64 protein-coding genes and 4 tRNA genes (1 of these 68 cut by a window edge) are annotated in these 84,774 nt (G+C 60.8%); 42 read left to right on the top strand and 26 right to left on the bottom strand.

Translation table 11 applies throughout. The features are described 5' to 3' along the window. Window positions 1-273 precede the first annotated feature (273 nt). From surE to AC1RDQ_RS02765, 3 genes are all read right to left on the bottom strand, one after another. A complete protein-coding gene (gene surE, locus AC1RDQ_RS02775; protein ID WP_492586216.1) occupies window positions 274-1,251 on the bottom strand; it encodes a 5'/3'-nucleotidase SurE in 978 nt (325 codons plus the stop codon). A 79-nt stretch (window positions 1,252-1,330) separates the two neighbouring features. Beyond that, entirely contained in the window at window positions 1,331-2,710 is a 1,380-nt protein-coding gene (locus AC1RDQ_RS02770) for a DUF1329 domain-containing protein (RefSeq protein WP_057714060.1), read from the bottom strand. 23 nt (window positions 2,711-2,733) lie between these two features. Then, window positions 2,734-4,251, bottom strand: a complete 1,518-nt coding sequence (locus AC1RDQ_RS02765; protein ID WP_306345028.1) for a DUF1302 domain-containing protein — start codon at window positions 4,249-4,251, stop codon at window positions 2,734-2,736. Between the two features lie 326 nt (window positions 4,252-4,577). Between AC1RDQ_RS02765 and AC1RDQ_RS02760 the strand changes: the two genes are divergently transcribed. Both AC1RDQ_RS02760 and AC1RDQ_RS02755 read left to right on the top strand, forming a co-directional pair. Next, window positions 4,578-6,320 (top strand): FAD-binding protein, encoded by a 1,743-nt coding sequence (locus tag AC1RDQ_RS02760; RefSeq protein WP_492586214.1) that lies wholly within the window; start codon window positions 4,578-4,580, stop codon window positions 6,318-6,320. After that, window positions 6,317-7,195, top strand: a complete 879-nt coding sequence (locus tag AC1RDQ_RS02755; RefSeq protein ID WP_492586212.1) for an SDR family NAD(P)-dependent oxidoreductase — start codon at window positions 6,317-6,319, stop codon at window positions 7,193-7,195. The genes AC1RDQ_RS02760 and AC1RDQ_RS02755 overlap by 4 nt, the downstream gene beginning before the upstream one ends. A 240-nt stretch (window positions 7,196-7,435) precedes the next feature. Here the strand turns inward: AC1RDQ_RS02755 and AC1RDQ_RS02750 are convergent, their stop codons facing one another. The 6 genes from AC1RDQ_RS02750 to AC1RDQ_RS02725 form a co-directional block, all read right to left on the bottom strand. Then, a complete protein-coding gene (locus AC1RDQ_RS02750; protein ID WP_492586210.1) occupies window positions 7,436-9,016 on the bottom strand; it encodes a FadD3 family acyl-CoA ligase in 1,581 nt (526 codons plus the stop codon). Window positions 9,017-9,088: 72 nt separating this feature from the next. Next, the gene (locus AC1RDQ_RS02745) at window positions 9,089-9,835 is read right to left on the bottom strand and encodes an SDR family NAD(P)-dependent oxidoreductase (protein WP_349735485.1); all 747 of its coding nucleotides are present in this window, start codon (window positions 9,833-9,835) and stop codon (window positions 9,089-9,091) included. Between the two features lie 228 nt (window positions 9,836-10,063). After that, the gene (locus tag AC1RDQ_RS02740) at window positions 10,064-11,146 is read right to left on the bottom strand and encodes a 2Fe-2S iron-sulfur cluster-binding protein (protein ID WP_492586208.1); all 1,083 of its coding nucleotides are present in this window, start codon (window positions 11,144-11,146) and stop codon (window positions 10,064-10,066) included. A gap of 13 nt (window positions 11,147-11,159) precedes the next feature. Next, on the bottom strand, window positions 11,160-11,915 hold the full coding sequence (locus tag AC1RDQ_RS02735; RefSeq protein ID WP_492586206.1) for a glucose 1-dehydrogenase: 756 nt from the start codon (window positions 11,913-11,915) through the stop codon (window positions 11,160-11,162). Beyond that, window positions 11,903-13,582, bottom strand: a complete 1,680-nt coding sequence (locus AC1RDQ_RS02730; RefSeq protein WP_492586204.1) for an FAD-binding protein — start codon at window positions 13,580-13,582, stop codon at window positions 11,903-11,905. The genes AC1RDQ_RS02735 and AC1RDQ_RS02730 overlap by 13 nt, the downstream gene beginning before the upstream one ends. Window positions 13,583-13,591: 9 nt before the next feature. Continuing rightward, on the bottom strand, window positions 13,592-14,107 hold the full coding sequence (locus AC1RDQ_RS02725) for a flavin reductase family protein (protein WP_057714069.1): 516 nt from the start codon (window positions 14,105-14,107) through the stop codon (window positions 13,592-13,594). A gap of 508 nt (window positions 14,108-14,615) precedes the next feature. Between AC1RDQ_RS02725 and AC1RDQ_RS02720 the strand changes: the two genes are divergently transcribed. The 14 genes from AC1RDQ_RS02720 to AC1RDQ_RS02655 all read left to right on the top strand — a co-directional run bounded on the left by AC1RDQ_RS02720 (window position 14,616) and on the right by AC1RDQ_RS02655 (window position 28,895). Next, complete coding sequence (locus AC1RDQ_RS02720; protein ID WP_154947783.1) at window positions 14,616-15,800, top strand: acyl-CoA dehydrogenase family protein; 1,185 nt, start codon at window positions 14,616-14,618, stop codon at window positions 15,798-15,800. A gap of 138 nt (window positions 15,801-15,938) precedes the next feature. Further along, on the top strand, window positions 15,939-17,060 hold the full coding sequence (locus tag AC1RDQ_RS02715) for an LLM class flavin-dependent oxidoreductase (protein WP_090456732.1): 1,122 nt from the start codon (window positions 15,939-15,941) through the stop codon (window positions 17,058-17,060). A 635-nt stretch (window positions 17,061-17,695) separates the two neighbouring features. Then, a complete protein-coding gene (locus tag AC1RDQ_RS02710) occupies window positions 17,696-18,010 on the top strand; it encodes a DUF6124 family protein (RefSeq protein ID WP_492586202.1) in 315 nt (104 codons plus the stop codon). 261 nt (window positions 18,011-18,271) lie between these two features. Further along, window positions 18,272-19,168 (top strand): VOC family protein, encoded by an 897-nt coding sequence (locus tag AC1RDQ_RS02705; protein WP_057714072.1) that lies wholly within the window; start codon window positions 18,272-18,274, stop codon window positions 19,166-19,168. Window positions 19,169-19,179: 11 nt separating this feature from the next. Further along, the gene (locus AC1RDQ_RS02700; RefSeq protein WP_057714073.1) at window positions 19,180-20,061 is read left to right on the top strand and encodes a CoA transferase subunit A; all 882 of its coding nucleotides are present in this window, start codon (window positions 19,180-19,182) and stop codon (window positions 20,059-20,061) included. Window positions 20,062-20,073: 12 nt separating this feature from the next. Continuing rightward, window positions 20,074-20,862: a CoA-transferase subunit beta gene (locus AC1RDQ_RS02695; RefSeq protein ID WP_492586200.1), complete on the top strand. Its 789-nt coding sequence runs from the start codon at window positions 20,074-20,076 to the stop codon at window positions 20,860-20,862. Window positions 20,863-20,885: 23 nt separating this feature from the next. Next, window positions 20,886-21,758, top strand: a complete 873-nt coding sequence (locus tag AC1RDQ_RS02690; protein WP_492586198.1) for an enoyl-CoA hydratase — start codon at window positions 20,886-20,888, stop codon at window positions 21,756-21,758. Between the two features lie 2 nt (window positions 21,759-21,760). Then, window positions 21,761-22,828, top strand: coding sequence for an NAD(P)H-dependent flavin oxidoreductase (locus tag AC1RDQ_RS02685; protein WP_102672749.1), 1,068 nt, complete (start codon window positions 21,761-21,763; stop codon window positions 22,826-22,828). A gap of 9 nt (window positions 22,829-22,837) precedes the next feature. Further along, complete coding sequence (locus AC1RDQ_RS02680; RefSeq protein ID WP_057714077.1) at window positions 22,838-23,593, top strand: enoyl-CoA hydratase family protein; 756 nt, start codon at window positions 22,838-22,840, stop codon at window positions 23,591-23,593. A 10-nt stretch (window positions 23,594-23,603) separates the two neighbouring features. After that, window positions 23,604-24,770: an acyl-CoA dehydrogenase family protein gene (locus tag AC1RDQ_RS02675; RefSeq protein WP_057714078.1), complete on the top strand. Its 1,167-nt coding sequence runs from the start codon at window positions 23,604-23,606 to the stop codon at window positions 24,768-24,770. Window positions 24,771-24,780: 10 nt separating this feature from the next. Further along, window positions 24,781-25,836 (top strand): acyl-CoA dehydrogenase family protein, encoded by a 1,056-nt coding sequence (locus tag AC1RDQ_RS02670; RefSeq protein ID WP_492586196.1) that lies wholly within the window; start codon window positions 24,781-24,783, stop codon window positions 25,834-25,836. A gap of 158 nt (window positions 25,837-25,994) precedes the next feature. Then, complete coding sequence (locus tag AC1RDQ_RS02665; protein ID WP_492586194.1) at window positions 25,995-27,143, top strand: acetyl-CoA C-acetyltransferase; 1,149 nt, start codon at window positions 25,995-25,997, stop codon at window positions 27,141-27,143. A 162-nt stretch (window positions 27,144-27,305) separates the two neighbouring features. Continuing rightward, window positions 27,306-28,181, top strand: coding sequence for an SDR family oxidoreductase (locus tag AC1RDQ_RS02660; protein ID WP_492586192.1), 876 nt, complete (start codon window positions 27,306-27,308; stop codon window positions 28,179-28,181). 204 nt (window positions 28,182-28,385) lie between these two features. Next, entirely contained in the window at window positions 28,386-28,895 is a 510-nt protein-coding gene (locus AC1RDQ_RS02655) for a DUF1993 domain-containing protein (RefSeq protein ID WP_057714082.1), read from the top strand. 165 nt (window positions 28,896-29,060) lie between these two features. Here the strand turns inward: AC1RDQ_RS02655 and sstT are convergent, their stop codons facing one another. Continuing rightward, the gene (gene sstT, locus AC1RDQ_RS02650; RefSeq protein ID WP_150812566.1) at window positions 29,061-30,293 is read right to left on the bottom strand and encodes a serine/threonine transporter SstT; all 1,233 of its coding nucleotides are present in this window, start codon (window positions 30,291-30,293) and stop codon (window positions 29,061-29,063) included. 452 nt (window positions 30,294-30,745) lie between these two features. Here sstT and AC1RDQ_RS02645 point away from each other — a divergent pair, with 452 nt between their 5' ends. Then, window positions 30,746-31,900: an MFS transporter gene (locus AC1RDQ_RS02645; RefSeq protein ID WP_090456711.1), complete on the top strand. Its 1,155-nt coding sequence runs from the start codon at window positions 30,746-30,748 to the stop codon at window positions 31,898-31,900. A gap of 5 nt (window positions 31,901-31,905) precedes the next feature. On the opposite strand, the gene nhaR is transcribed toward AC1RDQ_RS02645, so the two are convergent. Then, window positions 31,906-32,805 (bottom strand): transcriptional activator NhaR, encoded by a 900-nt coding sequence (nhaR, locus tag AC1RDQ_RS02640; protein WP_154908775.1) that lies wholly within the window; start codon window positions 32,803-32,805, stop codon window positions 31,906-31,908. Window positions 32,806-32,940: 135 nt separating this feature from the next. Between nhaR and AC1RDQ_RS02635 the strand changes: the two genes are divergently transcribed. Next, on the top strand, window positions 32,941-33,183 hold the full coding sequence (locus AC1RDQ_RS02635; RefSeq protein ID WP_057714086.1) for a hypothetical protein: 243 nt from the start codon (window positions 32,941-32,943) through the stop codon (window positions 33,181-33,183). A gap of 29 nt (window positions 33,184-33,212) precedes the next feature. Beyond that, window positions 33,213-33,962, top strand: a complete 750-nt coding sequence (locus AC1RDQ_RS02630; protein ID WP_090456707.1) for a TerC family protein — start codon at window positions 33,213-33,215, stop codon at window positions 33,960-33,962. Between the two features lie 78 nt (window positions 33,963-34,040). On the opposite strand, the gene AC1RDQ_RS02625 is transcribed toward AC1RDQ_RS02630, so the two are convergent. Beyond that, a complete protein-coding gene (locus AC1RDQ_RS02625; RefSeq protein ID WP_167362872.1) occupies window positions 34,041-34,208 on the bottom strand; it encodes a hypothetical protein in 168 nt (55 codons plus the stop codon). A gap of 179 nt (window positions 34,209-34,387) precedes the next feature. Between AC1RDQ_RS02625 and AC1RDQ_RS02620 the strand changes: the two genes are divergently transcribed. From AC1RDQ_RS02620 to AC1RDQ_RS02610, 3 genes are all read left to right on the top strand, one after another. Then, entirely contained in the window at window positions 34,388-35,116 is a 729-nt protein-coding gene (locus AC1RDQ_RS02620; RefSeq protein WP_492586190.1) for a C39 family peptidase, read from the top strand. Window positions 35,117-35,209: 93 nt separating this feature from the next. Further along, a complete protein-coding gene (locus AC1RDQ_RS02615; RefSeq protein WP_015094297.1) occupies window positions 35,210-35,416 on the top strand; it encodes a DUF6021 family protein in 207 nt (68 codons plus the stop codon). A gap of 17 nt (window positions 35,417-35,433) precedes the next feature. Continuing rightward, entirely contained in the window at window positions 35,434-35,649 is a 216-nt protein-coding gene (locus AC1RDQ_RS02610) for a hypothetical protein (protein WP_057714090.1), read from the top strand. A 58-nt stretch (window positions 35,650-35,707) separates the two neighbouring features. Here the strand turns inward: AC1RDQ_RS02610 and pbpG are convergent, their stop codons facing one another. Both pbpG and folD read right to left on the bottom strand, forming a co-directional pair. Further along, window positions 35,708-36,646 carry a D-alanyl-D-alanine endopeptidase gene (pbpG, locus tag AC1RDQ_RS02605; protein WP_150812572.1) on the bottom strand — a complete coding sequence of 313 codons (939 nt, stop codon included), beginning with the start codon at window positions 36,644-36,646 and terminating at the stop codon, window positions 35,708-35,710. 235 nt (window positions 36,647-36,881) lie between these two features. Next, window positions 36,882-37,736: a bifunctional methylenetetrahydrofolate dehydrogenase/methenyltetrahydrofolate cyclohydrolase FolD gene (gene folD, locus AC1RDQ_RS02600; protein WP_046043051.1), complete on the bottom strand. Its 855-nt coding sequence runs from the start codon at window positions 37,734-37,736 to the stop codon at window positions 36,882-36,884. Window positions 37,737-38,010: 274 nt separating this feature from the next. Between folD and AC1RDQ_RS02595 the strand changes: the two genes are divergently transcribed. The 11 genes from AC1RDQ_RS02595 to AC1RDQ_RS02545 all read left to right on the top strand — a co-directional run bounded on the left by AC1RDQ_RS02595 (window position 38,011) and on the right by AC1RDQ_RS02545 (window position 48,548). Next, window positions 38,011-38,087 (top strand) — tRNA-Arg (locus AC1RDQ_RS02595). Window positions 38,088-38,119: 32 nt separating this feature from the next. Next, window positions 38,120-38,196: transfer RNA gene (locus tag AC1RDQ_RS02590), tRNA-His, on the top strand. A gap of 56 nt (window positions 38,197-38,252) precedes the next feature. Next, window positions 38,253-38,337, top strand: a tRNA-Leu gene (locus tag AC1RDQ_RS02585). Window positions 38,338-38,414: 77 nt separating this feature from the next. Beyond that, window positions 38,415-38,490 (top strand) — tRNA-His (locus AC1RDQ_RS02580). 385 nt (window positions 38,491-38,875) lie between these two features. Continuing rightward, a complete protein-coding gene (gene tig, locus AC1RDQ_RS02575) occupies window positions 38,876-40,186 on the top strand; it encodes a trigger factor (RefSeq protein ID WP_057714092.1) in 1,311 nt (436 codons plus the stop codon). Window positions 40,187-40,279: 93 nt separating this feature from the next. Further along, entirely contained in the window at window positions 40,280-40,915 is a 636-nt protein-coding gene (clpP, locus tag AC1RDQ_RS02570) for an ATP-dependent Clp endopeptidase proteolytic subunit ClpP (RefSeq protein WP_057714093.1), read from the top strand. Between the two features lie 112 nt (window positions 40,916-41,027). Further along, the gene (gene clpX / locus AC1RDQ_RS02565; protein ID WP_008048848.1) at window positions 41,028-42,311 is read left to right on the top strand and encodes an ATP-dependent Clp protease ATP-binding subunit ClpX; all 1,284 of its coding nucleotides are present in this window, start codon (window positions 41,028-41,030) and stop codon (window positions 42,309-42,311) included. Window positions 42,312-42,561: 250 nt separating this feature from the next. After that, window positions 42,562-44,958: an endopeptidase La gene (lon, locus tag AC1RDQ_RS02560; protein ID WP_056722330.1), complete on the top strand. Its 2,397-nt coding sequence runs from the start codon at window positions 42,562-42,564 to the stop codon at window positions 44,956-44,958. Window positions 44,959-45,107: 149 nt separating this feature from the next. After that, window positions 45,108-45,380: an HU family DNA-binding protein gene (locus AC1RDQ_RS02555; protein WP_002552737.1), complete on the top strand. Its 273-nt coding sequence runs from the start codon at window positions 45,108-45,110 to the stop codon at window positions 45,378-45,380. A gap of 235 nt (window positions 45,381-45,615) precedes the next feature. After that, on the top strand, window positions 45,616-47,487 hold the full coding sequence (locus AC1RDQ_RS02550; RefSeq protein WP_492586188.1) for a SurA N-terminal domain-containing protein: 1,872 nt from the start codon (window positions 45,616-45,618) through the stop codon (window positions 47,485-47,487). Window positions 47,488-47,690: 203 nt separating this feature from the next. Then, complete coding sequence (locus AC1RDQ_RS02545; protein WP_492586186.1) at window positions 47,691-48,548, top strand: DUF2242 domain-containing protein; 858 nt, start codon at window positions 47,691-47,693, stop codon at window positions 48,546-48,548. A 344-nt stretch (window positions 48,549-48,892) separates the two neighbouring features. Here AC1RDQ_RS02545 and AC1RDQ_RS02540 read toward each other — a convergent pair whose 3' ends face one another. The 5 genes from AC1RDQ_RS02540 to AC1RDQ_RS02520 form a co-directional block, all read right to left on the bottom strand. Further along, window positions 48,893-49,933, bottom strand: coding sequence for an AraC family transcriptional regulator (locus tag AC1RDQ_RS02540; protein ID WP_492586185.1), 1,041 nt, complete (start codon window positions 49,931-49,933; stop codon window positions 48,893-48,895). Window positions 49,934-49,935: 2 nt separating this feature from the next. After that, window positions 49,936-51,066, bottom strand: a complete 1,131-nt coding sequence (locus tag AC1RDQ_RS02535) for a carbon-nitrogen hydrolase family protein (RefSeq protein WP_223532303.1) — start codon at window positions 51,064-51,066, stop codon at window positions 49,936-49,938. Window positions 51,067-51,267: 201 nt separating this feature from the next. Continuing rightward, window positions 51,268-52,596, bottom strand: coding sequence for a TolC family outer membrane protein (locus AC1RDQ_RS02530; protein WP_492586184.1), 1,329 nt, complete (start codon window positions 52,594-52,596; stop codon window positions 51,268-51,270). Window position 52,597: 1 nt separating this feature from the next. Then, window positions 52,598-53,938 (bottom strand): HlyD family type I secretion periplasmic adaptor subunit, encoded by a 1,341-nt coding sequence (locus AC1RDQ_RS02525; protein WP_492586183.1) that lies wholly within the window; start codon window positions 53,936-53,938, stop codon window positions 52,598-52,600. A gap of 6 nt (window positions 53,939-53,944) precedes the next feature. Beyond that, on the bottom strand, window positions 53,945-55,681 hold the full coding sequence (locus AC1RDQ_RS02520) for a type I secretion system permease/ATPase (protein WP_492586181.1): 1,737 nt from the start codon (window positions 55,679-55,681) through the stop codon (window positions 53,945-53,947). Window positions 55,682-56,351: 670 nt separating this feature from the next. On the opposite strand from AC1RDQ_RS02520, the gene AC1RDQ_RS02515 reads away from it, so the two are divergent. The 3 genes from AC1RDQ_RS02515 (at window position 56,352) to AC1RDQ_RS02505 (ending at window position 68,056) form a co-directional block, all read left to right on the top strand. Further along, on the top strand, window positions 56,352-66,722 hold the full coding sequence (locus AC1RDQ_RS02515; protein ID WP_492586180.1) for a peroxidase family protein: 10,371 nt from the start codon (window positions 56,352-56,354) through the stop codon (window positions 66,720-66,722). Next, window positions 66,706-67,296: a calcium-binding protein gene (locus AC1RDQ_RS02510; protein ID WP_492586398.1), complete on the top strand. Its 591-nt coding sequence runs from the start codon at window positions 66,706-66,708 to the stop codon at window positions 67,294-67,296. Before AC1RDQ_RS02515 ends, AC1RDQ_RS02510 begins: the two co-directional genes overlap by 17 nt. Window positions 67,297-67,480: 184 nt before the next feature. Further along, the gene (locus tag AC1RDQ_RS02505; RefSeq protein ID WP_223504073.1) at window positions 67,481-68,056 is read left to right on the top strand and encodes a hypothetical protein; all 576 of its coding nucleotides are present in this window, start codon (window positions 67,481-67,483) and stop codon (window positions 68,054-68,056) included. A gap of 467 nt (window positions 68,057-68,523) precedes the next feature. Here the strand turns inward: AC1RDQ_RS02505 and AC1RDQ_RS02500 are convergent, their stop codons facing one another. Next, window positions 68,524-71,193: an autotransporter family protein gene (locus AC1RDQ_RS02500; protein ID WP_492586178.1), complete on the bottom strand. Its 2,670-nt coding sequence runs from the start codon at window positions 71,191-71,193 to the stop codon at window positions 68,524-68,526. A 288-nt stretch (window positions 71,194-71,481) separates the two neighbouring features. After that, a complete protein-coding gene (locus AC1RDQ_RS02495; protein WP_489338893.1) occupies window positions 71,482-71,754 on the bottom strand; it encodes a hypothetical protein in 273 nt (90 codons plus the stop codon). A 272-nt stretch (window positions 71,755-72,026) separates the two neighbouring features. Between AC1RDQ_RS02495 and AC1RDQ_RS02490 the strand changes: the two genes are divergently transcribed. Next, a complete protein-coding gene (locus AC1RDQ_RS02490) occupies window positions 72,027-74,066 on the top strand; it encodes an oxidoreductase (RefSeq protein WP_492586176.1) in 2,040 nt (679 codons plus the stop codon). A 162-nt stretch (window positions 74,067-74,228) separates the two neighbouring features. Beyond that, entirely contained in the window at window positions 74,229-75,155 is a 927-nt protein-coding gene (locus tag AC1RDQ_RS02485) for a 1-aminocyclopropane-1-carboxylate deaminase/D-cysteine desulfhydrase (protein WP_492586175.1), read from the top strand. Window positions 75,156-75,189: 34 nt separating this feature from the next. Here the strand turns inward: AC1RDQ_RS02485 and AC1RDQ_RS02480 are convergent, their stop codons facing one another. The 3 genes from AC1RDQ_RS02480 to AC1RDQ_RS02470 form a co-directional block, all read right to left on the bottom strand. Beyond that, window positions 75,190-75,750 (bottom strand): cytochrome b, encoded by a 561-nt coding sequence (locus AC1RDQ_RS02480; RefSeq protein ID WP_492586173.1) that lies wholly within the window; start codon window positions 75,748-75,750, stop codon window positions 75,190-75,192. Between the two features lie 257 nt (window positions 75,751-76,007). Beyond that, window positions 76,008-76,835: a phosphonoacetaldehyde hydrolase gene (gene phnX / locus AC1RDQ_RS02475; protein ID WP_492586171.1), complete on the bottom strand. Its 828-nt coding sequence runs from the start codon at window positions 76,833-76,835 to the stop codon at window positions 76,008-76,010. 154 nt (window positions 76,836-76,989) lie between these two features. After that, entirely contained in the window at window positions 76,990-78,099 is a 1,110-nt protein-coding gene (locus tag AC1RDQ_RS02470; protein WP_492586170.1) for a 2-aminoethylphosphonate--pyruvate transaminase, read from the bottom strand. Window positions 78,100-78,208: 109 nt separating this feature from the next. Between AC1RDQ_RS02470 and AC1RDQ_RS02465 the strand changes: the two genes are divergently transcribed. Beyond that, complete coding sequence (locus AC1RDQ_RS02465) at window positions 78,209-79,072, top strand: LysR substrate-binding domain-containing protein (protein ID WP_154861372.1); 864 nt, start codon at window positions 78,209-78,211, stop codon at window positions 79,070-79,072. Window positions 79,073-79,192: 120 nt separating this feature from the next. Here AC1RDQ_RS02465 and AC1RDQ_RS02460 read toward each other — a convergent pair whose 3' ends face one another. Beyond that, a complete protein-coding gene (locus AC1RDQ_RS02460; RefSeq protein ID WP_057714111.1) occupies window positions 79,193-80,065 on the bottom strand; it encodes a LysR family transcriptional regulator in 873 nt (290 codons plus the stop codon). A gap of 268 nt (window positions 80,066-80,333) precedes the next feature. Between AC1RDQ_RS02460 and AC1RDQ_RS02455 the strand changes: the two genes are divergently transcribed. Together AC1RDQ_RS02455 and AC1RDQ_RS02450 are read left to right on the top strand one after the other, a co-directional pair. Next, window positions 80,334-81,659, top strand: a complete 1,326-nt coding sequence (locus tag AC1RDQ_RS02455) for an MFS transporter (protein WP_057714112.1) — start codon at window positions 80,334-80,336, stop codon at window positions 81,657-81,659. 70 nt (window positions 81,660-81,729) lie between these two features. Continuing rightward, window positions 81,730-83,121, top strand: coding sequence for an FAD-dependent oxidoreductase (locus AC1RDQ_RS02450; RefSeq protein WP_492586168.1), 1,392 nt, complete (start codon window positions 81,730-81,732; stop codon window positions 83,119-83,121). 3 nt (window positions 83,122-83,124) lie between these two features. On the opposite strand, the gene AC1RDQ_RS02445 is transcribed toward AC1RDQ_RS02450, so the two are convergent. Beyond that, window positions 83,125-84,546, bottom strand: a complete 1,422-nt coding sequence (locus AC1RDQ_RS02445) for a type VI secretion system Vgr family protein (RefSeq protein WP_492586396.1) — start codon at window positions 84,544-84,546, stop codon at window positions 83,125-83,127. Window positions 84,547-84,771: 225 nt separating this feature from the next. Between AC1RDQ_RS02445 and AC1RDQ_RS02440 the strand changes: the two genes are divergently transcribed. Further along, window positions 84,772-84,774: the 5' end (the start) of a YebC/PmpR family DNA-binding transcriptional regulator gene (locus tag AC1RDQ_RS02440; RefSeq protein ID WP_056854673.1), read on the top strand. The gene runs 702 nt beyond the window's last position; 3 of the gene's 705 nt are visible here — the first part of the coding sequence; its start codon is at window positions 84,772-84,774; its stop codon lies beyond the right edge, outside the window.

Below are 84,774 nucleotides of genomic sequence, written 5' to 3'. Positions count from 1 at the left end.
GCCGCAGATGTTGTGCACACCCGCTAACCCTGTGGGAGCGAGCTTGCTCGCGATGGCGGACTGTCAGGCGAGATTGATGTGGACTGGGCCGGCCTCATCGCGAGCAAGCTCGCTCCCACAATGATTTTTGGATAGCCGCAGATGTTGTGCACACCCGCTAACCCTGTGGGAGCGAGCTTGCTCGCGATAGCGGACTGTCAGTCGACATCGATGGTGAATGTGTCGGCCTCATCGCGAGCAATGGTTTTGTGATTAACACCGTTCCGTGCTTGCTTAAGGCTTGACCCCGCGCAATATCTTCTTCGCCTGATCCTGCATCGCCTCTGGTGCGGTCATGTTGCCGTCGATCACGGTGATCACCACGTGGCCTTGCCACAGTTGATAGGCATCGGCCTTTTGCTGGGTTTCGGTCGGTGTCGACGGGGCGGCCAGGTTGACGTGGACCACGCCGTCGGCGCCGCGCTGAGAGGTGAAGTTGACCCGATCCCAATTGCCGATCGGCGCAAAGCTCACGCCTTTGACTTCATCGGGTTTCAGGGGCGGGTAGTTGAGGTTCAGGCCGCTCACACCCGGCAGGCCGAGCACGTTCAAATCACACTGATGTTTGTTCCTGGCACAGGCCTGTTTGGCGTCTGTGCCGGCCAGGCCCGCCTGTTCGATGACCTTCACGGCAAAGCGCGCCGTGTCGTCCATGGCGTCGAGGGTCTTGCGGTAGCCGGCCTGCTGGTCGCGAATGATCAGGTCCATGTCGATACCCGTGGACACCGCCACCGCCGGAATTCCCTTGAACATCGCGCGAACGGCGGCGTTGAGGGTGCCGGACATCTGCGTAAGCGGGCCGACGTTTTCGCCGAAGTTGCTGCCTGACACCACCAGGTCTGGTGGCGAATCCTTGAGGATCACATCAAGGCCGACGTTGACCGCATCCACCGGCGTGCCGATGGCGGAGGTCTTGCCGGCGGGCGGGGTGTAGTCCTGCGGCGGCCCGACGCAAAATTTGCCTGACGCCAGTTCGGTCACCGCCAGGGCCTGGCCAGGTACGACCACGCTGGCGGCGCTGATGCCGCTGCTGTCGTTCAACGGGCCGACCAAGGTGACCTTGTGCCCGGCGGCGGTCAGCGCCCGGTACATCGCATCGATGCCGGGCGCGCGGCAGCCATCGTCGTTGGTCAGCAGGATGTTCAGGGCGTTGGCTTGCATCGACAGGCCAACGCTGGCCATGGCGATGATGCCGGTGAGGAGTTTGTTCATGGCGAAGTCTTCCGTGGGCGCAGCGGTTTTTACAAAGCACAACGCCCCGACCGAATGATTCGGTCGGGGCGCGGTGAGTTTAGCGGGTGCCGAGTTTGCGCAGGTTGCCAGGGGTGAATTCGTCTTCAGTGAAGGCGGTGGCGTTGAGCTTGGCCGGCTTCTGATCGATCAGCATGCGGTCAACCAGGTAAGAGCCGGCGATCAGGTCGTGGTAGATGCCGAGACGAGCGTGGTAGCGCTGCATCTCATAGGCGTAGATCGAGGTCTGCATGTTGGTGCGCCACAACTGGCCACGACTGTCGTAGTTGTCGGCCATGGTCGCGGACCAGGTGTCCTCGTCCAGGTACAGCACGCGCTTGGCGTATACGTGGCGGGCACCTTCCTTGAGGTTGGCCTGCAACACCCAGACGCGGTGTTTCTCGTAGCGCATGTACTGCGGATCGACGTGGCCGGTGGTGTCCAGGATCTGGTCGGCCGTTACGCTCGGGTCGTCGATCTTGTAGTTGTGGTACGGAATGTAGATTTCCTTCTTACCGACGATGGTCCAGTTGTAGCGGTCTGGCGCACCGTTGAACAAGCGGTCTTCGTCGTACACGCGAAAACCTCCCGCGCCGGTCGGCGAGTCATAACCCACGGTCGGCGCGCGACGTACCCGGCGTTGGCCGGGGCTGTACTGCCAGGCCTGGCGCGGGGAGGCGGTCGGATTGATGAACTCGTGACCGACCACGATCTCGCCTTTCTTGCGCACCGGTTCCAGGGTGGTGAGCAGGAAGTGGGTGGATACACCGTTCGCGGCCTCCAGGGTTTTGTCCGGGCTCGACCAGATCGAGAAGATCTTGTAGTTGACCTCTTCCAGCACCTTTTCCTTGTTGGAGTACACCACCGCCTGGCCGTAGTTGGCCTCTTCAGTGTTGGCGCGCCCCTGCAAGGTATGGTTGAACATCAACTCGCTGCCATTCTTCGGGATCGGGAACGGCGAGGCACCCCAGGCGTTTTTGGTGTCGTTGTTGTCATTCTCGAGTTCGGCAGTGACGGCGTTTTTCTTGATCTGGTCTTCCAGTCGCTGATCAAGGCGGAAGTCGCGGTGGCTCGGGTAGACCGGGATCTTGAAGGTATCCGGATATCGCTTGAACAGCGCCTTCTGGCCATCGGTCAGGTTGTCGGCGTACTTGTCCATGTTCTTCGAATCGATCACGAACAGCGGTTTTTCCGCGGCGTACGGATCCGGGTACGGCGTGCCGGGGCCGGCGTATTTGAGTCCTGGCGGCAGGCCGCGCCATTTGCCGGACCAGGCCGGGATGCTGCCGTCGGCGTTGCCGGCTTTTTCGGCGCCCATCGGGGTCAGGTCCTGGCCCAGGCGGGCGGCTTCTTCGGGGCTGACCTTGGCGTAGGCCAGGCCACTGCCGAGCAGGCCGACGGTCAGCGCAGTGCTCAATAATGTTTGGGTGAATCTGGACATGCTGTGCTCCTCCGACAGGGGAATCAGAACCGGTACTTGAAGTTGAGCGCGACGTTGTCGCGGTCGGCCAACGGGCTGTTGTTGGCGCTGCCGAGGTAGGCGTTGTAGCGGGCCTCGACGGTGAAGTTGCCCAAGTAGCGCCACGAACTGCCGATGCTGGCGCGGTTATCGTTCTGGCCGGCGTTGATCGAACCGACCATCGAGCTGTCGCCGTGGGCGGCGGCGCTGAAGGTGACAGGCACCGACATGTCCCATCCGCTGAACACGTCGTTGTAGTCAAAGTTCGCCTGCACCGTGTAGCCCCAGGCATCGCGGTCATAGACCAGGCTGTCGGTGCCCGGCAGCGCGAAACCAGGGGCCAGGGTCACTGGCTGCGATTCGTCGTTGCTGACCACTGTGTTGTAGACCAGCTCGCCGGTCAGGCTGGTGTTGTCGGCGAAGGAGGTCGGGCCGAGTACGTAGATCATCGACGTTTGCGCTTGTATGGTCTTGCCGCGCACGGGGCTGGAGAAACCGTTGTCGACCATCACCGGCGTGCCGTCTCGGTAGCTGACTTCACCGGCCCAGCTGACATCGCCCAGCACCGTGGCGAAACTCGCACCGAACAGGTCGATGTTGTCGAAGTAGCGCACCTGGTAGCGGCCCAGGTTCGTCGCAAAATCCAGCGACGGCGTCTTGTCGTGATAGCGCGAGTAGAAGAGGCCGAACTCGGTGTTGTTCAGCGACTCGGCGGCGTAGGTGAAGGCCACACCGTACTGGCCGCTGTCGCTCGGCTTGTCGTCCTTGAGGCGGGTGACGAAACCGGAGGCGTCGTTGAAGCCGCCCTCGTCGATGAAGTCGGTGGTGGAGAAGTAACTACCCACGCCGAACAGCTCGGTTTTCTCCCACTTGTATTGGTAGTAGGCCTGGATACCCAGGCTTTCGGTCAGGGCGAACTGGGTGAACAGTTGGCCGACCGGCAGCAGGATTTCCTTGACCTCGACGCCCGGGGTGGTCGCCTTGGTCGCGTCCACCGGGCTCTGGGCCGCGGAAATACCCGGATAGAACAGACTTTCACCCCAGCTCACCACCTGATTACCCAGGCGCGCGTTGAGGGCATGGCCGCTCACGTCCCAGGTGCCATAGGCGTAGTAGTCGAGCATGCGCAACTCATTGCGATGCTGGTCGATGGTGTCCTGGGAGAAACGGTCGGGTTTGCTGCAATGGCCGCCGGCGAAGCAGTTGGAAGTGCCGGTGGTGTTGTCGTTGTCCTGATCGTAGACGTTGTCGTAGAAGCCAGTCGCCCGGACGAACACGCCGTAGTCGTCTTGCCACTTGATGTTGGCTTCGGTGAGAAAGCCGCTGCGGTTGTTGATCAGGCTGCCTTTGTCGAACGCGTTGTCGCCGTCGTTGCCGTTGGCATTGGCGGTCAGCTTGTGATCGCGAGACTCGGTCCGCCAGGCGAGGCTGTAGGTCAGTGTGGTGTCCCAGTCGATGCTCAAGTCTTCGCTTGGCTGAAAGCTCATGGCGTTAACGTGAGCGCTAAGTCCACCAGCCAGCATCAATAGAACAAGCTGTGTGCGAGGGTGCTGTGTTGGTGGGGCGATTATTGTTTTTATCATGTCGTCCTCATGGCCCAGGTCAGACCTGCCCGACCTGCATTTCAGGGGAGTGATTGGTGCTGTGGGCGACTATGGAGTCACGACTTGCGCGCAACATCGTCCAAGCGGACTAAGCGATTTGTACGGGGCGGGCGCAGTCCCGGCCTTAGTCTTATCGGACGATGAACACCCGGCGCACGGGGCGAACAATCCCGAGACCGACTGCACCGGGCGAAGATCCGGCGGTGGCGGTTTCTGCCTGATGGGCGCTGAACAAGGGTGATCGCATGAACGCTGCCGGGATCAAATGGGACGAGTGCTGTGATGTGTTGGTGATTGGCTCGGGAGCCGGGGGCATGACCGCAGCGCTGCGCGCCCACGACTTGGGCCTGAATGCGTTGCTGATCGAAAAGAGCGGCGAGTACGGCGGCACCTCGGCGGTGTCCGGCGGCGGCATCTGGATCCCCAACAATCACCGGATCAACGCCATCGGCGGCAGTGATTCGGCGGCCGAAGCGATTGCCTACATCCGCGCCGTGACCCATGGCGAGATCGACGACGGGCGCATCGAAGCCTATGTCGAACACGGCCGGGAGATGGTCGAGTACCTGGAAAAACACACCCGCGTGCGCTTCGAGGCGCAACCGCGCTACGCCGATTACTACCCGGAAGTCGAGGGCGGAAAACCGGGCTATCGTTCGATGGATCCGCAACCGTTCGATGCCGCCGAACTCGGCGAAGAATTTTTGCGCATGCGCGCACCGTCCCCCGGCACCCTGATGATGGGACGCATGGCGATGACCATGAAAGAGGCGCAAGTGCTGCTGTGCCGTGGCCCCGGCTGGTTGCGCCTGACCCTGCGGGTGATGTGGCGCTACTGGCGTGATCGCGAGGGGCGGCGTTTATCCCGTCGCGACCGTTTCCTGACCCTGGGCAATGCCTTGATCGGTGCCTTGCGCTGTTCGTTGCAGGATCGCGGCAAGTCGCTGTGGCTCAACTGTGCACTCGAAGAGCTGCTGCTGGTCGGCGACCGGGTCGGCGGGGCGCGGGTCAATCGCAACGGTCAGTTGCTCAACGTCAAGGCGCGCTACGGGGTGATCATCGCCGCCGGTGGTTTCGAGCGTAACCAGGCGATGCGCGAGCAGTACCTGCCGCAGCCGTCCCAGGCCAACTGGAGTGCCACGCCGCCCAACAATACCGGCGACGGTATTCGCGCCGGCCAGGCCATCGGTGCTCGGACCGCGTTGATGGAGCACAGCTGGTGGGCGCCGACCACTTACGTCAAGGGTGAAGAAAAACAGCGGGCGCTGTTCGTTGAACGCACCTTGCCGGGGTGTGTGATGGTCAACGCGGCGGGGGAGCGTTTCGTCAACGAAGCCGCGCCCTATACCGATATCGTTTACGCGATGTACGCCAACAACCGCGAAGGCGCCGCGAGCGTGCCGTGCTGGATGGTGTTCGACGCCGAGTTCCGCCGCAAATACCCGTGCGGCGCCTTGCTGCCGGGCTATGCCCAGCGCGATTGGCAATTGCCAGAGCATTTGCGTGATTACTTCCACAAGGCGTCGAGCCTGGAAGAACTGGCGACGAAAATCGGCGTCGACGCTGGCGGGCTGGTGCGCACCGTGCAGCGTTTCAACGGCATGGCCGTGCAGGGCGTCGACGAGGATTTCCACAAGGGCGAATCACTGTTCGATCGCTACTACGGCGACCCGAACGTGCAACCCAATCCGTGCCTGGCGCCGTTGCTCAAAGGGCCGTTCTACGCCGTGCGCATCGACGCCGGCGACATCGGCACCAAGGGTGGCCTGCTGACCGACGTGCACGCCCGCGTGTTGCATGAAGACGGCGAACCGATCAACGGTCTGTACGCCATCGGCAACAGCGCCGCCTCGATGATGGGCCGCACCTATCCGGGTGCCGGTTCGACCATCGGCCCGGCCATGACCTTCGGTTACCTGGCCGCCAATCACATCAAGCGCCAGAGCGAAACCGCTTCGGCGAAAACCTTGTTCGGGAGTGTCGAATGAACAACCAGCGTCCACAGATCGCCGTAGTGACCGGTGCCAGTCGCGGAGTCGGGCAGGGCATTGCCCTGGCCCTTGGAGCGGCGGGCATGACGGTGTATGTCACCGGTCGCGCCTCGGCGCAGGGCGGGTCGAATTTGTACGGGCATGCCTTGCGCGGCTCGCTGGAGGACACCGCCGCCGCGATCACCGACGCCGGTGGGCGCGGTATCGCGGTGGTCTGTGATCACGCCGATGATGCGCAGGTTCAGGCGCTGTTTACCCGTGTGGAACATGAGTGCGGGCATCTGGATCTGCTGGTGAACAACGCCGCGTTCATCCATGACCAGTTGATCGAACCAGGGCCGTTCTGGGCTAAACCGCTGGACCTGGTGCGCATTCTCGACGTCGGCCTGCGCTCGGCCTACATCGCCAGCTTCTATGCCGCGCCGCTGTTGCTCAAAAGTGCCCAAGGGCTGATTTGCTTCACTTCGTCGTTCGGTGCCGGGTGCTACATGCATGGCCCGGCGTACGGCGCGCAAAAGGCCGGCGTCGACAAGCTGGCAGCGGACATGGCGATCGATTTCGAAGGGCAGGGCGTGGCGGCATTGTCGCTGTGGCTCGGCCCGCAACTGACCGAACGTACGAAGATTGCCGGCGAACAGCATGGCGAGCAGTACCAGGCGTTTCTGGCCCACGCCGAAACCCCGCAATTCAACGGGCGGGTGATTCATGCCTTGCTCAATGATCCGCAGTTGATGGCGTTGTCCGGGCAGACCCTGATCACCGCCGAAATTGCCCCTGGCTACGGCATCAGCGAAGCCGAAGGCCGCCAGCCGCCGTCCCACCGCGCCATGCTCGGCGACCCGCGTAAGCAGCATCCGGCGCGGGTGGTTTAGATCGCTAAAACACAAAGCCCTGTAGGAGCGAGCCTGCTCGCGATGGTCCATCAGTTGCATTGACGTCGACTGACACACCATTGCGAGCAAGCTCGCTCCCACAGTTGAGCTGTGTCGGGTGGGAAATTTGTGTACACCCCCGAACACCGTAGGAGCGAGCTTGCTCGCGATGGTCTATCAGTTGCATTGATGTCGACTGACACACCATCGCGAGCAGGCTCGCTCCTACAGGGATTGTGTTTAGTCGACTGGCTGCAATGCCCACTCGCGCAACACATTCTTGGTCACTTTCCCCGCCGCATTGATCGGCATCTTCTGCAGCACCTGCACCCGACGCGGAACCTTGTAGTTGGCCATCTGCTCACGGCACCAGGCGAGGAATCGGGTCTGCTCGATTTCCATACCCGGAGCAGGCAGCAGAAACGCCATCGCCACTTCGCCCAAGCGTTCGTCGGGAATCCCGATCACCGCTGCCTGGGCCACGCCCGGATAGGTCAGCAAACACTGTTCGATCTCCGCCGGGTACACATTGAAGCCACCGGTGATGAACATGTCCTTGAGGCGGTCGGTGATGCGCAGGTAACCCTGTTCGTCGAGCATGCCGATGTCGCCGGTGTGCAGCCAGCCGTCGGCGTCTAGAATTTCCTGGCTGGCTTCGGGGTTGTTGAGATAGCCCTGCATCAGGTTGTAGCCGCGAATCTGTACTTCACCGGGAATGTTGGCCGGCTGGCTGCGACCGCTGTTGCCGACACAGCGCACTTGCACCCCCGGCATCGCCCGACCACTGGTGTTGGCGACCAGTTCCGCGGAGTCACCGGAACGGCAGATCGTGGCGAACCCACAGACTTCCGTCAGGCCATACGCGGTGACGATGGTGGCAAAGCCCAGTTCGTCGCGCATGCGGTGGATCATCTCCACCGGAATTGCTGCCGCCCCGGTCACCGCAACGCGCAAGGAGCTCAGGTCGAATTCGTTGCGTTGCGGATGGGCAAGCAACGACTGATACAACGTCGGTGGCCCGGGCAACACGGTGATGCGTTCACGCTGCACGCATTCGAGCACGGCCTGCACGTCGAACACCTGCTGCGGCAGGAGGGTGCAGCCACGCATCAGCGCTGCCAGCCAGCCGGCCTTGTAGCCGAAGGAGTGGAAGAACGGATTGACGATCAGGTAGCGATCGCTTTCGCGCAAACCGACGATATCGCTCCAGTCGCGCACGATTCGCAGGTTCTGGCCGTGGCTGGTCATCACGCCTTTGGGTTTACCAGTGGTGCCCGAGGTGAACAACACGTCGGACAAGGCCTGCGGGCCAACGCTCTGTTCGCGGGTGCGCAGGGCCAGTTGCGGCACATCGGCCGCCAGATCCATAAACCGCTCCCAGGCCAGGGTGCCCGAATTGGCACCACGCACGCTGACGATGTGGCGCAGGGCTGGCAGGTCTTCCGACGTCAGCATGCCGGGGTAGTCCGCGCCGAGGAATTCGCCGATGGCAAACAGTACGCAGGCGCCGCTTTCGCGCAGGATGTAGCCGGCCTCGCTGCCCTTCATCCGGGTATTGAGCGGCACCAGGGCGGCACCGACACTTTGCAGGGCGCCAGCCGCAACGATCCACTCCCACACGTTCGGCGCCCAGATCGCCACGCGGTCCCCGATCTGTACGTCGAGGGCCAGCAGTGCGCGGGCAGCCTGGCGGCGCAGTTGGTCCAGTTGTCGGTAGCTGATGGTGTGGCCCGCGTCCTCGATGGCCGGGCGGTCGCCGTAGGCCTGGGCCGCGTTGGCGAACAGTTGAGCGATGGTCAGTGCGGTGGCGACAGGCGGCATGGGGCCTCCCCGGTTAGAAGACAAGTACGAAAAAGGGAGTAGGCCGGGCAGGGCGCCCGGCCGGATTGCGAATTACTGGGCGGGCGGGGCGAAACGGCGACCGGCGGAGAAACCACCGTCCACGGCGATCATCTGGCCGCTGACAAAGGAGGCTTCGTCGGACGCCAGGAACAGCGCAACGTTGGCCACTTCTTCCGGTTGTCCGGAGCGGCTGAGCATGTGCTGCGAGGCGAAGAAGGCGTGGAACGCGTCATTGTCACGGACCATGCTGGTCATCGGCGTTTCGATCAGGCCGGGGCACAGACCGTTGACGCGAATGTTGGCGTAGCCGTAGTCGATGGCCATCGAGCGGGTCAGCTGGTTGATGCCGCCCTTGGACACGTTATAGGCCACGTTGCCGTCGCAGCCTTGCAGGCCGAAGATCGAACCGACGTTGATGATCGAGCCATTGCGTTGTTCAACCATCGACGCCAGCGCGTATTTGCTGGTGAGCATGCTACCGGTCAGGTTGATGTCCATCACCCGTTGCCAGTTGGCGGTGGTGGTCTGGGTCACGCTGCCCTGGTCGGCGACGCCGGCGGCGTTGACCAGTACGTCGATGCGCCCGAAGCGGCTGATGACTTCTTGCATGACCTGCTGCACCTGCGCTTCGTCGCGCACGTCCAGGGCCATGAACAGGCCGGGAAAGTCTGCCGGTGCGCTGCCGATGTCCAGCCCGACCACTTGCGCACCTTCGGCCGCGAAACGGCGCACGCAGGCCAGACCGATACCCGAAGCGCCGCCGGTGACCACCGCGACCTTATTCTGCAAACGAGCCATAACTGCACCTCTTTATTGTTGTGGGCTAATGCTGTGGTCGAGTCTAACCGCAGACCCGGCCTGGGTGATCGTCCATTGGGACTAAGGCGACAGAGCGCCTTTGATCATGCCTTCCTGTAGGAGCGAGCATGCTCGCGAAAAATGCCCTGACAACGCGGGCATTCAAATACCCCGCGTTATCGTTGACGACCATCGCGAGCATGCTCGCTCCTACAGGGGGGGAGGGTCTCAGTCGGGGAATTTAAGGCGCACGCGGGCACCGGTCGGGCGGCTCTGGCAGGCCAGTGTCCAGCCGTCGGCGAGTTCCTTTGGGGTCAAGACGTCGTTGCGCGCCAACTGGACTTCACCTTCTCTGACCACGCACATGCAGGCCCCGCAAAAACCTTCTTCACAGGACGACGGCACGTCCAGACCGGCGGCCTTGCAGCTTTGCAGCAGGGTGTCGCCGGGTTTGCAGGCAATTTCGTGTTGCTGACCATCGAGCTCGACGATCAGCGCTTCGCATTGCGAATCCATGGCCGCCGCTCGTGCCACGGCCTCTTCGGCCAGCAGTTCATCGGGGTCCGGCGGCGAGACGAAACGTTCGACATGGATCCGCTCGGCCGCTTCGCCCACTGCCAGCAGCGTGCGCTCCACGGTGTCCATGAACGGTCCAGGCCCACAGATGAAGTAGTCGCCGCCGGCCGATCCGCGCAGCAGATGACGGACCTGATGGTCCGTCAGGAAACCCTGCACCGAATCGAGGACGTGCACCACGTGCAGTTGATCAGGATGCGCCTTGATCAACTGGCACAGCTCGTCCTTGAAAATCACCGACGCCTCATCGCGGTTGGCGTAGATCAACTTGATCGGTCGCCGGCTGCTGTGCAGCACCGATTTGAGAATGGAAAACACCGGGGTGATGCCCGAGCCGCCCCCGAACAAGACCAGTGGCTTTTCGGTGTCCGCCTGCGGGTCCAGATAGAAATGCCCGGCCGGTGGCAGCACTTCCAGCCAGTCGCCGACCTGCACTTCGTTCATCCAGTTCGACACCCGGCCACCGTCGACCCGTTTCACCGTGACCTTGGGCAGCGCGTCCGCGAGGGGCGAGCTGGCCATGGAGTAGCAGCGGGTCAACAGTTTGCCGGCCAAGGGCACGCGAAAACTCAGGAACTGGCCCGGTTTGTAGCGAAAGCGCTCACGCAGGGTTGGCGGTACGTCCAGCACCAGCGAGCGCGCATCCAGGGTCTCGTCGATCACCGCGCACACTTGCAATGAGACGCTTGCCGTCGTGTGCTCGGCCGGGGTCAGGTTCTGTTGTTGCGTGCCCATGTTCACCTCGACCTCAGAGCCCGCTGATCAGTTGGGCGTTGTCGACGCGGATCTCGGCACCGTTGACGAATCGCGACTCGTCGGTGGCCAGGAACAGCACCACGTTGGCAATGTCCCGTGGCGCGGCCATGCGGTTCATCGGGTCCTGGTCCAGCGCTTCCTGCGGGATCGCCTGACCACCGGCCAGGGCCTGGGTCATCGGCGTGTTCACGCCATCGGGGTGCACGCTGTTGCAGCGGATGCGGTAACCCTGCTGCTTGCAGTGCAGGGCAATCGAACGGGTCATCGCCGCCACCGCGCCTTTGGACGCCGAATAAGCGCAGAACATCGGCATCGCGCCCAACGCGGCCACCGACGACATGTTGATGATCGACCCGCCACCGGTTTCCTTCATCGCCTGGATCGCGTACTTGCAGCCGAGGAAGTAGCCTTCGCCGTTGATCTTCTGCACCTTCTGCCACAGCTCCAGCGTGGTGTCTTCAATGCTGCCCAGGGCCAGGATCGCGGCGTTGTTGACCAGTACGTCGAGACGGCCGAAGTGTTCGACGGTGGTCTTGATCACCTGTTGCCAATCGCTTTCGCTGGCGATGTCGTGGCGGATGAACAGCGCGTTGGCGCCGATTTCTGCAGCCACCTGGCGACCGGCCTCTTCGTTGAGGTCGGTCAGTACTACTTTGGCGCCTTCGCGGGCCAGCAGCAGGGCGTCTTCGCGACCGATGCCGCTGGCGGCGCCGGTGATGATGCAGACTTTGCCTTCTACACGTTGCATTGTTGTTCTCCTGATCGTGCGGTTTGAAGTGCGAATTGGTCGGCCACGTGGGCGGCAGCCCGGCGACCGGAGTAAATGCAGTCGGCCAGGGACAGGCCGGAGACATACAGGTTGGAAGCGACCCCGACCGCATTGCGGCCGGCGCTGTAGAGACCGTTTATTGGCTGGCCGGCGTGGTCCAGAACCCGACCGCTGTCCTCGCAGACCTTCAGCCCGCCCAGGGTGATGACCGGGCAGGGGAAGAGTTTGCTGTCGAAGGACAGGTCGAGGGCGTACCAAGGGCCTTGGTCGAGGTTGGCAAGCATCGCGGCGGATTTGCCGAACTCGTCGGCGACCTCACCCCGTGCCGCCCGGGAATAGCGTTCGACACTCTGGCGCAGCAGTTCCGGCGGCAGATTGCAGCGTTTGGCCAGCCCGGCCAGGCTGCTACTGCGTTTGGCGTTGAACAGCAGATTGAGCAGCACCGGCAGGCGCTGGAAATTCCACACCTTGCCCGGGCCCACCTGACGCAACGCTTCGCGCATCAGTTCACGGTTGAGCACCAGGATGGCGCGACCGCCTTGTTCTTCGACCATGGCGTGGCCGAGGGTCGCGCCGTAGATTTCTTCGTTGGCGTAACGCTGTCCGCGGGCATTGACGATCAGCCCGCGGGCCCAGGCCAGTGGCGGATTGATGAAGCGCCAAGCGCTGATCTTGTCCATCCGCGCCACGCTGCCACCGGCGCTCTGGCCCAGGGCGATGCCGCTGCCATTGCAGCCGGTGGCGCCCAGGGGCAACCCGGCCAGGTACTGCGGCGCGTGTTGGCGCACCAGGTCGCGATTGAAGATAAAACCGCCGCTGCTCAATAGCACCGCCTGTTCGGCGCGAATCAATTGCCGAATGGCGCTGGTCTGCTCGATGCGACGCTGACGGGCGCGCAAGCGGTCAGCCAATGCGGGGGCGTACATATGAATGGCGGCGGCCCAGCGCGACAGACGCGCATGTTGTCGGGCTGCGCGACTGCCGGAAGGCAACTGCCAGGCTTCGACGCCGATGACCTTGTCGTCGAGGTCGAGCACCAGTCGCCGCACTTCGCACTGGCTGCGCAGGCGCGCACCGTGACGCAAGGCGCTGGCCTTGAGCGGGGCGAACAGGCTGGCGCCGGACATGCCCGGACCTTTGGTGCGGTGACCACGAGGTGCCGGTTTGGCGCTGGCGGCATAGGCCGGCACGGCTTCGTTGCCAGAGTAATAGAGGTAGTACTGGTCACTAGGGTACGAGGTTTTATGCGGCGGCACGCTGGCCTCGAACGCCGCGCCCTGTCGCTCCAGCCAGGCCAGTTGTTCGCGGCTGCCGTCGCAGAAATTGCGCAATGTCGCGTGGCTGACGGCTTCGCCGACTTCCTGACGCAGGTAATTGAACATGGCTTCGCTGGTGTCTTCATAGCCAGCCTGACGCTGATACGGCGTGCCACCACCGGCGTACACCACGCCACCACTGAGCGCCGTGGCGCCGCCGCCTTCGAAGCGATCCAGTGCGAGCACTGACAGGCCGCGAGTACTGGCTTCGATGGCGGCACAGGCGCCGGCACCCCCAAACCCGACGATCAGCAAGTCGCAACGGTCATCCCATGGCAACTGGTCGGCGCTGTTCACTCGCAACGCCGTCAACCCGTTCAGGCTGTCCATGTTCGGGCCTCAGCCAGCAGCAGCGAGAGAGGGTGCGGGTTTGGCGGTGGTGGTGTAGCTGCCGTCGAGGTAGACCAGCGGGGTGATTTCGGCGGTGGTGTGGATCTGCAGGATGCGTCCGATGAACACGGTGTGGGTGCCGTAGCTGAAGTGGCCGTCCTGGCGGCAGAGGATGGCCGACTGTGCGTCACCCAGGTATGGAATGCCGCCGGGGCTGGTCAGCCAGTTGCCACGGTCGAAGCGTGCTTCGCCCTTGATCGCGCCGCTGCACAGGTTGGCCAGGTCTTGTTGTTCGACGCCGAGGATGTTGACGCAGAAGTCGGCGCCGGTCGCCAGTGCGGCGTGGGGCGAGGCGGTCTTGTTGACGCAGATCAGCAGCGAGGGTGGCTCGGTGCTCAGCGAGTCGACGGCCGTGGCGGCCATGGCGAAGCGTTCGGTGCCGTTGCTGGTGCTGATAATGGTGACTGACTTGGCCAGGCGGCGCATGGCCTGGAGCATGTCGGCTTTGAGATTGACGTCGTTCATCGCACTGGGCCTTTTTTTGTTGGGGGTTGGGTGCGATGGATTCTTGCTCTGGCTCTTGTCTGGAGCATCGTCCGAGGGGACTAGGCCTTGGCGGCCTCTGGGCCGACCAGGCCCTTGGTTACTTGGGGCTTTTCCAAGTGACCCGCCGTAAGGGCGGAACCCTGAGTGGCCGTTACCGCAGCAACGGATATGTACACCCTCAAAAATCCATGTCGCCTGCCATATAGCCATCGCGAGCAAGCTCGCTCCCACAGGGATCTTCAGCGGCCAAAAGTCCTGAGTAAAACCGGAGACCCAATGTGGGAGCGAGCCTGCTCGCGATGGCAGCCTGCCAAGCAACACATCCCGTCCAGATACACCGCCAAAGACCAGTTCCCCAATCCCACATGGTCCGTTTGAGGGATGTCCCCTGCGTTGCGCATTGTTTGAATGCCAGTGTAGGGGCGCTACATCCGCCCCGTTGCACGCGCGCCCCGGCGGATGGGGTGAACAAAGGAGAACAATAAAAATGCTCAACCAAGACCTGATTCGCCAGCGTCTGAGCCAACGTGCCCGCGAGTTGGTGCCGATCCTGCGTGAACGTGCCCTGAATGCCGCGCAAGCAGGCCAGTTGCCGGAAGAAACCCTGAAGGATTTCCAGGACGCCGGGTTCTTTCGCATCCTGCAACCGTCCCGTTGGGAAGGCTATGAGCTGGAGCCCAAGGATTTCTTCGACGTACAGATGACCCTTGCCGAAGGCTGCATGTCCTCGGCCTGGGTACTGGGGGTGGTGGCGATCCACAACTGGCAACTGGCGCTGTTTGACGACCGCGCCGCGCAGGATGTCTGGGGCAGTGATTCCAGCGTGCTGATCTCCTCTTCCTATATGCCGGTGGGCAAGGTCGAGCGGGTCGAGGGTGGTTTCAAATTGAGCGGTCGCTGGGGCTTTTCCTCCGGCAGCAAGCATTGCGAGTGGGCGTTCCTCGGTGCGCTGGTGCCGCCGGAGGAGGCGGGCGGGGCGCCGGATTACCGGACGTTCCTGGTGCCGCGCAGCGATTACCAGATTCTCGACAACTGGAACGTCATGGGCCTGGAAGCTACCGGCTCCCACGACATTCTGGTGGAGAACGCCTTCGTTCCCGAGTACCGCACCCATCGCGCCCTCGACGGTTTCATGCAGAACAGTCCGGGCAATGCGGTCAACACCGCGCCGTTGTTCCGCCTGCCATTCGGTCAGATTTTCGTGCGTGCGGTTTCGTCCTCGGCCATCGGTGCCCTGCAAGGCGCGGTGGATCAGTTTGTCGAGCACAACCGCGCCCGGGTCGGGGTCAATGACGGTCGCAAGATGGTCCAGGACCCGGCCGCGCAATCGGCGCTGGCCAACGCCATGGTCTGCGTCGATGAGTGCAAGACCGTGCTGTATCGCAACTTCGCCCTGATGCTGGAGCGCGCGCAGAAGGGTGAGCCGTTGAGCATGCCCGAGCGGGTGAAGATGCGTTACGACTCGGCGCTGGTGGCCGACAAGTGCGCCAAGGCCGCTGGTGACCTGATGTTCAACAGCGGTGCTTCGACGATCTTCCGCAGCCACCCGATCAACCGAGCGTTCCGTGATATTCACACCGGTCGTGCCCACGTCGCCAACAGCCCGGCCAAGTACGCCTGGAACCTCGGCGGGGTCAGCATGGGGCAGGACAGCAGCGACTTTTTCCTCTGACGCTGGCGTACAGCTCTTTTCTATGAATCGGGCTAGTCCGTTTGCGTGATTCGAGCGCCCCGCCGATGCCCGAGCATTGGCGGTAAGGCGAAGGTCTACGGCGCCGACTGCGCATCCAAATAAGCACAAGGATCAACCATGAAATTTTCCCTGATTTACGAAGCCCAGACGGTGGACTCCAGCCGCGAAGGTGACCGCAAGATTTTCGAAGACACCGTCGAGCAGGCCGTGCTGGCCGACAAGCTGGGTTTTGACACTTTCTGGTGCGTGGAACACACGGCGCTGAGCAACTACTCGCACATGTCCGCGCCGGAAACCATGCTGGCTTTCGTGGCCGGTAAAACCGAGCGCATCGGTATCGGCCACGGCGTGGTCTGCCTGCCTCCGGCGATGAACCACCCGGTCAAGGTCGCCGAGCGCATCGCCACCCTCGACCTGCTGTCCAAGGGGCGTGTGCACTTTGGCGTGGGCAAGGGCGGTACCCAGCAGGAAGCCGGCACCTTCGGCTACGACCTGGCGACCTTGCAGCCGCAGATCGACGAGATGATGTACCTGATCCCGAAAATGTTCGTGCAGGACGAGATCGAGCACAACGGCGACTTCGTGCAGATCCCCAAGCGTCCGATCCATCCAAAGCCGTATCAGGATCCGCACCCGCCAATGTACCTGGCGTGCACCAACACCGAGTCGCTGAAGAATGCCGGCGGTCGCGGCATGGGCGCGCTGGTGCTGGGTTTCGGTGGTCCGGAAGAGATCGCCAAGAAGGTTGAGGTGTATCACACGGCCTACGACAACCGCGATGAAAAGAAGCAAGTGGGCTTCCGTCCTAACCGTCACATTGCCGCGCTGTGCCCGGCCATCGTGCTGGACGACAACGCAGAGGCGCGCCGCATCGGTATCCGTGGCCAGCGTTACTTCATGGAGTCGTTGGGCTACTGGTACGGCGGTGGCGAGCGTCCGGATCCGGAGAAGTGGAAGGACGACACCTTCGTCGATGGCAATGGCCAGAGCGTGATCAAGTCGCGCTTCGCTTCTGAAGAAGTCAGTGTCGACTTCTCCGACCCGACCATGGCCATGATGAACCCGAACCACGCGTACGGCACCGTCGAGGATTGCATCGGCTACGTGCAGCGCCTGATCGATGCCGGCGCCGACGAAATCCTGTTCATCTGCCAGATGGGCACCGTGCCGCAGTGGGCGCAGCTGGAGACCTTGAAGAACATTGGCGAGAAGGTGATTCCGCATTTCCGCAAGGGCTGAGTCCTGCCACATAAGGCATGAACACCGCATACCCCTTGTAGGAGCGAGCCTGCTCGCGATAAACCGGAGAACGCCGCGGGGTGCCAGGCTTGCAGCGTTATCGTTGGCGACCATCGCGAGCAGGCTCGCTCCTACAGTTGAACGCATTTCAGGCCTAGCACGGACGTCAGGCCAATTTTCCAACGGGTCCCCAAGGCCCGTTTTTTTATGCCTGCACTAATCTTGACCATCACATACCCCCCTGTGGGAGCGAGCAAGCTCGCTCCCACAGGTTTTTGGGTTGTTAAACGAAGCCTGTTTAACGGCTGTCAGTGTTACTTGATGAAAGCTACACCGCCTTGCGTCATTGCCTACAGGTACGCCAGAATCCGCCGGCTTGTGCGCGTTGGACCCCCTCGGTAACTTGATTCGCGTCACTGCTCATCAGTGATCGGGTTTAGTCGCCCGTGGTCAATCGAAGCGCATCTGCATCCAGACAGTCAGGTCATTTCATACCTGCACTTTATGGTAGCTGTGCGCAGGGCGCCTTTGGGCGCGCCGGTTTCGATTCTCCCCGGTCGACTAACCTGCGTACAGCTGCCACCTCTCGTTTAGTCGCAAGTCGGTGACGGCTCCATTTTTTGGAGAACCAAACCATGGTCAAACCTTCACCTAATCCCCCGCACGACAACCTCGATTCAACCGACACCGAACGCACCCCCTCACTCGCCGACATCCGCGCCATGCCGCGCAAACCCAGCACGATGTACACCATCAACCCCGAACTCGATGCGCAAACCCTACTGGGCGATGCCTGCCAATCGCTAGCCTCGGCCAATGTCATGACCCTCGACCTGGCCGATCGTACCGAGGGCCCGAGCCGCCGCACTCTGCTGGGCATCGCCCAGATCATCATGCTCGGCGAACTGTCCGTGAACCGCGCGCTGGATCGGCTAGACCCACCTGAATAGCTACTGATCTGCAAATGTGAAACCTGTGGGAGCGAGCTTGCTCGCGATGAGGCCCTGTCATCCAGCATCTCTGTTGACTGACACACCGCCATCGCGAGCAAGCTCGCTCCCACAGGTTTTTCAGGTTCCGCGCCATCATTTCCGCTAGTCCCATTGGACGATGTTGCCCCTGCCCGAACCCGTTTGAATAGGCCCTACATAAAGTCTCCCCCGGCAGTCGCCGAAGGGCGGCACCGCCTGAGAAAAACGAGGAGTGCATCCATGGATATCCGTGGTCTGGGTTACGTCACCCTGTTATCCAGCGACCTGGCGCAATGGCGCCATTACGCAAGCCAGGTGCTGGGCATGATGGTCATCGGCTCTGATGACGACGCGCACCTGTACCTGAAGATGGACGAGCGCCACTACCGCATCCTGGTGCAGAAGAACGTCGAGAACGGCTTCGGTGCCTGCGGCTGGGAAGTGGCCGGCAAGGCGGCGCTGGAACAGGCGGTCAGCGAGTTGCAACAGGCCGATGTGCAAGTGACCCGTGGTACCGCGGCCGAGGCCGAGCTGCGCAAGGTCCAGGAGCTGGTGCATTTCAGCGACCCGGATGGCAACCGTCACGAAATCTTCTGGGGCCCGTTGCAGGACTTCGCCCGTTTCGTCTCGCCGGTGGGCGTCAAAGGGTTCGTTACCAACGAACTGGGCATGGGCCACGTAGTGCTGCCGGCACCTGCCTTCGAGCGCTGCCGCGACTTCTACGAGCAGGTGCTGGGTTTTGGCCTGTCGGACCTGATGAAAGTCCGCTTCACCCCGGACCCGGCCGAGCCGCAAAAGCGTATTCACTTCCTGCACTGCAACAACGGCCGCCACCACTCGCTGGCGATTTTCGAGTGCCCGATGCCCCACGGCTGCGTGCACATGATGGTCGAGGTCAACGCGCTGGACGAAGTCGGCCGCGCCCTGGACCGCGTCCACGCCAATGGCGTGAAGCTGTCGGCCACCCTCGGCCAGCACACCAACGACCAGATGATTTCTTTCTATATCAAGACCCCGTCCGGGTTTGACCTGGAATACGGCTGCGATGGCCTGGTGGTCGACTGGGACCGCCACACGCCGTTCGAAAGCACCGTGGTCAGCCACTGGGGCCACGACTTCAGTGTCGGTCGCCAATGAGGAACATGACGATGGACAAGCAAATGACCACCGCCGAGATTGTCGGCCAACTGCGTGACGGCATGACCATCGGTATCGGTGGCTGGGGCCCGCGGCGCAAGCCGATGGCGCTGGTGCGAGAGATCCTGCGCTCGGACCTCAAGGACCTGACCGTGGTTGCCTACGGCGGTGCCGATGTCGGCATGCTCTGCGCGGCCGGCAAGATCAAGAAACTGGTGTTCGCCTTCGTTTCCCTGGACTTTATTCCGCTGGAACCGTACTTCCGCAAGGCGCGCCAGGAAGCGGCGCTGGAAGTGATGGAGATCGATGAAGGCATGCTGCTGCTCGGTCTGCGCGCGGCGGCGATGAATGTGCCGTTCATTCCGACGGCGGTGGGCCTGGGCACCGATGTGTTGCGCCACAACCGCCAGATCAAGTTGATCGCCTCGCCCTATGCCGATGGCAAGGACTGGGTGGCGATGCCGGCGCTCAAGCTCGACGCGGCGCTGGTGCACGTCGACCGTGCCGATGCACGCGGCGTGTGCCAGATCAGCGGTCCGGATCACTACATGGACGACCTGTTTGTGCGGGCCGCGACCCACAGCTACGTGACCTGCGATGAACTGGTCGACAGCGAGTATTTCCATCAGGACAGCGCCCACGCGCATCAAGTGTTCTGGGAACGCAACCTGACCACCGCCGTGGCCCATGTGCCGGGCGGGGCGCATCCGTCTTCGTGCGCGCCGCTGTACGGTTTCGACGTCGCGCACTTCAAGGCCTACAACGCCACGGTCCAGGCGGCCGATGGCTGGCAGGGCTACGTGCGCGACTACGTCGACTGCACCCACGAACAGTATCTGGAAAAGGTCGGCGGCCTGGCTGCGATCCGTGAACTGCCGTTGCCGATTTTCTAAGGGAACCTTCCGATGAGCACTACTGATTACAGCCTCGCCGAACTGATGATCTGCGCGGCCTCCGAAGCCTGGCGCGAAGACGGCGAAGTATTGGCTTCCGGCATCGGCGTGATTCCGCGTCTGGCCGCTTCGCTGGCCATGCTGACCAGCAACCCGCAACTGCTGATGACCGACTCCGAAGCCTACATGGTCGCCGAGCCGGTGCCGTTGGGCGCGCGCAAAGGCTATGAACCCAAGCGCGACAGCTGGATGGGTTTCTCGCGGATTTTCGACAACGTCTGGGGCGGCAAGCGCCATGCCCTGGTGGGCCCGACCCAGATCGACCGTTTTGGTCAGGCCAACATTTCCTGCATCGGCGACTACGTCAAACCCAAGGCGCAGATGCTCGGTGTACGCGGTTTTCCCGGCAACTCGATCAGCCACGCCAACTCGTTTTGCGTGCCGAGCCACAACCGCCGGGTATTCGTCGAAGGCGAGGTCGATATGGTCGCCTCGGTCGGCTACAACCCGGCCCGACTGGCACGGGGCTGGTCGATGAACGACATCGACATCCGCCTGATCATCACCGACCTCTGCGTGCTGGATTTCCAGGGCCCGCAACGGCAGATGCGCATCCGTTCGCTGCACCCCGGCGTGACGGCGGCGCAAGTCCAGGACAACACCGGCTTCGAGTTGCATGTGCCGGACGATTGCCCGACCACTGCCGCGCCGACGGCCGAGCAGTTGCAGCTGATCCAGCGTCTGGACCCGCACAACCTGCGCGCCCTGCAACTCAAAGACAACCCGCCAGGCCAACGCTGAGCAACGCGTTGCGGAGAAAAGTGATGGCTGAACATAACGATAACAATCAGGCCGAGGTGGTGCTGTACGAGGTGCAAGGCGCGGTGGCCCTGGTCACCATGAACCGCCCCGAGTACCACAACGCGCAGAACTCGCAGATGACCTATGCGCTGGACGCGGCGTTTCGCCGGGCCTGCGATGACGATGAAGTGAAGGTCATTGTGTTGCGTGGCGCCGGCAAGCATTTCTCCGCCGGGCATGACATCGGCACCCCGGGCCGCGACGTCGACAAGACGTTCGACCGCGCCAGCCTGTGGTACGACCATGTGAACAAACCGGGCGGCGAGTTTTTGTATGCCCGTGAGCAGGAAGTCTATCTGGGCATGTGCCGCCGTTGGCGCGAGATGCCCAAGCCGACCATCGCCATGGTCCAGGGCGCGTGCATTGCCGGTGGGTTGATGCTGGCCTGGGTCTGCGACCTGATCGTGGCCAGCGAGGATGCTTACTTCGCCGATCCGGTGGTGCGTATGGGGATTCCCGGGGTCGAGTATTTCGCCCACGTGCACGAATTGAATCCACGCATCGCCAAGGAATTTTTGTTCCTCGGCGAGCGCATGCCGGCACCGCGTGCCTATCAGATGGGCATGCTCAATCGGGTGGTTGCTCGCGACGAGCTGGAACAACAGACCCTCGACATTGCCGGGCGCATCGCGCAGATGCCGCGCCTGGGCCTGCAATTGAGCAAGCAGGCGGTGAACAACGCCGAAGACTTGATGGGCAAGCGCGCGACCATGGACATGGTGTTCGGCCTGCATCACTTCGCCCACGCTCACAATGAGCTGGTGTCCGGCGACCGTCTCGGTGGCTACGACGCCAAGGCCATGGCCAGTTCGCAACGCAAAGCGGGCGGGGCGTGAGCATGGCGATCTCGTTGAATACCCGTTTAACACAACTGCTCGGGTGCCGTTATCCGATCATCCAGACCGCCATGGGTTGGGTCGCCGACCCGAAACTGGTGGCGGCCACGGGCAATGCCGGTGGCTTCGGTTTTCTCGCCGGGGCGACCATCGAACCGCAGCAGATGGAAGCGGCGATTATCGAAACCCGGCGCCTGACCGATCAGCCGTTCGGGGTGAATTTCCACATGTACCAGGCCAACGCCGGCGAGATCGTCGAGTTGGTGTTGCGTCACAAAGTCCGGGCGGTCAGCTACAGCCGTTCGCCGGGCAAGCAAATGATCAGTCGCCTGAAGGACGCCGGCGTGGTGTGCATTCCCACGGTGGGCGCGCTCAAGCATGCGCAGAAAGCCGTGGAAATGGGCGCCGATGCGGTGACCGTACAGGGCGGCGAGGGTGGTGGGCATACCGGCTCCGTGCCGACCTCGATGCTGCTGGATCAAGTGGTCAATGCGGTGTCGGTGCCCGTGGTGGCGGCCGGCGGTTTCAAGGACGGCAGGGGCCTGGTTTCTGCCCTGGCCTACGGCGCCGAGGGCATCGCCATGGGCACGCGTTTCCTGATGTGCGCCGACAGCCCGGTGCCGCAAGCGACCCTGGCGCGTTACCTGGCGGTCAAGGACCCGGCGGCGATCATCATCAGCCGCGCCATCGACGGCATGCCGCAACGGATGATCCGCAACGAATTGCTCAACCAACTGGAAAACAGCGGCGGCCTCAAGCGCCTGTTGCTGGCATTGCAGAGTGGCCTGGCCTACCGCCGCCACACCGGCATGAGCCTGATGCAACTGCTGACCAGCGCGCTGAAGATGCGCGGCAGCGGGGAGCTGACCGCCGCGCAAAGCATCATGGCCGCCAACGCGCCGATGGTGATCCAGAAAGCCATGGTCGACGGGCAACCGGCCGCGGGCGTCTTGCCCGCCGGGCAAATCGCCGCCTCCATCGACAGCTTGCCCAGCTGCGCCCAATTGATTGAACAGATCGTCCGCGACGCCGAAGTGCGCCTGGGCGAGCTGTGCCGCCGTGTGTCGTAAGGGGAAAGCATGAAACCATTTAGCGTCAGCATCGATAACGGCATTGCCGAACTGGTCTTCAACCGACCACCGGTCAACGCCTTCAACTGCCAGGGCTGGGCCGATATCGCCAGCGAAATCGAAAGCCTGGGGCGCAATGCCGAGGTGCGGGTGATCCTGATCCGGGCCGAAGGGCGCGGCTTCTGCGCCGGGGTCGACATCAAGGAACTGGCCGCCGACGGCAACCTGATCGTCGCGGTGAACAAGGGCAACTACGACAGTTTCAAGGCGATCCACCGCAACCCGAAACCGGTGATCGTCGCCGTGCACGGCTTCGTGCTCGGTGGCGGCATCGGTATCTGCGGCGCCGCCGACATCATTGTCGCGTCCGAGTGCGCCACCTTCGGCGTGCCAGAAGTAGATCGCGGGGCCATGGGCGGCGGTGCGCATTTGCAGCGGTTGTTCCCGGTGCAGAAAGTCCGCCACATGTACTTCACCGGCGAGGCCATCGACGCCGCCGAAGCTTACCGCCTGGGCGCGGTGGAGCGGGTGGTCAAGCGCGAAGACTTGCGCGAAGCCGCGTTGCAGATCGCCCGCACCATCGCCGCCAAGAGCCCCGGCATGATCAGCCTGGCCAAGGAAGCGCTGAGCGGCATCGAAGACGGCAATCTGGAAGACAAATACCGCTGGGAGCAGGGCTTCACCCTCGAAGCCTACCGCTCACTGGACTCTCAGGAAGCACGCGACTCGTTCGTCGAGAAACGCGATGCCCGATTCAACGGCTGAAGGCATATCCATGGACCTGACCTATACCCCGGCCCAGCAGGCCTTTCGCTTTGATGCGCGGACCTGGCTGGCGGCCAATGTACCGAGTGAACCGCTGCAATCGTTCGACACCGAGCAAGGTTTTGCCGAGCACCGCGCTTGGGAAGCCAAGCTCAATGAAGGCCGTTGGGGCATGGTCACCTGGCCGACCGAACTCGGTGGCCGTGGCTGCGACCTGATCGAGTGGCTGATTTTCGAAGAGGAATATTACCGTTCCGGGGCGCCGGCACGGGTCAACCAGAACGGCATCTTCCTGCTCGGCCCGACCCTGATGGAGTACGGCAGCGAAGAGCAGAAAGCGCGATTCCTGCCGCGCATGGCCACCGGCGAAGACATCTGGGCCCAGGCCTGGTCCGAGCCAGGCGCCGGTTCCGACATGGCGGCGATCCGCTCCAAGGCTGAGCGGGTGGGCGACCACTACGTGATCAACGGCCAGAAAACCTGGTCGACCCGCGCGGTGTGGGCTGACTGGGCGTTCGGTATTTTCCGCACCGACCCGCAGTCTCAGCGCCATCACGGCCTGACATTCATCCTGTTGCCGCTGAACACACCGGGGATCACCGTGCGGCCGATTCCGCAGCTCAATGGCTTGCCGGGTTTCGCCGAGATTTTCTTCGACGACGTCAAGGTGCCGGTGGAGAACGCCCTCGGTGGTGAAGGCATGGGCTGGCACGTGGCGATGTCCACCGCCGGTTTCGAGCGCGGTTTGTTGCTGCGCTCGCCTGCGCGTTTCCAGGAAACCGCCAAGCGCCTGGTGCAGTTGTACCTGGCCAACCGCGAGCAGGCCGACCGCGACCCGGCCATTGGCGAAGCAGTGATGCGCGCCTGGCTCGATGCCGAGGCCTACACCCTGGGCACCTACATGACCGCCTCGCAGCTGGTGCAGGGCGGCAAGATCGGGCCGGAATCGTCGACCAACAAGATCTTCTGGTCCGAACTCGACCAGCGCATGCACGACACCGCCATGAGCATTCTCGGTTTGCGTGGCGAACTGCTGCCCCAAGCTCCGGCCGCCGGTGACGTCGGCCATTGGCTGGAAGGTTTCCTGTTTGCCCAGGCCGGGCCGATCTACGCCGGCACCAACGAGATCCAGCGCAACATCATTGCCGAACGCATGCTCGGCATGCCGCGTGCCTGAGGAGTAGACCATGGACTTTAGTTTCAGCCGCGACCAACTGCTGTTTCAGGACAACGTCCGCAGCTTCCTGATCAACGAAGTCACCCCGGAACGCATTCGCGAACTGTGGCAGAGCGACAGCGGGCGCAGTGAGCAACTCTGGGCGCAATTGGTGGAACTGGGCCTGACCGCCCTGACCGTGCCCGAGGCACAGGACGGCATGGGCATGAATGAGCTGGACTTCGTGCTGATTGCCCAGGAATGCGGTTACGCCGGTCTGCCTGAGCCGCTGGTGGACACCATGCTGGTCGGCGTGCCGTTGCTCGCCGCCCTGGATGAGCAATACGCGCCACTCAAACAAAAATGGCTGTCGCGAGTGGCCGAGGGCCGCGCGCGTCTCGCGGTTTCCGAGCCAGGTAATCCGCTGGTCAGCGATGCCCATGTCGCCGATCTGCTGTTGCTGGCCCATGGCGATGAAGTGCATGCGCTGGAGCGTGATGCCGTGCGCCTGACCCGCAACGAGTCGGTCGACCCGAGCCGTCAGTTGTTCCAGGTCGAGTGGACGCCAACACCGGACACCTGTGTTGCCAGCGGTGAACAGGGCCGACGTTTGTGGGCCGCTGCCTTCAACCGTGGCGCCCTCGCCAGTGCCGCGCAATTGCTCGGGCTGGCCAAGCGCATGGTCGACCTGGCGGTGGACTACACCTTCGAGCGCAAGCAGTTCGGCAAACCGGTGGGGTCGTTCCAGGCGGTCAAGCATCTGATGGCTAATGTCGCGGTGCAGATCGAGTTCGCTAAAGGCCCACTGTATCGCGCCGCCTATGCGGTCGCAGAGCAGCAGGCAGATCAGGACGTATTCGTCTCCCACGCCAAACTGGCAACCGCGGAAGCGGCCATGCTTGCGGCGAAGAACACCATCCAGGCCCACGGCGCCATGGGGTACACCTGGGAAGTCGATTTGCATCTGTTCATGAAGCGCGCCTGGGCGCTGGACAAGGTCTGGGGCGATCGCGGTGTGCACAAGGGGCGGATTCGTGCTGTGTTGCTGGACAGCAAGCCTGCGCTGGGTGCGGGCAGTACGTTCTAACCCGTCAGTAAGGGTGACTACATCCCTGTGGGAGCGAGCTTGCTCGCGATGGCGGTGCGTCAGCTGGCATCAATGTTGGATGTGCCGGCCTCATCGCGAGCAAGCTCGCTCCCACAGGTTATCGGCGCCTGATCATAATTTTTTCACCGAGGTAGACCATGCCTGAAGCCTACATAGTCGACGCCCTGCGTACGCCCACCGGGCGGCGCAAAGGTGGTCTGAGCCAGATCCACGCCGCCGACCTGGGCGCCCACGTATTGCGTGCACTGGTCGAGCGCAATGCCATTCCCGACGAGGATTACGACGACGTGATCTTCGGCTGTGTCGACACCATCGGCCCGCTGGCCGGTGACATCGCCCGCACCAGTTGGCTGGCGGCCGGCCTGTCGCAATCGGTGCCGGGCACCACCATCGATCGCCAGTGCGGCTCGTCCCAGCAAGCGGTGCACTTCGCCGCCCAGGCGGTGATGAGCGGCACTCAGGACGTGGTCATCGCCGGTGGCGTGCAGACCATGACCCAGATCCCGATTTCCTCGGCGATGATCGCCGCCGAACCCTTGGGTTTCGCTGATCCGTTCAGCGGCTCCGAAGGCTGGGTGAGGCGCTATGGCGCGCAACCACCGACGCAGTTCCGTTCGGCGCAGATGATCGCCGAAAAGTGGGACCTGTCCCGGGCGCAACTTGAAGCCTATTCGCTTGAGTCCCATCGACGTGCCTTGCAGGCCATCGAGCAAGGCCGCTTCAACCGCGAGATCGTGCCGCTGGCCGGTGTGCTGCATGACGAAACCCCGCGCCAGACCAGCCTGGAAAAAATGGCCGAGCTGGAATTCCTGTTTGGCTGTGACCGGGTCACCGCCGCGGTGTCGAGCCAGACCTGCGACGCGGCCAGTGCGATGCTGATCGTCTCGGAGACGGCGCTCAAGCGTTACGGCCTGACGCCACGGGCACGCATCCATCACCTGAGCGTGCGCGCCGAAGACCCGATCTGGATGCTCACCGCGCCGATCCCGGCCACCGCTTACGCACTCAAGCGCGCCGGCATGAAGCTCGAAGACATCGACCGGGTGGAGATCAACGAAGCCTTCGCCTCGGTGGCCATGGCCTGGTTGAAAGAGACCGGCTACCCCCACGAACAAACCAACGTCAATGGCGGCGCGATTGCCCTCGGACATCCATTGGGCGCCACCGGCACCCGCTTGATGTGCACCTTGCTGCATGAACTGGAGCGCAGCGGCGGACGCTTCGGCATGCAGACCATGTGCGAAGGCGGCGGTCAGGCCAACGTGACGATTATCGAACGCTTGTAAACCAGGATGTACACCGATCCTGTAGGAGCGAGCCTGCTCGCGATGGACTCAAGAACGACGCGGGCATTCAGATACCCCGCGTATTCGTTAACGACCATCGCGAGCGGGCTCGCTCCTACAGGGAATTGTGTCGACCCGTGATGAATTTGAAGGATGTAGAACATGAAAATCTGTGAAAACCGCGTCGTGATCATCACCGGTGCCGGCGGTGGTCTGGGCCGTGCCTACGCGTTGGCCTTCGCCGCCGAAGGTGCAAAAGTAGTGGTTAACGACATCAATCGTGAAGCGGCGTTGGCCGTGGTCGGCGAAATCCTCGGCCAGGGCGGCAGCGCCGTGGCCAACAGCGATGACATTACCCGCTATGACTCGGCGGGGTTGATCGTACGCCAGGCCATCGAAACCTTCGGCGACCTGAACGTGGTGGTCAACAACGCCGGCATCTGCCGCGACCGCATGTTCGCCAGCCTCAGTGAAGCCGATTGGGATGCCGTGGTGGCCGTGCACCTCAAGGGCCATTTCTGCATTTCCAGCCACGCCGTGAAGTACTGGCGTGAGCAGGCCAAGGGCGGCGCCAGGGTCGATGCGCGGATCATCAATACCAGCTCCGGCGCCGGTTTGCAGGGCTCCATCGGTCAGTCCAACTACGCGGCAGCCAAGGGCGGTATTGCTTCGCTGACGCTGGTGCAGGCGGCTGAGCTGCGCCGCTACGGGATCACCGCCAACGCCCTGGCGCCGGCCGCGCGCACCGGGATGACCGAGCAAGTGTTCGCTGACACCATGAAAAAGCCTGAAGAGGGCTTTGACTACTTCGCCCCGGAAAACGTCGCGCCGCTTGTGGTGTGGCTCGGCTCCGAGGCTTCCGCCGAGGTGACCGGGCAGATGTTCGAAGTCGAGGGCGGCAAGTTGTCGATCGCCGACGGCTGGCGCCGTGGTCCGCAACTGGATCGCCAGGGCCGCTGGGCGGTCGGCGAGATGGGCGATGCCGTCGCTCAACTGATGACGCAGGCGGTTCCTGCGGCCAAAGTTTACGGCAGCTGAAAAAGACCGGTTTCGGGAGGCGTGTGCATGGCTATAATCGGCCCACGTTCCAACGCTGATCACCTGTAGGAGCGAGCTCGCTCGCGATGGACTCCAGCGCTACGCGTTTATTCAGACAGAACGCGTTATCGTTCACGTCCATCGCGAGCAAGCTCGCTCCCACAGGTTACCTGCGATCCCTCCAGTCACCATACGAGACCTGCCATGACCATTTCCCTGTACGACGCTTCCGTGCCTGTTTTCCAGCAAATGCTCAACGCCCTGAGCGATGTACTGAAAAAGGCCGAGGCTCACGCCACCGAAAAAAACATCGACCCTAACGCGTTCCTGCAAGCGCGCCTGTTCCCGGACATGTTCCCTCTGGTGCGTCAGGTGCAGATCGCCGTTGATTTCAGCAAGGGTGTTACCGGTCGTCTGGCTGAAGTCGAGCTGCCGAAGTACGACGACAGCGAAACCACCTTCGCTGAACTGCAAGCGTTGATTGCCAAGGCACTGGCCTTCATCGGCTCGATCAAGCCGGAGCAGATCAACGGTAAGGAAGGCATCGAGATCGTCACCCGTCCGGGCACGCCTAAAGAGAAGCGCTTCAGCGGCCAGTCCTACCTGCTGACCTACGGCCTGCCGCAGTTCTTCTTCCACATCACCACCACTTACGCACTGCTGCGCCATAACGGCGTGGAAGTGGGCAAGCGCGACTACATGGGCGCGTTCTAAACCGTCCGGGTACAAAAAAGCCCGCCAAGGTTTGCGCCTTGGCGGGCTTTTTTTGTAGGAGCGAGCTTGCTTGCGATGAACCCGAGTACAACGCGTTTATCCAGAAAGTACGCGTTATCGTTGACGTCCATCGCGAGCAAGCTCGCTCCCACAGGGGCGGCGGGGTCAGGCCAGGCGTTCGGCTTTTTGCTCTTCACCCAGGCACGCCGCCGCGGTGAACAGCACATCGGTGGACGAGTTGAGCGCGGTTTCCGCCGAGTCCTGCAACACGCCGATGATGAAACCGACCGCCACCACCTGCATGGCGATTTCGCTCGGAATGCCGAACAGGCTGCACGCCAGTGGAATCAGCAACAGCGAACCACCGGCTACACCGGAAGCACCGCAGGCGCAGATTGCCGCGACGACGCTCAGCAGGATCGCCGTCGGAACGTCCACGGTGATGCCGAGGGTGTGCACGGCCGCCAGGGTCAGTACGGTGATGGTGATCGCAGCACCCGCCATGTTGATGGTCGCACCCAGCGGGATCGATACCGAGTAGGTGTCTTCGTGCAGGCCCAGACGCTTGCTCAACTCCAGGTTGACCGGAATGTTCGCCGCCGAGCTGCGGGTGAAGAACGCCGTGATGCCGCTCTCGCGCAGGCAGGTCAGCACCAGCGGGTACGGGTTGCGGCGCAGTTTCCAGAACACGATGAGCGGGTTCATCACCAGCGCCACGAACAGCATGCAGCCCAGCAGCACGGCGAGCAGGTGCGCGTAGCCGATCAAGGCACCGAAGCCGGAAGTGGCGAGGGTCGAGGCCACCAGGCCGAAGATGCCCAGCGGGGCGAAGCTGATCACCAGGCGCACGATCACCGTCACGCCGTTGGACAGGTCGCCCAGCACTTCACGGGTGGTGTCGCCGGCGTGGCGGATGGCAATACCCATACCGATGGCCCACGCCAGGATGCCGATGAAATTGGCATTCATCAGGGCGCTGACCGGATTATCGACCACGCTCAGCAACAGGCTTTGCAACACTTCGCCAATCCCGCCTGGCGCTGTGACCGCGACGTCCTGGGTCGACAGCACCAGGCTCGACGGGAACGTCATGCTGGCAACCACCGCGACCACGGCCGCGGCGAAAGTACCCAGCAGATACAGGAACAGAATCGGCCGGATATGGGTTTCCTGGCCGTGCTTGTGGTTGGCAATCGACGCCATGACCAGCACGAACACCAGGATCGGCGCGACGGCTTTGAGCGCCGAGACAAACACTTTGCCGATGAACGCCGTGGACTTCGCCATGTCGGGGGCAAACAGCGCCAGGGCAATACCGGCGATCAGGCCGATCACGATCTGTGTGACCAGGCTCAGGCGTTTAAGGCGTTGCAATAGAGAAGGGGATGAAGCTGTCATAAAACGGCATCTCTGAATTTTTATAAGTGCATGGTTTCGTCGCAGTTGCAGCAACAAGCAGGGCAGGCCGCAGACCGGAAACCGGGAGGGGAATACAGGGTGTAGAACACCGCATTCCTTGTGGGAGCGAGCTTGCTCGCGATGACGCTGGCACAGTCGACACTTGCGTTGTCTGACGGTCCGCCATCGCGAGCAAGCTCGCTCCCACAGGTTTTGCCCCTTAAATGATCGGCATTGATCACAGGGTGTACGTTTTTCAGGGCGCGGACTTTATCACAGCGCAGGAACGATCTTTCAGACCTGTGACGAACTGCCACCCTGGTCTTCAACGCGAATTGCAGGTTCGTGCAACCGCATCCGAAAACACTCTGTTAAGATTCGCCATCCTCATTTTCATGTCTGCCAGTGGGCCTTCGGGCTATCGCTGGTGTTTTCGTTTTCTGGAGTTTTGCATGCTGCTGCCCATTCTTCTGTTGTCCGCCGCCGGCTTCACGGTGCTGACCACGGAATTCATCATTGTTGGCCTGTTGCCGGCTATCGCCAGGGACCTGGAGGTCAGCATCCCGCAGGCCGGTTTGCTGGTGACCCTGTTCGCCTTCACCGTGGCCGCGTTCGGGCCGTTCCTGACGGCGTATTTCGCCCGCTTCGAGCGTCGCAAGTTGTTCATCTCGGTGCTGATCATGTTTGGCCTGGCCAACACGGTCGCGGCGCTGGCGCCGAACATCTGGGTGATGGCGTTCGCCCGCTTGATCCCGGCGCTGGGGTTGCCAGTGTTCTGGGCCTTGGCCAGCGAAACGGCGGTGGACATCGTCGGGCCGGATTACGCCGGTCGCGCCATCGCCAAGATCGGCTTCGGCATCGTTTGCGCCACGGTGTTCGGCATTCCCGTGGGCACGCTGATTTCCGATGCGTTCGGCTGGCGCAGTGCTTTCGCGATTCTGGCGGTCATCGCCTTTGCCAAGGCGTTGCTGCTGTTTATCTATCTGCCCAGGACCAACCTGCACCAGCATCAGGTGAGCTTTCGCTCGCAGTTCAAGATCCTGCGCAGCCCGCTGATGCTCGGTCACGTGCTGCTGTCAGTGATTGTGTTCAGCGGCATGTTCACCGCGTACACCTATCTGGCGGACATCCTTGAGCGACTGGCCGGTTTCAACGGCACCGTGGTCGGCTGGTGCCTGATGGGCTTTGGTGCGGTCGGGCTGATCGGCAACTCCCTGGGTGGCCGTGCGGTGGATCGTCATCCGCTGATGGCGTCGATGATGTTCTGTGCGTTCATGATTGCCGGCCTGGTGGCGCTGGTGCCGAACATCCACTCGCCGCTGGGTCTGGCAGCAGCGATGGGCATCTGGGGCGTGACCCAGGCAGCGTTGTTCCTGGTCAGCCATGTGCGCCTGATGAAAGCTGCGCCCGAAGCGCCAGCGTTCGCCGCTTCGCTGAACATCGCCGGGGCCAACCTCGGTATCGGTCTGGGCGCGATGATCGGTGGCCGGGTAATCGACAGCGTCGGCCTGCAAGGCCTTGGCTTTGCTGCTGCGGCGTTCATCCTCGCCTCGATCCTGCTGGCCATCGCGCTGATGACCTTCAAGCCCCGGGAAGTCTGCGCCTGAGTGTCCTAAAACTCGGTAAACAGCTCGCGTCGGGCACCTTCGGTAATGGCGACAATGCCGGGGTGCTTGACCTTGCGTTCCACTGAGATGGCATAGAACGACTCGCTCACCGCGTCGGTCTGGCCAATCACCTGCACGCCATATTGGCGTCGCACCTCATCGGCAATCACGCTCGGGCCGATGAAGATCCCGCTGCCGGATTGGCCGAAGGCCTGCATCAGGGCGCTGTCGTCGAACTCGCCGACAATTTGCGGCTGGATCTGCTGCTCGGCAAACCACCGTTGCAAACGGCTGCGCACCACGGTTTCCGGCCCGGGAATCAGTAGCGGCGCACCGTGCAGGTTGCGCGGAAAGTCGTGACCGTAACGGGTCGCCAGCTCTGGGGTGGCGAAGAAGCTGATCCCGCACTCACCGAGTTTCTGGCTGTAGCCCTTGATGTCCAGGTGCGATGGCATGGGGCTGTCGGATATCACCAGGTCCAGGCGCTGGATCGCCAGGTCGGCCAACAAACGTTCAAGCTTGTCTTCACGACAAGTGATGCGCAGCGGTTCGCTCAGCTCCATGGTCGGTGCAATCAGGCGATAGACGATGGATTTGGGCACCACGTCAGCCACGCCGACGCGAAACAGGATCTGCTGCTCATTGGGTTGTGCCCGCAGCATCAGTTCCAGTTCGCCACCCAGCTGGAACATTTGTTCGGCGTAGGGCAGTGCCTGCCGGCCGGCCTCGGTGAGTTCGAGTTGCCGTCCGACACGCCGAAACAACTCGATGCCAAAGGTCTGTTCCAGTAATGAAATCTGCCCACTGATGGTTTGTGGCGTGAGATTGAGCTGCTCACAGGCGCGCACGATGCTGCCGGTCTTGGCCACCACCCAGAAGTAATGCAATTGCCGATAGTTGAGCATGGCGATCTACAGTTCGTAAAAACCGAAGTATAGCCGCTGAAAATACGAATTTTCCTGAAGTATTCACTTCCCTAGAATGCATCGCTATCAACGGGCCATCGTTTAGGTCCCGTTCGTTCTATCGAGGAAAGCATCATGAAGCTTAAAGCCACGGCATTGCTGATCACGTCTTTACTGGTACTGGCCGGTTGCGACCAGGCCGAGAAAAGCGCGCAACAATTGATGGGCAAGGCTGCCGAAAGCGCCAAACAGGCGATTGACGATACCCATAAGGCCGCCGAGCAAGCACTCAGTGACGCCACCGGCGGGTTGATCAGCAAAAAAGAATCATCGGAAAAAGACTCGGACAAAACCGAATCTTCCTCCCAGGAAATCTAAACCGTATTACAACGAGTCAGGACTGACCCATGGACTACCTTTTACAACTTGCCGCCAGCCCCACCGCCTGGGTCGCCCTTGCCACCCTGATCGTGATGGAGATCGTGCTCGGCATCGATAACCTGATCTTCATCTCGATCCTGACCAACAAGCTGCCCTTGCACAATCGACAGCGGGCACGACGCATCGGTATCGGCATGGCGTTGATCCTGCGTCTGGGCTTGCTGAGCACCATCGCGTTCATCGTCCAGTTGACCAATCCGGTGATCGAGATCCTCGGCCACGCGTTTTCCTGGAAAGACATGATCCTGATTGCCGGTGGCCTGTTCCTGTTGTGGAAGGCGACCACCGAGATCCATCACAGCATGGACCCGGCACCGGAAGATCCGAAGTCGGCGACCTCGACCGTGACCCTGGGCTTCGCGGCCGCGATCGGTCAGATCCTGATGCTGGATATGGTGTTCTCCATCGACAGCATCATTACCGCTGTCGGCATGACCGAGCATTTGCCGATCATGGTCATCGCGGTGGTGGTGTCGGTACTGGTGATGTTGCTGGCGGCTGATCCGCTGGCCAAGTTCATCAACGACAACCCGACAGTGGTGATGCTGGCCCTGGGCTTCCTGATCATGATCGGCATGACGCTGATTGCCGAAGGCTTTGGCGCCCATGTACCGAAAGGCTACGTCTATGCGGCCATGGCATTCTCGGCTGCGATCGAGGTGTTGAACATGATGTCCCGTCGGTCCAGGCAGAAGCGGGTTGCCACTGAAGTCTGACCGCCGCTAAAAGAAACGGCCGCCTGAACTCGAAGGAGTGCAGGCGGCCGTTTTTGTTGGTTTCGGATAAAGGTGGTGTCAGTGAGCGTTGGCGTGCTGGCTCGGTGCCTTGTCCGCTTCTTGCGCAGGCGCCGGCTGGACAGGGTGATGGTGGCGGCGAGTAATGCGCAGCACGCCCCACAGCATGGCGGCGGCTACCGCCAGCCAGCCGCAAACCAACATTACAATGATCATGGTCAGGCTCATCGGTGCCTCCTCTTTGCCCTTCAATGGGCACTCACGCTTCGCTGTCGTCTCTTCAAGGAGCAGTCTAGCCGTTGCTGTATTTCAGGCTATTGACCGAAAGTCGGCAGTCACCAACCAGTTCGCTCTATCGAATGCAAACAACTGCCGGTTAAGGCTATACCGCTGTCGCGCGGCGTCCTATGATCAACGGCCTTGCCGGGAATATTGTTGCCTGGCGCCTGAACAAGAGAGTGATGATGGTGCGGGTATTTTCTCGAATGCTGTCGGCGGCGCTGATGGCGGGATGTGTGGTGGCGCTGGCGGGTTGCGCCGGGAGTGTTGCACCTGAGATCAAGCGTCTGCCGGAGCGGGTCGAACTCAGTGGCCGCTTCTACAAGGGCGTGGCCAATCAAAGCGGACCGCAGGTGCTGGCCAGCATGCTGTCCCAGCAGAACATCGTGATTACGCCGGGCTTGCTCGACAAACCGCTGCATTTGCCGGGCGCCGAAGCCCAGCTGCAACAGAACATGGTTAACCTCGCGCGTGAGTACGGGATGGTGGTCTATCCCCTTGACGCGACCTTGCCGGCCTTGTTGACCCAGGTCGCGGCCGGTTATCCGGTGATGGTGCGCTTCACCGAAGGCTCGGCGATGTGGGCCGAACCGCGTTATGCGATTCTCACCGGGTACAACCGTCAGAAGCAGACCGTGCTGCTGCGCGCAGGCATGAGTCAGCGGGCGTTGATGAGCTTCGGTTCTTTTGAATCGGCGTTCAAGGATGCCGGCGGTTGGGCAGTGTTGATCCAGAATCCGACGCAGATTCCCGCCCAGGTCGATCAGCAACGCTGGCTCAAGGCAGCCAATGATCTGGCGCAGGCGGGCCAGGAGCCGGCGGCTGCAAAAGCTAAAAAAGCCCTGGCCGCACAGTAAGTCCGTTCGTCACCCTCCGGGCACCAGCGCCCGATGCCAGCCTCTAATCTGCAAAGGCCCGGATCTTTCCGGGCCTTGATACAGGAGGCGCCCATGGCTCATTCAACTACGCCCGTCGGTCCACACTCATCCGAGCATTCGTCTGGCGATGAGCTGGGTTTTGATCCCGATTCCCCGGACCTTGCCGATCCTCAGGTCGACCCGATCGGGCCCGCCAAGGCACCGAGGGACGTGAAACCGGGTGACAACCCCAAGGCTCCGGCCAAGCCCTACGATCCACTGGGTGATCTGAAGCCTTAGGTCCAATGGAGGTGTGTATGTCTACCGATTCCAGTTTCGACGACAAACGTCCGGAAACTGTCCCCACAACCCCCGAGCAAAGCACCGATCCGGTGATGGATCCCGACAGCCCGTTGAGGGATCCCCTGGCACGGCCAACGGTGGCGCCCACTGAAAAGCCGAAGGGTTGGAGAGATCCAAGTACCGGCGACGGTATCCCGGATGACGACCAGATGCCGCTGCCTAACGACTAACTTTGCGACGAAAAAAAGCCCCGGATGTCCGGGGCTTTTTCATGCGTTTGCAGCAAGGTTACTTCGACGCTTCTACCACGCCGCTCTGCCGCTGCTTGAGGTTCTTGTCTGCCTTGTACTGCAAGGCTACGGAAGGCACGTCCGCGCTCTTTCCGCTCTCTACCCAATTACGCATGCGCGTGGCATCGGCAAAGTGGGTGTACTTGCCATAGGCGTCAAGGATCACCAAGGCCACCGGGCGGTTAGCCATCCGGGTCACCAGCACCAGGCAGTGGCCGGCCTCGTTGGTGAAGCCGGTTTTTGTCAGCTGGATGTCCCAGTCCGGCTTGCGGACCAAATGGTCGGTGTTGCGGAAACCCAGGCTGTAGTTCGGCTTGCGAAACGAAACGGTCTTTTCCTTGGTTGTACTCAGCTCGGTCAGCAGCGGGTACTTGTGCGCGGCGATCAACAGTTTGCTTAAATCGCGAGCGGTCGAAACGTTGCGCGGCGAGAGACCGGTCGGCTCGACGAAATGGGTATTGGTCATGCCCAAGGCCCGGGCCTTGGCGTTCATTGCAGCAATGAACGCGGCATAGCCACCTGGATAGTGGTGGGCCAGGCTTGCAGCGGCTCGGTTTTCAGATGACATCAGGGCGATCAGCAGCATTTCCCGGCGCGGCAGTTCGCTCTTGAGCTTGACCCGGGAGTACACACCTTTCATTTCCGGTGTGTCGCTGATGTTGATGTTGATGTATTCGTCCATGTTCTGCCGAGACTCGACCACGACCAGGCCGGTCATCAACTTGCTGACGGAAGCGATCGGCACCACCACGTCAGGATTGCTGGCGTAGATGACTTTGTTGGTCTGCATGTCCAGCAGCAAGGAGCTGCCGGAAGCGAGCTTGAGTGTCTTCGTATCTCGCGGTGCTGCGGTGGTTTCGCCAGCGCTGGCGAAGGGCGTGATGAAAGTCCCTGCAACTGCAAAAAATAGGCTCAGGATGGAAAGACGGATATTCACGCTGGCAGACTCATAAAGTGTTGATAAGCCGTTCTGTAACGGACTGTTTCCTGAAAAGCGCGTCATTCTGGAGTATGGCTGAATAACTGTCGATGGTTGTTCAAGTAACAGGTGAAAGTCCTGAGAAACATGAAAAAAAAGTCATTTTCCGGCGGGCGGTCGGTGTTTCTCGCGGGCAAAAAAAACCCCGCCAGGGCGGGGTTCCTTGTCGCGCTGACAGCGTGCGCGTTGAAACTCAGCTGTGCAGGGTTTCGGCGGCGTACAGGGTGTTTTCCAGCAGGCAGGCACGGGTCATCGGGCCTACGCCGCCCGGTACCGGGGTGATCCAGCCGGCGCGGGGCAGGGCGGTTTCGTAGATCACGTCACCGACCAGCTTGCCGTCGTCCTGGCGGTTGATGCCGACATCGATCACGATCGCGCCTTCCTTGATCCATTCGCCCTTGACCAGGCCCGGCTTGCCGGCGGCGACGACGACCAGATCCGCACGGCCGACATGGCCGGCCAGGTCCTTGGTAAAGCGGTGGGTGACCGTCACGGTGCAGCCTGCCAGCAGCAATTCCATCGCCATCGGGCGGCCAACGATATTGGACGCGCCGACGACCACGGCATCCATCCCGTAAAGGTCGACACCGGTGCTTTCCAGCAGGGTCATGATGCCTTTGGGGGTGCATGGGCGCAGCAGTGGAATGCGCTGGGCCAGGCGACCGACGTTATAAGGATGGAAACCGTCGACGTCTTTATCCGGACGAATGCGCTCCAGCAGCCTGGAGGCGTCCAGGTGTTCGGGAAGCGGAAGTTGAAGCAGAACGCCGTCGATTGCAGGGTCGTCGTTCAGGCGATCGATCAGCTCGGTCAGCGCTTCTTGAGTGGTTTCGGAAGGCAGGTCATAGGCTTGGGATAGAAAGCCGACCTCTTCACAGTCTTTACGCTTGTGCGAGACATAAACCTGAGAGGCAGGATCGCTGCCGACCAGGATCACCGCAAGGCCGGGCGTGCGCAGGCCTTGCTGGCGACGCTCGGTGACACGTTGGGCGATCTGCTGGCGCAGGCTGGCGGCGATCGATTTGCCGTCGATAAGTTGTGCAGTCATTGCGCGTGATTAACCATCGAGAGGGGAAAAAAAGAGAACGCATTCTCGCATGTCATGCGGTGAGGGCAAAGGCGCTTGGTCTGCAAATTCCCCTAACTCCTTTAATTAAATGAATTTTTTTTAAAAAGGATTTGACGACCTTCGGGGGGCTCTATACTATTCGTCGCACTTGTCGGGCACAGCCTAGCACTGGTTAGGAAGGTTGAGCAGGATTACGATTCTGCAAGACTGGAAAGCACTTAGTTTGTAGTCCTCCAAGGTTACAGCTAACAAGGCGCCCGTAGCTCAGCTGGATAGAGCATCCGCCTTCTAAGCGGATGGTCGCAGGTTCGAGTCCTGCCGGGTGCGCCATTAGGCAGCTTTGGCACAAGTAGCGCGATATGGTGGGCGTAGCTCAGTTGGTTAGAGCACGGGATTGTGACTCCCGTTGTCGTGGGTTCGATCCCCATCGTCCACCCCATATTTCGAAAGGCGCCAGATTAACAGTCTGGCGCCTTTGCTTTAAAGGCTTCATCCGCGGATGTGGTGGAATTGGTAGACACACTGGATTTAGGTTCCAGCGCCGCGAGGCGTAAGAGTTCGAGTCTCTTCATCCGCACCAAATAAAGCTTCATTCAGGCACTTGGCCTGGCTGGAGCTTGATAAAGAAGTTGTTTGGCTTCTTTAACAGGCAATATGGTGGGCGTAGCTCAGTTGGTAGAGCACGGGATTGTGACTCCCGTTGTCGTGGGTTCGATCCCCATCGTCCACCCCATATTTCGAAAGGCGCCAGATTGAAAAGTCTGGCGCCTTTTTTGTTTCGGCGGCCGCAGGTTCCGGGTCGCAGGGGCGGGCGTTTCGTCGTATTTATGTTTCTCGATGATGCTGTCCTGCCCGCCGGCCTTGCTTGCGAGATCGGCTGTCAGGGAGATGATTGGCGACCTTCTCTATATAGGGAAAGGTTGGCGCAGAGCCCTGGCGTGATTGGTTGTATTTGCCATCGGGGCGAGGTGCATTCGTGCATTCGCACCTATAAATTGCCTGCTGCGTTTTTACCCGTTTTCAGTAGGGTGACTTCTTGAGTTTGACCCACTAGAATGCATGCCCTTGATTCTGGGGTCGGAAACGGCCGGCTAACGTCTGTGCAACGAGGAATATCCATGCAAGTTTCTGTTGAAAATACTACTGCTCTTGAGCGCCGCATGAGCGTCACCGTGCCGGCTGAGCGCATCGAGAGCCAGGTCAACAAGCGTCTGCAGCAGACCGCCCAAAAGGCCAAGATTGCTGGCTTCCGTCCAGGCAAGGTGCCAATGAGCGAAATCAAGCGCCGTTTCGGTGCTGACGCTCGCCAGGAAGCTGTAGGCGACGTGATCCAGTCTTCCTTCTACGAAGCTGTGGTTGAGCAGAAGCTGAACCCGGCTGGTCAGCCTTCGATCGAGCCAAAATCCCTGGAAGCGGGCAAGGACCTGGAATACGTAGCCGTATTCGAAGTGTTCCCTGAGTTCACCGTTGCCGGTTTCGAAGGTATCACCGTAGAGCGCCTGAGCGCTGACGTGTCTGATGCCGATCTGGACAAGATGCTGGACATCCTGCGCAAGCAGAACACCCGTTTCGAAGTGGCCGATCGCGCTGCTCAAAACGAAGACCAGCTGAACATCGATTTCGTCGGCAAGGTCGACGGTGAAGTGTTCGCTGGCGGTTCCGCCAAGGGTACCCAGCTGGTTCTGGGTTCCGGCCGCATGATCCCTGGTTTCGAAGATGGCCTGGTTGGCGCCAAAGCCGGTGAAGAACGCGTTCTGAACCTGACTTTCCCAGAGGACTATCAGAACCTGGACCTGGCTGGCAAAACCGCCGAGTTCACCGTGACCGTCAACACCGTTTCCGAGCCAAAGCTGCCAGAGCTGACCGAAGAATTCTTCGCTCAATTCGGCATCAAGGAAACCGGTCTGGAAGGCTTCCGCGCCGAAGTTCGCAAGAACATGGAGCGTGAACTGCGTCAGGCGATCAAATCCAAGGTCAAGAATCAGGTAATGGACGGTCTGCTGGCCACCAACCCGATCGAAGTGCCAAAGGCTCTGCTGTCCAACGAAGTTGACCGTCTGCGCGTGCAGGCTGTTCAGCAGTTCGGCGGCAACATCAAGCCTGACCAACTGCCGGCCGAGCTGTTCGAAGAGCAAGCAAAGCGCCGCGTAGTACTGGGTCTGATCGTGGCTGAAGTGGTCAAGCAATTCGACCTCAAGCCTGACGAAACCCGCGTTCGCGAGATGATTCAGGAAATGGCTTCGGCCTACCAGGAACCTGAGCAAGTTGTGTCCTGGTACTACAAAAACGACCAGCAACTGAACGAAGTTCGTTCGGTTGTGCTGGAAGAGCAAGTTGTGGATACTGTTCTGCAGAAAGCTAGCGTGACCGACAAATCGGTCTCTTACGAAGAAGCTGTCAAGCCGGTAGAAGCACCACAAGCCGACTGATCACTTTTGCGGTAAGAAGCAAACACCATAAGCCAGCCTTCGTGCTGGCTTATGCGTATTCAAGACATAACTATTTGGGAGTGACTGCAGAGCATGTTCCGTAATTCGTATATTCAGCAGAACTCTGATATCCAGGCCGCAGGCGGCCTGGTCCCGATGGTTGTCGAGCAGTCCGCTCGTGGCGAGCGCGCCTACGACATCTACTCGCGCCTCCTCAAGGAGCGAGTGATCTTTCTGGTTGGCCCGGTAGAGGACTACATGGCCAATCTGATCTGTGCGCAACTGCTGTTCCTTGAAGCGGAAAACCCGGACAAGGACATCCATCTCTATATCAACTCCCCGGGCGGTTCGGTGACGGCGGGCATGTCGATCTACGACACCATGCAGTTCATCAAACCCAACGTGTCGACCACCTGCATCGGTCAGGCGTGCAGCATGGGCGCGTTCCTGCTGACGGCCGGTGCCCCAGGCAAGCGTTACTGCCTGCCGAACTCGCGTGTGATGATTCACCAGCCACTGGGCGGTTTCCAGGGCCAGGCGTCGGATATCGAAATCCATGCCAAGGAAATCCTCTTCATTCGCGAGCGTCTCAACACGCTGATGGCCCTGCATAGCGGGCGTACTCTTGAAGAAATCGAGCGCGATACCAACCGCGACAATTTCATGAGTGCAGAAGCCGCGCGTGAGTACGGGTTGATCGATGAAGTGATCAGCCAGCGCCCCGCTTAAAATAAGCAGCTCAAAATAAGGTTGGTCGGCGGGTCCGATCACCGGCGGGCTTGAAAAAGCCCGCAATAGCCTTCATCTTGTGTTGCAAGCCTATCGGATTTGGATCGAACGAATGACTGACACCCGCAACGGCGAGGACAACGGCAAGCTGCTCTATTGCTCCTTCTGTGGCAAAAGCCAGCATGAAGTACGCAAATTGATTGCCGGCCCCTCGGTCTTTATCTGCGACGAGTGCGTCGACCTGTGCAACGACATCATCCGCGAGGAGGTGCAGGAAGCACAGGCCGAAAGCAGCGCGCATAAATTGCCTTCGCCTAAAGAAATCAGCGGCATCCTTGATCAGTATGTAATTGGTCAGGAGCGTGCGAAAAAGGTTTTGGCCGTAGCGGTGTACAACCACTACAAGCGCCTGAATCAGCGTGACAAAAAGAATGACGACGTCGAACTCGGCAAGAGCAACATCCTGCTGATCGGCCCGACAGGCTCGGGTAAGACCCTGCTTGCCGAAACACTGGCCCGCTTGCTGAACGTTCCGTTCACCATCGCTGACGCAACCACCCTCACCGAGGCGGGTTACGTGGGTGAAGATGTCGAGAACATCATTCAGAAGCTGCTGCAGAAATGCGATTACGACGTGGAAAAGGCCCAGATGGGCATTGTCTACATCGATGAAATCGACAAGATTTCGCGCAAGTCTGACAACCCGTCGATCACCCGGGACGTTTCCGGTGAAGGCGTGCAGCAGGCCCTGCTCAAGTTGATCGAAGGCACGGTCGCTTCCGTTCCGCCTCAAGGTGGTCGCAAGCATCCGCAGCAGGAATTCCTGCAGGTCGACACCCGTAACATCCTGTTCATCTGCGGTGGCGCGTTCTCTGGTCTTGAGAAAGTCATTCAAAACCGTTCCACCAAGGGTGGCATTGGTTTCAATGCAGAAGTGCGCAGCAAGGAAGAAGGCAAGAAAGTCGGTGAGTCCCTGCGTGAAGTCGAGCCTGACGATCTGGTCAAGTTCGGTCTGATCCCGGAATTCGTCGGTCGTCTGCCGGTACTTGCCACGCTGGACGAGCTCGACGAGGCTGCATTGATGCAGATCCTCACCGAGCCGAAAAATGCTCTGACCAAGCAGTATGCCAAGCTGTTCGAGATGGAAGGCGTGGATCTGGAATTCCGGACCGACGCTCTGAAATCGGTCGCCAAGCGTGCCCTGGAGCGTAAAACCGGTGCCCGTGGCCTGCGTTCGATTCTCGAAGGTGTATTGCTCGACACTATGTATGAAATCCCCTCGCAATCGGAGGTGAGCAAAGTAGTGATCGATGAAAGCGTGATAGAAGGCAAGTCCAAGCCACTGTATATCTATGAAAACAGTGAGCCGACCGCCAAGGCTGCGCCAGACGCATAAGCGTCACGCAGCTTGAATAAAGAAGGGGCCTTCGGGCCCCTTTGCTATTTCGGGATCTGGCCTGCAGGAGCCGGCTTGCCAGCGAAGGCGGTCTTTGAAGGCTTATCCGGCCCGTCGCAGCAGCTTCCGTATGCTGCAATCTTTCAAGTGGTTCTTTTATCCGCTTGTTTTTTTCCTGGGCAGCCCCCATCTTGGTTTCAAGCTTACTTCCATCTGTTTACGGCCTTATGGCCGCCGTAGAGGCGAAATCATGAAGACAACCATCGAATTGCCTCTCCTGCCATTGCGTGATGTCGTGGTTTATCCGCACATGGTTATCCCGCTGTTCGTGGGGCGCGAGAAATCCATCGAAGCCCTCGAGGCTGCGATGACGGGTGACAAGCAGATCCTTCTGCTGGCCCAGAGAAACCCGGCTGACGACGATCCCGGTGAAGATGCCCTGTATCGCGTTGGTACGATTGCCACCGTTTTGCAGCTGCTCAAGCTGCCTGACGGAACGGTCAAGGTTCTGGTCGAAGGCGAGCAGCGGGGCGCTGTCGAGCGCTTCAGCGAAGTGGACGGCCACTGCCGTGCCGAAGTCTCCCTGATCGACGAAGTTGAAGCACCAGAGCGCGAATCGGAAGTGTTCGTTCGCAGCTTGCTGTCCCAGTTCGAGCAATACGTGCAGTTGGGCAAGAAAGTCCCGGCTGAAGTCCTGTCGTCGCTCAACAGCATCGATGAGCCAGGCCGCCTGGTGGACACCATGGCCGCGCACATGGCGCTGAAGATCGAACAGAAGCAGGAAATCCTCGAAATCATCGATTTGTCGGCCCGGGTCGAGCACGTTCTGGCGTTGCTGGATGCCGAGATCGATCTGCTGCAAGTCGAAAAACGCATTCGCGGCCGCGTCAAGAAACAAATGGAGCGCAGTCAGCGCGAGTACTACCTGAATGAGCAGATGAAGGCCATTCAGAAAGAGCTCGGTGACAGTGACGAAGGCCACAACGAAGTCGAAGAGCTGAAAAAGCGTATCGATGCCGCCGGCCTGCCGAAAGACGCGCTGGCCAAGGCGACGGCCGAGCTGAACAAGCTCAAGCAGATGTCGCCGATGTCCGCGGAAGCGACCGTGGTGCGTTCGTACATCGACTGGCTGGTTCAAGTGCCGTGGAAGGCCCAGAGCAAGGTGCGCCTGGACCTGGCGCGTGCAGAAGACATTCTGGATGCCGACCACTATGGCCTCGAAGAGGTCAAGGAACGCATCCTCGAATACCTCGCCGTGCAAAAGCGCGTGAAGAAAATTCGTGGTCCGGTGCTGTGTCTGGTCGGTCCTCCCGGGGTGGGTAAAACGTCCCTGGCGGAGTCGATTGCTCACGCCACCAACCGCAAATTCGTGCGCATGGCCCTCGGTGGCGTGCGTGACGAGGCGGAAATTCGTGGTCATCGCCGTACTTACATCGGTTCGATGCCAGGAAGATTGATTCAAAAGATGACAAAAGTGGGTGTCCGCAACCCGCTGTTCCTGCTCGATGAAATCGACAAGATGGGCAGCGACATGCGTGGCGATCCGGCATCGGCGTTGCTGGAGGTGCTCGATCCCGAGCAGAACCACAACTTCAACGATCACTATCTGGAAGTCGATTACGACCTGTCCGATGTGATGTTCCTGTGCACTTCGAACTCGATGAACATCCCGCCGGCGTTGCTGGACCGGATGGAAGTGATCCGTCTACCGGGCTACACCGAAGACGAGAAGATCAACATCGCCGTCAAATACCTTTCGCCTAAGCAGATTACGGCCAACGGCCTGAAGAAAGGCGAGCTGGAGTTTGACGCAGAAGCGATCCGCGACATCATCCGCTACTACACCCGTGAAGCCGGTGTGCGTGGGCTGGAGCGCCAGATTGCCAAGGTCTGCCGCAAGGCCGTCAAGGAACATGCGCTGGAGAAACGCTTCTCGGTGAAAGTCACCGCAGACATGCTGGAGCACTTCCTGGGCGTGCGTAAATTCCGCTACGGCCTGGCCGAGCAGCAGGATCAGATTGGCCAGGTGACCGGGTTGGCGTGGACTCAGGTGGGCGGCGAACTGCTGACCATCGAAGCGGCCGTCGTACCGGGCAAGGGCCAGTTGATCAAGACCGGTTCCCTGGGTGACGTGATGGTCGAATCGATCACCGCGGCCTTGACCGTTGTCCGCAGCAGGGCGAAGAGCCTTGGGATCCCTCTGGACTTCCATGAGAAGCGCGACACGCACATCCATATGCCGGAAGGGGCGACTCCAAAGGATGGCCCTAGCGCCGGTGTAGGCATGTGCACGGCCCTGGTATCGGCATTGACCGGTATTCCGGTACGCGCGGATGTCGCCATGACCGGCGAGATCACGTTGCGTGGCCAGGTCTTGGCCATTGGTGGCTTGAAAGAAAAACTGTTGGCTGCCCACCGTGGCGGAATCAAGACAGTGATCATTCCTGAAGAGAATGTGCGCGATCTCAAAGAGATTCCGGACAATATCAAGCAGGATCTACAGATTAAACCGGTTAAATGGATTGACGAGGTCCTGCAAATTGCGTTGCAATACGCGCCGGAGCCCTTGCCGGACGTGGCTCCGGAGATAGTCGCGAAGGATGAGAAACGCGACGCAGATTCTAAGGAAAGAATTAGCACGCATTAGTACGTATTTGCCTGGGGGGCTTTCTTGACAGCTTTTTAGAGCCCTTGTTATAAAGCGGCTCTTAAGTGTCTGTAGGCCATTCAGCACTCGTTTTTGCTTTCACCAAAAAAACTTAGAATCATACTCAAATAGATATAAGGGGACTTAGAGTGAACAAGTCGGAACTGATTGATGCTATCGCTGCATCCGCTGATATCCCGAAAGCTGCTGCTGGCCGTGCGCTGGACGCTGTAATCGAATCCGTCACTGGCGCTCTCAAGGCTGGCGACTCTGTTGTTCTGGTTGGTTTCGGTACCTTCTCCGTAACTGATCGTCCGGCTCGCATTGGTCGTAACCCACAGACCGGTAAGACGCTGGAAATCGCAGCAGCCAAAAAACCAGGTTTCAAAGCCGGTAAAGCACTGAAAGAAGCTGTCAACTAAGTTCGATTCAGGTTTTTACCCATCCGGGTCGGGGTCATGCCTGACTTGGCAGCGGAGCGGCAGTCCTGACTGCAGGTCGCCGGTTCAAGACACCGAGGGTCGCCAGTTCGAGCCCCTCGATCCGCTCCGCCAGTTACGAGAAGGCGCATCCTCGGATGCGCCTTTCTTCTATCCGGATTCTACCCACGCTCCACGGTTGCCTAATTTTTGAAGTTCAACCGTTTCTGGGGGACGCATGCTGCAGAATATCAGGGACAATTCACAAGGCTGGATTGCCAAGACTATTATCGGGGTCATCGTTGCACTGATGGCTTTGACCGGTTTCGACGCCATTTTTCAGGCCACGACGAACACGAATGAAGCGGCGAAGGTCAATGGCGAAGAAATCAGCCAGAACGAACTGAGCCAGGCGGTCGATATGCAACGCCGTCAGCTCATGCAACAGCTGGGCAAGGATTTCGATGCTTCCTTGCTCGATGAAAAAATGCTGCGCGAGTCGGCTCTCAAGGGCCTGATCGATCGCAAACTGCTGCTGCAAGGCGCAGAAGACTCGAAATTCGCCTTTTCCGAAGCGGCTCTGGATCAGGTCATCCTGCAAACGCCTGAGTTTCAGGTGGATGGCAAGTTCAGCTCCGAGCGTTTCGACCAGGTGATTCGCCAACTCGGCTATACCCGCATGCAATTCCGCCAGATGCTGGCTCAGGAAATGCTGATTGGTCAGCTGCGTGCCGGTCTCGCCGGTAGCGGTTTCGTGACCGATGCACAGGTACTGGCGTTTGCCCGTCTGGAAAAACAGACCCGCGATTTCGCCTCGCTGAACATCAAGGCCGACCCGGCAGCGGTGAAGCTGACCGACGATGAGGTCAAGGCCTACTACGACGAGCACGCCAAGGAATTCATGACGCCGGATCAGGTGGTCATCGATTACCTCGAGCTGAAGAAGGCTTCCTTCTTCGATCAGGTCAGCGTCAATGACGAAGACCTGCAGGCGGCCTATCAGAAAGAAATCGCGAACCTGTCCGAGCAACGCCAGGCGGCGCACATTCTGATTGAAGTGAATGACAAGACCACCGAGGCGCAAGCCAAGGCGAAGATCGAAGAGATTCAGGCTCGTCTTGCCAAGGGCGAGAAATTCGAGACGCTGGCCAAGGAATTCTCCCAGGATCCGGGTTCGGCGAACAACGGCGGTGATCTGGGTTATGCCGGTCCTGGCGTCTACGACCCGGCGTTCGAGAAAGCCCTGTATTCGTTGGCCAAGGACCAGGTTTCCGCGCCGGTTCGCACCGATTTCGGGTTCCACCTGATCAAGCTGTTGGGCGTGGAAGCGCCTGAAGTTCCGACATTCGCCAGCCTGAAAGACAAGCTGACCCGCGAATTGAAGGCCCAGCAGGTCGAACAGCGTTTTGTCGAGGCGACCAAGCAACTGGAAGACGCTTCATTCGAAGCGTCGGACCTGGCGCAACCGGCACAGGACCTGAAACTGAACGTCCACACGTCCAAGCCGTTCGGCCGTGAAGGCGGTGAGGGTATTGCAGCCAACCGTGCCGTGATCACTGCCGCGTTCAGCCCGGAGGTCCTGGATGAGGGTGCGAACAGCACTGCCATCGAGCTCGATCCGGAAACTGTGGTCGTGTTGCGTGCCAAGGAGCACCTGAAGCCTTCGCAATTGCCGCTGGAAAGCGTCTCTGCTGCGATCCGTGTGCAATTGGCCAAGGAACACGCCAGCGCCGATGCCAAGACCAAGGCTGACGCCCTGATTGCCAGCCTGCGCGATGGCAAGACCCCGTTGGATCAGGCGGTCGACGGCCAGGCCTGGAAAGTCACGGAAGCGGCGACTCGTGCTCAGGAAGGGGTCGACCCTGCGGTGCTGCAAGCGCTGTTCCGCATGGCGAAGCCTGCGTCCAAGGACAAGCCGACCTTCACCAGCGTGACGCTGGCGGATGGCAGCCTGATGATCGTGCGCCTCAATGGCGTGAACGAAGCAGCGGCGCCGACCGAAGAAGAGAAAGCACAGTATCGTCGCTACCTCGCTTCCCGCATCGGCCAGCAAGACTTCGCGGCTTACCGCAAGCAGCTGGAAAGCCAGGCGGAGATCAAGCGTTACTGATGCCTGATCAGGTTTAGCGCTGCACAAAAGACCCCGGCCGGAAGGCCGGGGTCTTTTTGTTTGGCCGTACGTCACTTGCCGCGGTGACTTTTGCGCAAAACCGGGGTCAATCAGCCTGTAACCGTTTTAAGACACGATCGATGCTCCGCTAAGCATCGATCTGTTGCACAATATGCCCCGAACCGTTTTCCTCAGGATGTTCAATGTTTAAATCACTTCCCATGCGGGTTGTCGGGCTGGCAGCCGTGCTTGCTACTGCGGCCGGTTGTTCATCGAACAAGACCGCCATCTATGAGCATGAGAATTTCGACGACTCCGGTACCTTTTCCCGAAACTATCCGGTCACCGATACCCAGAGCTGTGAAGCCGCTCGTCGTGCCTTGCTCAGCCAGGGTTACATCATCACCAGCAACGATTCGAAGCTGGTCAGCGGTCACAAGAGCTTCCAGCAGACCGGCGAGAACCACATGGAGATCAGCTTCAGCGTGGTCTGTACCGATGACGGCAGCGAAGGGCACCACGCGACCGTATTCGCCAACGCCCTGCAGGATCGTTATGCGCTGAAGAAGACCAACAACTCCGCCAGTCTCGGTGTGGGTGTGTTGGGCTCGGTGTCGATGCCGATCGGCTCCTCCGATGACTCGATGGTCAAGGTCGCCAGCGAAACCGTATCGTCTGCCAAGTTCTACGAGCGTTTCTTCGCACTGGTCGAACTGTTCCTGCCGCCGGAAGCGAAAAAGGCTGCGCACATCCCCGAAAAGCCGAAAACGGACCTGGGCATGCCTGAAGCCCAGGCAGCGCCGGCACCACTGGCACCTGCTCCGGCAGCGGCTCCCGCTGTAGAGCCTGCTGCACCAGCGCCTGCACCTGCACCTGCATCCATTGAAGCGGCTCCAGCGGCCTCCGAGCCGGTTGCCCCGCCTCCTGAAGCGGCGCCGATCACGCCGACCGAGCGTGTAGAGCCTGCATCGTTCCAGGAAGTCGTCACGCCACCGTCGAACCCGAGTGACTTGCCTGCGCCGAGCGAACCCATCCCGGCGATGCCTGCCTCAGGCCAGTGATGGAGACGTCACGGGATCGGGTCGGATGACCTGATCCCGTGGCCAGCCAAAAGATTGACCCTCGTCAACCAAGACCACTGTTCTGTGGCCTCCCGCGAAAAAATCCGATGATAAATTCCTGACCAGCTGCTACGTTTTATTCAGTAGCGACAGAGTGTCGTTTCCGCGTCATTTTTCTTTCACGCGGGCACTTTATGCTCAGGGAATTGGTCATTTATTCAGACGTTTTTCAGCATGGGTTGGGGGATTCAAAAATGGACGATTATCAAGAAGAGCTGCTCGAGTACCAGGCTTTCGAACTGGACCCACTGGAGCCGGCGGAAGACGCTACCGAGTTGTAGGCATCAGGCGGATTGGCGATGACTGCGGCGAAATTCGCCGGGGGTCTGTCCGTTCCAGCGTTTGTATGCGCGTTGAAACGCTTCGGCTGAGGCAAAACCCAGCAGGTAGGCGATCTCTCCGAACGCCAGTTCGGTGTCGCGTATGTAGGTCATGGCCAGGTCGCGACGGGTGTCGTTGAGAATTGCACGAAACTGCGTGCCTTCTTCGGCGAGCTTGCGGCGCAGGGTCCAGGTGGGCAGCTTCAGGCGTGCCGCCACCTCTTGCAGGTCGGGTTCCCGGCCACCATTGAGCAGGGGGCCCAGCAGCGCGATGATGCGTTCGCGCAGGCTGCGGGTGCGTGTCAGTTGTTCCAGTTCTCGCTCACACAGTTGCAGCAAATGCCGCCAGGTACTCGGGCAATGCTCGGGGTTGCGCTGGGCGAGACTTGCCAGGCTCAAGCGCAGTTGATTGCGCTCGCCGCCAAACTGAATCGGACAGTCACCCAACACGTCATAGGCCGCGCGGTAGCCGGGCTCCTCGAATTCGATCTCGATGCGTTCGGCGCGCAGCGGGGCAGGGCTGACACTCGACAATTGCTGCAACCAGCCGGCGATGATCGAATCCACCACAAAGCGGTTGTAGGCGTTATAGGGGCTGATCGAATAGAAGCGCAGCCAGGCGCCCTGGGCGTCTTCGTGAAAGCTTGATTGACCCCGATAATTGGAGCCGTACAAGGTTTCGAATCGAATCAGGCAGCGTGCGGCTTCTCGTACCGTCGGCGCCTGGGCCGCAGTGACGCCAGCAAGGCCTGCCTGGCTCAGGCGACTGAGTTGGCCCATGCGCAAGCCAAGGGCCGGGTTGCCGGTCAGTTGAATGGCGCTGTGGCCCAGGCGCATGTAGCGCGGTATCGACAGTCGGGCACCGGCTTCGCTCAGGCGCCCGGGGTCGAGGCCGTATTGATCGAGCAGTGGCTGAGGATCGACGCCATGACTGCGCACGGCATCGGCCAGGCTATGAACAAAGCCCACCGACAGATCGCCCAGGCGCATCGGCTGCGGCTTCATGGCTACAACCAGAGGTTCAGCAAACGCGCACCATGGGCATTGCCGTCGGCAAAATGCTGGCCGTTGCTGCTGAGGAAACTGTGTCCGGCGCTGCCCTGATCCCAGAACTGACCCCGCAGGAACACACTCATGCCAGCGACGGCTTGACTGGCAGGTGTCCGGGTCGTGAGATTCAGGCGCTGCCAGGCCTGGCCTTCACTGACTTCTCCAGGCTTCAAGATGACCGATGTCGGCGCTGACGAGCCCCTGTAGCCACGCCACGGTTGATCCCAGGTGCCACGGCCGGCAACAAAGGCCGGTACCGCGACCAGTTGCACGCTTTGGTCGTTGAGCTTGAGGTAGTTTTCCGGGTACCAGCTGTCGTGACCGATCAATACGCCCAGCCTTCCCGCGGGGGTATCAACGACATTGAGCGAGTGCTCGCCGTTCGCCTTGATCCCGTTCTGTTCTGCGAAGAACGGGTGTATCTGGCGCTGGGGCTGGCCGATCGGCAGGCCCTCGCTGTTGAACACCACGCTGCTGTTGTACAGCGCGCCGCGGCCGATTCTCAAGGTGCCGTCGATGATGCTCGGTTCGGGCAGTACGATGGAACCCGCCACCAGCGTCACGTGGAATTCCCTGGCCAGCCCTCCGAACAATGCCTGGTAGTCTCTGGCCATCGCCTTGGCTTTCATGCGCAGGTGGGCATCGTCCAGACGGTTGCCGCCTTCGGCGCTGATCAACGCCTTGGCGAACTTCAGGGGATTGCTCACCGCCAGCCAGTTCATGGCCTCCTTGAGGGTGCTGGCCTGATACAACTCATCCTTCTCGCCGCTGACCATCAGCCAGGTACCGACGTGTTCCGGCAACACGACGACGGTCTTGCCGTTCAACAGACCCTGGTCCCGGGCTGCTTGCAGATAGGCCGCGAGCTTGCGGTGCAAACGCTCGGGGCTTTGATAATCGGTGGGAAACAGTTCGGGCTGAATGCCCAACAGATTGCCGCGGTCCGCAGGCGTGCCCTGGTCGACAGCCAGGTTGATCCGCAGATCCGAAAGGTAATGACCCACCGGCCGGTCTGCGGCCCACATCGCGTAGGTCGTGAGGGTGGCGAGCAACGCCATGGAAAATGTCAGGTACAAAAGTTTGCGCATGGGGAAACAGTTTACAGCCTGGAACCGGTTCGAGCATAAAGGGAATCAAGGCCTTAGTGGGCAAATTTCAAGCGTTGGCTGTTTTTTTCGCTGGCGGCTGCCTTTCTGCGCCGCGCCGCGGCCATGAATGGCTGGATGGGGATCATGGGAGGAGGGGCGCCGGTCAGCCATCATTCGGCTTGACCGGCCGGCAGGTGAGCGTCAGTTGGTGACCAGCAGTTCCGGGCCGAGGTAGTCGTTGATCTGGTCGATATCGTCGTCGCCCAGGCTGCCCACCGAAGAGGCCAGGCGCAGGCGCGACATCAAATAACGCAACTTGGCATCGAACAGATCGTGGCGTGCGACGAAGAGCAGTTCTTCGGCATTGAGAACGTCCGAGTTGGTGCTGGTGCCGCCCTCCTTGAAACCCTTGCGTGACGATGCCAGTGAGCGTTCGTTGGACGCTACGGCCTTCTCCAGCGCGCGAATGCGTTTGGCGCCGCTCAGGATGCCTTGATACTCACGGGTGGTTCCAGTGATGACTTCCTGTCGTGCGGCGTCCAGTTCATCCGAGGCCTTGTCGCTATTGGCACTGGCCTGGCGTGTCAGCGCGCTGACGCCGCCACCGCTGAACAGCGGGAAATTGACTTCCAGTCCGACCGAACTGTAGCGGTTGCGTTGATTCAGCTCGGAGAGTGATTGGCTCTCACCCGCGGTGTAGCCGGCAACGAAATCCAGGGTTGGCCAGTGGCCGGCCCTGGCGCGCTTCACTTCCTCTTCGGCGAGTTCGCGGCTATAGCGGCGCGCATGGAGCAGCGGGCTATCGGTCTGGGCTTTGACCAGCCAATCCTGCAGGTTGCTCGGCTGCAGCGGTGGTGTATCGAAGCTCGGACGCAAGGTGGTCAGCGATTCGGGGGTTTCACCGATGTATTCCTCGAGCTTGCGGCGCGCGTTGACCAGGTTGTCTTGCGCTTCGATCAGTTCCGCTTCGGCGAGGTCGCGACGGGCGGCCGACTCGTCGATGTCGGTGACGGTGCCGGCCCCCAGTTCCATGCGCCGTTTCGCCGAGGCGAGTTGTTCGTCGAAGGCGTTCAGCTTGGACTTGGCCAGGGTGATGGTTTCGCTGGCCAGGAGCACATCGAAATAGCTTTCGGCCAGGCGCACCGCGGCGTCCTGGCTCTTGGCATCGAATACCGCGTTGCTATAGTCGGCACGCTGCTGACCCTGGCGGTATTCGGCCATTTTCTGTTTGTTGAACAGTGGTTGGCGCAGGCGCAGGTTTGCGCCCTTGGAGTCGTAGTCGAGATCCCTTTCGATACCGCTCTGGCGTTGTGTGCCATTGACCTTGTTGTCGTAGGCCGAGGCATTGATCTGCGGTAGCAGGCCGGCCTTGCCGATAGCGCGGTTTTCCCCGCCGGCCTTTTTTTCATGCACGGCGGCCTGATAGATAGGGCCCTGGAACTGCAACAGATCCCAGGCTTGCTTGAGGTCCATGGCGTCGACCGGCAAGGCCAACCCCAGCAGGCAGAAGAGCAGGCAATGACGGTCCATTTCATTGTTCCTTGAATGAGCTGTCCACACGTTCGAGCATTGGTTTAAGAAGATAGCTCAACATATTGCGTTCGCCGGTCTTGATGGTGACGCTGGCGGGCATGCCGGGGCGAATGTGATTGGTGCCAAGCAGGCTCATGCCATCGGGGGTGACTTCCACTTGGGCCAGATAGAACGGCTGCTTGCTTTCCTCGTCCATCAGACGGTCGGCGGAGATGGTCATCACGCGGCCGGGGATGTTTGGCGTCTGGGCATGGTTGAAAGCCGGGAAGGAAATGTCCACGGGCAGGCCGGGGAACATCTTGTCGATGGCCTGCACGGGAATCATCGCGTCGACCTGCAACGGTTCGTTGACCGGAACGATTTCCATGATCTTGAAGCCGGGCTGAATGATCCCGCCGACGGTGGCGATGCTCAGGGCCTGGACCATGCCGTCGATCGGCGAACGAATCACCGTGTGGGTAACTTCGTAGTCGAGGGCGCGCAAGCGGTCGGCCAGGGTGGTGTTTTCCTTGGCGGTTTCCGTCAGCTGCGACTCGACTTCCTTCAGGTAATCGTGCTGGCGCTGCAGGATGCGCAGCTTGATTTCGGTGGTCTGGCTACGCACGCGGGCGATGTTGTTGAGGTTCTCGGCCTGGCCGGCGGAGAGGTCGGCATTGCTGCGTTCCAACTCAAGCAGGCGGTTGCGTGGCACATAGCCTTCGGCCGCCAGTACACGGGTGCCTTGCAGTTCCTGGTTGAGGAAGCTGATCTGCGAGGCGCGGGCGCCATAGACCTGCTGCAGGCCCTTGAGTTGTACTGCCGACGCCGCCAGGTTTTCCTGCAGGATGCTGATTTCGCCAGCGAGACCGGCGCGCCGGGTGTCGAGCAGGCGCTGTTGCAGGTCCATGGCGGCTTCCAGGCGATGGTCACCCTTGAAGCGCTTGAGCAGTTCGGGATCGAAGTTCACCACGTCGCGGCCGTCACGTTCCGCTTCCAGACGGTTTTCCACCGTCTTGCTGACGATGTACTGGGCGCTGACCGCACCCTGTTCGGCAGCGGCACGCAATGAGTCGAGGCGGACCACCTCCTGGCCTTTTGTCACCAGATCGCCTTCGCGAACGAGAATGGCCTCCACGGTACCGCCGCTCAGATGCTGCACGGCTTTGCGATTGCTGGTGACCTTGACCGTGCCTGTCGCTACCACGCCGGCATCCAGTGGCGCCAGCCAGGACCACAGGAGGAAGCCGCCGAAGCCGGCAAGCACCAGCCACACGCCCCACCGCGCGGGTTTGCCGACGTCCAGGTCTACCACGCTCCTGGGATCGGCTGTAATCATCTCGGTATGTTGGCTCAGTTGCATGATCGGTCACTCCCGTGCTTTGACGGAGGCCAGCGGAGTTGATGCGCCTGCAGGGATCACACTGGCCTTGCGCAGCGCTGCGAATACTTCATCGCGCGTACCTAGCATCTGCACGCCGCCGTCGCGCAGCATCAGCACCTTATCGACGGCACAGAGTACGTTGGGACGGTGAGAAATCAGAATGACGGTGGCGCCACGGCCCTTGAGTTCGGCCAGAGCATCGACCAAGGCCTTTTCGCCGACGTCGTCGAGGTTGGCGTTCGGCTCGTCCAGCACGATCAGATTGGGCTCGCCATACAGCGCGCGGGCCAAGGCGATGCGCTGCTTCTGGCCGCCGGATAGCGGGCTGCCATCGGTGCCCAGGCGGGTGTCATAACCCTGCGGAAAACGCAGGATCATCTCGTGCACGCCAGTGATCTTGGCGGCGCGGATGACCGCTTCGCTGTCCACTTCGCCAAAGCGCGCAATGTTGTCGGCGATGGTCCCCTCGAACAGCTCCACGTCCTGTGGCAGGTAGCCGAGCCAGGGGCCAAGTTCGCCCTTGTTCCAGTTGAAGATGTCCGCGCCGTCCAGGCGCACCTTGCCGGCCTGCGTCGGCCAGACGCCAACCAGCAGGCGGGCGAGGGTGGATTTGCCCGAGGCGGACGGACCGATAATGCCAAGGCTTTCGCCGGGGACAAGGCTGAAGCTCACACCGCGCAGAATCGTGTTGGTGGTCCCCGGGGCACCGGCATACACATTCTCCACCGCCAGCATGCCCATTGGCCGCTGCAGCGACATGCTCGGTGGCCGGCGCGGAAAGTCTTGCAGCATCTCGCTGAGCCGGCCCCAGGCCGAACGGCAGCCGAGCAATTGCTTCCACGACGCGATGACCTGTTCCACCGGACCCAGTGCGCGACCGGTGAGGATCGAGCAGGCAATCATCATCCCCGGGGTGATCTTGCCTTCAATCGCCAGCAGCGCGCCGGCGCCGAGGATCAGCGACTGCAAAGTGATCCGCACGAAGCGCCCGGTGCTGCTGATCAAGGCGGCACGATCGGAGGCCAGGGTCTGCATTTCCAGAATGCGCAAATGGCTTTGGAACCAGCGCTTGCTGATCGACGGCAGCATGCCCATTGCCTCGATGACCTCGGCGTTGCGCAGGTTGTTGTTGGCGTACTGGGAGGAGGAGAGGGCGGCCTGATTGGCTTCGGCCAGCGGTTTCTGCGTCGCCTTCTCGGTGAGCCAGGCCAGGGCCACCAGAATCAGTGAGCCTATCAGCGTGATCAGTCCGAGTATTGGGTGGATCAGATAGGCGACCAGCAGGTAGATCGGCGTCCACGGTGCATCGAAGAAAGCGTACAGGGAGTTGCCGGTGACGAACTGACGAACCTGGGCAAGGTCTTGCAGGGCCTGGGCCGGATTACCTCCGGCGCGGTTCAGGTTGCGCTCGAATGCAGCGGTGAAAATGCGTCGGTTGAGGTCCATGTCGAGGCAGTTGCCGACCCGGATCAGTACGCGGGTGCGGACCATTTCCAGCGTGGACATCAGCAAGAACAGACCTACTACCAGGACTGTCAGCATCGTCAGTGTCGTGACGTTGCGACTGACCAGGGCTCGATCGTAAACCTGCAGCATATAAATAGCTGGCGTCAACATCATGACGTTTATGACGCCGCTGAACCCTGCCAGCAAATAAAAGCTGCGGCGCAGACGAAAGAGCGCGTCGGCCAGTTCTGAACGGATGCTCGACTGCTTGGGCATTTTGATCCTCCCACTGCGAAAAGCCGATTGCCCTTGGAGCGCAACAGCTAACAGTAAATGTAGTCCTGTAAACAGCTTATGGACACGCAGGCTGGTCGCTCTATGGATGGCGAGTCTTCCGAAATCGCTGCGTTGCTCCCTTATGCAGCAGCGTAGGTGGCGCTGAATCACTCCGAAATAACATTTCGCTCTATACCAGCACACAACTTTCTATATGTCCTTAAAAAACAGATAGTTGTGATGCCTGCCACCAGTCGTCTGTTTTAACGACGTAATATTGACAAAGTTTTGCTATGGAACTTTAGTCTTAGTTATCGGGGGGGCCGCCCGCCTGAAGCTTGCCATCGCTTTGGCAACGCAAGGCGCGGTGATTTCCCGGGAGGAGCAGAACCATGTCGATCATTTCGTTGTTTTGCAGAGGGAAGGGGCTGTCCAGGACGTTCGCCTTCACTTCCAGATTCCATGGCCCGCCCAGGGCTCGAATCCGCTCTGCCTGATCGCCCGGCGAGCAATTCATATCGCGAATTCCAGGCGCGAATCCCGGGTCCCGGGTAACGCCAGCTCTCGCAAAAAAACATAACCAACAAACTGCGCAAGCCATCACTTGACTTGGCGCGGGAGGATTTTCTCGTCCCGCGCCTTTAACCAGACAGATCGAGGGCAATCCAAAATGGCCAATTTCAACAAGTCGGACCTGGAATTCATCCTCAAGCAAATCTTTATCGCCGAGGCGAATGCCGCCGGCACCAGCCTCATTGATTTGCTTCCCAATACCCAGGTGCCGTTCGGCCTGCGTACCGTCGATGGCAGCTTCAACAACCTGGTCACCGGCCAGAGTGATTTTGGCGCCGCGGACGCTGACTTCCCACGCCTGCTCGATCCTTCCTTTCTATCGGCGCAGTACGCCGGAACAGGGACGGTGATCGACCCGCAACCACGGATTATCAGTAACCTGGTCGTCGACCAGACCGCCAACAACCCGGCGGCCTATGCCTCAGCGTTCGACCCGGGCCTGGACGGTGTACTCAACTTCGGCACGGTGGGTAATGACGACGTACTCAAGGATGGCGTACAGATAGTCACCAGCCCCGGACTGGATGGCGTGTTCGGAACGGCCGATGACAAGGACGTGTTCTTCATGCCCAACGTGTCGCCGGACGTCGGCCTGACCGCCAGCTTCAACTCGTGGATGACCTTCTTCGGCCAGTTCTTCGATCACGGTCTCGACCTGGTCACCAAGAGCACTACCGACGTCGTGTTCATTCCGCTGCAGGCGGACGATCCGTTGTTCGTCCCGGGCAGCCTGACCAACTTCATGGTGCTGTCGCGCGCAGTGCATACCGCCGGCGCGGACGGAGTAGTCGGCACGGCCGATGATGGCCAGACCAACACCACCTCGCCGTTCGTCGACCAAAGCCAGACCTACGCCTCGCACCCTTCGCATCAGGTGTTCCTGCGCGAGTACGTCATCAACGCGGCGGGCGATCCTGTTGCAACGGGGCGCTTGATTACCAACCGCGACCTCGGCCCGGATGGCCGGTTCGGCACGGCCGATGATGGCGACGGCGAAAATGGCGGCATGGCGACCTGGGCAGTGGTCAAGGCCCAGGCCCGTGACATTCTGGGCATCAACCTGACCGACGCCGATGTGCACAACGTGCCATTGCTGGCAACCGATGCGTACGGCAACTTCATCCGCGGGCCGAACGGCATGCCGCAGGTGGTGATTCGCATCAGTAACGGTGCTGACGGCATCGCCGGGACGGCTGATGACGTCACTCAACTGGTCGAAGGCAACCTGGCAGCCCCCATCAGTCTGGCCAATGCCGTGAGCACCGGGCATGGTTTCCTCGACGACATCGCCCACAATGCCGCGCCGGTCGTCGTCGGCGGGGTTCTGCAGGCGGATGCCGACATCGCTATCGGCAATGCGCAGCCCGTTGGCCCTGGCGGCAACAACCTGACCTATGACAACGAACTGCTCGACGCCCACTATATTGCCGGCGACGGCCGGGTCAACGAGAACATTGGCCTGACCACCGTGCACCATGTGTTCCACTCCGAGCACAACCGTCTGGTTCAGCAATCGAAGGACACCATCATTGCCGCAGGCGATCTGGCCTTCCTCAATGAGTGGCTGGTGGACGACGTGGCCGCGATACCGACTACACCCGCCGAGATTGCGGCGTTGGTGTGGGACGGCGAACGCCTGTTCCAGGCCGCCAAGTTCGGCACCGAAATGCAGTACCAACACCTGGTGTTCGAAGAGTTCGGGCGGACCATTCAGCCACAGATCGACGAGTTCCTCGCGCCCACCGGCTATGACACCTCGATCAACCCGGCAATCCTCGCCGAGTTCGCCCACGTGGTGTATCGCTTCGGTCACTCGATGTTGACCGAGACCGTCGATCGCTTCGACCCCGCGTTCAATCCGCTGCTCACTGACCCCACCAACCCGGACTCGCAACTGGGTCTGATCGCGGCCTTCCTCAACCCGCTGGCGTTCGCCAGCAGCGGGGTGACTGCGGACCAGGCGGCAGGGGCGATCATTCGCGGTGTGACCCGCCAGGTCGGCAACGAGATCGATGAGTTCGTCACCGAAGCGTTGCGCAACAACCTGCTCGGTCTGCCGCTCGATTTGCCGAGCCTGAACCTGGCACGTGGTCGCGACACGGGCATCCCCACCTTGAATGAGGCGCGTCGCGAGTTTTACGCATCCACCGGCGACAGCCAACTCAAGCCGTACATCAGTTGGGCTGACCTGGCAGACAGCCTCAAGCACCCCGAGTCGCTGGTCAACTTCATCGCGGCCTATGGCACGCATAGCACGATCACGGCGGCGACCACGCTGGCAGACAAACGCGCTGCAGCCTTTGCGCTGGTATTCAACGGTGCGGGTTCGCCGGCTGACCGCCTGGACTTCCTCAACAGCACCGGTGCCTACGCCAACGTAACCCAGGCCGGCGCGGATGGGGTACTGGGTACTGCCGATGACCTGACCGGTGTGACGGTCACGGGCGTCGACGACATCGACTTCTGGGTCGGTGGCCTCGCCGAACAGAAAATGCCGTTCGGCGGCATGCTCGGCTCGACGTTCAACTTTGTGTTTGAAACCCAGATGGAGGCGTTGCAGAACGGCGACCGCTTCTACTACCTGGCGCGTACCGCGGGCCTGAACTTCGGCTCCGAGTTGGAAAACAACTCCTTTGCCAAGCTGATCATGCTCAACACCGATGTCACCCACCTGTCGAACACCGTGTTCCTGACGCCAACGTTCACCCTTGAGGTGGATCAGACCGCCCAGTTCACCGGCCTTGGCGTGGATGGCCGCGCCGATCCGACCGGCGGTATCATGATCAATGGCGTGGAAGTCGTGTCGCTGGTGATTCGCGACAACCCCGACACCGTGGGTCCGGACACCAATTATCTGCAGTACACCGGTGAAGACCATATCGTCATGGGCGGCACTGCCGGTAATGACATCATCATTTCCGGTGAGGGCGATGACACCCTTTACGGCGACGGCGGCAACGACCGCCTTGAAGGCGGTGCCGGGAACGATGCGGTACTGGGCGGCGCGGGTGATGACATCATCAGCGATTCGTTCGGCGACAACCGTCTGGAAGGCAATGACGGTAACGATGTGATCATCGCTGGCAGCATGCTTGCCGGAGGCAACCTGATCCTGGGTGGCGATGGCCAGGACTTCATCATCACCACGGAAGACATCTCCCTGACCTTTGGCGGGCAGGGTGACGACTTCATACTCGGTGCCAAGACCAACCTGCCACCTATGGGTGGCGAAGGTGATGACTGGATCGAGAAGGGCACCCAGGACGGTGCGCCTGGCGATAACGCCTCGCCGTTGCTCAATGACGATGTGATCGGCAACGACATCTTTATCGGTGGCGGTGGCTTCGACGAAATGATCGGCGAGGGTGGCGATGACATCTTTGTGGGCAGCGATGCCCAGGACAAGATGGAAGGCATGTCCGGTTTCGACTGGGTGACCTACAAAAATGACAGGATCGGCGTGACCGCTGACCTGACCATGGCCGCGCTGGCGCAACCGCATGGCAATACACCCAACCAGAATGCCGGCATATTCAATCCGGTGGGCGCCTCGCCGGCCTCGATTCTCGACCGTTTTGCCGAGGTGGAGGGCTTGTCCGGTTCAAGTTTCGGCGATGTGCTCAAAGGCGATAATGTCGATGCGGACACCATCATCAACCACGGCGGTACCACGGGCAGTGCGCTGACCAATGTCGCATTGATCCGCGGACTGGACCAGTTCCTGGCCGATGCCGGACTGCCGGTCACCGGCTTTGCCACTGGCAACATCATCCTCGGCGGTGATGGCAGCGACCTGATCGAGGGCCGCGGTGGCGATGACCTGATCGACGGCGACAAATGGATCAACGTCAGGATTGCCGTTTATGATCCGGCTGACGTCAACCATACCGGCCCTGAGATCGCCAGCTTCGACAGCATGGTCGATATGATCCCGTTGATGCTGGATGGCACCATCAACCCTGGTCAGCTCAAGGCCGTGCGGGAAATCATGCCCGGCACCTCGACGGGCGGGGCGGCCTTCGATACCGCCATTTTCTCCGGGCTTGAAGCCGAGTATGCGGTGACTGTCGACGACCGTGGCACGGACGATGTGTCGGACGATGTCTGGACAGTGGCCGATAGCGTAGCGGGTCGCGACGGCACCGATACCTTGCTGAATATCGAACGCCTGCAGTTCGCCGATAACCAGCAAGTGCTGGTGGCGGGGGAGAATGCCCAACCGGATGGCAGTCCGACTGTCTCGGATGGCAACGGCGGCGCGATCACCGTGGGCGATTTACTGACTGTCAGCGTGGCCGGGGTGAGCGATGACGACAACGTCGCGGCGGGTAATCCGCAGGGGTTGATCACCAACTCCTCTGTGTCCTACATCTGGCAGTTCGAGGCCGATCCAGGCAGTGGCATATTTGAGGACATCATTCTGTTGCCGGCTGGCGACCTGGCGTTCCAAAGCGCCAATGGTACCGCATTCAAGGTCTCTCCTGATCTCGCCGGGTTGTCGTTGCGGGTCAAGGCTATCTATCAGGACGGTCACGGCACCACGGAGATCCTGTTCTCCACGCCGACGGCTGCCGTTGTTGCCGGTGCACCGGTTACGCCAACGGCGCAGGTACCTGTAGTCGATGCCACTGCGGGTGGCGCCGGTCTTAACATGGTCCGCTCCGACCTCAACTTCATTCTTGACCAGATCAAGATTGCCGAGGCTGATGCGGCCGGTCAGGACATCCTCTCGCTGCTCCCGAACATCCGCGCGCCGCTGGGCCTGCGTACGGTCGACGGGTCAAACAACAACCTGATGAACCTCAACGGCATTGACAACACCGAGTTTGGCGCCGCCGATAACCTCTTCCCGCGCGTGGGCGATCCGGTCTTCAATCCGGCGGAAGGGGGAACGTCGTATGCGCAGAACAACGGCCTTGTGATCGACTCGCAGCCGCGCACCATCAGTAACCTGATCGTCGATCAGACAGCGAACAACCCGGCGGCCTATGCCACGGCATTCGACCCGGGCCTGGACGGTGTGCTCAACTTCGGCGCGGTGGGTAACGACGATGTGCTCAAGGAAGGTGTACAGATTGTTGCCAGCCCCGGGCTGGATGGACAGTTCGGTACTGGCGACGACCGCGATGTGTACCTGTTCGAGAACACCACGTCGGATGCGGGATTGTCCGCGCCGTTCAACGCCTGGATGACCTTCTTCGGGCAGTTCTTCGATCATGGTCTGGACCTGGTGACCAAAGGTGGTTCGGGCACCGTCTTCATTCCGCTTCAGCCGGATGATCCACTCTTTGTCCCAGGTAGCCTGACGAACTTCATGGTTCTGACCCGCGCGACCAACCAGCCAGGGGCGGATGGCGTTCTTGGCACGGCCGACGACATCCATGAGCACACCAACACCACCTCGCCGTTCGTGGACCAGAACCAGACCTATAGCTCGCACCCGTCGCATCAGGTGTTCCTGCGCGGTTATGAACTTACCGCCAGCGGCCCCGTAGCGACAGGCCGGTTGATCACTAACCGTGACCTGGGGGCGGATGGCACGTTTGGCACCGCTGACGACGTTGAAATCGGTGGTATGGCAACCTGGAAGGTGGTCAAGGCCCAGGCACGCGACGTGCTGGGTATCAATCTGACCGACGCCGATATCGACAGCGGCCCGCTGCTGGCGACTGACGCCTATGGCAACTTCATCAAGGGGCCGAACGGCTTCCCGCAGGTTGTCATTCGGGTCAACAACGGGGCGGATGGCATTGCCGGCACCGCCGATGATGTCACTACGCTTGTCGAAGGCAATCCGGCCAGCCCGGTAAGCCTCGTGAACGCAGTGCGCACCAGCCATGCCTTCCTCAACGACATCGCCCACAACGCCGTGCCGGTCGTTACCGGCGGGGTTCTGCAGGCGGATGCCGACACCCTTGTCGGCAATGCGCAGCCCGTTGGCCCTGGCGGCAACAACCTGACCTATGACAACGAACTGCTCGACGCTCACTACATCGCCGGCGACGGCCGGGTCAACGAAAACATCGGCCTGACTGCGGTGCATGCGATCTTCCACTCCGAGCACAACCGGCTGGTTGCGCAGACCAAGGACACCGTACTCGATTCGGGTGACGTGGCCTTCCTCAACGAGTGGCTGTTGACTCCGGTGGCCGCGTTGCCAACTACCCAGGCTGAGTTCGATGCGCTGCAGTGGAATGGCGAGCGCTTGTTCCAGGCTGCCAAGTTCGGCACCGAGATGCAGTATCAGCACCTGGTGTTCGAGGAGTTTGCACGGACCATCCAGCCCAACATCGACCTGTTCTTCGCACCGACCCAGGTCTATGACGTCGACCTCGATCCTTCGATCGTCGCCGAGTTCGCCCACACCGTGTACCGGTTTGGCCACTCGATGCTGACCGAGACTGTCGATCGCTACGATATCGACTTCAACGTGATAGGCGATCCGAGCAGCGCCAACCCCGATCAGCAACTGGGCTTGATCGCGGCGTTCCTCAACCCGTTGGCGTTCGCCGCCAGTGGCGTGTCGCCAGAGGATGCGACCAGTGCGATCATCCGTGGGGTGACCCGGCAAGCCGGTAACGAAATCGACGAGTTCGTCACCGAGGCGCTGCGCAATAACCTGCTCGGCCTGCCGCTCGACCTGCCGGCGATCAACATCGCCCGTGGCCGCGACGTGGGGATTCCTTCACTCAACGCGTTCCGCCGCGACATCTACAGCCAAACCGGTGACACTCAACTCAAGCCTTACAACAGCTGGGTCGACCTGGTGCAGCACCTCAAGCATCCGGAGTCGTTGATCAACTTCATCGCGGCCTATGGCACGCATGACACCATCACGGCAGCGACCACGCTGGAAGGCAAACGCGCTGCAGCTCTGGCGCTGGTATTCGGTGGAGTGGGGGCGCCGGCTGACCGCCTGGACTTCCTCAACAGCACCGGTGCCTTTGCCAACGTAACGCTGGCTGGCAGCGATGGGGTACTGGGTACTGCCGACGACTTGAGGAACGTGACGATCACTGGCGTCGATGCCATCGATATGTGGATTGGCGGACTTGCCGAACAGAAAACTCCGTTCGGCGGCATGCTCGGCTCGACCTTCAACTTCGTGTTCGAGAACCAGCTGGAAAAACTGCAGGACGGCGACCGCTTCTACTATCTGGAGCGTACCTCTGGCCTGTCGATGAACGCGGAACTTGAAAGCAACTCGTTCGCCAAGCTGATCATGGCCAACACCTCGGCCACGCACTTGCCTGGCGTGGTGTTCACGGATCCGGGGTTCTATCTGGAAGTGGACCAGGGCAGGCAGTTCAATGAAGGTCTGCTCGCCGTCGATCCGCTCGGCCCGAATGGCGAGCAGGTGGTGTTCCGCGACAACCCGTTGACCGTGGGGGCGGACACCAACTACATCAAGTACACAGGTGACGAGCACATCGTGCTGGGTGGCACCGAAAACGCAGACATACTCATCGCCAGTGAAGGCGATGACACGGTCTGGGGTGATGGCGGCAACGATCGCATCGAAGGCGGTGACGGCAACGACCAATTGCGCGGTGGTGCCGGCGACGACATCATCACCGACACTGGCGGCGACGATAACATCCAGGGTGGCGACGGCCACGACGTACTGCACGGAGGCAACGGCGTCAACCTGCTCATTGGTGGGTTCGGCAACGACTTCATCATTACCGGTGAGGACGCCTCCGAGGCCATTGGTGGCCAGGGCAACGACTTTATCCTGGGCAGCAAAGCCAACGAACAGGACATGGGTAACGAAGGCGACGACTGGATCGAGAAGGGCACTTCGGACGGTGCACCTGGCGACAACTTCGACCCGCTCGGCAACGACCCGGTAATCGGTCACGATGTCTACATCGGCGGTAGCGAGAACGATAAGTTCAACGGCGAAGGCGGTGACGACATCATGGTCGGCAGTCTCGGCTTCGGTGACCGCTATATCGGCGGCTCGGGCTATGACTGGGCGACCTTCAAGGGGCTGGCCCAAGGTGTGAGCGTTGATTACACCGACCGCTTCTTCGATGTGCCACCGATGCCGGGTTCAGGAGCTTCGGCGCTGGTGCGCTTCGACATCATGGAAGGTCTGTCGGGTTCGTCCCATGGTGACTTCCTGCGCGGTGATAACGAAGATGCGACATCGCTACCCACCGCGGGTGCAACTGGCAGTGTGCTGACCAACATCAGCCTGATCAACGGTCTGGCGGGTCTGCTGCCAGCTGGAGCGACATTCTTCGACGGCGGCAACATCATCCTCGGTGGTAGCGGCAGCGACCTCATTGAAGGTCGCGGTGGTGACGACATCATCGACGGTGACAAGTGGCTGAACGTGCGCATCAGCGTACGGGCAAACGCTGATGGCACCGGCGCGGAAATCGCCACGTTCGACAGCATGGAGCCGATGGTCCAGGCGATGTTGAACGGTACTTACAACCCGGGCCAACTGGTCATCGTGCGGGAGATCCTGACCGGCACTGACAACTTCGACACCGCGCTGTACTCAGGCAATGCGTCGGAGTACACCGTCGCTGTCGATGGCAACACTGTCATTGTGACCGACCTGGTTGCAGGGCGTGATGGCGTCGATCGCCTGACGGGCATCGAGCGCCTGCAGTTCGCCGACCTGGCGCAGTCGTCCGGTGTTGGCACCGTCTTGAACAGCGGTCCCGTGGGGCGTCTGGCAATCCTCGATGCTGCCACCGGTGCGCGTAGCGATGCACCTGTCGCCGGCCAACTGTTGCGCGTCAGCTCTCAGTCGATACGCGACGCCAACAGCGCGAGTGCGGCCAATCCGACCGGCGCGATTTTCGGTCCGGTGTCTTACTACTGGCAGGTCGAAACCATTGCCGGTTCGGGCATCTATGACGACATCACCGTTATTGCCGCCGGCGAGGCATCGCGGGTGACAGGCGCCACCTACCGGGTGGCGGACGATGTCGCCGGCCTGAACATCCGCGTTCGGGCGGTGTATCAGGATGGCAGCAGTACGCTGGAGATCGTCGACTCGTCGGGGAACAACGCACCGACCGCTGGGCCGGGCATCCTCGGGTTTGCGTTTCTGAACCAGGTGTTGACCGCGGACCTGTCGACCATCGTCGACGTCGATGGCCTCAGCAATCCGCAGTTCACCTTCCAGTGGCAGGAGACCAACGGGGTCACCTTCGTCGACATCGCCGGAGCCACCGGCAGCACGCTCACGCTTGGCCAGAATCAGGTCGGCGATCAAGTGCGCGTGGTGGTCAGTTACGTGGATGACTTCGGTGTGGCCGAAAGCATTGCGTCCGACGCCACGGCCCCGGTGACCGTCGGTGTAGTGTTTGTCGGTACCCCCGGTGTCGACATTTTTATCGGCACGCAAGGCGACGACGTGGCCAGCGGAGGTGATGGCAACGACATCCTGAACGGGCTGGGCGGCAACGACATCCTCAATGGTGACGCGGGTGATGACATTCTCATCGGGGGGGCGGGTGCCGATACCATGGCTGGAGGTCTCGGTGACGATACCTTTGAAGTCACCGACCTTGGGGACGTGGTGACCGAGCTCGCCGGTGCCGGCATCGATACGGTCTGGACCTCGCTCGCGAGCTACACCCTGGGTGCCAACGTCGAAAATCTGTATTTCGGCGGCAGCGGCAACTTCGCGGGCCGCGGCAACGCGCTCGCCAACACGCTCGTGGGTGGTGCGGGTAGTGACGTCCTCATCGGTGGCGCAGGTGCCGACACGATGGTCGGCGGTGTCGGCAGCGATATCTACGAAGTCAGCGACCTTGGGGACGTGGTGAGCGAGCTCGCCGGTGCCGGCAGCGACACGGTCTGGACCTCGCTCGCGAGCTACACCCTGGGTGCCAACGTCGAAAATCTGTATTTCGGCGGCAGCGGCAACTTCGCGGGCCGCGGCAACGCGCTCGCCAACACGCTCGTGGGTGGTGCGGGTAGTGACGTCCTCATCGGTGGCGCAGGTGCCGACACGATGGTCGGCGGTGTCGGCAGCGATATCTACGAAGTCAGCGACCTTGGGGACGTGGTGAGCGAGCTCGCCGGTGCCGGCAGCGACACGGTCTGGACCTCGCTCGCGAGCTACACCCTGGGTGCCAACGTCGAAAATCTGTATTTCGGCGGCAGCGGCAACTTTGCGGGCAGTGGCAACGCGCTCGACAATACGATCGTGGGTGGTGCGGGTAACGACGTCCTCAGCGGCAGCGCAGGTAACGACCTCATCATGGGTCGTGCAGGTGCCGACACGATGGCCGGCGGTGTCGGCAGCGATACCTATGAAGTTACCGAACTCGGGGACGTGGTGACCGAGCTCGCCGGTGCCGGCAGCGACTCCGGTCTGGACCTCGCTCGCGAGCTACACCCTGGGTGCCGACGTCGAAAATCTGTTTTTCGGCGGCAGCGGCAACTTTGTGGGCAGCGGCAACGTGCTCGCCAACACGATCATGGGGGGCGCGGGTAACGACGGCCTCAGCAGTGGCTCGGGTAACGACGTCATCATCGGTGGCGCAGGTGCCGACACGATGGCCGGCGGCGGTGGCGACGATATCTATGAAGTCGCCGACCTTGGGGACGTGGTGATCGAGCTCGCCGGTGCCGGCAGCGACACGGTCTGGACCTCGCTCGCGAGCTACACCCTGGGTGCCGACGTCGAAAATCTGTTTTTCGGCGGCAGCGGCAACTTTGCGGGCAGCGGCAACGCGCTGGCCAACAGGATCGTGGGTGGTGCGGGTAACGACGTTCTCACCGGCGGTGGCGGTAACGACGTGATGAGTGGCGGCGTCGCCGGTAACGATACGTTCGCGTTTGCTGCGGGTTTCGGCAGCGATACGATCCTGAACTTCGGAGCCAATCCGGTCGGGCAAGACTTGCTCAATATCACGGCGCTGGGGATCAACAGCGCGACGTTCGCTGCCAACGTGACCATTACGGCCAACGGGGCGGACACGGTGGTAGGGATCGGGGCGGACACGATTCACCTTGTGGGTGTCAACAGCGCAGCCGTTGATCAGACGGACTTCATTCTGGCCACTTGAGGTCCTGGTCAGTACTGTCGCAAGGAGCGTGGACAGCGGAGGGGAGGGCAATGGATGCCCTCCCTTTCTCCTTCCATTCAATTGCCCATCAGCTATCGGGGTGCCAGCAGCGTACTGGGACTCATCAAAGCAGGTTGGAACCGAACTGCGAAATCAAAGAAACAATGAAAAAGGAAACCCGGCCTTGAACACTTCAGCCATCTGCCTGTTGAGCGGTCTATTGGTTTCGATCGCTGCTTCTGCTACCGGGGTTAATCCGGTGTTCGACCTGGATTTCACCAGGTCAGCCACGGAAACGCTGAAAAAACTGCACATCAACGACGCTTGTATTATCGCCATCTCAAGTCCTGCTGCGTTTACGTTCTGCCGAGAAGGGTCATCAACGCTCTGGAAGTATCAGGCGCTGGATCTGGAGCAACAGGCGCTGATCCAGATTGGTCAAAAGCGGTCTTCGACGGACTTTCAGCAAATAACCCTTGTGGAAGTCGACAGCGTTGCTTGCGAACAGGATCACCTTGTGGAATGGGTTAAACCAACTATCAGGCATGGACTTGTCCTTGGTCTGATTACCCTGTTTCTGTTGGCCGGCCTGCGATATACCTACCGGGCGATCATGCATTGCTGTTATGACGAGGCTGGCTTTTCGAAGTTCGGCTTACAGCGATTGGACGAATCCTGGTCAGCGCACAATTCAACGGTAATGGCGTTGGTCGCATGGGGTATGGCGGCAGCTATGGCATTTGTTTACTTCGGGTTTTGAGCATGACCACAATTAGCGGATGTGCCGTTTCAAGATGTTCGCCATTCGATGTACTTTGACTCCGTGCAGTTCCACTCGCTGACGATTGATTGATTGATTGATTGACTTGCTTGATATCCTGTTTTTTCAGTTAATCCTGAGTTTCTGTCTACCTGAAAGGGTGGCTGGATCACCGTGAAATTCGCAATTGGAGTTTGCTCTGGATGAGAGCTGCTCGCTATTGCGCGAGTTGTGGGATGTATAACAGCTATTGATTCTGTTGATGGCTTATCCGTTGCTGATTGCGTTCGGGTTCCTGACGATGCTGGCGCTACTCCTTCCTGGATGCAGATGCTCCCTATCTTTCGATACAGAGCATCTTCGTTGAGCATCACCCTTGTTGATCGGTTTTCATACAGTCTGCAGGGCACCATTCTTTAATTACAGAACGGCCGTAATGGGGGTGATAACCATACGAGCGGCCTCGCTTACCAACTCACCCTCACCCCCGCATTGCCACTCACGCCTTCCAGGGCATTGGTGTCCAGATTGGTGTTGTAATCCGCCGCCAGGTACACGCTGACCGTTGACGATAACCGCGCCACCACACCCACTCCGAGATCGGCAGAGGACGATTTGTGATCACTCTTGATCCGGTCCACGTCATCATAGGTCACGGTGTCACTGCCGCCAAAGGTGCGCCAGGTGTTCGCCCGGACGTAGGGCTCGATGGGCGTGTTCTGTACCAGGTAGCGCCCTTTCAGGCGTGCACCGAGGCGACCGGTCCAGTAGTCCTGGGAGTCGAACGAGACCTTGGAAATACCGTCGTTCTGGCTGTCCATATCGATCTGCTGGTTGATCACCTGGACCTGTGGCTCCACCACCCAGTGCTCGGAAATTGCAATCGGATAGCCGGCTTCGGTGGACAACGCCAATGCATGGCCCTTGCTGTCCATTTTCACCCCACGGTCGGATTTGTTATCGCCATCCAGGCGCGTGCCCATGGCCACAAGGTCAACGTACCAGCCCACGGTTGGATCGGTGAGGGTCCAATAGGCGCCGAAGTTGTCGCCGTCGAGTTCGACCCGCCCCGAACGACGGTCCTGGAAGCCCTCGGCGAAACCTTTGACATCGCCCTGCAAGCGGCTCTGGCCGACGAACAGGCCGAAGCGTTGGATCTGCCCGCCGCTGGTTTCGGAGGCATACAGGTCATGGCCCACTTGATAGCCCTTGGTAGAACCGTCGAAGCTGGGGGACACGGTGCCGGTCCAGCTCTTGTTGAAATCGCGGCCATAGGCACGACCCCAACCGGCCGGGACGGCACCGGTTTCGCTCAACAGGCTTTGTTCGCCCTGGCGGTCGTGGAACGTGCCCAACGCTTGCAAAGTCATCAACTGCGCGGCTGGCACCACCACCGAATACACGGGCACCTCCAGGCGGTACAGTGGAATAGGATCGGCACCCGCCACCGCCGTTGGCAGCGGCGGAGTGGTGGCGGCAGGCTCCGGTGATACTTCGGCGGGGACCTGGGTTGGCGGTGTCGCGGGGGGCTCGACTGGCGCAACGGGTTGCGGTGTTGGCGGTTCAACCGGTGGTTCATCCGGGCCTACTACCGGCGGTACGGGCGGAATCGGTGGCTCTGGCACCACCACGGGCGGTACCGGCGGCTGTGGCGGCACAACGGGTGGTTGCACCGCGACCACCGAAGAGCGCAGGTACCAGTTGTTTTCCGAGCCTGCCGTTACACCCCCCTTGAACAGATAGTACTCATAGGCCCCGGCAGAAACCGAGCCTTTCAGGGCAAAGGCATCGGTAGTGCTGACTGCGCCGTTGAGCGCCTGCACCACTTCGATCCCGTTGCTTTGCGTCAGGCCGCCCAGGCCACTGAGATTGGTCACCGCCAATTGGGTATTGCCGCTGATGCTGCCGTCGGAGACCACCAGTTTGTCAGTGGCGGAAGTATCGTCGCCGAGCACGGTTTGCAGCCACAGCTGGCCGTTGTTGCCGACGTAGTTGCCGTACACCGTCAGCGAGTCCGCGGCGCTGTTGCTGCCGGTGGTCATGTCGATGGTGCCGGCGTTGATGAGGGTCGCCCGCTGGCCGGCGGTGTAGGGTCGGATGCTGCCTTGGGTCACCGCCAGCACGCTGGTGTTGTCGATGGAAACCGTGCCGGCATTACTGGCGCTGTCGCCGAGGAAAAAGTCGCCAGCCAGGTCAAAGTGCGAATTGTTGTTGAGGTTGACGGTTTCCCAACCGATGTAGCGGGAGGCCGTGTTGGAAGTGGTGTTGTCGAAGGTCAATTGATCATTGCCCAGGCCGCCGTCGATCGATGGGGTGGCGCTCAACAGGCTTTCGGTCAGGCCGCTGAGCAGCGCGGTATCGTTACCATCACCCATCAGCACGGCGGACTTGATCTGGCCGCCATTGAGCCAGTTGAAGGTGTCGTTGCCGAGGCTGGTGCGGATCTCGCCGTTTATCACGCCGCCGCTGACAGTGATGCGGTCGTCGCCGCCGCTGACACTGATATTGCCGCCAATCGTACCCCCGGTGACGATAATCCAGTCGGTACCAAATCCGGTGACGAGGTTGCCAAGGATCGAGCCGCCGGACATGTCATAGATGTTGTTGTCCAGTTTCATGTCGACGCGGCCGATGGTGCCGCTGGTTTGCTGCGCCACGTCGCCATCTTCAAAGGCGCCGACGATGGTGCCGCCGGTCATCAGGAAGGTGTCGCGGCCGTCGCCTTGAGCCAGAGACTGGATCTGCCCGCCACTCATCACAAAGTCATCGATGCCATTGCCTTGGGAAACCGCACCCGTGACCGCACCGGCACTGATACGGAAGCGATCGGCACCATCACCCTGAGTGATGCTGCCGACGATTCGTCCGGAGTTCATGTCGACGAGGTCGGTGCCAGCCCCGGTAACAATGTTGCCGTTGATGGTACCGGTGCCGTCAATCGGGAGGGTCAGGATGTTGTTGCCCAGCAGGTCGGTCAGGCCGACAGGGCTGCTGCCACTGTCGCAGACATACGCATCGACGCCGGGGCCGGGAGTGAGTACGCAAGCCGCTTGCGCCTGTTGTACTGCCAGACTTAAAAGCGACAACGCCCCCACTTGAAGAAGTCCATTTTTTCCTGCACTAAGCGCAAGGTGCATAAGATCCCTCTTATTTAATGTCATTCTGATATTGTGTGGAGGTTTTATTTTGTAGTTATATCTAGACCATCAATACGATATCTACAAGGAAATGGGCTTGTGGTCCTTTCGTCGATTGCCCAGGACCTCAGCAGGGTGTTGCAGGCGAATAGAAAGTTAAAATCCACAACGCTGAGCTGGGAAAAACGGATGAGTTCCGCTCTTCGATTTAGTACCTCTGCTGGGTATGAGTGAGACAATTTCTGTTTTTTCGCCATAAGTGGGTGGTTATATTGTCTTCCAGTTAGTTTAAATTGTTTTTTCTGGAATATATCGTGTCAAAGATTGCGTTGTTTTTACTTTTTGGTTTTGTGTTGTCGGATTACGTGCTCGCGTCACCCAAAAAACAAATGCTTCTAAAAGTGCGTCGTACATGAATTGCGGTTCAGGTCTGGCCACGGCCAAGCGTGTAGCCCAGTTGGAGGTGTGCTTCAGAGTGCCGCCATTCAGCGCCGCACCGCGAAAACTCCTCTGGCAATGGCCCGACATCACGACATAAAACATTTCACACACGGCGTCCATGCTGGTTTTTAACGTTCCCGCGACACGGCTGGCTATGGCTGGCTGATTCCATTCTTAATGCAAATAATTCCAATCGAAGTGAAAACTCATGACCGCAGGTCGTTTTTGTTTTGAGTCATTCCCGTTAGCCCAATGTTGCTGCTCATTTCGATCAATAAGTTGTCATTTACGGTCATTGAGGGATGACGGCACGACTCTTAGTCTGTCGAACATGACTGATGGGGGCCGCAGAGCTCCCGCACTTTCCGTGATCGCTCGATGTGGAGTTACCGATGACCGCCGCTCAATACCCGCACCTGTTGGCTCCGCTGGACCTGGGGTTCACCACGCTGCGCAATCGCACCCTGATGGGGTCGATGCACACTGGCCTTGAAGAGAAACCGGGTGGCTTCGAGCGCATGGCGGCGTACTTTGCCGAGCGTGCCCGTGGCGGTGTCGGCCTGATGGTCACCGGCGGTATCGGCCCGAATGACGAGGGTGGCGTGTATTCCGGCGCGGCCAAGCTGACGACCGAAGAAGAAGCGCTCAAGCACCGTATCGTCACCCGTGCCGTGCATGACGCGGGCGGCAAGATCTGCATGCAGATCCTCCATGCCGGTCGTTATGCCTACAGCCCGAAACAGGTTGCGCCAAGTGCGATCCAGGCACCGATCAACCCGTTCAAGCCCAGGGAGCTGGACGAGGAAGGCATCGAGAAGCAGATCAGCGATTTCGTCACCTGCTCGGCACTGGCGCAAACCGCCGAGTACGACGGCGTGGAAATCATGGGTTCCGAAGGTTATTTCATTAACCAGTTCCTCGCCGCCCATACCAACCACCGTACCGACCGCTGGGGTGGCAGCTATGAAAACCGCATGCGCCTGCCGGTGGAGATCGTTCGTCGCGTGCGTGAAGCGGTAGGCCCGAACTTCATCATCATTTTCCGTCTGTCGATGCTCGACCTGGTTGAAGGCGGCAGCACCTGGGAAGAGATCGTTCAACTGGCCAAGGCCATCGAGCAGGCCGGCGCGACCATCATCAACACCGGTATCGGCTGGCACGAAGCGCGGATTCCGACCATCGCCACCAAAGTGCCGCGCGCGGCGTTCAGCAAGGTTACGGCCAAGTTGCGGGGTTCGGTCAATATTCCGCTGATCACCACCAACCGTATCAACACCCCGGAAGTCGCCGAGCAGATCCTGGCCGAGGGCGATGCCGACATGGTGTCCATGGCACGGCCGTTCCTCGCCGACCCGGATTTCGTCAACAAAGCCGCTGAAGGTCGTGCCGATGAAATCAACACCTGCATCGGTTGCAACCAGGCCTGCCTCGACCACACCTTCGGCGGCAAGCTGACCAGTTGCCTGGTGAACCCGCGTGCCTGCCACGAAACCGAGCTCAACTATCTGCCCGTGCAGCAACTGAAGAAAATTGCCGTGGTCGGTGCCGGCCCTGCCGGTCTGTCCGCCGCGACCGTGGCCGCCGAGCGTGGCCATCAGGTGACGCTGTTCGATTCGGCCAGCGAAATCGGCGGTCAGTTCAACATTGCCAAGCGCGTTCCGGGCAAGGAAGAGTTCTACGAAACCATTCGCTACTTCAACCGCAAGTTGCAGACCACCAACGTCGAGGTGTGCCTGAACACCCGCGTCGACGTGGCCGGACTGGTCGAGGGTGGCTACGACGAGATCATTCTGGCCACCGGCATTGCGCCGCGTGTGCCGGCCATTCCAGGGGTGGAAAACGCCAAGGTGCTGAGCTACCTGGACGTGATCCTGGAGCGCAAACCGGTCGGCAAGCGCGTCGCGGTGATTGGTGCCGGTGGTATCGGTTTCGACGTTTCCGAGTTCCTTGTGCATGAAGGCGTCGCCACCAGTCAGGATCGCGCCGCGTTCTGGAAGGAATGGGGCATCGATACACACCTTGAAGCGCGCGGCGGTGTCGCCGGTATCAAGGCCGCGCCCCATGCGCCGGCCCGCGAGGTGTTCCTGCTGCAACGCAAGACGTCCAAGGTCGGCGACGGCCTGGGCAAGACCACCGGCTGGATTCATCGCACGGGCCTTAAGAACAAACAGGTGCAGATGCTCAACAGCGTTGAATACCTGAAGATCGACGACGAAGGCCTGCACATCCGCATCGGCGAAACCGGCGAAGCTCAGGTGCTGCCAGTGGACAACATCGTGATTTGCGCCGGGCAGGATCCGCTGCGCGAGTTGCATGAAGGCCTGGCGGCGGCGGGGCAGAGCGTGCACCTGATCGGCGGCGCGGATGTCGCGGCAGAGCTGGATGCCAAGAGGGCGATCAATCAGGGGTCGCGGTTGGCGGCGCAGTTGTAATTCACGTAATCAGGCTGTTCACAAAACTCTGTGGCGAGGGGGCTTGCCCCCGTTCGGCTGCGAAGCAGTCGTATTGGGGCCGCTTCGCACCCCAACGGGGGCAAGCCCCCTCGCCACAAGTCAGCTGTTAAGATGCTGGCTCTTCACCCAGAGCCGGCATTGATGCTTCTCCCACCCTCAACCTGGTTATCCCAGGCCCCCCTCGACCCCCTTCACCTCGACTGGCTCACTCAAGCCGGCATCGAAGTGGCAGTCCTGCGGCTGGACCGGATCGATCCGCTGATCAGCGGCAACAAATGGTTCAAGCTCATCGAACACCTGAAGACCGCCGACCGTCTGGGTGCCGAAGGCATCATCAGTCTCGGTGGCGCGCACTCCAATCATCTTCATGCGTTGGCGGCGGCGGGCAAGCGATTCGGCTTTTCCACTGTCGGCCTGTTGCGCGGGCATCCTCAGCAAACCCCGACGGTCAAGGACTTGCAGGCGTTCGGCATGGAGCTGCACTGGCTGGGCTACGCAGGCTATCGAGCGAGGCATGAAGCGGGTTTCTGGCAACCCTGGCAAACCCGCTATCCGACATTGCATCCGGTGCCTGAAGGCGGAGGTGGATTACCCGGTGCTGAAGGTTGCATGCAATTGCGGGCCAGGGTTTGTACCCAATTGGCGGGCTTGGGCTGGAATGACTATGACGGCTGGTGGCTGGCCTGCGGAACCGGCACGACCCTGGCCGGCCTGGTGCTGGCCGAAGCGGGGGATCATCCGGTATATGGTGCCCTGGCCGTGCCTGATGACCACGGAGTGGCGCAGCAGGTCGAGCGGATCGTGCAGGAAGCGGGGGTGGTCGATGCAGTGTATGAGCTGTTCGAGGCCAGTCGCGGCGGGTTTGCCAAGGTTGATCCGTTGCTGCTCGACTTTATTGAAAAGACGGAGCAGGTGGGAAATATTCCACTGGAGCCGCTGTATACCGGCAAGGCACTGCTGGCACTCAAGCACCAAGTGGAAGCGGGCAAGTTCGCCCGGGGCACGCGGCTGATCTTCGTCCACACTGGCGGCTTGCAGGGGTGGCGGGGATTCAATTCACAAACCTGAAAGTCACCGAAAACCAATGTGGGAGCGGTCAAGTTCAGGCGTCGCGGTTTACCCGCTTGGGCATCATCCGCAGCAATGTGTTATCGCCCACCACATAATGGTGATACAACCCGGCCACGGCATGCAGGCCGACCAGCCAATAGCCGATAGTGCCGCCGAGCTCATGCCAGCCCTGGAGCTGTTTGGCCAGGTCCTTGTTTTCCGCTACCAGCATCGGCAGGTCTACACCGTAGAACATCACCTGATTGCCTTTGGCGCTGGTGACCAGCCACCCGAGAATCGGCGTGACGATCATGAAAATGTACAGCGCCCAGTGCATCAGCCTGGCCAGTGTCGTTTGCCAGTGCGGCGAGGCCGGGAAGATCTGCGGCGCCGGGCCGAGGCTGCGTGCGAACAACCGCAGCCAGACCAGAACGAATACGGTCAGGCCGAGCATGAAGTGTGATTCGACGATCAGCGTGCGCGCGCCACTGCCCTTGGGAAAGAATCCGCGAAACTCGATACAGGCGTAAACCAGGACCAGCAGGACCAGCATCAGCCAATGCAGCGCGATCGATACGGTACTGTAGCGCGACTCAGAGTTTTTCCACGGCATGGGGTGTTCCTCAGAGGTCCGGTTTAAAGCCACCGTTCTTGTCCGACGGTGTGCGTTAACTGTAATCCTGTTTCACCGGATTTGCCTGAGGCGATTGGTCGCTGGATGCTCGGGTTCGGGTAAAGGCAGAGAAAAACCTTGTAGGAGCGAGCTTGCTCGCGATGGTCGCCAACGATGACGCATACCCACTGGGTAACCGCGGCATTCTTGAGACCATCGCGAGCAAGCTCGCTCCTACAGGGGGGGCGTTGCGTTTTTTAGCTCGACTGTGGCATTTCGCCGTTGGCCAGGCGCTTGTTGATGTCGGCGATCACTTCCGGCAGATCGGTAATGGTGTCGATCATGTAATGCGGGCGTGAACCTTCGAACATCCCGTGGATGCGCTTGCGCTCGCTGTCCAGTTGGTCGCGGCCCAAGGCGCGATAACCTTCGTAGTCCAGGCCCAGGGCGTTGCCCGAGCAGATCAGCGCCACGGTCCACATGCCGGCGCGGCGACCTTCGAGAATGCCCGGCACGGTGTCATCGATCTTCACGCACGCGGCGACATCGTCGATGCCCAGGGCGATGACATTGGCCAGCGCCTGGGCGGGCCATGGACGACCATTCGGGACTTCATCGGTGGCGACCACGTGATCGGCCACGTAGCCGTTGGTGGCGGCCAGTTCGACCACTTTGTCCATGACCTGTTTCGGGTAACCGGAGCAGGAGCCGATCTTGACCCCTTGCTGGCGCAGGTTGGCGATGGTCTCCAGCGCGCCGGGGATCAGTGCCGAGTGCTCGGCGATTTTTTCGATCTGCAGCGGCATGAAACGCTGGTAGATCGCAGTGACGTCATCGTCGGTCGGCGTGCGGCCGAACACTTTGCGATAACGCTCGGCAACTTCCGGCAGGTCGCACAGGGTGCGGATATGGTCCCACTTGCCCATGCCCATCGGGCCACGGGCTTCTTCGATGGACACCTGGACGTCGAACTCGGCGAAAGCCTCGACGAAAATCTGCGTCGGGGCGAAGGAGCCGAAGTCGACCACGGTGCCGGCCCAGTCGAGGATGGCGGCTTGCAGCTTGGTTGGGTTGGCGTAGTTCATGGCGTTTGGATTCCTGTGATATCGATCTATTCGGAAATTCAGCTTTTCTGTGGGAGCGAGCTTGCTCGCGATAGCGGTCTTACATTCAACATGTGTGTCGACTGATCGGGCCTCATCGCGAGCAAGCTTGCTCCCACAGGGAATGTGGTGTGGTTTAGATGTCGAGGACTTCCATCTCGCGCAGAACCTCGCCAATCGCGGCCACCGCTTCGCGCATTTGCGCCGGGTTGACATGGCCGATGCAGCCGACGCGGAAGGTTTCGACCTGGGTCAGTTTGCCGGGGTAGAGGATGTAGCCCTTGGCCTTGACCCGCTCGTAGAATTCTTTGAACGCGTAGCGCGGATCTTTCGGGGCGTGGAAGGTGGCGATGATCGGCGCCTGGATAGCCGTCGGCAGGAAGCTGCGCAGCCCCAGTTTGCCCATCTCTTCCATCAATGCCTGGCAGTTGGCGGCGTAGCGTTCGTGCCGCGCCGGCAAGCCGCCTTCTTCGTTGTATTGCAGCAGGGCTTCGTGCAGCGCCGCGACCACATGGGTCGGCGGGGTGAAGCGCCACTGGCCGGTCTTGGCCATGTAGGCGTGCTGGTCCTGCAAGTCCATCGCCAGCGAATGCGAGTTGCCGGCGGCGCTGGCCAGGGATTCTTTGCGAGCGAAGACAAAACCCATGCCCGGCACGCCCTCCAGGCATTTGCCCGAGGCGGCGATCAGTGCGTCGAACGGCACTTGCTGCGCATCCACGGGCAGGGCGCCGAAGGAGCTCATGGCGTCGATGATCAGGCGCTTGCCGTGTTGCGCCACTACTTGGGCGATCTCTGGCAGCGGATTGAGGATGCCGGTACTGGTTTCGCAGTGAATCAGGGCGACATGGGTAATGTCTAGATCGGCACGTAGCAGGCGGTCGACGTCGGCGGCGGTGGTCGGCTCATCTTCTGCGGTTTCGAAGGTACTGAAGGAGCGGCCCAGTACTTCGCAGATTTTCGCCAGGCGTTTGCCGTAGGCGCCGTTGATCAGGACCAGAATCTTGCCGTCCCGAGGCACCAGCGTGCCGATCGCTGCCTCGACCGCGAAGGTGCCGCTGCCTTGCAAAGGCACGCAGTGGTGGGTGGCAGTGCCGTTGATGATGGCCAGCAGTTGCTCGCAGAGGCTGGCGGTCAGTTGATTGAAGCGGTCATCCCATGAACCCCAGTCGATCATCATCGCCTGACGGGTGCGGGGCGACGTGGTCAACGGGCCGGGGGTGAGCAGGATGGGTTCGGCAGTACTCATTCTCGTGTCCTCGCAATCGATGGGATGAAGCTACGGGGCTTAAATTGCAATTTGCCGTGTTATCAATCAAATTGTTTATTGTTATGCCAGCCATCAGTGAGGGTTATTCATGAACCTGTTTCAGCTCCGCGCCTTCGATGCCGTGGCCCGGGAAGGCAGTTTTACCCGGGCGGCGGCGCGGCTGTTCATCAGCCAGCCGGCGGTCACCGGGCACATCAAGGCCCTGGAGGAGCACTACCAGATCACCCTGCTGCGCCGCACCGCCCGACGGGTGGAGCTGACGGAGGAGGGCACCAAACTGGCGGCAATCACCCGGGCGATGTTCGGCCTGGCCGAAGAGGCGCAGGTGATGCTCGAAGCCAACCGGCAATTGCTGACCGGGCGTCTGGAGGTGGCGGCGGACGGCCCGCACATGGTCATGCCCATGCTCGCCAGCTTGCGGGCGCGCTATCCGGGGATCACGGTGAACCTGCGCCTGGGCAACGCCCAGGAAACCCTGGCGGCGCTGCTGTCCGAACATGCCGACGTGGCGGTGCTGACCGAGGTCGAGCCGCGCAAGGGCCTGCATCTTCAGGCGCTGAACGAATCGCGGATTTGCGCACTGGTGCCCGACGGGCATCCTTGGGCGCAGAAGACTAAAGGCGTGCAGCTCAAGGAACTGGATCAGGTGATCATGGTGCTGCGCGAACCGAGTTCGATCACCCGGCGCACCTTCGATGAGGCTTGCGCCCAGGCCAGGGTCAATCCACGGGTGTTGCTGGAACTGGACAGCCGCGAAGCGGTGACCGAGGCGGTGGCCGCCGAACTGGGGGTGGGGGTGGTGTCGTCGGTGGAGGTCAGCCACGATCCACGGGTGGCGGCGGTGCCGATCATTGGCGAGGGGTTGGTGAATCGGCACATGATTGGTTGTATGGAGCGGCGGCGGGATTTGCGCTTGATTCAGGCGTTTTTCGGGTTGGCGCCCGTCAGGTAGACCGAGTTGCCTGAATCGCGAGCAAGCTCGCTCCCACAGGGATTTATGCACGTTCGCCGATTTTGTGTACGACCCAATACCTGTGGGAGCGTGGCTTGCTCGCGATGGGGCCGGACCTGCCTACACAAGACTCTCGCGCACCATCTCAAGAAACGTCGCCACCACCCGCCGCGAACTCTGTTCGCGCAAGCACACCAGGGTTTCTGTCAGCCTGCGTTTGCAATCGATAATCGGCAGCGCACACACACGCGAATCCGCGCCAAACTCGGCAGCCGATACCACGCCCACGCCAATCCCCACCACCACCGCCTCCCGCGCTGCCTCGCGACCTTCAACCTGAATCGCCGGCCGAATGCGAAACCCGGCCCCCGCCATTTCCTCCTCCAGCGTCTGCCGGGTCACCGAACCGATTTCCCGCAATACCAGTGGCGTGTCGTCGAGGTCGGCGAGGGTGATGGATTCGCGGTCGGCCCACGGATGATTGCGCGACACGAACGCCACCATCGGGTCGTTGCGCAGGGGCAGTGAAATCAGGCGTTCATCGCTGACATCACGGCCCAGCAATGCAAGGTCGGCCTGATAGTTGAACAGTCGAAACAGCGACTCATCGGTGTTGCCGGTTTCGATCTTCACGCTGATCCCGGGGTAGCGTTCGCAGAACCGGGCAATCTGCGGCAGCACGTGCACCGGTGCATCCACCGCCAGAATCAGGCTGCCGGTCTGCAAGGCCTGGGATTCCTGAAGCAGTTCCTGGGCTTCCGCCTCGATCACGAAAAGCCGCTGGGTAACGCTCAACAGACGCTCGCCCAGATCGGTCAGGCGCACCGAGCGTTTGTTGCGGTGAAACAGCAAAACCCCGTAGCGCTCTTCGAGCTTGCGCACCTGGTCGGAAATCGCCGGTTGCGTCAGAAACAGGCGTTCGGCGGCCTTGGTAAAGCTTCCATGGACCGCCACGGCGTGGAAAGCTTTGAGCTGGGCGTGGGACACCGACATGGGAATCTCCAGTAACAAGCTGAACTTATATTTGAAATACGATAAATCGATTTCACTTATTAATCAGTAATTGTTTTTATCCACCTCAGCCCCGTTGACTGGTCAGTCGAACAGCAGCGGGTGCCATGAGCCTGTGCGTGCAACTACAGGACTCATCTGACCGGTATCCGCCGTAGGGACAGGGCGATATCGCAGTGCTCAACAATAAAAACACAGGCGTTTTCTTCCAATTCTGCCGGCACACTCACACCCTGAGGTCAGAACCACAATGAACAAGCACATCGGCACCATCAAGCGTTGGCGCGTGCAGATCTTCGCGATCACCTGGCTCGCCTACGCCGCGTTCTATTTCACCCGCAAAGCATTCTCGGTCGCCAAGCTCGGTATTGGCGAAGACCCGACCTTCATGCTCGACAAAATGGCCATGGCCAACCTCGACGCCATCTACCTGACGGCTTACGCCGTCGGTCAGTTCACCTGGGGCATCCTCGCAGACCGTTTTGGCCCGCGAGTTGTGGTGCTCGGCGGGTTGCTGATTTCCGCCGCCGCGGCGCTGGTGATGGGCAACTTCGCAACGTTACCGATTTTCGCTACCTGCATGCTGATACAAGGCCTGGCGCAGTCCACCGGTTGGTCGGGGCTGTGCAAGAACCTCGGCAGCTTCTTTCCCTCCGAGCAACGCGGACGGGTATTGGGCCTGTGGAGTTCCTGCTACGCCTTTGGCGGTCTGGTAGCCTCGCCGTTTGCCGGTTGGTGGGCGTACACGCTCATCGGCAGCTGGCATGCGGCGTTCATTTCCAGTGCGGCGGTGGTTGGGCTGGTCGCCGTGCTGTTTTTTATTTTCCAACGCAACAAACCGGAAGACGTCGGCTTGCCGGCGGTGGAGCCGGAGCCTGAGCTGACCGCCGAACAAGCCGAGGCGCAAAGCAAAATCAGCATGTGGGAGCCTTTGAAGGAAATCCTGCGCAACCGCACGGTGCTGGTATTGGGATTGGCGTACTTCATGCTCAAGCCGGCGCGCTACGCGATTCTGCTGTGGGGGCCGGTGATCGTCTTCGAACAGATGCCTTCGGTGGGCAAGGTCGGCGCGGCGATCATTCCGACTGCGTTCGAGCTGGCCGGGTTGCTCGGGCCGATCCTGATTGGCCTGGCCTCGGACAAACTGTTCGGCGCCCGGCGCATGCCGGCCTGCGTGATCAGCCTGTTGGCGCTGACGGTGTCCCTGGCGTTTTTCATGGGCGCCCTGCATACCGGCAGCGTGCTGCTGGTGGTGGCGCTGCTGTTCGTCATGGGCCTGACCCTCTACGGACCGGACTCGATGATCAGCGGCGCGGCCGCCATCGACTTCGGCACCGCCAAGGCCGGCGCCACGGCAGCCGGTTTCGTCAACGGCTGCGGTTCGGTCGGGGCGATTCTCGGCGGGCTGCTGCCAGGCTACTTCGACACCGTTACCGTGTTCATCGTCTTCGCCGGCTGCGCCATGTTCTCGGCGCTGGTATTGATCCCGCACTGGAACAGCCGCCCCGGTGGCCTGGGCACTCACTTCGCCTATGTGCCCAATCAAGCGATGACTATCAAACCCCTGCGTACCTGAATCCTGTCCCTCGTCGCCTGCTGCACCTGCGGCAGGCCGGCGTGTGGGCCACTGACCGGAGATTGACCCCATGAGACCCTTTTGGCTGGACCAGGCCTTGAAGGCTGATGCATCCGAAACCTGTCCGCCACTGGAAGGCGACGCCCGCGCCGATGTCTGTATCGTCGGCGGTGGTTACACCGGGTTGTGGACCGCGATCATGCTCAAGGAGCAGAACCCCGAACTGGATGTGTTGCTGATCGAAGCGGACATCTGCGGTGCCGGGGCCAGTGGACGCAATGGCGGTTGTGCGTTGTCGTGGTCGGCCAAGTATTTCACCCTCGAACGTTTGTTCGGTGTCGAAGAAGCCGTGCGTCTGGTCAAGGAGTCGGAGCGCAGCATCCATGCCATCGGCGCCTTCTGCGAACAATATGGGGTGGACGCCGATTACCGCCTCGATGGCACCCTCTACACCGCGACCAATCGCGCTCAGGTCGGCTCGACCGACGCTGTGATCGAGGCGCTGGAGCGCAACGGCATCAACTCGTTCACCCAGCGGCCAGTGGCCGATGTGCAGCGCATGGCCGGTTCCAGCAAACACCTGGAGGGCTGGTTTTCCCCGGCCGCGGCCAGTGTGCAGCCGGGCAAACTGGTGCGTGGCTTGCGCCGGGTAGCCCTGCAACTGGGGGTGAGGATTCATGAAAACACCGCGATGACCGGGCTGGAGGAGGGCCGGCCGGCGGGCATTCAAACCCCCAAGGGCACCATTCGCGCCGACCGCGTGGTGCTGGCGATGAACGCCTGGATGGCCCGGGCGTTTCCGCAGTTCGAACGCAGCGTGGCGATCGTTTCCAGCGACATGCTGATCACCGAGCCTCGGCCGGATTTACTCGACGAAATCGGCCTGACCAGCGGCGTCACGGTGCTCGATTCGCGGATTTTCGTGCACTACTACCACAACACGCCGGACGGCCGGATCATGCTCGGCAAGGGCGGCAACACCTTTGCCTATGGCGGGCGCATGCTGCCGGTGTTCGATCAGCCATCGCCTTATGCCGGCCTGTTGCAGAGCAGTCTCGCGGATTTCTTCCCGGCGTTTGCCGACGTCAAGGTCGAGGCGACCTGGAACGGTCCATCGGATCGATCGGTGACCGGGCTGCCGTTCTTCGGGCAGATGAGCGCCAGTGGCAATGTGTTTTACGGTTTCGGCTATTCCGGCAGCGGCGTCGGCCCCTGCCACATGGGCGGGCAGATTCTGGCGTCGATGGTTCAAGGCCTGGACAACCCCTGGACCCGTTCGCCGCTGGTCAATGGCCCTCTGGGCTTTTTCCCGCCGGAGCCGATTCGCTATATCGGCTCGCTGATGGTGCGCAACGCCATCCGCCGCAAGGAGCGCGCGGAGGATCACGGGCATCGGCCACGGCATCTGGACGTGCGTCTGGCGAAGTTCGCTGCTGCAGCCGGCAAGGCTGACAAGGGTTGAGCGTCAGGGTGCAGGGTCCGAGCGGGTGAGCAGCCAGTCGAACAGCAGGCGGGTATCGCCACGGGGCTCATGCGGGCGAGGGCGGTGAGGTTGTGGCCGAGGGCCCATGGCCGTACAAAGCACCGGGCGATCCGGGTCACTGTCGAGGAAAATCACCAGTACCTCGCTGCCAGCCACGGGCAAGCGGGCCGGATCGATCCAGTCCTCGGCGGTGGTCAGCGCCAGCGGTAGCCACAGGCCGTTGGACTCTTCAGCGTCTGGTTGCGTGGCGGGCCAGAGGTTCACCTGAACCCGGCCATCCTCGTCCACTGCCGCCGGTTGCCCGACCGGGCCGCACACGCGACCGGGCTGATACCCGGGGATACTCGGCCTGGGTTGTTTGAGCGCTGGCCTGAATACCGTCGACCAGGGGATGGCGCTGAATTGATTGCGGTAACCCGAGGCCGTGCCCGGTGTGTCGTCGAGCAGAATGGATGACTGACACCCCTGATGGCGGATTTCGGTAACCAGCCACTGATCATTGAAATTCGCCAGCGGGTGCTCGGCCACTTGCAGGATCCGGCCACTGCGTAATGCCCCCTGGTTACTTTGACCGTGGATCTGCTGGTGACGGCAGCGCAGGCGTTCCAGTTGTCGACGGCTGAGCTGGTCGCGATGTTGTTGCTCGCCAGCGGGACAGTGCCTCGCCGTGGCGAACGAGTGATTGGCTGCGCCTTCGCTGATGTCCGCTGCACCCGGATTCCTGGCGCCTGGACGCACAGGGGAGAGCGTGGCGTCATGGCGCTGGAACAGTTCGCTGATCACCGGTTCCTGGTGTTCGCCGGGGGCGCCGCCGCTCATCGACATGAGCAGTGGCTCCTGGGGAAAACTCAGGCTGTCGTCGGCCAGCACCAGCACATGGCCGTCGCGTTGATGCTCGAAGTGATAGTGGATGCCTTCTTCCTCACACAGCCGTTGCAGCAACGCCAGGTCGGATTCTTCGTACTGAATGCAAAAAGGTCGCAGGGGATAGTGCCTGGTTGCCAGTTCAAAGCGATAGCTGCTGGCGGGCAACCCATGTTCCTCCAGCAATTGGCGCAGGATCATGGGCACGCTGGCGTGCTGGAAAATACGTCGGCATCGTTGCTGTTCCAGCACCTGGACACGAGGCACCAGCACCAGCTTGTAAGCGACCCGGTGCCCGCTTCGATGTTCACAACTGGCGCTGTCCAGCACGCCATGAATGCCTTGATCGTGGCCGAATTCGAGGAACGCCGGTTGGTGCAGCAATCGCTCAAGGATCAGGGCTGGTGCCAGCCCGATCACCTCGATGTCGAATCGATAGGGCTGGTTGAGAGCTTCATGACCACTGAATCGGACCACCTGGAAGTTCAGGTCGTCTTCGAGAAGCGTCAGGGTGGTGGGACTTTCCTTGTCGTTGTGCATCGAACGCGCTACCGCTGTGGAGTAGGGTGCAAAGCGTACGAAACCCCGGCGCATTGCGGGCACGGTAAAGCGACATTTCCGAATTGCCCTACAACCGCTGGTGAAGATGTCGATGCAAGTCGGGATTTTTTGGTCGATTGCCAACTTTAGGCCGTATAAACTTGTGCAAAGCGTCGGCCAATAGATGTCTCGGCGCCACAGATGCCACAGATAAGAGAGTGAGAAATG

The sequence above is a fragment of the Pseudomonas sp. GW823-FHT02E01 genome (genome assembly GCF_058797535.1).
This window is presented reverse-complemented; position numbering and strand designations above follow the sequence as displayed.

What these genes read in the sequence shown, in the direction of transcription:
- surE (WP_492586216.1), bottom strand. Translation starts at nt 1,251, where the DNA reads ATGAACAAACTCCTCACCGGCATCATCGCCATGGCCAGCGTTGGCCTG.
- AC1RDQ_RS02770 (WP_057714060.1), bottom strand. Translation starts at nt 2,710, where the DNA reads ATGTCCAGATTCACCCAAACATTATTGAGCACTGCGCTGACCGTCGGC.
- AC1RDQ_RS02765 (WP_306345028.1), bottom strand. Translation starts at nt 4,251, where the DNA reads ATGCTGGCTGGTGGACTTAGCGCTCACGTTAACGCCATGAGCTTTCAG.
- AC1RDQ_RS02760 (WP_492586214.1), top strand. Translation starts at nt 4,578, where the DNA reads ATGAACGCTGCCGGGATCAAATGGGACGAGTGCTGTGATGTGTTGGTG.
- AC1RDQ_RS02755 (WP_492586212.1), top strand. Translation starts at nt 6,317, where the DNA reads ATGAACAACCAGCGTCCACAGATCGCCGTAGTGACCGGTGCCAGTCGC.
- AC1RDQ_RS02750 (WP_492586210.1), bottom strand. Translation starts at nt 9,016, where the DNA reads ATGCCGCCTGTCGCCACCGCACTGACCATCGCTCAACTGTTCGCCAAC.
- AC1RDQ_RS02745 (WP_349735485.1), bottom strand. Translation starts at nt 9,835, where the DNA reads ATGGCTCGTTTGCAGAATAAGGTCGCGGTGGTCACCGGCGGCGCTTCG.
- AC1RDQ_RS02740 (WP_492586208.1), bottom strand. Translation starts at nt 11,146, where the DNA reads ATGGGCACGCAACAACAGAACCTGACCCCGGCCGAGCACACGACGGCA.
- AC1RDQ_RS02735 (WP_492586206.1), bottom strand. Translation starts at nt 11,915, where the DNA reads ATGCAACGTGTAGAAGGCAAAGTCTGCATCATCACCGGCGCCGCCAGC.
- AC1RDQ_RS02730 (WP_492586204.1), bottom strand. Translation starts at nt 13,582, where the DNA reads ATGGACAGCCTGAACGGGTTGACGGCGTTGCGAGTGAACAGCGCCGAC.
- AC1RDQ_RS02725 (WP_057714069.1), bottom strand. Translation starts at nt 14,107, where the DNA reads ATGAACGACGTCAATCTCAAAGCCGACATGCTCCAGGCCATGCGCCGC.
- AC1RDQ_RS02720 (WP_154947783.1), top strand. Translation starts at nt 14,616, where the DNA reads ATGCTCAACCAAGACCTGATTCGCCAGCGTCTGAGCCAACGTGCCCGC.
- AC1RDQ_RS02715 (WP_090456732.1), top strand. Translation starts at nt 15,939, where the DNA reads ATGAAATTTTCCCTGATTTACGAAGCCCAGACGGTGGACTCCAGCCGC.
- AC1RDQ_RS02710 (WP_492586202.1), top strand. Translation starts at nt 17,696, where the DNA reads ATGGTCAAACCTTCACCTAATCCCCCGCACGACAACCTCGATTCAACC.
- AC1RDQ_RS02705 (WP_057714072.1), top strand. Translation starts at nt 18,272, where the DNA reads ATGGATATCCGTGGTCTGGGTTACGTCACCCTGTTATCCAGCGACCTG.
- AC1RDQ_RS02700 (WP_057714073.1), top strand. Translation starts at nt 19,180, where the DNA reads ATGGACAAGCAAATGACCACCGCCGAGATTGTCGGCCAACTGCGTGAC.
- AC1RDQ_RS02695 (WP_492586200.1), top strand. Translation starts at nt 20,074, where the DNA reads ATGAGCACTACTGATTACAGCCTCGCCGAACTGATGATCTGCGCGGCC.
- AC1RDQ_RS02690 (WP_492586198.1), top strand. Translation starts at nt 20,886, where the DNA reads ATGGCTGAACATAACGATAACAATCAGGCCGAGGTGGTGCTGTACGAG.
- AC1RDQ_RS02685 (WP_102672749.1), top strand. Translation starts at nt 21,761, where the DNA reads ATGGCGATCTCGTTGAATACCCGTTTAACACAACTGCTCGGGTGCCGT.
- AC1RDQ_RS02680 (WP_057714077.1), top strand. Translation starts at nt 22,838, where the DNA reads ATGAAACCATTTAGCGTCAGCATCGATAACGGCATTGCCGAACTGGTC.
- AC1RDQ_RS02675 (WP_057714078.1), top strand. Translation starts at nt 23,604, where the DNA reads ATGGACCTGACCTATACCCCGGCCCAGCAGGCCTTTCGCTTTGATGCG.
- AC1RDQ_RS02670 (WP_492586196.1), top strand. Translation starts at nt 24,781, where the DNA reads ATGGACTTTAGTTTCAGCCGCGACCAACTGCTGTTTCAGGACAACGTC.
- AC1RDQ_RS02665 (WP_492586194.1), top strand. Translation starts at nt 25,995, where the DNA reads ATGCCTGAAGCCTACATAGTCGACGCCCTGCGTACGCCCACCGGGCGG.
- AC1RDQ_RS02660 (WP_492586192.1), top strand. Translation starts at nt 27,306, where the DNA reads ATGAAAATCTGTGAAAACCGCGTCGTGATCATCACCGGTGCCGGCGGT.
- AC1RDQ_RS02655 (WP_057714082.1), top strand. Translation starts at nt 28,386, where the DNA reads ATGACCATTTCCCTGTACGACGCTTCCGTGCCTGTTTTCCAGCAAATG.
- sstT (WP_150812566.1), bottom strand. Translation starts at nt 30,293, where the DNA reads ATGACAGCTTCATCCCCTTCTCTATTGCAACGCCTTAAACGCCTGAGC.
- AC1RDQ_RS02645 (WP_090456711.1), top strand. Translation starts at nt 30,746, where the DNA reads ATGCTGCTGCCCATTCTTCTGTTGTCCGCCGCCGGCTTCACGGTGCTG.
- nhaR (WP_154908775.1), bottom strand. Translation starts at nt 32,805, where the DNA reads ATGCTCAACTATCGGCAATTGCATTACTTCTGGGTGGTGGCCAAGACC.
- AC1RDQ_RS02635 (WP_057714086.1), top strand. Translation starts at nt 32,941, where the DNA reads ATGAAGCTTAAAGCCACGGCATTGCTGATCACGTCTTTACTGGTACTG.
- AC1RDQ_RS02630 (WP_090456707.1), top strand. Translation starts at nt 33,213, where the DNA reads ATGGACTACCTTTTACAACTTGCCGCCAGCCCCACCGCCTGGGTCGCC.
- AC1RDQ_RS02625 (WP_167362872.1), bottom strand. Translation starts at nt 34,208, where the DNA reads ATGAGCCTGACCATGATCATTGTAATGTTGGTTTGCGGCTGGCTGGCG.
- AC1RDQ_RS02620 (WP_492586190.1), top strand. Translation starts at nt 34,388, where the DNA reads ATGATCAACGGCCTTGCCGGGAATATTGTTGCCTGGCGCCTGAACAAG.
- AC1RDQ_RS02615 (WP_015094297.1), top strand. Translation starts at nt 35,210, where the DNA reads ATGGCTCATTCAACTACGCCCGTCGGTCCACACTCATCCGAGCATTCG.
- AC1RDQ_RS02610 (WP_057714090.1), top strand. Translation starts at nt 35,434, where the DNA reads ATGTCTACCGATTCCAGTTTCGACGACAAACGTCCGGAAACTGTCCCC.
- folD (WP_046043051.1), bottom strand. Translation starts at nt 37,736, where the DNA reads ATGACTGCACAACTTATCGACGGCAAATCGATCGCCGCCAGCCTGCGC.
- tig (WP_057714092.1), top strand. Translation starts at nt 38,876, where the DNA reads ATGCAAGTTTCTGTTGAAAATACTACTGCTCTTGAGCGCCGCATGAGC.
- clpP (WP_057714093.1), top strand. Translation starts at nt 40,280, where the DNA reads ATGTTCCGTAATTCGTATATTCAGCAGAACTCTGATATCCAGGCCGCA.
- clpX (WP_008048848.1), top strand. Translation starts at nt 41,028, where the DNA reads ATGACTGACACCCGCAACGGCGAGGACAACGGCAAGCTGCTCTATTGC.
- lon (WP_056722330.1), top strand. Translation starts at nt 42,562, where the DNA reads ATGAAGACAACCATCGAATTGCCTCTCCTGCCATTGCGTGATGTCGTG.
- AC1RDQ_RS02550 (WP_492586188.1), top strand. Translation starts at nt 45,616, where the DNA reads ATGCTGCAGAATATCAGGGACAATTCACAAGGCTGGATTGCCAAGACT.
- AC1RDQ_RS02545 (WP_492586186.1), top strand. Translation starts at nt 47,691, where the DNA reads ATGTTTAAATCACTTCCCATGCGGGTTGTCGGGCTGGCAGCCGTGCTT.
- AC1RDQ_RS02540 (WP_492586185.1), bottom strand. Translation starts at nt 49,933, where the DNA reads ATGAAGCCGCAGCCGATGCGCCTGGGCGATCTGTCGGTGGGCTTTGTT.
- AC1RDQ_RS02535 (WP_223532303.1), bottom strand. Translation starts at nt 51,066, where the DNA reads ATGCGCAAACTTTTGTACCTGACATTTTCCATGGCGTTGCTCGCCACC.
- AC1RDQ_RS02530 (WP_492586184.1), bottom strand. Translation starts at nt 52,596, where the DNA reads ATGGACCGTCATTGCCTGCTCTTCTGCCTGCTGGGGTTGGCCTTGCCG.
- AC1RDQ_RS02525 (WP_492586183.1), bottom strand. Translation starts at nt 53,938, where the DNA reads ATGCAACTGAGCCAACATACCGAGATGATTACAGCCGATCCCAGGAGC.
- AC1RDQ_RS02520 (WP_492586181.1), bottom strand. Translation starts at nt 55,681, where the DNA reads ATGCCCAAGCAGTCGAGCATCCGTTCAGAACTGGCCGACGCGCTCTTT.
- AC1RDQ_RS02515 (WP_492586180.1), top strand. Translation starts at nt 56,352, where the DNA reads ATGGCCAATTTCAACAAGTCGGACCTGGAATTCATCCTCAAGCAAATC.
- AC1RDQ_RS02510 (WP_492586398.1), top strand. Translation starts at nt 66,706, where the DNA reads ATGGGGGGCGCGGGTAACGACGGCCTCAGCAGTGGCTCGGGTAACGAC.
- AC1RDQ_RS02500 (WP_492586178.1), bottom strand. Translation starts at nt 71,193, where the DNA reads ATGCACCTTGCGCTTAGTGCAGGAAAAAATGGACTTCTTCAAGTGGGG.
- AC1RDQ_RS02495 (WP_489338893.1), bottom strand. Translation starts at nt 71,754, where the DNA reads ATGGACGCCGTGTGTGAAATGTTTTATGTCGTGATGTCGGGCCATTGC.
- AC1RDQ_RS02490 (WP_492586176.1), top strand. Translation starts at nt 72,027, where the DNA reads ATGACCGCCGCTCAATACCCGCACCTGTTGGCTCCGCTGGACCTGGGG.
- AC1RDQ_RS02485 (WP_492586175.1), top strand. Translation starts at nt 74,229, where the DNA reads ATGCTTCTCCCACCCTCAACCTGGTTATCCCAGGCCCCCCTCGACCCC.
- AC1RDQ_RS02480 (WP_492586173.1), bottom strand. Translation starts at nt 75,750, where the DNA reads ATGCCGTGGAAAAACTCTGAGTCGCGCTACAGTACCGTATCGATCGCG.
- phnX (WP_492586171.1), bottom strand. Translation starts at nt 76,835, where the DNA reads ATGAACTACGCCAACCCAACCAAGCTGCAAGCCGCCATCCTCGACTGG.
- AC1RDQ_RS02470 (WP_492586170.1), bottom strand. Translation starts at nt 78,099, where the DNA reads ATGAGTACTGCCGAACCCATCCTGCTCACCCCCGGCCCGTTGACCACG.
- AC1RDQ_RS02465 (WP_154861372.1), top strand. Translation starts at nt 78,209, where the DNA reads ATGAACCTGTTTCAGCTCCGCGCCTTCGATGCCGTGGCCCGGGAAGGC.
- AC1RDQ_RS02460 (WP_057714111.1), bottom strand. Translation starts at nt 80,065, where the DNA reads ATGTCGGTGTCCCACGCCCAGCTCAAAGCTTTCCACGCCGTGGCGGTC.
- AC1RDQ_RS02455 (WP_057714112.1), top strand. Translation starts at nt 80,334, where the DNA reads ATGAACAAGCACATCGGCACCATCAAGCGTTGGCGCGTGCAGATCTTC.
- AC1RDQ_RS02450 (WP_492586168.1), top strand. Translation starts at nt 81,730, where the DNA reads ATGAGACCCTTTTGGCTGGACCAGGCCTTGAAGGCTGATGCATCCGAA.
- AC1RDQ_RS02445 (WP_492586396.1), bottom strand. Translation starts at nt 84,546, where the DNA reads ATGCACAACGACAAGGAAAGTCCCACCACCCTGACGCTTCTCGAAGAC.